99 protein-coding genes (1 of these 99 only partly in view) are annotated in these 113,934 nt (G+C 75.2%); 57 read left to right on the top strand and 42 right to left on the bottom strand.

Annotation, left to right across the window (positions count from 1 at the left end):
- Positions 1–708, top strand: partial view of a PspA/IM30 family protein gene (locus ACFPK1_RS24110; protein ID WP_378023498.1) — the 3' portion only. It extends 123 nt beyond the left edge of the window; the window shows 708 of its 831 coding nt (coding positions 124–831); its start codon lies beyond the left edge, outside the window; the stop codon is at positions 706–708.
- Positions 709–814: 106 nt separating this feature from the next.
- Here the strand turns inward: ACFPK1_RS24110 and ACFPK1_RS24105 are convergent, their stop codons facing one another.
- The 5 genes from ACFPK1_RS24105 to ACFPK1_RS24085 all read right to left on the bottom strand — a co-directional run bounded on the left by ACFPK1_RS24105 (position 815) and on the right by ACFPK1_RS24085 (position 7,470).
- Positions 815–1,465, bottom strand: a complete 651-nt coding sequence (locus ACFPK1_RS24105) for a hypothetical protein (RefSeq protein ID WP_378023497.1) — start codon at positions 1,463–1,465, stop codon at positions 815–817.
- Between the two features lie 107 nt (positions 1,466–1,572).
- A complete protein-coding gene (locus ACFPK1_RS24100; protein ID WP_378023496.1) occupies positions 1,573–4,305 on the bottom strand; it encodes an ATP-binding protein in 2,733 nt (910 codons plus the stop codon).
- Positions 4,306–4,337: 32 nt separating this feature from the next.
- Positions 4,338–5,219, bottom strand: a complete 882-nt coding sequence (locus ACFPK1_RS24095; protein ID WP_378023495.1) for a DNA-formamidopyrimidine glycosylase family protein — start codon at positions 5,217–5,219, stop codon at positions 4,338–4,340.
- Between the two features lie 50 nt (positions 5,220–5,269).
- A complete protein-coding gene (locus ACFPK1_RS24090) occupies positions 5,270–5,593 on the bottom strand; it encodes a hypothetical protein (protein ID WP_378023494.1) in 324 nt (107 codons plus the stop codon).
- 74 nt (positions 5,594–5,667) lie between these two features.
- Entirely contained in the window at positions 5,668–7,470 is a 1,803-nt protein-coding gene (locus ACFPK1_RS24085) for an MFS transporter (RefSeq protein ID WP_378023493.1), read from the bottom strand.
- 168 nt (positions 7,471–7,638) lie between these two features.
- On the opposite strand from ACFPK1_RS24085, the gene ACFPK1_RS24080 reads away from it, so the two are divergent.
- Positions 7,639–9,150 carry a M28 family peptidase gene (locus ACFPK1_RS24080; RefSeq protein ID WP_378023492.1) on the top strand — a complete coding sequence of 504 codons (1,512 nt, stop codon included), beginning with the start codon at positions 7,639–7,641 and terminating at the stop codon, positions 9,148–9,150.
- A 104-nt stretch (positions 9,151–9,254) separates the two neighbouring features.
- Positions 9,255–10,067: an IclR family transcriptional regulator gene (locus ACFPK1_RS24075; protein ID WP_378023491.1), complete on the top strand. Its 813-nt coding sequence runs from the start codon at positions 9,255–9,257 to the stop codon at positions 10,065–10,067.
- Between the two features lie 9 nt (positions 10,068–10,076).
- Here ACFPK1_RS24075 and ACFPK1_RS24070 read toward each other — a convergent pair whose 3' ends face one another.
- The gene (locus ACFPK1_RS24070; RefSeq protein ID WP_378023490.1) at positions 10,077–10,721 is read right to left on the bottom strand and encodes a LuxR family transcriptional regulator; all 645 of its coding nucleotides are present in this window, start codon (positions 10,719–10,721) and stop codon (positions 10,077–10,079) included.
- Positions 10,722–10,920: 199 nt separating this feature from the next.
- On the opposite strand from ACFPK1_RS24070, the gene ACFPK1_RS24065 reads away from it, so the two are divergent.
- The 7 genes from ACFPK1_RS24065 (at position 10,921) to ACFPK1_RS24035 (ending at position 20,909) form a co-directional block, all read left to right on the top strand.
- Positions 10,921–11,712, top strand: coding sequence for a response regulator transcription factor (locus tag ACFPK1_RS24065; RefSeq protein ID WP_378023489.1), 792 nt, complete (start codon positions 10,921–10,923; stop codon positions 11,710–11,712).
- An 86-nt stretch (positions 11,713–11,798) separates the two neighbouring features.
- Positions 11,799–13,079 (top strand): aspartate aminotransferase family protein, encoded by a 1,281-nt coding sequence (locus tag ACFPK1_RS24060; RefSeq protein WP_378023488.1) that lies wholly within the window; start codon positions 11,799–11,801, stop codon positions 13,077–13,079.
- A gap of 17 nt (positions 13,080–13,096) precedes the next feature.
- Complete coding sequence (locus ACFPK1_RS24055; RefSeq protein ID WP_378023487.1) at positions 13,097–14,404, top strand: aspartate kinase; 1,308 nt, start codon at positions 13,097–13,099, stop codon at positions 14,402–14,404.
- A complete protein-coding gene (locus ACFPK1_RS24050) occupies positions 14,401–18,600 on the top strand; it encodes a Pls/PosA family non-ribosomal peptide synthetase (RefSeq protein WP_378023486.1) in 4,200 nt (1,399 codons plus the stop codon). The genes ACFPK1_RS24055 and ACFPK1_RS24050 overlap by 4 nt, the downstream gene beginning before the upstream one ends.
- Positions 18,597–19,316 (top strand): hypothetical protein, encoded by a 720-nt coding sequence (locus ACFPK1_RS24045; protein WP_378023485.1) that lies wholly within the window; start codon positions 18,597–18,599, stop codon positions 19,314–19,316. The genes ACFPK1_RS24050 and ACFPK1_RS24045 overlap by 4 nt, the downstream gene beginning before the upstream one ends.
- 199 nt (positions 19,317–19,515) lie before the next feature.
- Complete coding sequence (locus tag ACFPK1_RS24040; protein WP_378023484.1) at positions 19,516–20,658, top strand: inorganic phosphate transporter; 1,143 nt, start codon at positions 19,516–19,518, stop codon at positions 20,656–20,658.
- 8 nt (positions 20,659–20,666) lie between these two features.
- Positions 20,667–20,909, top strand: coding sequence for a hypothetical protein (locus ACFPK1_RS24035; RefSeq protein WP_378023483.1), 243 nt, complete (start codon positions 20,667–20,669; stop codon positions 20,907–20,909).
- A 63-nt stretch (positions 20,910–20,972) separates the two neighbouring features.
- Here ACFPK1_RS24035 and ACFPK1_RS24030 read toward each other — a convergent pair whose 3' ends face one another.
- Positions 20,973–21,953, bottom strand: coding sequence for a hypothetical protein (locus tag ACFPK1_RS24030; RefSeq protein WP_378023482.1), 981 nt, complete (start codon positions 21,951–21,953; stop codon positions 20,973–20,975).
- Between the two features lie 235 nt (positions 21,954–22,188).
- Here ACFPK1_RS24030 and ACFPK1_RS24025 point away from each other — a divergent pair, with 235 nt between their 5' ends.
- Positions 22,189–22,815 (top strand): hypothetical protein, encoded by a 627-nt coding sequence (locus ACFPK1_RS24025; protein WP_378023481.1) that lies wholly within the window; start codon positions 22,189–22,191, stop codon positions 22,813–22,815.
- Between the two features lie 10 nt (positions 22,816–22,825).
- Here ACFPK1_RS24025 and ACFPK1_RS24020 read toward each other — a convergent pair whose 3' ends face one another.
- Positions 22,826–27,559 (bottom strand): ATP-dependent helicase, encoded by a 4,734-nt coding sequence (locus ACFPK1_RS24020; protein ID WP_378023480.1) that lies wholly within the window; start codon positions 27,557–27,559, stop codon positions 22,826–22,828.
- 68 nt (positions 27,560–27,627) lie between these two features.
- On the opposite strand from ACFPK1_RS24020, the gene ACFPK1_RS24015 reads away from it, so the two are divergent.
- Both ACFPK1_RS24015 and ACFPK1_RS24010 read left to right on the top strand, forming a co-directional pair.
- A complete protein-coding gene (locus ACFPK1_RS24015) occupies positions 27,628–28,863 on the top strand; it encodes a patatin-like phospholipase family protein (RefSeq protein ID WP_378023479.1) in 1,236 nt (411 codons plus the stop codon).
- Between the two features lie 7 nt (positions 28,864–28,870).
- The gene (locus ACFPK1_RS24010; protein ID WP_378023478.1) at positions 28,871–29,554 is read left to right on the top strand and encodes a GAP family protein; all 684 of its coding nucleotides are present in this window, start codon (positions 28,871–28,873) and stop codon (positions 29,552–29,554) included.
- Here the strand turns inward: ACFPK1_RS24010 and ACFPK1_RS24005 are convergent.
- Entirely contained in the window at positions 29,535–30,209 is a 675-nt protein-coding gene (locus tag ACFPK1_RS24005; protein WP_378023477.1) for a response regulator transcription factor, read from the bottom strand. The two genes, ACFPK1_RS24010 and ACFPK1_RS24005, sit on opposite strands and share 20 nt — an antisense overlap.
- On the bottom strand, positions 30,206–31,426 hold the full coding sequence (locus ACFPK1_RS24000) for a sensor histidine kinase (RefSeq protein ID WP_378023476.1): 1,221 nt from the start codon (positions 31,424–31,426) through the stop codon (positions 30,206–30,208). Before ACFPK1_RS24000 ends, ACFPK1_RS24005 begins: the two co-directional genes overlap by 4 nt.
- 130 nt (positions 31,427–31,556) lie before the next feature.
- On the opposite strand from ACFPK1_RS24000, the gene ACFPK1_RS23995 reads away from it, so the two are divergent.
- Positions 31,557–33,023, top strand: a complete 1,467-nt coding sequence (locus ACFPK1_RS23995) for a glycosyltransferase family 39 protein (protein ID WP_378023475.1) — start codon at positions 31,557–31,559, stop codon at positions 33,021–33,023.
- A 5-nt stretch (positions 33,024–33,028) separates the two neighbouring features.
- Here ACFPK1_RS23995 and ACFPK1_RS23990 read toward each other — a convergent pair whose 3' ends face one another.
- Positions 33,029–33,154, bottom strand: a complete 126-nt coding sequence (locus ACFPK1_RS23990) for a hypothetical protein (RefSeq protein ID WP_378023474.1) — start codon at positions 33,152–33,154, stop codon at positions 33,029–33,031.
- A gap of 77 nt (positions 33,155–33,231) precedes the next feature.
- Between ACFPK1_RS23990 and ACFPK1_RS23985 the strand changes: the two genes are divergently transcribed.
- From ACFPK1_RS23985 to ACFPK1_RS23960, 6 genes are all read left to right on the top strand, one after another.
- The gene (locus tag ACFPK1_RS23985; RefSeq protein WP_378023473.1) at positions 33,232–33,426 is read left to right on the top strand and encodes a DUF3046 domain-containing protein; all 195 of its coding nucleotides are present in this window, start codon (positions 33,232–33,234) and stop codon (positions 33,424–33,426) included.
- 242 nt (positions 33,427–33,668) lie between these two features.
- A complete protein-coding gene (gene recA, locus ACFPK1_RS23980) occupies positions 33,669–34,709 on the top strand; it encodes a recombinase RecA (RefSeq protein WP_378023472.1) in 1,041 nt (346 codons plus the stop codon).
- Between the two features lie 4 nt (positions 34,710–34,713).
- Positions 34,714–35,334: a regulatory protein RecX gene (locus ACFPK1_RS23975; RefSeq protein ID WP_378023471.1), complete on the top strand. Its 621-nt coding sequence runs from the start codon at positions 34,714–34,716 to the stop codon at positions 35,332–35,334.
- A gap of 211 nt (positions 35,335–35,545) precedes the next feature.
- Entirely contained in the window at positions 35,546–36,382 is an 837-nt protein-coding gene (locus ACFPK1_RS23970; protein ID WP_378023470.1) for a hypothetical protein, read from the top strand.
- On the top strand, positions 36,382–38,397 hold the full coding sequence (locus ACFPK1_RS23965; protein WP_378023469.1) for a fumarate reductase/succinate dehydrogenase flavoprotein subunit: 2,016 nt from the start codon (positions 36,382–36,384) through the stop codon (positions 38,395–38,397). Before ACFPK1_RS23970 ends, ACFPK1_RS23965 begins: the two co-directional genes overlap by 1 nt.
- 2 nt (positions 38,398–38,399) lie before the next feature.
- Complete coding sequence (locus tag ACFPK1_RS23960) at positions 38,400–39,254, top strand: succinate dehydrogenase/fumarate reductase iron-sulfur subunit (protein ID WP_378023468.1); 855 nt, start codon at positions 38,400–38,402, stop codon at positions 39,252–39,254.
- Between the two features lie 68 nt (positions 39,255–39,322).
- On the opposite strand, the gene ACFPK1_RS23955 is transcribed toward ACFPK1_RS23960, so the two are convergent.
- From ACFPK1_RS23955 to ACFPK1_RS23930, 6 genes are all read right to left on the bottom strand, one after another.
- On the bottom strand, positions 39,323–39,814 hold the full coding sequence (locus ACFPK1_RS23955; protein ID WP_378023467.1) for a DUF3592 domain-containing protein: 492 nt from the start codon (positions 39,812–39,814) through the stop codon (positions 39,323–39,325).
- Between the two features lie 72 nt (positions 39,815–39,886).
- Complete coding sequence (locus ACFPK1_RS23950; protein ID WP_378023466.1) at positions 39,887–40,420, bottom strand: GNAT family N-acetyltransferase; 534 nt, start codon at positions 40,418–40,420, stop codon at positions 39,887–39,889.
- A complete protein-coding gene (locus tag ACFPK1_RS23945; protein WP_378023465.1) occupies positions 40,417–41,274 on the bottom strand; it encodes an amino acid ABC transporter permease in 858 nt (285 codons plus the stop codon). Before ACFPK1_RS23945 ends, ACFPK1_RS23950 begins: the two co-directional genes overlap by 4 nt.
- 25 nt (positions 41,275–41,299) lie before the next feature.
- On the bottom strand, positions 41,300–41,944 hold the full coding sequence (locus tag ACFPK1_RS23940; protein WP_378023464.1) for an amino acid ABC transporter permease: 645 nt from the start codon (positions 41,942–41,944) through the stop codon (positions 41,300–41,302).
- Between the two features lie 65 nt (positions 41,945–42,009).
- Positions 42,010–42,906 carry a glutamate ABC transporter substrate-binding protein gene (locus ACFPK1_RS23935; protein WP_378023463.1) on the bottom strand — a complete coding sequence of 299 codons (897 nt, stop codon included), beginning with the start codon at positions 42,904–42,906 and terminating at the stop codon, positions 42,010–42,012.
- Positions 42,907–42,934: 28 nt separating this feature from the next.
- The gene (locus ACFPK1_RS23930; protein WP_378023565.1) at positions 42,935–43,663 is read right to left on the bottom strand and encodes an amino acid ABC transporter ATP-binding protein; all 729 of its coding nucleotides are present in this window, start codon (positions 43,661–43,663) and stop codon (positions 42,935–42,937) included.
- Between the two features lie 205 nt (positions 43,664–43,868).
- Here ACFPK1_RS23930 and ACFPK1_RS23925 point away from each other — a divergent pair, with 205 nt between their 5' ends.
- Both ACFPK1_RS23925 and ACFPK1_RS23920 read left to right on the top strand, forming a co-directional pair.
- Positions 43,869–44,543 carry a response regulator transcription factor gene (locus ACFPK1_RS23925; RefSeq protein WP_378023462.1) on the top strand — a complete coding sequence of 225 codons (675 nt, stop codon included), beginning with the start codon at positions 43,869–43,871 and terminating at the stop codon, positions 44,541–44,543.
- Between the two features lie 2 nt (positions 44,544–44,545).
- The gene (locus ACFPK1_RS23920; RefSeq protein WP_378023461.1) at positions 44,546–46,060 is read left to right on the top strand and encodes a sensor histidine kinase; all 1,515 of its coding nucleotides are present in this window, start codon (positions 44,546–44,548) and stop codon (positions 46,058–46,060) included.
- On the opposite strand, the gene ACFPK1_RS23915 is transcribed toward ACFPK1_RS23920, so the two are convergent.
- On the bottom strand, positions 46,036–46,995 hold the full coding sequence (locus ACFPK1_RS23915; protein ID WP_378023460.1) for a TAXI family TRAP transporter solute-binding subunit: 960 nt from the start codon (positions 46,993–46,995) through the stop codon (positions 46,036–46,038). The genes ACFPK1_RS23920 and ACFPK1_RS23915 overlap by 25 nt on opposite strands.
- 70 nt (positions 46,996–47,065) lie before the next feature.
- On the opposite strand from ACFPK1_RS23915, the gene ACFPK1_RS23910 reads away from it, so the two are divergent.
- From ACFPK1_RS23910 to ACFPK1_RS23900, 3 genes are read left to right on the top strand one after another with little or no spacing between them, the layout of a single operon-like run.
- Positions 47,066–48,481 carry an APC family permease gene (locus ACFPK1_RS23910; protein WP_378023459.1) on the top strand — a complete coding sequence of 472 codons (1,416 nt, stop codon included), beginning with the start codon at positions 47,066–47,068 and terminating at the stop codon, positions 48,479–48,481.
- A gap of 22 nt (positions 48,482–48,503) precedes the next feature.
- Positions 48,504–50,009, top strand: coding sequence for a tRNA (N6-isopentenyl adenosine(37)-C2)-methylthiotransferase MiaB (gene miaB / locus ACFPK1_RS23905; RefSeq protein ID WP_378023458.1), 1,506 nt, complete (start codon positions 48,504–48,506; stop codon positions 50,007–50,009).
- Between the two features lie 3 nt (positions 50,010–50,012).
- Positions 50,013–50,438, top strand: coding sequence for an Rv2732c family membrane protein (locus ACFPK1_RS23900; protein ID WP_378023457.1), 426 nt, complete (start codon positions 50,013–50,015; stop codon positions 50,436–50,438).
- On the opposite strand, the gene ACFPK1_RS23895 is transcribed toward ACFPK1_RS23900, so the two are convergent.
- Entirely contained in the window at positions 50,417–51,118 is a 702-nt protein-coding gene (locus ACFPK1_RS23895) for a GntR family transcriptional regulator (protein ID WP_378023456.1), read from the bottom strand. The genes ACFPK1_RS23900 and ACFPK1_RS23895 overlap by 22 nt on opposite strands.
- Positions 51,119–51,273: 155 nt before the next feature.
- Between ACFPK1_RS23895 and ACFPK1_RS23890 the strand changes: the two genes are divergently transcribed.
- From ACFPK1_RS23890 to ACFPK1_RS23875, 4 genes are read left to right on the top strand one after another with little or no spacing between them, the layout of a single operon-like run.
- Positions 51,274–51,969 (top strand): DUF2848 family protein, encoded by a 696-nt coding sequence (locus ACFPK1_RS23890; protein ID WP_378023455.1) that lies wholly within the window; start codon positions 51,274–51,276, stop codon positions 51,967–51,969.
- Positions 51,966–53,462, top strand: a complete 1,497-nt coding sequence (locus ACFPK1_RS23885) for a 4-hydroxyphenylacetate 3-hydroxylase family protein (protein ID WP_378023454.1) — start codon at positions 51,966–51,968, stop codon at positions 53,460–53,462. The genes ACFPK1_RS23890 and ACFPK1_RS23885 overlap by 4 nt, the downstream gene beginning before the upstream one ends.
- A 32-nt stretch (positions 53,463–53,494) precedes the next feature.
- Positions 53,495–53,848, top strand: coding sequence for a cupin domain-containing protein (locus ACFPK1_RS23880; RefSeq protein ID WP_378023453.1), 354 nt, complete (start codon positions 53,495–53,497; stop codon positions 53,846–53,848).
- A 14-nt stretch (positions 53,849–53,862) separates the two neighbouring features.
- Positions 53,863–54,396 carry a flavin reductase family protein gene (locus ACFPK1_RS23875; protein WP_378023452.1) on the top strand — a complete coding sequence of 178 codons (534 nt, stop codon included), beginning with the start codon at positions 53,863–53,865 and terminating at the stop codon, positions 54,394–54,396.
- A gap of 28 nt (positions 54,397–54,424) precedes the next feature.
- Here the strand turns inward: ACFPK1_RS23875 and ACFPK1_RS23870 are convergent, their stop codons facing one another.
- Positions 54,425–55,846, bottom strand: coding sequence for a DUF349 domain-containing protein (locus ACFPK1_RS23870; RefSeq protein WP_378023451.1), 1,422 nt, complete (start codon positions 55,844–55,846; stop codon positions 54,425–54,427).
- Between the two features lie 127 nt (positions 55,847–55,973).
- Between ACFPK1_RS23870 and miaA the strand changes: the two genes are divergently transcribed.
- Positions 55,974–56,903, top strand: a complete 930-nt coding sequence (miaA, locus tag ACFPK1_RS23865; RefSeq protein ID WP_378023450.1) for a tRNA (adenosine(37)-N6)-dimethylallyltransferase MiaA — start codon at positions 55,974–55,976, stop codon at positions 56,901–56,903.
- 307 nt (positions 56,904–57,210) lie between these two features.
- Here miaA and ACFPK1_RS23860 read toward each other — a convergent pair whose 3' ends face one another.
- Together ACFPK1_RS23860 and ACFPK1_RS23855 are read right to left on the bottom strand one after the other, a co-directional pair.
- Positions 57,211–59,148 (bottom strand): MDR family MFS transporter, encoded by a 1,938-nt coding sequence (locus tag ACFPK1_RS23860; protein WP_378023449.1) that lies wholly within the window; start codon positions 59,146–59,148, stop codon positions 57,211–57,213.
- A gap of 54 nt (positions 59,149–59,202) precedes the next feature.
- A complete protein-coding gene (locus ACFPK1_RS23855) occupies positions 59,203–59,793 on the bottom strand; it encodes an acyl-CoA-like ligand-binding transcription factor (protein WP_378023448.1) in 591 nt (196 codons plus the stop codon).
- A 99-nt stretch (positions 59,794–59,892) separates the two neighbouring features.
- Here ACFPK1_RS23855 and dapF point away from each other — a divergent pair, with 99 nt between their 5' ends.
- The 4 genes from dapF (at position 59,893) to ACFPK1_RS23835 (ending at position 64,299) form a co-directional block, all read left to right on the top strand.
- Positions 59,893–60,732 (top strand): diaminopimelate epimerase, encoded by an 840-nt coding sequence (dapF, locus tag ACFPK1_RS23850; protein WP_378023447.1) that lies wholly within the window; start codon positions 59,893–59,895, stop codon positions 60,730–60,732.
- Positions 60,733–60,783: 51 nt separating this feature from the next.
- Complete coding sequence (hflX, locus tag ACFPK1_RS23845) at positions 60,784–62,313, top strand: GTPase HflX (protein WP_378023446.1); 1,530 nt, start codon at positions 60,784–60,786, stop codon at positions 62,311–62,313.
- Between the two features lie 23 nt (positions 62,314–62,336).
- Entirely contained in the window at positions 62,337–63,314 is a 978-nt protein-coding gene (locus ACFPK1_RS23840) for a hypothetical protein (RefSeq protein WP_378023445.1), read from the top strand.
- Between the two features lie 103 nt (positions 63,315–63,417).
- On the top strand, positions 63,418–64,299 hold the full coding sequence (locus ACFPK1_RS23835) for a LysR family transcriptional regulator (protein WP_378023444.1): 882 nt from the start codon (positions 63,418–63,420) through the stop codon (positions 64,297–64,299).
- Positions 64,300–64,604: 305 nt separating this feature from the next.
- Here ACFPK1_RS23835 and ACFPK1_RS23830 read toward each other — a convergent pair whose 3' ends face one another.
- Positions 64,605–65,762, bottom strand: coding sequence for an MFS transporter (locus ACFPK1_RS23830; protein ID WP_378023443.1), 1,158 nt, complete (start codon positions 65,760–65,762; stop codon positions 64,605–64,607).
- Entirely contained in the window at positions 65,759–66,466 is a 708-nt protein-coding gene (locus ACFPK1_RS23825; protein ID WP_378023442.1) for a FadR/GntR family transcriptional regulator, read from the bottom strand. The genes ACFPK1_RS23830 and ACFPK1_RS23825 overlap by 4 nt, the downstream gene beginning before the upstream one ends.
- A 149-nt stretch (positions 66,467–66,615) precedes the next feature.
- Between ACFPK1_RS23825 and ACFPK1_RS23820 the strand changes: the two genes are divergently transcribed.
- Positions 66,616–67,347, top strand: a complete 732-nt coding sequence (locus ACFPK1_RS23820) for a YoaK family protein (RefSeq protein ID WP_378023441.1) — start codon at positions 66,616–66,618, stop codon at positions 67,345–67,347.
- 6 nt (positions 67,348–67,353) lie between these two features.
- Here ACFPK1_RS23820 and lexA read toward each other — a convergent pair whose 3' ends face one another.
- Positions 67,354–68,145 (bottom strand): transcriptional repressor LexA, encoded by a 792-nt coding sequence (gene lexA / locus ACFPK1_RS23815; RefSeq protein ID WP_378023440.1) that lies wholly within the window; start codon positions 68,143–68,145, stop codon positions 67,354–67,356.
- Between the two features lie 217 nt (positions 68,146–68,362).
- Between lexA and ACFPK1_RS23810 the strand changes: the two genes are divergently transcribed.
- The 5 genes from ACFPK1_RS23810 (at position 68,363) to ACFPK1_RS23790 (ending at position 77,048) form a co-directional block, all read left to right on the top strand.
- Positions 68,363–69,010, top strand: a complete 648-nt coding sequence (locus tag ACFPK1_RS23810) for a hypothetical protein (protein ID WP_378023439.1) — start codon at positions 68,363–68,365, stop codon at positions 69,008–69,010.
- Positions 69,011–69,413: 403 nt separating this feature from the next.
- Positions 69,414–69,947 (top strand): transcriptional regulator NrdR, encoded by a 534-nt coding sequence (gene nrdR, locus ACFPK1_RS23805; protein ID WP_378023438.1) that lies wholly within the window; start codon positions 69,414–69,416, stop codon positions 69,945–69,947.
- Positions 69,948–70,042: 95 nt separating this feature from the next.
- The gene (locus ACFPK1_RS23800; protein WP_378023437.1) at positions 70,043–72,889 is read left to right on the top strand and encodes a vitamin B12-dependent ribonucleotide reductase; all 2,847 of its coding nucleotides are present in this window, start codon (positions 70,043–70,045) and stop codon (positions 72,887–72,889) included.
- Between the two features lie 116 nt (positions 72,890–73,005).
- Positions 73,006–76,326 carry a BTAD domain-containing putative transcriptional regulator gene (locus ACFPK1_RS23795; protein WP_378023436.1) on the top strand — a complete coding sequence of 1,107 codons (3,321 nt, stop codon included), beginning with the start codon at positions 73,006–73,008 and terminating at the stop codon, positions 76,324–76,326.
- Positions 76,327–76,379: 53 nt separating this feature from the next.
- Entirely contained in the window at positions 76,380–77,048 is a 669-nt protein-coding gene (locus ACFPK1_RS23790; protein WP_378023435.1) for a hypothetical protein, read from the top strand.
- Positions 77,049–77,102: 54 nt separating this feature from the next.
- On the opposite strand, the gene ACFPK1_RS23785 is transcribed toward ACFPK1_RS23790, so the two are convergent.
- On the bottom strand, positions 77,103–77,852 hold the full coding sequence (locus ACFPK1_RS23785; RefSeq protein ID WP_378023434.1) for an endonuclease/exonuclease/phosphatase family protein: 750 nt from the start codon (positions 77,850–77,852) through the stop codon (positions 77,103–77,105).
- 55 nt (positions 77,853–77,907) lie between these two features.
- Between ACFPK1_RS23785 and ACFPK1_RS23780 the strand changes: the two genes are divergently transcribed.
- From ACFPK1_RS23780 to ACFPK1_RS23750, 7 genes are all read left to right on the top strand, one after another.
- Positions 77,908–78,465 carry a nucleotidyltransferase family protein gene (locus ACFPK1_RS23780; RefSeq protein ID WP_378023433.1) on the top strand — a complete coding sequence of 186 codons (558 nt, stop codon included), beginning with the start codon at positions 77,908–77,910 and terminating at the stop codon, positions 78,463–78,465.
- A 17-nt stretch (positions 78,466–78,482) separates the two neighbouring features.
- Complete coding sequence (locus ACFPK1_RS23775) at positions 78,483–79,235, top strand: HipA family kinase (RefSeq protein ID WP_378023432.1); 753 nt, start codon at positions 78,483–78,485, stop codon at positions 79,233–79,235.
- Positions 79,232–79,612 (top strand): DUF3037 domain-containing protein, encoded by a 381-nt coding sequence (locus ACFPK1_RS23770; RefSeq protein WP_378023431.1) that lies wholly within the window; start codon positions 79,232–79,234, stop codon positions 79,610–79,612. The genes ACFPK1_RS23775 and ACFPK1_RS23770 overlap by 4 nt, the downstream gene beginning before the upstream one ends.
- Positions 79,613–79,723: 111 nt before the next feature.
- Complete coding sequence (gene ppsA / locus ACFPK1_RS23765) at positions 79,724–82,102, top strand: phosphoenolpyruvate synthase (protein WP_378023430.1); 2,379 nt, start codon at positions 79,724–79,726, stop codon at positions 82,100–82,102.
- Positions 82,099–83,058 carry an esterase-like activity of phytase family protein gene (locus ACFPK1_RS23760; RefSeq protein ID WP_378023429.1) on the top strand — a complete coding sequence of 320 codons (960 nt, stop codon included), beginning with the start codon at positions 82,099–82,101 and terminating at the stop codon, positions 83,056–83,058. The genes ppsA and ACFPK1_RS23760 overlap by 4 nt, the downstream gene beginning before the upstream one ends.
- Before the next feature lie 59 nt (positions 83,059–83,117).
- Positions 83,118–84,017 (top strand): patatin-like phospholipase family protein, encoded by a 900-nt coding sequence (locus tag ACFPK1_RS23755; protein ID WP_378023428.1) that lies wholly within the window; start codon positions 83,118–83,120, stop codon positions 84,015–84,017.
- Positions 84,014–85,216, top strand: a complete 1,203-nt coding sequence (locus ACFPK1_RS23750; RefSeq protein ID WP_378023427.1) for a CynX/NimT family MFS transporter — start codon at positions 84,014–84,016, stop codon at positions 85,214–85,216. Before ACFPK1_RS23755 ends, ACFPK1_RS23750 begins: the two co-directional genes overlap by 4 nt.
- Here ACFPK1_RS23750 and ACFPK1_RS23745 read toward each other — a convergent pair.
- Both ACFPK1_RS23745 and ACFPK1_RS23740 read right to left on the bottom strand, forming a co-directional pair.
- Complete coding sequence (locus ACFPK1_RS23745) at positions 85,209–85,922, bottom strand: alpha/beta fold hydrolase (RefSeq protein WP_378023426.1); 714 nt, start codon at positions 85,920–85,922, stop codon at positions 85,209–85,211. The genes ACFPK1_RS23750 and ACFPK1_RS23745 overlap by 8 nt on opposite strands.
- A gap of 43 nt (positions 85,923–85,965) precedes the next feature.
- A complete protein-coding gene (locus ACFPK1_RS23740; RefSeq protein WP_378023425.1) occupies positions 85,966–86,709 on the bottom strand; it encodes a TetR/AcrR family transcriptional regulator C-terminal domain-containing protein in 744 nt (247 codons plus the stop codon).
- A gap of 65 nt (positions 86,710–86,774) precedes the next feature.
- On the opposite strand from ACFPK1_RS23740, the gene ACFPK1_RS23735 reads away from it, so the two are divergent.
- Together ACFPK1_RS23735 and ACFPK1_RS23730 are read left to right on the top strand one after the other, a co-directional pair.
- A complete protein-coding gene (locus ACFPK1_RS23735; protein ID WP_378023424.1) occupies positions 86,775–87,173 on the top strand; it encodes a VOC family protein in 399 nt (132 codons plus the stop codon).
- Positions 87,174–87,193: 20 nt separating this feature from the next.
- Positions 87,194–87,682, top strand: a complete 489-nt coding sequence (locus ACFPK1_RS23730; RefSeq protein WP_378023423.1) for a GNAT family N-acetyltransferase — start codon at positions 87,194–87,196, stop codon at positions 87,680–87,682.
- Between the two features lie 58 nt (positions 87,683–87,740).
- Here ACFPK1_RS23730 and ACFPK1_RS23725 read toward each other — a convergent pair whose 3' ends face one another.
- Positions 87,741–89,801: a prolyl oligopeptidase family serine peptidase gene (locus tag ACFPK1_RS23725; RefSeq protein WP_378023422.1), complete on the bottom strand. Its 2,061-nt coding sequence runs from the start codon at positions 89,799–89,801 to the stop codon at positions 87,741–87,743.
- Positions 89,802–89,839: 38 nt separating this feature from the next.
- On the opposite strand from ACFPK1_RS23725, the gene ACFPK1_RS23720 reads away from it, so the two are divergent.
- Positions 89,840–90,892, top strand: a complete 1,053-nt coding sequence (locus ACFPK1_RS23720; protein WP_378023421.1) for an alpha/beta fold hydrolase — start codon at positions 89,840–89,842, stop codon at positions 90,890–90,892.
- On the opposite strand, the gene ACFPK1_RS23715 is transcribed toward ACFPK1_RS23720, so the two are convergent.
- From ACFPK1_RS23715 to ACFPK1_RS23690, 6 genes are all read right to left on the bottom strand, one after another.
- Entirely contained in the window at positions 90,889–91,734 is an 846-nt protein-coding gene (locus ACFPK1_RS23715; RefSeq protein ID WP_378023564.1) for an alpha/beta fold hydrolase, read from the bottom strand. The two genes, ACFPK1_RS23720 and ACFPK1_RS23715, sit on opposite strands and share 4 nt — an antisense overlap.
- Positions 91,735–91,953: 219 nt before the next feature.
- On the bottom strand, positions 91,954–92,736 hold the full coding sequence (locus ACFPK1_RS23710; protein ID WP_378023420.1) for a PadR family transcriptional regulator: 783 nt from the start codon (positions 92,734–92,736) through the stop codon (positions 91,954–91,956).
- A 90-nt stretch (positions 92,737–92,826) separates the two neighbouring features.
- On the bottom strand, positions 92,827–93,084 hold the full coding sequence (locus ACFPK1_RS23705; RefSeq protein WP_378023419.1) for a DUF6295 family protein: 258 nt from the start codon (positions 93,082–93,084) through the stop codon (positions 92,827–92,829).
- Between the two features lie 3 nt (positions 93,085–93,087).
- Positions 93,088–93,834 (bottom strand): dienelactone hydrolase family protein, encoded by a 747-nt coding sequence (locus tag ACFPK1_RS23700; RefSeq protein ID WP_378023418.1) that lies wholly within the window; start codon positions 93,832–93,834, stop codon positions 93,088–93,090.
- Positions 93,835–93,996: 162 nt separating this feature from the next.
- A complete protein-coding gene (locus ACFPK1_RS23695) occupies positions 93,997–94,536 on the bottom strand; it encodes a FumA C-terminus/TtdB family hydratase beta subunit (RefSeq protein ID WP_378023563.1) in 540 nt (179 codons plus the stop codon).
- A 71-nt stretch (positions 94,537–94,607) separates the two neighbouring features.
- Positions 94,608–95,489: a fumarate hydratase gene (locus ACFPK1_RS23690; RefSeq protein ID WP_378023417.1), complete on the bottom strand. Its 882-nt coding sequence runs from the start codon at positions 95,487–95,489 to the stop codon at positions 94,608–94,610.
- Positions 95,490–95,571: 82 nt separating this feature from the next.
- Here ACFPK1_RS23690 and ACFPK1_RS23685 point away from each other — a divergent pair, with 82 nt between their 5' ends.
- A complete protein-coding gene (locus ACFPK1_RS23685) occupies positions 95,572–96,699 on the top strand; it encodes a baeRF2 domain-containing protein (protein ID WP_378023416.1) in 1,128 nt (375 codons plus the stop codon).
- A gap of 96 nt (positions 96,700–96,795) precedes the next feature.
- Here the strand turns inward: ACFPK1_RS23685 and ACFPK1_RS23680 are convergent, their stop codons facing one another.
- The gene (locus ACFPK1_RS23680; protein WP_378023415.1) at positions 96,796–97,956 is read right to left on the bottom strand and encodes an aminotransferase class V-fold PLP-dependent enzyme; all 1,161 of its coding nucleotides are present in this window, start codon (positions 97,954–97,956) and stop codon (positions 96,796–96,798) included.
- On the bottom strand, positions 97,934–99,388 hold the full coding sequence (gene sthA, locus ACFPK1_RS23675) for a Si-specific NAD(P)(+) transhydrogenase (protein WP_378023414.1): 1,455 nt from the start codon (positions 99,386–99,388) through the stop codon (positions 97,934–97,936). Before sthA ends, ACFPK1_RS23680 begins: the two co-directional genes overlap by 23 nt.
- A 183-nt stretch (positions 99,389–99,571) precedes the next feature.
- Between sthA and ACFPK1_RS23670 the strand changes: the two genes are divergently transcribed.
- The gene (locus tag ACFPK1_RS23670) at positions 99,572–100,567 is read left to right on the top strand and encodes a DUF4192 domain-containing protein (RefSeq protein ID WP_378023413.1); all 996 of its coding nucleotides are present in this window, start codon (positions 99,572–99,574) and stop codon (positions 100,565–100,567) included.
- A gap of 4 nt (positions 100,568–100,571) precedes the next feature.
- On the opposite strand, the gene galE is transcribed toward ACFPK1_RS23670, so the two are convergent.
- Together galE and ACFPK1_RS23660 are read right to left on the bottom strand one after the other, a co-directional pair.
- Positions 100,572–101,600, bottom strand: a complete 1,029-nt coding sequence (gene galE / locus ACFPK1_RS23665; protein WP_378023412.1) for a UDP-glucose 4-epimerase GalE — start codon at positions 101,598–101,600, stop codon at positions 100,572–100,574.
- Between the two features lie 57 nt (positions 101,601–101,657).
- A complete protein-coding gene (locus tag ACFPK1_RS23660) occupies positions 101,658–102,386 on the bottom strand; it encodes a metal-dependent transcriptional regulator (protein WP_274279391.1) in 729 nt (242 codons plus the stop codon).
- Between the two features lie 85 nt (positions 102,387–102,471).
- Between ACFPK1_RS23660 and ACFPK1_RS23655 the strand changes: the two genes are divergently transcribed.
- The 4 genes from ACFPK1_RS23655 to ACFPK1_RS23640 all read left to right on the top strand — a co-directional run bounded on the left by ACFPK1_RS23655 (position 102,472) and on the right by ACFPK1_RS23640 (position 108,003).
- Positions 102,472–103,398, top strand: a complete 927-nt coding sequence (locus ACFPK1_RS23655; protein ID WP_378023411.1) for a sulfurtransferase — start codon at positions 102,472–102,474, stop codon at positions 103,396–103,398.
- A gap of 79 nt (positions 103,399–103,477) precedes the next feature.
- Entirely contained in the window at positions 103,478–104,677 is a 1,200-nt protein-coding gene (locus ACFPK1_RS23650; RefSeq protein ID WP_378023410.1) for an acetoin utilization protein AcuC, read from the top strand.
- Positions 104,678–104,709: 32 nt separating this feature from the next.
- Positions 104,710–107,400 carry a bifunctional acetate--CoA ligase family protein/GNAT family N-acetyltransferase gene (locus ACFPK1_RS23645; protein WP_378023409.1) on the top strand — a complete coding sequence of 897 codons (2,691 nt, stop codon included), beginning with the start codon at positions 104,710–104,712 and terminating at the stop codon, positions 107,398–107,400.
- Positions 107,401–107,481: 81 nt separating this feature from the next.
- On the top strand, positions 107,482–108,003 hold the full coding sequence (locus tag ACFPK1_RS23640; protein ID WP_378023408.1) for a hypothetical protein: 522 nt from the start codon (positions 107,482–107,484) through the stop codon (positions 108,001–108,003).
- Between the two features lie 249 nt (positions 108,004–108,252).
- Here the strand turns inward: ACFPK1_RS23640 and ACFPK1_RS23635 are convergent, their stop codons facing one another.
- The 3 genes from ACFPK1_RS23635 to ACFPK1_RS23625 form a co-directional block, all read right to left on the bottom strand.
- Entirely contained in the window at positions 108,253–109,251 is a 999-nt protein-coding gene (locus tag ACFPK1_RS23635) for a sigma-70 family RNA polymerase sigma factor (protein WP_378023407.1), read from the bottom strand.
- Positions 109,252–109,430: 179 nt separating this feature from the next.
- Complete coding sequence (gene dtd, locus ACFPK1_RS23630; RefSeq protein ID WP_378023406.1) at positions 109,431–109,856, bottom strand: D-aminoacyl-tRNA deacylase; 426 nt, start codon at positions 109,854–109,856, stop codon at positions 109,431–109,433.
- 28 nt (positions 109,857–109,884) lie between these two features.
- Positions 109,885–111,399 (bottom strand): DUF7782 domain-containing protein, encoded by a 1,515-nt coding sequence (locus tag ACFPK1_RS23625; RefSeq protein ID WP_465252228.1) that lies wholly within the window; start codon positions 111,397–111,399, stop codon positions 109,885–109,887.
- A 242-nt stretch (positions 111,400–111,641) separates the two neighbouring features.
- Between ACFPK1_RS23625 and acs the strand changes: the two genes are divergently transcribed.
- Complete coding sequence (acs, locus tag ACFPK1_RS23620; RefSeq protein WP_378023404.1) at positions 111,642–113,579, top strand: acetate--CoA ligase; 1,938 nt, start codon at positions 111,642–111,644, stop codon at positions 113,577–113,579.
- Positions 113,580–113,934 lie beyond the last annotated feature (355 nt).

The raw sequence follows: 113,934 nt of genomic DNA, 5'->3' as shown, positions 1-113,934 counted from the left end.
CAGGCGCTCTCGCAGCAGGCCGCGTCGGTGATCGGCAACCAGCGCCAGCTGGAGATGAAGCTGAACCGTCAGCTCGCCGACATCGAGAAGCTGCAGGCCTCGGCGCGCCAGGCGCTGGTCATGGCCGACGACGCCCGGGCCAAGGGCGACGAGGAGGGCGCGCAGCGCTACGAGCAGAGCGCGGAGCAGTTCGCCTCGCAGCTCGTCACGGCCGAGCAGAACGTCGAGGACCTCAAGACGCTGCACGACCAGTCGATCGGCGCCGCCCAGCAGGCCAAGCAGGCCGTGGAGCGCAACGCCCAGACGCTGCAGACCAAGATCGCCGAGCGCACCAAGCTCCTCAGCCAGCTCGAGCAGGCCAAGATGCAGGAGCAGGTCTCCGCGTCGCTGCGCTCGATGAGCGAGGTCGCGGCGCCGGGCAACACGCCCTCGCTCGACGAGGTGCGCGACAAGATCGAGCGCCGGTACTCCACGGCCCTCGGGCAGGCCGAGCTCGCGCAGAACAGCGTGCAGGGCCGCATGCTCGAGGTCGAGGCGGCCTCGCGCGACTACGCGGGCAAGAGCCGGCTCGACCAGATCCGCGCCTCGATGGGGCAGGGTCAGGGCCAGGTCCCGGCCGGGCAGCAGGCCCAGCCGCAGGCCCAGCCCGCGCAGCCCGCGGCGCCGCAGCAGCAGCCCACGCAGCAGCAGGTGCCGCGCCAGAACTGACGGCGACGGCTCAGCCGGGGCGGCCCGCGAACCGCCCCGGCGTCGTCCCGGTCACGCGGCGGAAGTGCCGCGTGAGGCGCGCCTGGTCGTGGAAAGCCCGCGGTCGTCAAGGGGTCGCGGATGCACCCCTGACCGGCGCGACCGGGACGTCGGCGCCGCCCACGTCCCAGCGCTCCATGCGGTCGGGCGGGGAGACGAGCGCCGGGTCCTCGCCCGCGGCCGGGTCGGTCGCGTCGACCGCGGCGCGCGCCGCGTCGAGGGGGGCGGCGTCGGTGGCCAGGTGCAGCCCGCGCATCGAGCGCGAGAGGCGGTCCCACAGGAACAGCAGCCGCACGGTGCCGGGCAGCGCCCGCACCGCGGGGATGACGCGGTCGTGGTGGATCCGGTCCATGGCGGCCCGCCCGGCGTCGCTGAAGGGCCCGTCGAACGTCGCGACGGCCGCGACGGTGGGCTCGGCGTCCCCGGCGGGGCCGGGCTCGTCCTCGGTGACCTCGTAGACGACGTCCTCGTCGATGACCGGGCGCGGCAGGTCCCCGGTGGCGGCGCGGGTGCGGTCGGACGCGGCGCGGGCGTCCTCCTCGGTGGACCACAGGGTCAGCAGGGCCCGCATCGCGGTCGGGCCGGAGACCATGAAGTAGGCCCCGCCGTAGCCGGCGTGCCGGCGCAGGATGTCGGTGAGCTCCCCGCGGCGGGCGTAGGGGTCGTCGGGCCCGCCGGTCGGCGGCAGCGAGCTGATGGTCTGGAGTCGGGCGAACACGGCGTCCACGTCCTCTCGGTGGTGCGGGTGGATGCCGTCGAGCGTGGGGCGCGGGGCCGGGGGCGGACCTCCGTGCCAGCACGCAGATCGCGGTACGCAGGGCGCGCTCAGAGGGCCTCGGTGGCCCAGGCGGCGAGCTGCGTGCGGTTGTGCAGGCCCAGCTTGGCGAGCGCGTTGCGGACGTGGCTCTCGACCGTGCGCTCGCTGACCACCAGCCGGGCGGCCACCTCGCGGTTGGCGAGGCCGGTCACCACGAGGGCGACGGTCTCGCGCTCCCGGGCCGTCAGGGACCCCGCACCCGGCCCGAGCCCGGTGAGCTCGGCGAGCAGGGCCGCCGCGCCCTCGTGCGTCGGGCGCAGGCCGAACCGGCGCGCCACGGTGCGGGACTCGTCGAGCGCGCGCCGGGCGCGGTCCCGGTCGGCGGCGCCGCCCCGCGCCGCCAGCGCCCGCCCCAGCTCGAGGGCCGACCGCGCGAGCCCCGGCATCGCCCCGAGGCGCCGGTCCGACGCCACGGCCTGCTCGGCCAGCCGGACGGCGTCGTCGTGGTCCCCGAGGTGGCGGGCGACCCGCGTCGCGAAGCGGGCGACCGGCCCGGGGGCGCCGGTGGCGCTGTCGCAGCGCAGCGCCGTGTGCGGCTGCAGCTGCGCGTGGACGGCCCGCAGCACCTCGGTGTCGTCGAACGCGACGGCGAGCTCGCTGCCGCAGCAGATGATCGGGCGCCACCGGCCCGTGAGCGGGACGTCGAACAGCTGCGGGCGCAGCTCGTCGTACAGGGTCCGGGCCAGGTCCTCGTCGCCGCGGTCGAGGAACGCGACACCCCCGGTGGCCCAGAAGACCGGGAAGTGCCGGGTCGCGGCCATGGCCGCCTCGTCGGGGTGCCACGAGGGGAGGGTGCCGAGGTCGCGGTGCAGCAGGCTCACGAAGGCCTCGAACAGCGGGCCGGCCGTGGGGTCCTGGGTGCGCCGGCCCAGCTCGCGGAACCGGCGGGCCAGCCTGAACGCCTCGTCGTACCGCCCGACGAGGTGGGCGCGGGCGGCGCGCGCCCGCAGCTCGTGCCAGCGGGCGAGGGTGCCGCCGACCTGGTCGGCCACGGCGCCGAGCGCCTCGACGCCCGCGTCGACGACGTCGAGCGAGCCGAGCTCGAAGGCGTCCTCGATGCGCCACACGTGCCCCCACACCAGGGCCTCCGGGCGGCGCGTGGTGGCCCCGAGCGCGATGGTGCGGCGGCCGACGGCGAGCCGGTCGGCGACGAGGTCCGGGCCCCCGCTGACCTCGTAGCGGGCGTGCAGGGCGTGCAGGACCGCGTCGACGCCCTCGGAGTCGCCGGCGTGCCGGTCGGCCATCGCCAGCGCCCGGGCGGAGGTCTCCGCGGCCTCGTCGCGGCGCCCGCGCACCGCCGCGATCATCGCCTCCTGGGCCAGCACCCGCGCCCGCCGCGCCGAGTCCTCGTCGGCGAGCAGCGCGCCGGCGCGCTCGACGAGCCCCTCGATCCGCCCCGCGACCAGGTCCGGGCCGATCCCGCGCACGACGACCGCGGCGGCCGCGGCGAGGTCGGCGCGGCCCGCCCGCTCGGCCGCGTCGAGCACCGCGTCGGCCTCGTCGAGGGCGTCGGTGGTGCGGTCGGCACGGACCAGGGCCCGGGCCAGCGCCAGCCGCACCTCGGCGCGCCCGACCGGGTCGTCGGTGACGTCCAGGGCGCGCCGGTACCAGGCGGCGGCGTCGTCGGGGGCCCGCCGGGCGGTCGCGTCCTGCGCCGCGGCCCGGCAGGCCTCCGACGCCGCGGCCCGCGCCTCGGGGGAGTCGGCGGCCGCGACGAGGTGCCCCGCCACCTCGCCGACCCGGGCGGGCGGCAGGGCGTCGGCGAGCCGGCGGTGCTCCTCGCGGCGCCGCGCCGTCGAGAGCCCGTCGCGGCACGCCGCGCGCACCAGCGCGTGCGACCAGCGCACCCGCCCCGCGTCGCGGGGGTCCTCGCCCAGCAGGCCCGCCGCGAGCACCTCGGCGAGCGCGGCCGGGCCGTGCTCGTCCAGGACGTCGAGCTCCACCTCGTCACCGGCGACCGCGGCGGTGGCCAGCAGGTCGCGGGCGGCGGGGGAGAGCAGGGCGACGCGGCGCCGCACCAGGGGCGCGACCGCCTCCGCGTGCACCTCGGGGGCGCGCAGGAGCTCGCGCAGGTGCAGCGGGTGCCCGGCGCTCACCCGCAGCAGGGTGTCGACGGCGGCCTCGTCGGGCTCGGCCCCGTCCCGGCGGCGCAGCAGCTCGCGCAGCGCGTCGCGGCCCAGGCGCCCGGGGCGCAGCACCACCGGGACCGCCGCCTCGAGACCGGCGGGCACCGGCTCGCGGGTCGTGGCCACCAGCAGCAGCGACGGCCCCCGGGTGGCGACGACCTCGCCCGTCAGGTGCGCCAGGAGGGCCAGCGAGGCCTCGTCGGCGGCGTGCACGTCCTCGACGGCCACCACGAGCCCGCCGTCCGCGGCGCCCGCGAGGGTGTCGGCGGTGTCGGCCATCGCGCGGAAGCGGGCGCGGGCGTCGCTGCCCTCGGTGGCCGCGCCTCCGAGGTCGAGCACGGACGGGTCCAGGCCCCGCCCGCGCGCCGCGGGGCTGCCCAGCAGGCGCAGCCAGGGCCAGAACGCCGGCGTCCCGAGGTCGGCGCTCGCCCGGCCCAGCAGGGCGGGCACCCCCCGGTGCTCCGCCGCGTCGAGCACCGCGCCCAGGAGCGTCGACTTCCCGATGCCCGCCTCCCCGACCACGAGCACCGCGGCGCCGCGGCCCGCCCGCGCGTCGTCCAGCGCCGCGACGAGCACGGCCGTCTCGTGCTCGCGGCCGGGCGGGACGGGGTGCACCGGAGCAGTGTGACCCGCCGCACACCGTCGGCCTAGTAGCGCGCCTGCCGGCCGGACTGCTGCTGGGGCCGGCGCCCCGCGCGCCGCGGCGGGAGCTGCGGGTGGGGGCCCGGCTGGCAGGTGGGGCAGAAGTAGGCGATGCGGTCCTCGCGATCCGGGCTCCCGTCGTCCTGGCCGGCGGTGCGCACGACGTCGCGGCAGCGCCGGCAGCCGCGCCCGCCGCGCTCGAAGACCCAGTGCTGGGCGTTGCCGCCGAGGTCGCCGGTGGTGGACTGCTCGGGCCGCCAGGCGTTGCGGACCAGCAGCTTGTGGGCCCAGGCGACGGCGTCGTGCACCTGGCGGTCGGTGAGGTCGCCGACCCGGGTCCACGGTGAGACGCCCAGCAGGAAGCAGATCTCCGCCTTGTAGAGGTTGCCGACCCCGCACGCCACGCGCTGGTCCAGCAGGGCGGCGCCGAGCTCGCGGTCGGGGTCGGCGCGCAGGAGGCGCTCGACCTCGGCGTGCGTGTCGGGCCCCCAGTCGTCGCCGAGCAGGTCCGGCCCGAGGTGCCCGACCCAGGTGTCCTCGCGCTCGGTGGGCACCAGGTCGAGGTCGTGGAGCCGGTAGCCGACGGCGACGCGGTCGGGGACCTCGAGGATCGCGCGGATCGAGTGCTCCGGGCCGCCGCGCCAGGGCCGTCCGGGCCGGTAGAGGTGCCAGGTGCCGTCCATGCGGAAATGGCTGTGCAGGCTCGTACCGTCGTCGAAGCGGGTGAACAGGTGCTTGCCCACGCTGACCACCGCGAGCACCGTGCGCCCGGCGAGGTCGTGCTCCACCAGCCGCGGGTGCCGCAGCTCCCCGCGCGTCAGCTCCCGGCCGGCCAGCGCGTCGTGCATCCGCCGGCCGGCGAGGAAGACGGTGTCACCCTCCGGCACCCCGCCATGGTCCCACCGCGCGCCCCGCTCGTCCGGGTCAGTCGTCCGGCTCAGTCGTCGGGAGGTCCGGGGCGCGACGGCACCTGCTCCTCGCCGACCCCGTCGCGCGGGTCGCCCGCCGTGACGTCCACGGGTGCCAGCGCCGACGCGAGGCGCCCGCGCAGCGAGCCGAGATCGCGGGTGTGCGGGTCCTGCGGGTCGGTGGTGGCGCGGTCGACGCTCTGCAGGACGTCGACGAGCTGCTCGACCAGGGCGCGGGCCTCGACGCCGAGCAGCGCGAGGTCCTCGGCGTCCAGATCGCGCGTGACCGTGCCGGCACGCAGCGCCGCGGTGGCCTCCCGGACGGCCACCACCGGGGTGTCGTCGCTGGTCATGGATCCCTCCGCGTCGTCGGGGTCGGGACGCGTGAGGAGTGCCACGCGCCGGGCGGCGCACAAACACCCGGGGATCAGGAGCGCGGGGTGCACCCCGTCGGCGCGGCGGCGGTGCACTCGGCGCCCGTGATCGCCGCGAGCGGGGCGCGGACCGGGCGCAGCACGAGCGGGTCGGCGAGCGTGTCCTGGCCCGGCGCGACGTGCACGGCGGTCGGCCGCGCGCCGGCCAGCGCGGCGATGAGCAGCACCGGGCGTTCCGGGCCGGGCTCGGCGGCGAAGGCGCCGTCGGGGTCGACGGGGGCGACGGCGAGCTGGCGCCCGTCGTTGCCGACCAGCGTCACCCGCGCGCCCGCCGCGGGGCCGCCGTCGTCGTGCAGGACGACACCGCGCAGGACGACTCCGCGGACCGGGGGCTCGGCCGGCGCCGTGACGTGCTCGACGTGCTCGACGTGCTCGACGTGCTCGCTCGGCTCCGGCAGGTTCGGCACCGCCAGGCTGACCAGCAGCGCGAGCACCGCGCACCCGGCGGCGATGAGCAGGGTGGTCTGGATCGCGCCCAGCGACGGGACGAGCGCCCCCTCGACCCGCACCGTCGCCGCCCCGAGCACCACCGCGGCCACCGCCGACGCGGTCGACGTGCCGATCGAGCGCATCAGGGTGTTGAGGCCGTTGGCGGCGGCGGTCCGCGTCGTCGGCACCGCGCGCATGATCAGCGCCGGCAGCGAGCCGTAGGCCAGGGCCACGCCGGCACCGATGACGGCGATGACCAGCGAGATCTGCCACGCCGCCGACAGCAGGAACGTGCCCGCGGCGTACGCCCCGGCGATGATGACCAGGCCGATCCGCAGCGACGCCCGCGGCCCCCAGGCCGCGGAGACCCGGGCGGTGACCGGCGACATCAGCATCATGACCAGGCCGTTCGGCGCGAGCGTCAGCCCGGCGACGAGCAGGCTCAGCCCCAGCCCGTGCCCCGACGCGAGCGGCGCCGAGAGCAGCTGGGGGAAGACCACCATGCCCGTGAACATCGCGACGCCCACGGGGATCGAGATCAGGTTGGGCAGCAGCACCGCCCGCTGCGCGTTGAGGCGCAGGTCGACCAGCGGGTCGCGCACCCGCAGCTCGTAGAAGCCCCACGCCAGCAGCGCGACCACGGCCACCCCGGCCGAGGTCAGCGTCGCCGCGCTGCCCCAGCCCCACTCGCCGCCCTTGGACACGGCGAGCAGCAGCCCGATCAGCCCGATCGACAGCCCGACCGCGCCGCCGGCGTCGAAGCGTCCGCCCGAGCGGGTCGACGACTCGGGGATCACCAGGGCGACGAGGAGGAGCCCGGCGAGACCGAGGCCGCCGGCCACCCAGAACAGGGCGTGCCAGTCGGCGATCTCGACGATGACGGCCGCGAGCGGCAGGCCGAGCCCGCCGCCGATGCCCAGCGTCGCGCTCATCAGCGCGATGCCGGAGCCGAGGCGCGCCGGCGGGAGGGTGTCGCGCATCAGGCTGATGCCGAGCGGGACCGCGCTGACCGCGACGCCCTGCAGCGAGCGCCCGACGAGCACCGGCACGAGGTCGTTCGTCACGGCGCAGAGCACGGAGCCGACGACCAGCAGCCCGAGCGTCGCGACGAGGACGCGGCGCTTGCCGATCATGTCGCCGAGCCGCCCCGCGATGGGCGTCGCGACCGCCCCGGCGAGCAGCGTCGCCGTGATCACCCACGACGCGGTGGCCGTCGACGTCGAGAGCAGCTGGGGGAGCTGGGGCACGAGCGGCACGACCAGGGTCATGCACAGCGACGCGACCAGGCCCACCGAGGACAGGACCGTGACGACGAGGGCGGGGCTGGGCCGGGTGCCGGTGGGCTCCGGCTCGGCGGCGTGCGGCACGCACTCTCCTCGGGACGGGCGATCGTTGGCTGTGCCAACCAACTGTAGCCCGCGGCGGCCGCCCCGGAAGGGGCCGGAGGGCGTGAATCCGCTCGGTCCGTGCCTCCGTGCACCCCTGCGCATGGTTCGTGTCACACCGCCCGATGTCATCCGCTACGGTCCGTGAGCATGATCGCGACGCGGGCCGTGACCGCCCTCGCTCTCGGCGCCCTGCTCGCGCTCGCGGCCTGCGGGAGCGGGCCCGGCGGGGGAGCGGCGCCCCAGGCGGCGCCCGCGTCCTCGCCGTCGGCCGCCCCGGCGCCCACCGGCGACCCCGGGCTGGCCCGGCGCCTCGCCGAGCAGGTCACCGGCGACGGCGCGTACGCGCGGCTGGAGGAGCTGCAGCGGATCGCCGACGCGAACGGCGGCAACCGCGCCTCCGGGCAGCCGGGCTACGACGCGAGCGTCGAGTACGTCGCCGGGCAGCTGCGCGCGGCGGGCTACACGGTGGAGACGCCGAGCTTCCCGTTCGACACCTTCGCCGCCCAGGCACAGACGCTCACGGTCGGCGGCGCGCCCGGCCCGGCCGTCACCGCCCTGACCTACTCGCCGACCACCCCGCCCGACGGCGTCACCGGCCCGCTGGTCGTGGCGCCCGACGCCCCGGGCGACCCGACACCGGGCTGCGAGGCGACCGACTACGCGACCCTCCCCGCCCGCGGCGCGGTGCTGCTGGTCCGCCGGGGCGCCTGCACGTTCACGCAGAAGCAGCAGGTCGCCGCCGAGGTCGGCGCCGCGGCCGTGCTCGTCGGCAACAACGTCCCCGGCCCGCTCGGCGGCACCCTCGGCTCGGTGGCCGAGGGCCGCCTGCCCACCGGCGGCCTCGTGCAGCCCGACTTCGACGCGCTGCTCGCCCGGGCGGGCCAGCCGGCGACGGTCACCCTGGTGACGCAGTCGCAGACGATCACCACGCGCAACGTCGTCGCCCAGACCACGACGGGGCGCACCGACGAGGTCGTCATGGCCGGCGCCCACCTCGACTCGGTGCCCGAGGGGCCGGGGATCAACGACAACGGCTCCGGCTCGGCCGCCCAGCTCGAGATCGCCGTGCGCCTCGGCGGCGCCCCGCCCGTGACCAACGCGGTGCGCTTCGCCTGGTGGGGCGCCGAGGAGGTCGGGCTGCTCGGGTCGACGGCCTACGTCCAGGGCCTGACGCCCGAGGCGCGCCGCGACATCGCCGTGCTGCTCAACGCCGACATGCTCGGCTCGCCGAACCCGGCCTACTTCGTCTACGACGGCGACGACTCCGACCGCCAGGGCGCGCCGCCCGGGCCCCGCGGGTCCGAGGGCATCGAGCGCACGCTCGCCGGCGCGCTGACCGCCGCGGGCGCCCAGCCGCAGGGCACCGACTTCGACGGCCGGTCGGACTACGGGCCGTTCGTGGAGGCCGGGATCGCGTCCGGGGGGCTCTTCAGCGGCGCCGAGGAGATCAAGACCCCCGAGCAGGCGACGCGCTGGGGCGGGCAGGCCGGCGCGCCGTACGACGCCTGCTACCACCAGGCGTGCGACACGCTCGCCAACATCGACCGCGTCGCCCTCGACCGCATGCTCGACGCCCTCGCCGTGGGGGTCGGCACCTATGCGGTCGATCTCGGTGGGCCGAACGGCGTCCCCCCGCGTGACCAGCGCCAGACGCGCTGACACGGAGTAGGGTTGCGGATCACGCAACCCGAGCGGCGCCGGTTCGACCACGACGGACCCCCGCTCCCCGGCCGGGCGCGCCCGATCGGAGAGGATGGGGATCGATGACGGCCACCGACGGTGATCCCGACGAGACCGGACGTGGGCGGAGCGAGCCGTCGCTCGTCCGCTCGGTCGACCGGGCGGTGACGGCTCTCGAGGTCGTCGCCGCGCGCGGCGAGGTCGGCATCACCGAGCTCGCCGAGGAGCTCGGCGTGCACAAGTCCACCGCCTCGCGGCTCGTCGCCGCCCTCGCGCGCCGCGGGATGCTCGAGCAGCTCGGCGACCGCGGACGCGTCGCGCTCGGCTTCGGGGTCGTGCGCCTCGCCGCGTCCGCCACCGGCCGGATGGACATCGCCCGCCTCGGCCAGCCGACCTGCCAGCAGCTCGCCGAGCAGGTGGGGGAGACCGTCAACCTCGCCATCCACGACGGCGAGGCGGCCATCAACGTCACCCAGGAGTTCGGCACCGCGTCGGTGACCACGCAGAACTGGGTGGGCCGGCGGACCCCGCTGCACGCGACCTCGGCCGGCAAGGTGCTGCTGGCCTACATGAGCGACCCGGAACGGCGGGCGTTCCTGCGCCGTCGCCTGCCCCGCTTCACCGAGTCCACGATCACCGAGCCGGCCGCGCTGCGCACCGAGCTCGCCCGCGTCGTCGACGAGGGTCACGCGCGCTCGTTCGAGGAGCTCGAGGTCGGCCTGCACGCCGTCGCCGTCCCGGTGTGGGGCGCGGCGGGCGACGTCGTCGCCGCCCTCAGCGCGGCCGGCCCGTCCTACCGGCTCCCGCGGCGCCGGGCGCGGGCGATCGTGCCCGACCTGCGCGCCGCGGCCGAGGACCTGTCGACGCGCCTGGGCTGGGTCGGCTCCTCGGGCTGATGCGCGGGTTCAGCCGGCCCGCGAGGCGCCGTGCTCTCCCACCAGCTCGTAGCGCACCGCGAGCGAGGCGGCCTCGAGCCGGGAGTGCGCCCCGAGCTTGCGCAGCAGCGAGCGCACGTGGCTGCGCACCGTCATGACCGAGATGTGCAGGGTCCGCTCGATCTGCTCGGTCGTGGCGCCGTCGACGAGCAGGGCGAGGCACTCCCGCTCGCGCGCCGTGAGGCTCTCGGCCCGCTGGCGCAGCCGGCGCGCCTCACCGGAGCGCGGCGCGCCGTCGCGGCCCGCGACCACGGTGACCACCTCGCCGTCCAGGACCCGCCGGAGCGCGTCGAGCAGCGTGCTCAGGCCGGCGCGCTTGTCGAGGACGCCGTCGACGCCCAGCGCGCCGGCGGTGTCCCCGCGGTGACCCGCCGGCCCGCAGCTGACCACGACGACCTTGGTGTGGCCGCCCGCCGCAGCGACCAGCTCGTCGAGGAGGCGGCCGCGGCCGAACTCCAGCGAGCGGTGGTCGACCAGGCAGACCGGCGGACGTCGTCGCCGCACCTCGGCGATGAGCGCCTCCGCGTCGCCGACCCCCTCCGGCTCCTCGTAGCCGCGTTCGGCCAGGGCCTCCGACAGCAGGTCGGCGAAGAGCACGTGACCGTCGCCGATCATGACATCGACCATGATGGTTCCCCCCGGAATCCCCACGCTCGTCACCGCTCGTCCTCTTGCCCGCGGTGGCGCACCATGCTAGCTACGCCGTCATGGTCATCACATATGTCCGATGTGGTGACGATGTGTCGATTTCGCCCGACCGCTCTCACCAAGATGAGGGACGCCCGTTCCCGGGCCGCTTCCTACCGTGCTGCACGTGCACCCCATCCGGGTCCAGCTGGTCTGCGACCAGCAGATGCTGGCGGACGCCCTGCGCGTCCGGCTCGCGCGCGAGCCGGACGGCTTCGTGCTGTCCCACCGCCGCAGCGGCGACGAGCGCCTTGCCGACGCCGTGCGCACCCGCCGGCCCGACCTGCTCCTCATCGACGCCCGCTCGATCGTCGGGCACTGGTCGGCGCTGGTGGACACGCTCGCCGACGCGGCGCCCCGGGCCCGGGTCGCCGTCCTGTCCGACACCGTCGACCCCGAGGACGCCGTGAGCCCCGCCCGCCGGTGCGTGGCCGCGTGGCTGCATCCGCAGGTCACGGCCGACCACCTCGTCGACGTCCTGCGCGTGGTGGCCGACGGGCACACCGTGTACCCCTCGGCCGTGCTCGGCGACGTGCTGCGGCGCTTCGCCGTCGAGCTGCGGGACGCCGCGACCGGCGGCGGCCCGCTCATGCACCTCACCGAGCGCGAGCGCGAGGTCCTCGCGTGCCTGGTCCAGGGCAGCCGCGGCCGGGAGATCACCGATCACCTCGACCTCTCGGAGAACACCGTCCGCAGCCACACCAACCGGATCTTCCGCAAGCTGGGCGTGCACAACCGGCTCGAGGCCCTCCGGATCGCCCGCCAGAGCGGGTTCGAGCTGTGGGCGCCACGCGCCGCCGGGCACGCGGGCCGACCCGCGGGGCCACCGTCGTCGACGGAGCGGTTTCACCTGGTCACGGGGCGGACACCGGGGCCGTCCCGACGCCGCGGAGATCCCTCATCCGAGCAGGGCGACTGATGCACGTGGGCGATGCCGCCACGATCGGCGCCGCCCTACCTTCGTGAGCCTGCTGATCGCGGGACGACGACGTCCGAGGGGGAGCCATGGTCGCGGGTGCGGACAACCAGATCTTCGAGCGTCGGGAGTCCGTGGTCCGCAGCTACTGCCGCGGCGTCGACGTCGTGCTCGCCGGCGGCCGCGGCAGCCTCGTCCGGGACGTTCACGGCCGGGAGTACGTCGACTTCCTGGCCGGCGCGGGCGCCCTCAACTACGGCCACAACGACCCGGACATGAAGGTCGCGCTCCTCGAGTACATCGCGGGCGACGGGATCGCCCACGGCCTCGACCTGTACACCGACGCCAAGCGCGGGTTCCTCCAGGCGTTCGAGGACCTCGTTCTGGCGCCGCGCGGCATGGACCACCACGTGCAGTTCACCGGCCCGACCGGCGCCAACGGCGTGGAGGCGGCGCTGAAGCTCGCCCGCAAGGTCACCGGCCGCACGAACGTCATCGCCTTCACCCGCGGCTTCCACGGCCTCTCCCTGGGCGCCCTGGCGGCGACCGCGAACAGCACGATGCGGATGGCGCCGCACAACGCCCTGGGCGGTGTCACGCGGATGCCCTACGACGGCTACCTCGGCCCCGGCACCGACACCGCGGAGCTCCTCGCCGCCGTCCTCGCCGACCCCTCCAGCGGGGTGGACCCGCCCGCCGCCGTCCTGCTCGAGACCGTGCAGGGCGAGGGCGGCCTGGACCAGGCGTCCCCGCGGTGGCTGCGGCGGGTGGCGGGGCTGGCCCGCGAGCACGGCGCGCTGCTCGTGGTCGACGACGTCCAGGCCGGGTGCGGGCGGACGGGCACCTTCTTCAGCACCGAGGCCGCCGGCGTGGTCCCGGACGCGGTGGTGCTGTCGAAGTCGCTCTCCGGCTTCGGCCTGCCGATGTCGGTGGTGCTCGTCCGGCCCGGGTACGACCTCTGGGAGCCGGGTCAGCACACCGGGACGTTCCGCGGCAACGCGCACGCGTTCGTCACCGCCACCGTGGCGCTGCGGAAGTTCTGGTCCACCGAGGCCTTCACCCATGACGTCCACCGCCGCGCGGGGCTCGTCACCGAGCGGCTCACCGCCCTGGCCGACGAGCTCCCGGGGGCGCGGGTCAAGGGACGCGGGCTGATGCAGGGCGTGCAGGTCGAGCCGGCGCTGGCCGCCCGGACGACCCGCGCCTGCGTGGACGCCGGGCTGATCATCGAGCGGGCCGGGCCCCGGGGCGAGGTGCTCAAGGTGTTCGCCCCGCTCACCACGCCCGACGACCTCCTCGAGCACGGCCTGGACCTGCTCGCCGGGTGCGTGCTCGCGGGTCGTCCCGCCCGGGCCCCGCAGCCGGCCTGAGCGCGGAGGAGATCGAGGTGGAGCACGCCATGCCCGACCTGCTGCGACCCCCGACCCCGCCCGCCACGGTGGTGTGGAAGTTCGGCGGGACGTCGGTGGCGGACCACGAGCGCCTGCGCGCGGTGGCCGAGCGGATGGTCGCCGCGCACCACGACGGTCTGCGGGTCGTCGCCGTGCTCTCCGCCATGGGCCGGTCCACCGACGAGCTCTGCGCGCGGGCCTACACGATGAGCAGCCAGCCGTCGCTGCGCGAGCTCGACGCGCTGCTCTCGGTCGGCGAGGCGATCTCGTGCGCCCTCGCGGCGATGGCCATCCACGAGCTGGGGTGCCGGGCCGTGTCGCTCAACGCCGCGCAGATCGGCATCGTCACCGACGGGGCGCACTCCAACGCGCGGCTGCGCCACGTGCCCACCCACCGCATCACCGCCGAGCTGGACGACGGCGCGATCGTGCTGGTCACCGGCTTCCAGGGGGTGTCGGAGACCGGCGACGTCACCACGCTGGGCCGGGGCGGCTCGGACGCCTCGGCGGTCGCGGTCGCCGCCGCCCTCGGGCTGGACCGGTGCGACATCTACACCGACGTGCCCGGGGTCTTCACCGCCGACCCGCGCCTCGTGCCGGACGCCCGCCCGCTGGAGTCCGTCGGCCACGAGGAGATGCTCGAGCTGGCCGAGGGCGGCGCCGGGGTCCTGCAGCCCCGCGCGGTGGAGCTGGCCGCGGCCCAGGGCGTGGACGTGCACCTGCGCTCCAGCTTCACCCACGAGAGCGGCACCTGGATCCGGCGGGAGCTCCCGCGCCTCGAGAGCCTCGACGTCGTCGGGCTCGCCCACCGCCACCAGGAGCGCCTCTACGCCGTCCCGGACGTGTCCCCCTCCCACGTCGCGTCGGTGCTGGCGGCGCGGGGCGCGTCGGTCGGGGCGCTGGTCCGGCAGGGGAGCGAGGTGCGCTTCACCGCGCCGGGGACCGACCCCGCGGAGATCGACGCCGCCTTCGGCGCCGCCGACGGGGGCGTCCGGGTGCACGACGACCTCGGCACCGTCAGCGTGGTGAGCACCGGGATCGCGCGGAAGCCGGAGATCACCTGCCGGGCGCTGCGCGCGCTCGAGGGGGCGGGCATCGAGGCGTTCCTGCTGACCGTGACCCCCGGGCGGGTCTCGGTCCACGTCGACGCGGCGCGGGTGCCGCACGCGGTCCGGCTCCTGCACGACACCTTCCTCGGCCCGGCCGTGCCCGCTCCCGTCGCCGACGTGGTCCCGATCCCCGTGCCCGCCCTCGACCCGGTCGACGCCGACGGGGCGCACCCGCGGGGGGAGAGCGTCCGGTGACGACGACGGCGCCCGCGGCGGGCGCGGCGACCGGTGCCGCGACCACGGTGGTCACCGTGCCCGCCGCGGCACCGCCCTTCCGCCCGTGCTCCGCCCTGGTCATCCGGCCCGAGCACGCGAACCGCGCCGCGGTGCTCGTCGCCGAGGGCCACGTGGTCCGCGGTCCGCGCCGGGCCCCGGGGGCGCGGTGCGCGGGGGAGCGGCTGCACGAGCTGTTCGAGCAGCAGGCCGACCGGCTCCGGGCGGCGGGGCACGGCGACCGGCTCGCGGTCGACGCCGGCGACGTCGCGCTGACGTTCGACGAGCTCGACGCCCGGGCGAACCGGCTGGCCCGCCACCTCCTGCGGCGGGGCGTGCGCGCGGGGGCCCGGGTCGCGCTGCTGGTCGACCGGCCGGTGCTCTCCTACGTCGGCATGCTGGCCGTCTCGAAGGTCCACGCCGCGTTCGTGCCGCTCGACGTGGGGTTCCCCGGCGACCGGATCGCCTACATCGTGGCCGACGCCGGGGTCACGACGGTGCTGTCGTCGTCGACCGCCCGGGACCGGGTGGACGGGCTGGACGGGCTGTCGGCCGACCTCGTGCTGGTCGACGACGACGCCGGCGCGATCGGCGGGCTGCCCGGCGGGCGGCTCGGTCCCGACGAGCGCGGCGACCCCGTCGAGGCGCTGGCCTGGATCATCTACACCTCGGGGTCGACCGGACGGCCGAAGGGCGTGGCGGTGGACCACCACAGCGTCTGCAACTTCGTGCGGGTGGCGGCCGAGGTCTACGGCCTGCGGCCCGACGACCGCGTCTACCAGGGCATGACGATCGCGTTCGACTTCTCGGTCGAGGAGATCTGGGTCCCGTGGGCCGCCGGGGCGACGCTCGTGCCGAAGCCGCCCGGCGCCGCCCTGCTGGGGGCCGACCTCTCGGCGTTCCTCACCGCGCGGCGGGTGACGGCCCTGTGCTGCGTGCCGACGCTGCTCGCCACCCTCGAGGACGACCTGCCCGCGCTGCGGTTCCTCCTGGTGTCGGGGGAGGCCTGCCCCCAGGACCTGATCGGGCGCTGGCACCGGCCGGACCGCCGCTTCCTCAACGTCTACGGGCCGACCGAGACCACGGTGACCGCCACCTGGACCGTGCTGCACCCCGACCGCCCGGTCACCATCGGGGTCCCCCTGCCGACCTACTCGGTCGTCGTCCTGGACCCCGAGGACCCGCGGCGGGCCCTGCCCCGCGGCGAGATCGGGGAGATCGGCATCGCCGGGGTCGGGCTGGCGCGGGGCTACGTCAACCGCGAGGACCGCACGCAGCAGGCGTTCGTCCCCGACTTCCTCGACCTGCACCGCATCACGGCCAACCCCTCGGGCCGGATCTACCGGACCGGGGACCTCGGCCGGATCGACGACCGGGGCGAGGTCGAGTACCACGGCCGGATCGACCTGCAGGTCAAGGTCCGGGGCTACCGCATCGAGCTGACCGAGATCGAGTCGGTGCTGCTGGCGGTGCCCGGTGTCGCCGCCGCCGTCGTCGACACCCACGAGCCCGAGCCCGGCACCGTCGAGCTGGTCGGCTACTACACGGTGCGCCGGGGGGAGGCCGTCGACCCCTCCGACGTCCTCGCGCGCCTGCGCGAGCAGCTGCCGCCGTACATGGTCCCGGCCTACCTCGAGCAGCTCGCGGCGATCCCGATGACCACCAGCGACAAGGCCGACCGCAAGAACCTCCCGCCCCCGACCGGCGGGCGCCTCGTCGTCGGGGAGCACGTGCCCGCGGCCACCGCCACCGAGCGGGTGCTCGCGGAGACGCTCGCCGCGGTCGTCGACACCGAGCAGGTCTCGGTGACCGCCGACGTCTTCGACGAGATCGGGGCCACCTCGCTGCTCGTCGCCCGCTTCACCGCCCGGCTGCGCGAGACGCCGCACCCGCCGCCGGTCTCGACCAGGGACGTCTACGAGCACCGGTCGCTGCGGGCGCTGGCGCTGGCCCTCGACGCGGCCGCCCCGGCCGGCGAGCCGGCCCCGGCGCCGGACCGGGTCCCGGCGCGACGCGCCCCCGGTCTCCGCTACGCCCTGACCGCGCTGGCGCAGCTGGTGCTGCTGCTGGCCGGGGTCCACGTCGTGGCCCTGGTCCTCGAGGCCGCGTACCGGTGGGTGCCCGACGCCGCCGATCTCCGGGGCGTGGTGGCGCGGGGAGCGGTGTTCACCGCGATCACGCTCCTCGCGCTCTGCGTGGCGCCGGTCGTGGTCAAGTGGGTGCTCGTGGGGCGGTGGACGTGCCGCGAGATCCCGCTCTGGGGGCTCGACCACCTGCGCTTCTGGGTGGTCCGGACCCTGACCCGGCTGAGCCCGCTGACCCTGTTCGTCGGCTCGCCGCTCTACGTCCTGCACCTCCGCGCGCTCGGCGCCCGCATCGGGCGCGACGTGCTCATCCTGTCGCGCACCGTCCCCGTGGCCACCGACCTCGTGACGATCGGACCGGGCACCGTGATCCACCGGGACGCGTCGTTCACGGGGTACCGGGCCGTGCCGGGGCGCCTGCAGACCGGGCGCGTCACCCTCGGCGCGGACGTGCTGGTCGGCGAGAAGACCGTCCTCGACGTCGACACCCGCATGGAGGACGGCGCGCGCCTGCACCACAGCTCGGCCCTGCACCCGGGCGTGGTGGTGCCGGCGGGGCAGACCTGGCACGGCTCCCCGGCCGAACCGACCACCGCCCGCCCCCGCCCGGTGCCCACCCTGCCGGCCCGCCGGCTGCGCGCGGCCGTCTTCTGCCTCCTGCAGCTGGCCGCCCTGTTCGTCGTGGCCTGCGGCGGGCTGACGCTGCTGGTCGTGGCGCTCGCGCACGCCTCGCTCTGGCTGAGCCTGCTCGAGCCGACGTGGCCGGCCACGCTCGGCTGGCGGATCCCGCTGGCGATGCTCGCGGTCATGGTCGCGGCCGGGCTGGCCGTGGTGCTGCTGCGGCTGGCGGCGATGGCGGTGGTGCCCCGGCTGCTCGCGCCGCTCGTGCGGCCCGGCCGCGTCCGCCCGCTCTACGGGCTGGCCGACGTCGCCCGGCGCACCACCGAGAGGATCACGAACGCGCGCCTGTTCGTCGTGCTGCTCGGCGACAGCTCCTTCGTCACGGCCTACCTGCGCACGCTGGGCTACGACCTCTCGCGCGTCGAGCAGACCGGCTCGAACTTCGGCACCCAGCTGCGGCAGGACACGCCCCTGGCGACCCGCATCGGGACCGGCACCGTGGTCTCGGACGGCCTGTCGGTGATGAACACGGAGTTCTCCGCCACCGCCTTCCGGGTCGGCCGGGTCACCGTGGGGGAGCGCACCTTCCTCGGCAACGACGTGGCGTTCCCCGTCGACGCCCGAGTCGGCGACAACTGCCTGCTGGCCACCAAGGTGCTCGTCCCGGTCGACGGACCGGTGCGCCACGACGTCGGGCTGCTCGGGTCGCCGCCCGTCGAGATCCCGCGGTCCTCGGCACGGCCGCCCGGCGATCGGTTCGACGTCGCCGACCGCCCCCGGGAGCTGCGCCGCCGGCTGCGCGGCAAGAACCGGCACAACGCGCTGACCGTCGCCGTGGTGCTGCTCGCGTGGGCGGTGCAGGACGCGGTGGCGCTGCTGCTGGTCGTGCTCGCCATGCCCTTCCACCCGCGGTTCCTCGAGTGGGCCTTCACCGGCGGGCTGGTGAGCGTCGCGCTGTTCCTGCTCGCGTCCTCGGTGCTGCTGGAACGCGCGTGCCTCGGTTTCCGCTCCCTGCGGCCCCGGCAGCTCTCGCTCTACGAGCGCGCGTTCTGGCGCCACGAGCGGCTCTGGAAGCTGTTCACGACGCCGCCGCTGCCCGGCACCCCGTGGCAGAACCTCCTGTGGCGCCTCGCCGGCCTGCGCGTCGGTCGCCGGCTCTTCGACGACGGGTGCGTCATCCCCGAGAAGAGCCTGGTGACCCTCGGCGACGACGTCGTCCTCAACGCCGACACCGTGCTCCAGGGCCACTCGCTCGAGGACGGGGTCTTCACCTCCGACCGGATCGCGGTCGGGTCGCGCAGCTGCCTGGGCGTCGGCGCCTTCGTGCACCACGGCACCGCGATCGGCGAGGGCAGCGTGCTCGAGGCGGACTCCTTCCTGATGAAGGGCGAGCAGGTCCCCGCGGGCAGCACCTGGCGGGGCAACCCGGCGGCGCCGTGGCGCACCGCCCGGACCGGGACGGTGCCGCCGTGAGCTGGTGGAGACACCGCGGCCCCCGGCCGGTCGCGGTGGTGTACAGCGACGACGCCACCGGACCCCGCGACGGCGACGACACCGGCGCGCTGGCCGCGATGCTCGCCGCGACGCGGTGGGGCTTCCAGGTGATCACGGCCGGGCCCCGGGGCAGGACCTCCGTGCAGGAGGCGCTGTCCCGGCCGGACGTCGTGCTCTACGCCCAGCCCGGCGCCGACGGCGACGACGACCAGGCGTTCCGTCGCCAGAAGCGGGACAAGCGCGCGATCCGCCGCTTCGTGTCCGACGGCGGCTTCTACCTCGGCGTCTGCATGGGCGGGTTCCTCGCGGAGCCCGGCCACTTCGACCTCTTCCCGGGCCGGGTCGACGAGTACTACTCGTCCCCGGGCGCCTCGGTGACCACCGACGACCCGGCCGTCGTCCCCGTCCTGTGGCGCGGGACCCCCCGCGCCATGTACTTCCAGGACGGCGGGTTCATGGTCCCGCGCCGCCGTGCCCGGTCCGCGATGACGGTGCTGGCCGAGTACACCAACGGGTCGATCGCCGCGGTCGTCGCGCCCTGCGGGGCGGGCCGGATCGCGCTGTGCGGCCCGCACCCGGAGGCGCCGCCCGCCTGGTACCGGGAGGCGGGACTCGCCTACGGCGGATCGACCCAGGACCTCGGTGACGACCTGGTCGACACCCTCATGGGCCTCCGGGACGGCAGTCCGGGCTGACGCGTACGTCACGTTCCGCGATCGCGACGGACGCCGCTGCGCCGGGAGCACGGCGCGACGCCGCAGGTCAACCCGTCTGTGTGATCGTTCTCCGGATCGTCATCCCTCGTTCGGGTAAAGGTCTCTTGACCTGTCGTTCTCCCGCCGTTCGCGAGGCACACCTAGCGTGGCCGCGGGCCCGGCTGAAGGGGAGAAGCGGGTGGACCTGTCCTTGATCGTCATCGTCGTGGTGATCACGGCGTTGGTGTTCGACTTCACGAACGGCTTCCACGACACGGCCAACGCGATGGCCACCTCCATCGCCACCCGCGCGCTGACGCCGAGGACGGCCGTCCTCATCGCCGCCGTCCTCAACGTGGTCGGCGCGTTCCTGTCCGTCGAGGTCGCCAGGACGATCTCCAGCGGGCTGGTCGACGAGACCCGCATCTCGCCCGTCGTGATCTTCGCGGGGCTCATCGGCGCGATCATCTGGAACCTCGTGACCTGGCTGCTCGGCCTGCCGTCGAGCTCCTCGCACGCCCTGTTCGGCGGGCTGATCGGCGCCACGCTGGTGGCCGCCGGGCTCGGGGCGGTGGACTTCGGCGCCGTGTTCTCGAAGGTCATCCTGCCCGCGATCGTGTCGCCGGTCCTCGCCGGGATCACCGCGCTGATCGCGACCTGGCTGGCCTACCGCACCACCGCGCGCGCCGACGACGGCACGGTGAAGCGGGGCTTCCGGGTCGGCCAGGTCGCGTCGGCCTCGATGGTCGCGCTCGCCCACGGCACGAGCGACGCGCAGAAGACGATGGGCGTCATCACCCTCACCCTCATCACCGCCGGGGTGCTCGCGCCGGACTCCGGCCCGCCGTTCTGGGTGATCCTCTCCGCCGGCCTCGCGATCGGGCTCGGGACCTACCTCGGCGGCTGGCGGATCATCCGCACGCTCGGCAGGCGGGTCAGCGACATCGAGACGCCGCAGGGCTTCGCCGCCGAGGCCAGCACCACCGCGGTCATCCTCACCTCGTCGCACCTCGGTTTCGCGCTCTCGACCACCCAGGTGGCCACGGGCGCGATCTTCGGGGCCGGCGCCGGCCGTCGCCTCGCGGTGGTGCGCTGGAGCGTGGCGGGCCAGATGGCGATCGCCTGGGTGCTGACCCTGCCGGCCGCGGCGGCCGTCGGCGCGGTCGCGGCCTGGGTCTCGTCCACCGGCACCGTGGGCACCGTTCTGGTCGCCGTCGTCGCGATCGCGCTCGCGGCCGGGATCTGGGCGGCGTCGCGGCTGCGCCCGGTGACGGCCGAGAACGTCAACGACGTCGACGACGACGCGGCGGTCCGCCCCGAGCCCGCCGTCGCGGCGCGCTAGGAGAGGTCATGAGCATCGACTGGGGGTCGCTGGGCCTCGTCGTCGCGGTGTCCCTGGCCGCGGGCGTCGCCGTCGTCGTGCTGGTGTCGTTCGCGCTGGTCGGGCTCTCGGCGCGCGAGCGTCCCCGGCCCGGGGGACCGGAGGACGGCACGCCGACCCTGAGCCCGGGCGCCGGCACCGCCGTCGCGGTCGCCTGCCTCGCGGCCGTCGTCGCGATCGTCGCCTACGGCCTGTACGTCATCGCCTTCTGAGCGCGCGGGGGGTTGCCGCGAACGCGCTGTTCGCTGCTTCTAGGCGTCCGAAGTCCCCGTTGATCACGCCAGGTCGGGATGGTCCTTGACCCACCACAGGAACTGGCGGGCGTGGTCGAGGTCGACGAAGCGGTTGCCGATCAGCTCGACCAGCAGGTCGTTGCTCCAGTACGCGAGCCGCCCGATGGTCTGCGACGTCGTCTCCGGGGACGGCAGCTCGATCCCGAACACCTGCCGGGCGATCTCGCGCTTGCCGCCCGCCGGGCTGGTGTAGATCAGGATGGGCAGGAAGCGCTCCGGCTCGGCGATGCACAGGACGCGGGTCAGCATCGCCTCGCGGAACCCGGGCATCGCCGGCGCGTCGTCGGAGGTGATCAGCTCGGTCAGCCGGTCCTCCGGGGCGGGCGGGTCCTCGCCGCGCAGCAGGTGGTCGACGACGCCGCGGAACGCCTCGGCGGCCCGCACGTTGCCCAGCGCCCGCCACTCGTCGTTGAACCGGCTCATGTTCCCGGGCCGGGCGACGACCTTGCTGTTCGCGAAGTCCTTGAGCGCGACCGGCGTCGTGTACGGCAGCGCGTCGGCCTCGAACGCCTGGCGGTAGACGTCGCGGTAGCGCCCGGCCTCCTCGTCGGGGTGCGGGAAGTCGGTGAGGAACTCCCGGCGCAGCGCCTCGATGATCCGCCAGCGCTCGGGCGGCACCATGTCCGCGGTCGCGGTGAACCGCGCCCGCGCGGTCTCGACGTCCTCGAGCGGGCGCCGCTCCCGCTCGCGCACCGGCCCGCGCGTGCCCGCGGTCCGGCCGGCCGACCCCGTCACGCTCGTCGACGAGCGCGTCGGGGGCCGGCTGGTCGTGGCGGACTTCTTGCTGGTGGAGCCGGTGCTGCGCGACCGCGTGGTCTGGCTGACCGCCCGCGGCGAGACCGGCTTGGCGCCGAGGACCCACTCGTGCCCGCAGGCCGTGCAGCGCATCATGTTGCGGCCGTCGTCGGCCATGCCGAGGTACTCGGCGGCGGACTCCTGACACGTCGGGCACGCCAGCGCCATGCTCTCCCCAGGTTCGACTGTCGTTCGGGTCCGGGACGGTGCGCGCTCCAGCCTGCCGTGGGCGCCGCGGGAGCGCACGGGGAGGTCCCCTGTGGACCGCGGCCGGCCGGCCCGGGTCCGACCCTGCGGCGGGCGCCGGAGCGTCGTGCGCCGTCCGGCCCACGCGCGCCGGGCTCCGTCCCCAGGCTGCACCGAAGCGCCCGCACCGGCGGACGCCGCACCGGACCCTGCGGTCATGACGATCCACGCACTGCACATCGACGCCGGGGCGCACACGGTCACCGTGGAGGTGGTCGGCGAGCACGCCCGCCTCGAGCTGCGGCCCGCACCCGGCACCGGCGGCGGCCCCGAGGACACGGTGGCGTTCGAGGTCCCCGCCCGCGCCCTCGTCGCCGCGGTGCGGGCCTCCTGGGCCGACGTCCACGACGCGCGGACCTTCGAGCCCTGGCGCGACGAGCCGTCCCGGCACGGCCCCTCCCGCGGCGGCCTCCACGGGGTCGACGACCGGCCGCGGCGCGGTGACCTCGGCGACGGCGATCCGGACGGCTTCCACGACGGGTCGGTGGTGCCGTTCCCGTACCGCTACCCGGTCCGCCCGCCCCGCCCGGCCCGTCCGCCCCGTCCGGCCCGCAGCGGTCAGCCGTGGGAGCCGGAGGAGGAGGTCACCATCCGGGAGCGCTGGCTCGCCGCGTCACCGGACGCCGACCGGGACGGCCTCCTCGCTGAGATCGCGGCGACCCTCGAGCGCGCCGCCGGCGGGGTCGCGGCCCGGCTCCCGCAGGTCGGCTGCGACCCCTACCGGCCGGGCTGCCGGCTCGAGCGCTCGTGGAGGCCCACGACCGGGCACCCCGCCGGCGGGTGAGGCCCCCGCGTCAGGCCCGCAGCCGCAGGCCCTTCGGGCTGTGGCGGAACCCGGCCTCGGTGAGCACGTCGGCCAGCACACCGTCCAGCGCGCCCGAGCCGTCGGCCTTCTCGACCGCGATGCTGCCCAGCCAGCCCTCGCGCACGGCCGTGGCCAGCGCGGCCGCGGCGGCCGCCAGCGACGCGCGGGACGTGGTGAAGCTCAGCAGCGACTTGCCGCCACGCTCCACGTAGATCGCCGGCTCGCCGTCGACGAGCACCACCAGCGCGCCCGCCTTCCGTCCGGGCCGATGGGAACCGTCCCCGACGGTCGCGGGCCACTCCAGCGCCGCGCCCCACGGCTGGGCGGGGTCGGTGGCCGCGAGCACGAGGGCCGTCGGCTCGCCGGCGCCGTCGTCGTCGCGCGACTCCGCCCGCAGCCGGTCGATCGCCCCGGGCACCGCGAACTGCGCCGCCCCCAGCCCCTCGATGACGTAGCCGCGCCGCGCGCGCCCGGACTCCTCCATCGCGCGCAGCACCGGGTAGATGCCGGCGAAGCCGCCGGTGGCGCGCTCGGTGTCCAGCGCGCCGCGCGTGAGCACGCCGTGGCGCTCGAGGAACGCCTCCGTGCGGGCCTGCGCGCGGCGGGTCGGCTCCTCCTCGCGCGCCGGCACCCCCGACCACCGGCCCGCGGCGGTCGGGGGCCCCGTCCGGGAGGGCATCGGGGCGCGGCCGAGCCGGGCGTAGCGGCCGCGCGACGGCGCCCGGCGCTGGCGGTGGGCCCCGCCGCGCGCGCCGCCGGAACCGCGCGAGCCCCCGCCGGACACGAGCGCCCGGACCGGGGCGAGCGTGTCGTTGGTGGCGAGCCCGGCCCAGACCAGGTCCCAGAGCGCGGCGACGAGCGTGGCGTCGTCGGGCATGTCGGTCTCCGACCCACCGGCCTGGCGCAGCGCCGCGTGGGTGCGCTCGCCGAGCTGGCGGAAGAACAGCGCCCCGCCCGCGTCGAGCGTCTCCAGCAGCGCGCGGTGCAGGGGCGTGTCGACCATGTCGGGCTCGGCGTCGGGCAGCAGGAGGTCGGCGAGGTCGGTGGGCGCGACCGCCAGCCAGCCGTCGCCGCCCGCGAGCGTGCCGCAGCCGGTCCACGTGACCTCGCCGGCGCTGGTGAGCTCGTCGAGCAGCGCGGGGGAGTAGCCCGGGAGCCGCGCGGGGAGCACGAGGCTCTCCAGCGCGCTCGCGGGGATCGGCGCGCCGGCCAGCTGCTCGACCACGCCCAGCACGTCGTCGGGACCGGGCGCGCGGCGGATGCGGCGCCCCACCCCCTGCCAGGCGGGCAGGAACCGGCCGAGCGCCGCCGGCTCGACGGGCTCGACCTCGGCACGCAGCCGCGCCAGCGAGCCGCGGCGCAGGCGGCGCAGGACCTCGGCGTCGCAGACGTCCGGGCCGGTGCCCGCGAGGTCGGCGGGCACGCCCGGCAGCGGCGGCGCGCCGTCGGGCCGCAGCTCGCCGCGCACCAGCCGCCCCGACGACACCAGCCGGTCGACCACGCCGCCGACCACGGCCACGCCCAGCCCGAAACGGTGCGCCGGCGCCGCGACCGGGAAGGGACCGCGGGTGCGGGCGAAGCGGGCGAGCAGGTCGCCCAGGGGGTCGGTGACCGGCTCGGTGAACGCCTCGGGCACCCCGACCGGCAGGCCCGCGCCGAGGGCGTCGCGGAACCGGCCGGCGTCCTCGATGGCGATCCAGCGTTCCTCGCCGGCGACGCGGACGCGGATCGCGCGGCGGGACGACTCCAGCTCCCGGAGCCACTCCTCGGCGACCCCGCGCGCCGCGGCCTCGGCAGTGGTGAGGTCGCCGACGAAGCGCAGCAGGTCGGCGGTGCCCTCCATGTCGCGGACGTGGCGCTCGGGGTCGGTGCGCTGCAGCTGGCCCTCGATCTCGGCGAGCACGTCGCCGTCGAGCAGCTCGCGGATCGCCTCCGAGCCCAGCAGCTCGGCGAGCAGCGCCGAGTCGAGGGAGAGCGCCGCGGCCCGCCGCTCGGCCAGCGGCGCGTCGAGCTCGTAGAGGAACATCCCGACGTAGCCGAACATCAGCGTGCGCGCGAACGGCGACGCGCTGGTGGTGGCCACGTCGACGACCTGCACCCCGCGCGAGCGGACGTCGCGCATCAGCTCGGTGAGCCCCGGGACGTCGTAGACGTCCTGCAGACACTCGCGCATCGTCTCGAGCACCACCGGGAACTGCTCGAAGCGGCTCGCGACCGAGAGCAGCTGCGCCGCGCGCTGGCGCTGCTGCCACAGCGGGGTGCGCCGGGTGGGGTCGCGGCGCGGCAGCAGCAGCGAGCGGGCCGCGCACTCGCGGAACCGGGAGGCGAACAGCGCCGAGTTGCTGACCTCCGCGGTGACCATCTGCTCGACCTCGTCCGGGTCGAGCAGCACGTCCTCGGCGGTGGGCAGGATCTCCTCGCCGGCGTCGTCGAGGGCGTCGGGCAGGCGCAGCACGATGCCGTCGTCGGCGCTCGCCGCCGACACCTCCAGGCCGCGGGTCTCGCGGAACCGCGCCGCGATCGCCAGCGCCCACGGCCCGTTGACCTGCGCGCCGAACGGGGAGTGCACCACGAGGCGCCAGTCGCCCAGCTCGTCGCGGAAGCGCTCGACGACGATCGTGCGGTCGCTCGGGACGTGGCGTGTCGACTCCTTCTGCTCGCGCAGGTAGGCGAGCAGGTTGGTGATCGCGTTCTCGTCGAGCCCGGCGGCCGTCGCGCGCTCGCGGGCCGCCTCGTCGTCGGCGGCCGAGAGCTCACGCACGAACGCCCCGAGCGCGCGGCCCAGCTCGAGCGGGCGGCCCAGCGCGTCGCCCTTCCAGAACGGCATCCGCGCCGGCACGCCGGGCGCGGGCTCGGCCACCACCCGGTCGCGCGTGATGTCGAGGACCCGCCAGCTCGTGGAGCCGAGCAGGAAGGTGTCGCCCACGCGGGACTCGTAGACCATCTCCTCGTCGAGCTCGCCGACCCGCGAGCCCCCGGTGCCGCCCTCGCCCGACCCCGGGGTGACCACCGTGTAGAGCCCGCGGTCGGGGATCGTCCCGCCGCTGGTGACCGCGAGCCGCTGGGCGCCGGGGCGGCCGGAGAGCTGGTCGGTGACGCGGTCCCAGGTGATGCGCGGGCGCAGCTCGCCGAAGTCGTCGCTGGGGTAGCGCCCGGCGAGCATGTCGAGCACCGCGCCCAGCGCCGAGTCGGGCAGCCCCGCGAACGGCGCCGCGCGGCGCACGAGCGCGGTGAGGTCCTCGACCGACCACGGCTCCATCGCCGTCATCGACACGACGTGCTGGGCGAGCACGTCGAGCGGGTTGCGCGGGTAGTGCATCGCCTCGATGGCCCCGCTCGCCATCCGCTCGGCGACGACGGCGCACGAGACGAGGTCGCCCCGGTACTTGGGCATGACGACGCCGGTGGAGACCGCGCCGACCTGGTGGCCCGCCCGGCCCACCCGCTGCAGCCCGCTGGCGACCGACGGCGGCGCCTCGACCTGCACCACGAGGTCGACCGCGCCCATGTCGATACCCAGCTCGAGGCTCGACGTGGCCACGACGCACGGCAGGTGCCCGGACTTCAGCGCCTCCTCCACACCGGTGCGCTGGGTGCGGCTCATCGAGCCGTGGTGGGCGCGGGCGACGATCACCTCGGCGGGCTCGGCCGTGCCCGACTGCCCGACCGCCTCCGCCGGGAACGGCCCGATCACCGGCGCCAGCTCGTCGGCCTCGTCGTCGCCGGGCCCGTCCAGCTCGACCGGGGGCCGTTGCTCGGCCTCCGCGTGCGCCCGCTCCGTGGCCAGCTCGTTGATCCGCGCCGTCAGCCGCTCGGCCAGCCGCCGGGAGTTGGCGAACACGATGGTGGAGCGGTGCTCGCCGACGAGGTCGAGGATGCGCTCCTGCACCGCGGGCCAGATCGACGCGCGCTGCGCCGCGCCGGCCGCCGACCCCTCGACCTCCTCCTCGACGCCGGGCCCCGAGGAGTTGTCGCCGCCGCTGTCGAGGGCCGCCATGTCCTCGACCGGCACCTCCACGCGGACCTGCACGGTCTTCGTCGACTCCGGCGCGACCACCCGGACGGGGCGCCCGCCGCCGAGGAACGCCGCGACCTCGTCGATCGGGCGCACGGTGGCCGACAGGCCGATGCGCTGGGCCGGCGCGTCGAGCAGCGCGTCGAGCCGCTCGAGGCTCAGCGCGAGGTGGGCCCCGCGCTTGGAGGCGAGCACGGCGTGCACCTCGTCGACGATCACCGTGTCGATGCCGCGCAGCGACTCGCGCGCCGCCGAGGTGAGCAGCAGGAACAGCGACTCGGGCGTCGTGACCAGGATGTCGGGCGGCGTGCGGTTGAACGTGCGTCGCTCGTCGGCGGGGGTGTCGCCGGTGCGCGAGCCGACCGTGACGTCGGGGCGGGGCAGCCCGAGGCGCTGCGCGGCCTGGCCCAGCCCCGCGAGCGGGGAGCGCAGGTTGCGCTGCACGTCGATCGTCAGGGCCTTCATCGGCGAGACGTAGAGGACGCGGCAGCGGCGCGTGGGCTCCTCGGGCGGCGGCGTGGTGGCCAGCCGGTCGAGCGCCCAGAGGAACGCCGCGAGGGTCTTGCCCGAGCCGGTGGGCGCGACGACCAGCGCGTGCTGCCCCTCCGCGACCGCCTCCCACGCACCCTCCTGCGCGGGGGTGGCCCCCGCGAACGCGCCGGTGAACCAGTCGCGCGTGGCGGGGGAGAAGCGGTCGAGGACGTCCATGGGCACCATCGTGCCCCCGACCCCCGACAGTCGCTCTTGAGCGGATCGGACACCGCTAGCGTGAGCGGATGAGGATCGCGCTGGCGTTCCAGGGCGGCGGCAGCCACACCGCGTTCACCGCGGGCGTCCTGGCGCGCCTCGTCGAGCGCGGGGCGTTCGACGGCCACGACATCGTGGCGGTCAGCGGGACCTCGGGCGGGGCGATCAACGCGCTGCTCGCGTGGACGGCGCTGCGCGAGGACCGCCGCGACCGCATCCCGGCCCTGCTGGAGGCCTTCTGGGAGGACAACGCGGCCCGCGGGCCCCTCGAGCGTGTCGGCAACGCCGTGGTCGTCGGGGCGGGGCTCGCCCAGAGCCTGGGCCTCGCGCCGCCGCTGAACCCCTACCTGCTGCTGCCCCCGTTCGACGGCCGCGAGGAGTTCCGCCGGCTCCTGCGCCGCCACGTCGACTTCGCCGCGCTCACGGTGGACACCGACGCGCACGACCCCCGGCTCGTCCTCGGCGCCGTCGACGTCCGCAGCGGCGCGTTCCGGGCGTTCGACAGCCGCCGCGACGTCATCACCCCCGACACGGTGCTCGCGTCGGCCGCGATCCCCACCCTGTTCCGCGCCGTGCACGTCGACGGCGGCGCGTACTGGGACGGGCTGTTCTCGCAGAACCCGCCGGTGGCCCCGCTGCTCGACGACGACCCCGACGAGCTCTGGGTCGTCCAGATCAACCCGACGCGGCGCGACGACGAGCCCCGCACCACCCTCGACATCGCCGACCGCCGCAACGAGCTCGCCGGCAACCTCTCGCTCTACCAGGAGCTCGCCTCGATCGAGAAGATCGACCAGCTCCTGGCGGCCGGCACGCTGACCGCGGCCAGCGGCTACCGGCAGGTGACCGTGCGCGTGCTCGAGCTCGCCCGCCCACCGGCGGCGGGGTTCCTCGGCGCGGCGTCGAAGATCAACCGGGACGTCGCCTTCCTGCGCGAGCTGCGCCGCCGCGGGCGCTACCAGGCCGACGTCTTCCTGGCCGCGCTGCGCTTCGAGCAGGCGTGGAGCGACGGCGACGTCGCCGCCCTGCGTGACCTGCTCGCCGGCGCCGCGATCACGATCGAGGCCCCGATCCGGCCGCCCGCCGACCTCCCGGCGTTCCTCGCCGACGCGGTCGTCCGCGACGACACGCGCAAGGAGCTGGTGGGCCAGGACGTCACCTGGCGGGTGACCGTGCAGGGCGCGCCGGGCGTCCTCACCGCGACGATCGTCGGCCACCGGCTCCTCGCCCTGGCGCTCGGTCCCGTGCCGCAGGACGAGCGGTGAGCACCCGATGAGCCCCGAGGCCCTCGTCCTCGGCCTGATCAGCGCCGTGCGCGGGGTGACGCTCGCGATCGTCTACGCGCTGCTGCTCTCCGAACGCGCGCGCCGACTGCTCGTCGCCTACGTCGTGGCGGGCGCCGTCGTCACCCTCGGCGTCGGGATCGTGGTGGTCACCTGGCTGCACACGGGCACGCGGGCGTCGGGGTCCACCACCGGGCGCCTGTGGGTCGACCTCGTGCTCGGTGTCGCCGCTGTCGTGTGGGCGGGGTTCCACCTCGCCGGGCACCCGATCCGGCTGCGCCGGCCCGGTCGCGAACGGCGCCGCGAGCGCAGCACGGTGCTGCCCGAGGCCCTCGACCGCCGGCTGCGGGCGCCCACGGTGCCGATGGTGATCGGCGCCGGGGTGCTGACGAACCTGCCCGGGCTCTACTACCTCGCCGCGCTCGTGGCGATCCTGCAGACCCACCCGAGCGCGGTGGACGGGATCGCGCAGGTCACGGTGTACACGGTGCTGCGCTTCGCGACGCCGCTGGCCGCGCTGGTCCTGGTCGTGCTGCGGCCCGACCGGACGATGGAGATCGTGCGGTCGGCGCACGCGTGGGGGCACCGCAACTCCCGGGTGCTGCTCGGGCTGCTCGTCGGCGCCGTGGGCCTCTACCTGGTGGGCAAGGCGCTCAGCGGGCTCCTGGGGTGAGCCCGTCGCCGCCGGACAGGCCCGCGTCGTGGGCGAGCAGCGCGAGCTGCGTGCGGTTCTCGAGGTCGAGCTTGGTGAGCGCGCCGGACAGGTAGGTCTTCACCGTCGAGAGCGAGAGCAGCAGCTCCGCGGCGATGCGCGCGTTGCTCCAGCCCCGCCCGACGGCCGCGGCGACGGCGCGCTCCTGCTCGGAGAGCGTCGCGAGGCGCTCCCCGGCCTCGCGACCCGGTGCGGCCCGCCCGGTCGCCGCCGCGATCAGCCGCCGGGTGACCGACGGCGACAGGCTGGTGCCGCCCGCCGCCACCCGCCGGATCGCGTCCTCGATGTCGGCGGGCGGGGTGTCCTTGACGAGATAGCCCGTGGCGCCGGCGCGCAGGGCGGCGAGGACGTCCTGGTCGGAGTCGAAGGTGGTGAGCACGAGCACCGCGGGCGGGTCGGCCCGCGCGAGCAGCTCCGCGGTGGCGCGCACCCCGTCGACCCGCGGCATCCGCAGGTCCATGAGCACCACGTCCGGTCGGTGCTCGGCGACCGCCGCGGGCACCTCGTCGCCGTCGCGCGCCTCGGCGACGATCGTGATGTCCGGCGCCTCGCCGAGCATGAGGCGCAGGCCCGAGCGCACGAGCGCGTCGTCGTCGACCACCAGCACCCGCGTCACGCCATCTCCTCCCGGGGCTCGACGACCGCGGCGACGCGCTCCTCGTCCCGGCGCGGGACCCGCACGGTGACGCGGAACCGGCCGCCGTCGGGCCCGCGGAGGTGCACGCGCCCGCCGGCCAGCTCGACCCGCTCGGTGATGCCCACCAGGCCGTTGCCCGGCGGCCCGGTGGCGCCGCCGGCGGGCAGCGGGTTGCTGACGTCGAGCTCCACCTCGCCGCCCGCCACCGCCGCGAGGCGCACCTCGACCGGCCGCCCCGGGGCGTGGCGGGCGGCGTTGGTCAGCGTCTCCTGGGTGATGCGGTAAAGGGTGCGCCCGCACTCGTCGGGCACCGGGGTGCCCGCGAGCCCGTCGTGCAGCGTCACCGGGGTGCCCGCGGCGCGCACCCCGGCGAGCAGCCGGTCGAGGTCGGCCAGCGTCGGCTGCGGGGCGACCGAGGCCGTGCCCACCTCGCCGGGCGCGGTGGGGTCGGTGGGGTCGGCGTCCGGGTCGCGCAGCACCCCGAGGATCGCGCGCAGGTCGACCAGCGCCTCGCGGGCCCCGGCGCGGACGACCTCGAGGGCGTCGCGGATCTCCCCGGGCGACGCCGTGCGCCGGTGGGCCAGGGCGCCGGCGTGCAGCGACACCATCGAGAGCCGGTGGGCCAGGACGTCGTGCATCTCGCGGGCGATGCGCGTGCGCTCGGCGGTGCGCGCGGCCTCGGCGCGCAGGGCGGCCTCGCTCTCGGCCCGCTCGGCCCGCTCGACCAGCGAGTCCATCAGCTCGTGGCGGGCCCGGACGGCGGCCCCGGTGGCGACCACCACGACCGTCGAGCCCGCGGCCCACGCGAGGGCGGTCCACGACGCGTTCTCGGGGGTCTGCACCCGGAGCAGTCCCTGGAGCGGCCCCAGCGCGAGCGAGAGGACACCCAGAGCGGCGGCCGTGGGCCAGGGCCGGCGCACGGCGATCGAGAACGTCGCCACGGCCCCGGCCAGCCACGCCGACGTGCACACCACCGACAGCCCGTAGACGACGAGCGCGCAGCCGACCGGCGCGCGGCGGCGGCCGAGCACGACCCCCGCCGCGGCGAGCCCGCCCAGGAGGTCGACCCACCACCACGCGGGAGCCTCCGTGGGCAGCGTCGAGGGCTCCACCCACAGCGCGACCCAGACCCCGAGCAGGGACAGCGCGACCGCTCCGGCGTCCCAGAGGCGCGGGGTGGGCCCGGTGGTCGGCACGACGGCCACGCTAGTGGCACCGTCCGACGGCGGCCCCGGTCGAAGGTCGATCGACGGTCGTCCTTTCGGCGGGCAGGCCGGGACGTCGCGCCGTGGTAGGCGCCGCCCGCGGCTCGTGACGATCTCTCCCATGACCGTCACCGCGACCGCCGCGCCCGTCACGACGCCCGGGCCCCGCCCCGCGCACCGCCTCGCGCGGTGGCCGGTGGGGATCGTGGCCGCCCTCGTCGCGGCCGCCCACCTGGCCGTCGCGTGGCGCCCGGGCTGGTGGTTCGACGAGGCCCTCATGCTCGCGATCGGGCGCGACCACCTCGACTGGGGATCGGCCGACCAGCCGCCGGGGGCCCCGCTGATCGCCGGCCTGATGGACCTCCTCGCGCCCGGGAACGTGCTGGTGCTGCGGCTGCCGGCGATCGCGGCGACGGCGGCGACGGTGGTGCTCGCCGCGCTGATCGCCCGCGAGCTCGGCGGTGACGCCCGTGCCCAGACGCTCACCGCGATCGCGCAGGGCACCGGGATCTGGCTCGCGTTCACCGGGCACTGGGTCACGCCCTACACCCTCGAACCGCTGACCTGGCTGGCCCTGGGCTGGCTGCTCGTGCGCTGGTGGCGGGTTCGGGACGACCGGCTGCTGGTCGCCCTCGGCGTCGTGGTCGGCGTCGGGGCCCAGATCAAGTTCCAGATCCTGCTGCTCGCGGCCGTGCTCCTGGTCTCGGTCCTCCTGCTGGGCCCGCGCCCGATGCTGCGCCGTCCCCAGCTCTGGGCCGGGGCCGCCGTGGCGACCGCGATCGCCGCCCCGACGCTGGTCTGGCAGGCGCTGCACGGCTGGCCGCAGCTGCGCATGGCCCCGGTGGTCGCGGCGGAGGCGGCCTCCCTCTACGGGGGACGGACCGGGGTCGTGCTCGGGATGGTCGTCTCCGCGGGCGTGATGGGGTCGGTGCTCGTGCTCCTCGGCCTGTGGCGCCTCGTCCGCGATCCGGCCCTGTCCGAGCTGCGCCACCTCGCCCTGGCGACGGTGGTGCTCTACGCGTTCTTCGCGGCGACGATCGGCCGCCCGTACTACCTCGTCGGCATCTACGGGCTGCTCGCCGCGGTCGGCGCCGTCGGGCTGCAGCGCCGGCGCGAGGCGGGGCACCGGCGGCTGCGCTGGGTCGCATGGCCCGCGGCCGCGCTGAGCGCCGCCGCGGCGATCGCGATGCTGCCGCTGTCGGTGGCGGCGGCCGCGCCGCAGGTCGCCGACACCGTCGTGGGTTCGACCGTCCGGGCCTGGGAGGCGCTGCCCGCGGAGCAGCGGTCGCGGACCGGGGTGATGGCCGGGTCGTACATCTACGCCGCCTACCTCGACGTCGCCGCGCCCGGGGACGCGCTGCCGCCGGCGCTGAGCAGCAACCGCAGCTACGGGTGGTTCCCGCCGCCGGGCGACGAGATCGACGCGGTGCTCTACCTGGGGGCGGGCGCGGACGAGCTGCGGCCGTGGTTCGCCGACGTCCGGCCCGTCGGGGCGGCCGGGAACGACGCGACGCTGTGGCTCGCGACCGGGCGGCTCGTGCCGTGGGACGACTTCTGGCCGACCCTGCGGCACCTGGACGTGCAGTAGGGCGCTCAGCGCCGGTTCTGGAACCACCAGCGCAGGAGCACCACGAGCGCCGCGACCAGGCCGAGCAGCGCCACGATCGTGCCGAGCGTCCCCCCGGTGGGGTCGAGCGACGCGGCGGCGGAGGGGTCCACGGGTCCGAGGTTACGCCCGGTTCGTCCGGGTCGGCCCGTGCCGGGCGGCGGGGGAGCGGCGACCTATCGTGGTGGGCGTGCGGCTGACCCACTTCCGCCGGCTGATGGACGACGAGTTCGGTGCCGTGCGCGCCGGCTCCATCTCCCGCGACCACGTGTTCGGTGGCCTCGGGGGACGCACCGTCGAGCAGGCCCTCGAGGACGGTGACGAGCCGCGCGACGTCTGGCGCGCGGTGTGTGCGGAGTTCGAGGTGCCGGTCGAGCGCCGGTGACCGTCCCGGTGACCGCTCGACACGCCCGAGGCCTCCCGGACTCCCGGATCGAACACCTGTTCGTCTACCCTGCTCCGTACGGTCGTCCGGCGACGTCAGCGTCGCCGCCGTCCGTCCACAACCGTTCCGTCCGTCCCCAGGGCGGCCGGCTCCGACATCGCGATGTCGGACCCTCCGCCTAGCGTCGGCGCCCGAGAGTCGGACCCCTGACACCCCCACGACCGAGCAAGGTGGCACTCCCCATGGCACAGGCACCGGATCGCGACAAGGCGCTCGAGCTCGCCCTCGCCCAGATCGACAAGCAGTTCGGCAAGGGCTCGGTCATGCGTCTGGGCGACGAGGGCCGGGCGCCGGTCAACGTCATCCCCACCGGCTCGATCGCCCTCGACGTGGCGCTCGGGGTCGGCGGTCTGCCCCGCGGGCGCGTGGTCGAGATCTACGGCCCGGAGTCCTCGGGCAAGACGACGGTGACGCTGCACGCGGTCGCCAACGCCCAGGCCCAGGGCGGCATCGCGGCGTTCATCGACGCCGAGCACGCGCTCGACCCCGAGTACGCCAAGGCCCTCGGCGTCGACACCGACGCGCTGCTGGTCTCGCAGCCCGACACCGGCGAGCAGGCACTCGAGATCATGGACATGCTGATCCGCTCGAACGCGCTCGACGTCATCGTGGTCGACTCGGTGGCCGCGCTCGTGCCGCGCGCCGAGATCGAGGGCGACATGGGCGACAGCCACGTCGGCCTGCAGGCCCGGCTGATGAGCCAGGCGCTGCGCAAGATCACCGGTGCGCTGCACGCCTCGGGCACCACGGCGATCTTCATCAACCAGCTGCGCGAGAAGGTCGGCGTCATGTTCGGCTCGCCCGAGACCACCACGGGCGGCAAGGCGCTGAAGTTCTACTCGTCGGTCCGGCTCGACATCCGCCGCATCGAGACGCTCAAGGACGGCTCCGACGCGGTCGGCAACCGCACGCGGGTCAAGGTCGTGAAGAACAAGGTGGCCCCGCCGTTCAAGCAGGCCGAGTTCGACATGATCTACGGCCAGGGCATCTCGAAGGAGGGCTCGCTGATCGACATGGGTGTCGAGCAGGCGATCGTCCGCAAGTCGGGGGCCTGGTACACCTACGAGGGCGACCAGCTGGGGCAGGGCAAGGAGAACGCCCGCAAGTTCCTGCGGGACAACCCCGACGTCGCGCTCGAGATCGAGAAGCGCATCAAGGAGAAGCTCGGCATCGGCCCCAAGCTCGACGCCGACGAGAGCGCCCCCGCCCCGGTCGACTTCTGAGCCGGTGGGTGCTCGCGAGGGGGTCGGGCGGCGCCGGTCGTCGCGGGGGCGCGCGCCGGAGCCACCCGTCCCCGACCGCGAGGTCGACGCGCCCGCCGACCCCGAGTCGGTGGCGCGCACGATCTGCCTGAACCTGCTCACCACCCGCGCCCGATCCCGCGCGGAGCTCGCCGACGCGCTCGCCCGGCGCGAGGTCGAGGACGACGTCGCGGCCCGGGTGCTCGACCGGCTGGCCGCCGCGAAGCTCGTCGACGACGCCGCGTTCGCCGAGCAGTGGGTGTCCTCGCGGCACCGCCACCAGGGTCTGGGCAAGCGCGCGCTGGCCGGCGAGCTGCACCGCAAGGGCGTCGAGCGCGAGACGGCCACCACGGCGGTCGACGAGATCAGCCGCGACGACGAGCACGCCCGGGCCCGCGCGCTGGTCGACCGGCGCCTGCCCGCGCTCGCCCGCCACGACCACGCGGTGGCGGCGCGGCGCCTGGTCGGGATGCTCGCTCGCAAGGGCTACGACGCCGGGGTGGCCTACACGGTCGTCCGGGAGGCGCTGGCCGAGCGCCCGGTTGCGGAGGGTGACGATGAGGCCCTCGACGATCTGCTCGCCGACCCGGAGTCTGATCACCACTAGATCGCTGCGGGACGGTGTCGATCACAGACGTGGCCATCGTCACCCCGGGTGCCGGGGTGACCCGGGCGACACCGGGGTTTCGTGCGTCGTAGTGTGCGGCCCACCACAGAGCGTCGCCCCGCCGAGTCCGGCATGCCGTCCGGATCGCGGCGGCCCGGTGACGCGGGACGACGTCATCGCCGACGAGGACCACCAGACGAGGACCGGTGCCGTGACCACCACACACGACTCCGGGACGTACCGGCCGCCGGCGCCGGGACGACCCGACATCCGACAGCGCACCCTGCGCACCGACCGCTGGTGGCTGCCGCCCCTGGCGAACGCGCTGGGGCTCGCGACCTTCGTGGTCTACGCGACGATCCGGTCGCTGTGGGGCTCGGCGTACTACGTCGCGGAGTACCACTACCTCTCGCCGTTCTACTCACCGTGCGTGAGCGCCTCGTGCATCCCCGAGGCCAGCCACCTGGGCCAGTGGTTCGGCGAGATGCCGTGGTTCCTGCCCTACGCGCTGGTGTCGCTGCCGTTCCTGCTCGGCTTCCGGCTGACGTGCTACTACTACCGCAAGGCGTACTACCGGGCGTTCTGGGCGTCGCCGCCGGCGTGCGCGGTGGCCGAGCCGCACGCGAAGTACACCGGCGAGACGCGGTTGCCGCTGATCCTGCAGAACGCGCACCGGTACTTCTTCTACGTCGCGTTCGCGATCTCGATCCTCAACACCTACGACATGGTGCTGGCGTTCCAGAGCACCGACCCGGCCACGGGGCAGACGTCGTTCGGGCTGGGGCTCGGCACGCTCATCCTGCTGATCAACGTGATCGGGCTCTGGCTCTACACGCTGTCGTGCCACTCGTGCCGCCACGTCACCGGCGGGCGGCTCAAGCACTTCTCCAAGCACCCGGTGCGCTACAAGATCTGGACGAGCATCTCCAAGCTCAACACCCGCCACATGCTCTTCGCCTGGCTGACGATCGGGACGCTGATCCTCACCGACTTCTACGTCATGCTCGTGGCGAGCGGGACCATCTCCGACCTGCGGATCGTGAACTGATGACCGACCCCGGAACCACCACGGCATTCGAGGCGGCGGGCGCGCCGGCGACCGGCGAGGCCCCCGTCACCCACCACACCTACGACGTCCTCGTCATCGGTGCGGGCGGCGCGGGCCTGCGGGCCGCGATCGAGGCCCGCCTGCGGGGCAAGCGCGTCGCGATCATCTGCAAGTCGCTGTTCGGCAAGGCCCACACGGTCATGGCCGAGGGCGGGATCGCGGCGTCGATGGGCAACGCGAACCCGCGCGACAACTGGGAGGTCCACTTCCGCGACACCATGCGCGGGGGGAAGTTCCTCAACAACTGGCGCATGGCCGAGCTGCACGCCAAGGAGGCGCCGCAGCGGGTCTGGGAGCTCGAGACCTACGGCGCGCTGTTCGACCGCACGCCCGACGGCAAGATCAGCCAGCGCAACTTCGGCGGGCACAACTTCCCGCGCCTGGCCCACGTCGGCGACCGCACGGGCCTGGAGCTGATCCGCACCCTGCAGCAGAAGATCGTCTCGCTGCAGCAGGAGGACTTCGCGCGCACCGGCGACTACGAGTCCGACCTGGCGGTCTTCCACGAGTACACGATCACCGAGTTGCTCAAGGACGGCGACCGGATCGCCGGCGCCTTCGGCTACCGGCGGCCCACCGGCGAGCTGGTGTGCTTCCACTCGGCGGCGGTGGTGCTCGCGACCGGCGGCGTCGGCAAGTCGTTCAAGGTCACGAGCAACTCGTGGGAGTACACCGGCGACGGCCACGCGCTGGCCATGCGCGCCGGGGCGAAGCTGCTCAACATGGAGTTCGTCCAGTTCCACCCCACGGGGATGGTCTGGCCGCCCAGCGTCAAGGGCATCCTCGTCACCGAGTCCGTGCGTGGCGACGGCGGCGTCCTCAAGAACTCCGAGGGCGAGCGCTTCATGTTCAACTACATCCCCGAGGTGTTCCGCGAGCAGTACGCCACGAGCGAGGACGAGGGCGACCGCTGGTACACCGACGCGGACAACAACCGGCGCCCGCCGGAGCTCCTGCCCCGTGACGAGGTCGCGCGCGCGATCAACAACGAGGTGAAGGAGGGCCGCGGCTCGCCGGCCGGCGGCGTCTACCTCGACGTCTCCAGCCGCATGCCGGCCGCGGAGATCACCCGGCGCCTGCCGTCGATGTACCACCAGTTCAAGGAGCTGGCCGACGTCGACATCACCGCCGGCCCCATGGAGGTCGGCCCGACCTGCCACTACGTCATGGGCGGGGTCGAGGTCGACCCCGACACGGCGGCCTCGGCGGTGCCCGGGCTCTTCGCCGCGGGCGAGGTCGCGGGCGGCATGCACGGCTCCAACCGGCTGGGCGGCAACTCGCTGTCCGACCTGCTGGTGTTCGGCTGCCGCGCCGGTGCCGGGGCGGCGGCCTACCTCGACGGTCTCGGCGAGGTCCCGACGGTGTCCGACGCGTCGGTGACCGCGGCCCGCGAGGACGTCGAGCGCCCGATCCACAACTCGGGCGGCGAGAACGCCTACACGGTGCACCAGGAACTGCAGCAGACGATGAACGACCTCGTCGGCATCATCCGCAAGGCCGACGAGATGGAGCTGGCGCTCAAGAAGCTCCACGAGCTCCGCGACCGCATCCCGCGCGTCGCGGTCGACGGCCGCCGGGCCTACAACCCGGGCTGGCACCTCGCGCTCGACCTGCGCAACATGCTCATGGTCAGCGAGTGCATCGCGATGGCCGCGCTCGAGCGGCAGGAGAGCCGCGGCGGCCACACCCGCGACGACTACCCGACGATGGACGAGAACTGGCGCCGGGAGCTGCTCGTCTGCTCGCTGCGCGACGGTGAGGTGCAGCTCGAGCACCAGGGCCAGCCCGCGATGCGGTCGGACCTGTTCGACCTGTTCGAGTCCGACGAGCTCAAGAAGTACTACACCGGCGACGAGCTGGGCGGGCACCGCTCGGACGCGCCGCCGCGCACGGAACGCGGCACCGAGGACGCGGGCGGCGACCCGGGCGGCGAGCTCACCGGAGGGGGAGCGTAGGCATGGGTTACCAGGCGAAGTTCAAGGTGTGGCGCGGCGACGCGGAGGGCGGCGACTTCGTCGACTACCGCGTCGACGTCGAGGAGGGCGAGGTCGTCCTCGACATCATGCACCGCCTCCAGGCCACCCAGGCCGGCGACATGGCGGTGCGCTGGAACTGCAAGGCCGGCAAGTGCGGGTCGTGCAGCGCGGAGGTCAACGGGCGTCCGCGCCTCATGTGCATGACGCGGATGTCGACGTTCGGCGAGGACGAGGAGATCTCGGTCGCGCCGATCCGGACGTTCCCGGTGATCCGCGACCTCGTCACCGACGTGGACTTCAACTACGCGAAGGCACGTGAGGTCCCGGCGTTCGCGCCGCCCGAGGGCGTCGCGCCCGGCGAGTACCGGATGTCCCAGGTGGACGTCGAGCGCTCGCAGGAGTTCCGCAAGTGCATCGAGTGCTTCCTGTGCCAGAACGTGTGCCACGTGGTGCGCGACCACGAGGAGAACAAGGAGCCGTTCTCCGGTCCGCGCTTCCTCATGCGCTTCGCCGAGCTGGACATGCACCCGCTCGACGTGCGCAACCGCAAGGAGGACGCGCAGGAGGAGGGCGGCCTCGGCTACTGCAACATCACCAAGTGCTGCACCGAGGTCTGCCCCGAGCACATCAAGATCACCGACAACGCGCTCATCCCCATGAAGGAGCGCGTCGTCGACCGGAAGTACGACCCGCTGGTCTGGCTCGGTAAGAAGATCTTCAAGCGGCAGGAGCTGGAGCAGCGCGGCGCCACCGGGGCCCGGTCGCTCGAGCACCCGGGTCCGGACAACGGCTCGGCGCTCGACGCCGACCGGATCGGCCCGGTCGGCAGCAGCTGATCAGCAGCACGACGGACCCGTGTCCCGAGGACACGGGTCCGTCGTGTGTCCGGGGCGGAGGGGGCGCCTCAGGAGTCGTCGGCGTCGCCGGGGGCGTCCTCGGGGGCGTCGGGCTCCTCGGGCGGAGCCAGGCCCAGCGCCGCGCCCAGGGTGAGCAGCGCCGCGACGCCGCAGACGAACGCGAGGAACAGCGGCATGACCGTGGCGAGCCACGGCCAGCCGTCGCTGGCGAGGTCGGCGCGGCCCGGGTCCTGCGGGTCGACCACGATGTCGACCACCGCGCCGACCCCGAGGTCCTCGCGATGGGTGCTGACCGTGGCGGCGACGTCGCTGCCGGCGGGCACGACGACGAGGTCGTCGGCCATGCCGAGCCTGGTGTGCAGCTGGGCGTCGACCACCCGGGCCGACACGACCTCTCCGCGCACCGCCAGCACCGCGGCGTCCCACGTGGCCGTGCCCGCCTGCCAGAGCAGCCAGAGGGTCGCGGCGACCAGCGCCAGCGTCACCACCGACCACCACGCGCGCGATCGGGCGCGGGGCCGCTCGTCCACGTCGGCCACGGCGCCACCTCCCCCCCGTGATGCGCACGGAGAGTAGCAGAAGTGGCCGTCTCGTCACTCGAGAAGCCGCAGCTACCGATCACCCGACGTGAGATCACGGCGCATCGCCGCGCGGGGCCAGCGATCGAGGCCCCGCGCGGCCTCGGCGCGGCGGACCGCCCGCAGGCCGGGCCCGAGCTCGTCGTCGGCGAGTGCGCGGAAGCCCAGGCGGGCGTAGTAGGGCCCGTTCCACGGCACGTCGACGAAGGTGGTCAACGTGACCGCGGTGCGCCCGGCGGCCCGGGCGCGGTCGACCAGGTGCTCCACCAGCCGCGCCCCGATCCCGCGGCGGGCGTGGTCGGGGTGCACCGAGACCTGGTCGAGGTGGGCCTCGCCGTCCACGAGGTCGTCCATCAGGTAGGCGACCGGGCGGTCGTCCCCGTCGGCCGCCACCCACAGCCCGCCGCGCTCGGCGGCGCCCGCGAGAGCCACCGTCGAGGGCGGGGTGTCGTCGGCGATCGCGTCCATCCCGACGTCGCGGAACGGCGCGCCCGCGGCGACCTCGATCTGCCGGAGCAGCTCGAGCTCGCCGGTGCGCGCCGCCCGGATCGCGACGCCGGGGCTCACGCGTCGTCCGGCCGCTCGGTGGGGGCCACGGTGAGGACGGCCGGGTTCCGGCGCGTCCGGCGCTCCAGCCACGACGCGAACGCCGAGAGCAGCAGGCACAGCGCGATGTAGATGACCGCGACGACCATCGCCACCGGGATCAGCGGCGAGCCCAGGGTGGCGTTCGACCCGAGGAACTGGGCCTGGAACAGCAGCTCGGGGTAGGTGATGAGGAACCCGAGCGCCGAGTCCTTGAGCAGCACCACGAGCTGGCTGACGATCGCCGGGAGCATCGAGCGCACCGCCTGCGGCAGCAGCACGAAGCGCATGACGCCCGACTTGCGCAGCCCCAGCGCGTACGCGGCCTCCGACTGCCCGCGCGGGACCGCGAGCACGCCGGCCCGGAAGACCTCGGCGAGCACGGCGCCGTTGTAGAGCGTCAGGCCCAGCACCACGGCGGCGTAGGTCGAGACCGTGATCCCGACCGAGGGCATGCCGTAGTAGAAGAGGAACATCAGCACGACCAGCGGCACGGCCCGGAACAGCTCGACCACCCAGGTCGACAGCGACCGCAGCCACTTCTGGTCCGAGAGGCGGCCGAGGGCGAGCAGCGCGCCCAGGATGAGCGCGAGCACGGCGCCGGACGCGAACGCCCGCAGCGTGTTGACCAGCCCGTCGAGCAGGGCGAGCTGGACGTTCTCGTAGAGGATCCACTCCCACGCGCGGGCGTCGAGCTGGCCGGTCGCCGCCAGCCGCCAGATGATCACGGCGACGAGCGCGGCGAGGACGAGCAGCGTGACGACGCCGGCCGCGGTGTTGCGGGCCTTCGCGCGGGGCCCCGGGACGTCGAAGAGGACCGCGGTCGGGGCGCTCACGGCGTCGACTCCTTGGTTCGCACGCTCACCGGGCCACGCTCCAGCGCTTCTCGAGCCGGCGCTGCAGCACCGTGAGGGGGATGACGAGGATGATGAACCCGAGGGCCACCCAGAGCAGGGCCACGAGCGTCGACCCGCCCTGCTCGTTGACCGCGCGGTAGAACCCGCCGGCCTCGAACACCGAGAAGCCCGCGGCCACCGTCGTGTTCTTCAGCAGCGCGATCTGGACGCTCGTCAGCGGCGGCATCACCGAGCGCACCGCCTGCGGGAGCACCACGAGGGTGAGGGTCTGGCTGAAGCCGAGCCCGAGCGCGCGGGCCGCCTCGGACTGGCCCGCGGAGACGGTGCTGATCCCGCCGCGCACGACCTCGCAGACGAACGCCGCCGTGTAGAGCGAGAGGCCGATGACGGCCAGCAGGAAGAACGGCAGGTAGAAGAAGAGCTTGGTGAAGCCCAGGGCGAAGAAGAACAGCACGAGGGTCAGCGGGGTGTTCCGCAGCAGGATCACGTAGCCCGTGCCGACCGCCCGCATCGCCGGAACCGGGCTGACGCGCATCGCCGCCAGCAGCACACCCAGGATCAGCGACGCGATCGCCGAGAGCACGAACAGCCCGATCGTGCCGCCGAAGCGGGTGAGGAACTCGGAGAGGTTGCCGAACAGGACGTCCATGGGTCTCCCCTCGTGAGTGGTCCGGGTCGCCGCGACGACCCGGACCACTCACGTGCGCGGAGCGCCTAGTAGCGCTCGATGGGCGGGGGCTGGGGCGCCGGGGTGCCGGAGCGGCCCAGCGTCTCGTTGTAGAGCCGCGTCCAGGTCCCGTCGTTCTCGGCCTGCTGGAGCAGGTCGTTGACCTTGTTGCGCAGCGCGACGTCGTCGCGGTTCATGCCGATGCCGTAGGGCTCCTCGGAGAACGTCACGCCCACGACGCGCAGCTGGTCGGGGGTCTGGGCCGCGTAGCCCTGCAGGATCGCGTTGTCCGTGGTGACGGCGTCGACCTGGCCGCCGCGCAGGGCATCGACGCACTGCGAGTAGTTCTGGAACTCGACCACGTTGGTGGTCAGGTTCTGCTCGCGGACGCGCTGGATCGGCGTCGAGCCGGTCGCCGAGCACACCCGCTTCCCCTGCAGGGTCTGCGGGCCGGTGATCGACTGGTCGTCGGCGCGGACGAGCAGGTCCTGGCCGGCGACGAAGTACGGGCCGGCGAAGCCCACGCGCTGCTTGCGGCTGTCGTTGATCGTGTAGGTGCCGACGTAGAGGTCGACGTCGCCGCGGGAGATCGCGTCCTCGCGGGCGGCCGACGGGATGACCCGGTACTCGATCTGCTCGGGGGCGAAGCCGAGGCCGGCCGCGACCATGCGCCCGATCTCGATGTCGAACCCGGTGTACTGCCCGGTGGTCGGGTCCTGGATGCCCAGGCCCGGCTGGTCGTTCTTGACGCCGAGCACGAGGCGCCCGCGCTGCTGCATGGCGGCGAAGGTGGGCGAGCCGGGCACCTGCACGTTCTGGGCGACCGGGGTGCCCGCGACCGGCTGCCCGCCCGGGCTGCCCTCGCGGCCGCACGCGGCGCCGAACGCCATCGCGAGCACCGCGAGGAGCACGCCGAGGGACCGGAGCGAGACGAGGCGTCTCATGGGACGGCTCCTTCCGTGATAGGCCGAACTAGTGGGTGAGGATCTTCCCGAGGAAGTCGCGGGCCCGTTCCGTGGCGGGACGGGAGAAGAAGCTGTCCGGCGTGGTGTCCTCGACGATCTCGCCGTCGGCCATGAACACGACCCGGTGCGCGGCACGGCGGGCGAAGCCCATCTCGTGGGTGACCACGACCATCGTCATGCCGTCCTTCGCCAGGCCGCCCATGACGTCGATGACCTCGCCGACCATCTCGGGGTCGAGGGCGGAGGTCGGCTCGTCGAAGAGCATCACCTTCGGCTCCATCGCGAGCGCCCGGGCGATGGCCACGCGCTGCTGCTGGCCGCCGGAGAGCTGCGCGGGGTACTTGTCGGACTGGTCGCCGATGCCCACGCGGTCGAGCAGCGCGCGGGCCCGCTCCTGCGCCGCGGACTTCGACGTGCCGCGCACGCGGGTCGGCGCGAGCGTGACGTTGTCGAGGATCGTCAGGTGGGCGAAGAGGTTGAACTGCTGGAACACCATGCCGACGTCGGCGCGCAGCTTCGCCAGGTCGCGGCCCTCCTCGGGCAGCGCCACGCCGTCGATCTCGACGGTGCCGCCGTCGATCGGCTCCAGACGGTTGATCGCCCGGCACAGCGTCGACTTGCCCGAGCCCGACGGGCCGAGGACGACGACGACCTCGCCGTGGGCGACCTCGAGGTCGATGTCGCGCAGGACGTGCAGGTCGCCGAAGTGCTTGTTCACGCCGGTCATGCGCACCATCGGGGTGCCGGAGGACGGCACGGACGGTTCTGCGATCTCGTCAGCCATGCTCACGCTCCTCCTCGTCACCCCACCGCCGGGCGGTGAACGGGAAGGTGCCAGCGCCCCGAACGGGGCGTCCACGCTCTTGAGGAAGACTTAGGGTTACCGGACCGCTCCGCAATGCGAGGGAAACGCGGGGGACACGGGCCGAGAGGAGGCCGCCGTGCGGGTGCTCGTCGTGGAGGACGACGACCGCGTCGCCGCGGCCCTGCGCGCGGCCCTGTCCCGCCACGAGATGGAGGTCGAGCGAGTCGCCCGGGGCGCCGAGGTGCTGCCGAACCTGCCCGGCACGGACGTGGTGCTGCTCGACCTCGGTCTGCCCGACGTCGACGGGCTCGAGGTGTGCCGGCGCATCCGGGAGGCCGGCGACGTCCCGGTGATCGTCGTCAGCGCCCGCGGCAGCGTCGACGAGCGCATCCTCGGGCTGCACCACGGGGCCGACGACTACCTGGTCAAGCCCTACGACGTCGGCGAGCTCGTCGCCCGGATCCACGCGGTGCGCCGCCGCCGGGGCACCGCCGGCCCGCCGGCGGCGTCGGACCCCGTCACCGAGCTGGGCGCGGGCGTCGTGCTCGACCGTGCCCGCCACACGCTGACCGTCGACGGCGCGGACGTGGCGCTGGCCCGCAAGGAGTTCGCCGTCCTCGCCCTGCTCGCCGACGCCGACGGGGCCGTGTGCACGCGCGACCGCCTCGTGGCCGAGGTGTGGGGACGCCGCTGGCCGGGCGCCGACCGCACCCTCGACGTCCACGTGGCCACCCTGCGCACCAAGCTCGGCCGCCCCGGGATGGTCGCGACCGTCCGGGGCGTGGGCTACCGGCTGGCGCGAGCGGTGTAGCGATGCGCGCGCGGCTGCTCGTCGTCTTCTCGGTGCTGGTCGGGATGCTGGTGCTCGGGCTCGGGCTGCCGCTCGCGGGCGCGTCGGCGTCGACGGCGACGTCGCGGCTGTTCGCCGACCGGCTGGGCGACACCTCGCGCTTCGCGGCGCTCGCGCAGCGCGCGGTCGGCGACGGGGACACCAGCGCGCTCGCGGCGGAGCTCGCCCGCTACGACGACGTCTACGGCATCGCGGCGTTCGTCGTCGACCGGGAGGGCCGGGTCCTCGCGTCGTCGCGCCCCGAGGTGCCCGAGCCCGCCGCGCGCCGGGTGCAGCTCGCGCTCGCCGGCCAGCGCTCCGAGCCGCCCGACCCGGTGTGGCCGTGGGACACCGCGCCGCTGCTGCTCGCCGAGCCGGTGCTGGTCGGCGGCGAGGTGCGCGGCGCGGCGGTCACGATCTCGCCGATCGCGCCCGCGCGCGCCGAGACGCTGCGGGCGTGGGCGGCGCTCGCCGCGGCGGGCCTGGTGGCCCTGGCCGCCGCGGCGGGGCTCGCGCTGCCGCTGGTGCGCTGGATCCTCGCCCCGGTCGAGGGTCTCGACGAGGGCACCGCGCAGGTCGCCGCGGCGGTGCGGGCCGGGCGCGCGCCCCGGCCGGTCGGCGACGGGCGCGGCCCGCCGGAGCTGCGCCGCCTGAGCCGCCACTTCGACCAGATGGCCGCCGGGGTGACCCACGCGCTCGAATCGCAGCGCGCGTTCGTCGCCGACGCCGGCCACCAGCTGCGCAACCCGCTGACCGCGCTGCGGCTGCGGATGCAGAACGTCGGCGCCGCCCTCGCCGCGCCCGACGCCCGGGTCGACCCCGACCAGCTGGCGGCGCTCCGCGAGGAGCACGGCGCCGCGCTGGAGGAGACCGACCGGCTCGCCGGCGTGCTCGACGCGCTGCTCGCGCTCGCGAAGGCGGAGGGCCGGCCCGCCCAGCCGGTGCCGATGCCGCTCGACCCGCTGCTCGACGACCGCGCCGACGCGTGGCGGGTGCTCGCCGAGCACGAGGGGCTGTCGCTGCGCCGCCGCGGCCCGGGCGGGCTCGTGGCGCGTTCCGACGTCGACTCCGTCGTCGCGGTGCTCGACGCGGTGCTGGACAACGCGCTGAAGTACGCCCCGCCGGGCACGGAGGTCGAGCTGTCCACCGCCCGCGTCGAGGGCCGCGTCGAGATCGCCGTGCGCGACCACGGCCGCGGCCTCGACCCCTCCGAGCTCGAGCGCGCGACCGACCGGTTCTGGCGGGCGCCGGCCCAGGACGGGCACGACGGCACCGGCATCGACGGCACGGGGCTCGGTCTCGCGATCGCCGCGCGGTCGGCCGAGCGCGCCGGCGGGGAGCTCGTCCTGCAGCTGCCCGACGACGGCGGGCTGCGGGTCGTCCTGCGCCTGCCGCCGGCCGCGGCCCGGGACGCGGCGGGGGAGCGGGCGGACGCGGCGGCGGGGGAGGCGGCGGGGGAGGCCGGCGACGCGACTCAGACCCCCTTGAGCGCCCGGTAGGCCGCCAGCGCGCCGGGGTGCAGGGCCACCGGTTGAGTGCCGATCGCGGTGCGCGGGTCGATGCTGCGCCCCGCGGGGTCGGCGAGCGCGAGCGCGTCGCGGCGGGCGAGCATCGAGCCCACGAGGGACTGGGCGAGCGTGGGGGCCATGTCCGCGGTGACGAGCAGGACGTTGCGCACGGAGGTGGTGCTCACGGGGTCGGGGAGCCGGTAGGTGCCGGCCGGGACCGTGGTGACGTCGTAGACCGGGTAGCCGGTGCGCAGCCGTGCGGTCTCCTCGCCGAGGTCGAGCAGGCGGACCGGGCGGCGCCGCGCGAGCGCGTCGACGCCCGCGGTGGGCACGCCGCCGGACCAGAAGAACGCGTCGATCTCGCCGCGCTCCAGGGCGGCGATCGAGTCGTCGAGGGCGAGCATCACCGCGTCGGTGTCCCGCTCGGCGGTCAGCCCGACGGTGGCGAGCAGGCGGGGGGCGATGACGAGGACGCCGGAGTTCCGGGCGCCGACCGACACGCGGCGCCCGGCGAGGTCGGCGAGACGGCGGATCGGCGACTCGGCGGGCACGACCACGTGGATCGCGTCGTCGTGCACCCGGGCCAGCGCCTGCAGCGGGTGGCGCGGGCGGGCCCCGTCGACGGCCCCGTCGACGGCGACGTCGGCGGCGCAGAACGCGACGCGCGCCCGCCCGGAGACGAGCATGCCGACGTTGTCGACCGAGCCCTCGCTGCCCAGCACACCGGTGGGCACGCCCGGGTCGACGCCCCAGATGCCGGCCAGCGCGTCGCCCAGGCGCCGGTAGACGCCCTGCGGGCCGCCGGTGGCCACGACGACCGGGGTCGTGTCGGCCGGGGCGCACCCCGCGAGCAGCGCGACCGCGCCCAGCCCGGCCGCACCCACGCCCGCCCGCAGCACCGTGCGGCGACGCGGGGCCGGGCTCATCCGCGCATCCTGTCAGGACACGCGGCGGCGAGGGGTGCGCATCGGGGACGACCCGGGCAGCATGCCCACCGTGCCCGACGACTCGGCGAAGGCCGCGACGACCGACGCCACGAGCGGTGAGCCGAGCCTCGTCCGGGCGATCGGCCCGAAACTGCTCGTCTTCTTCATCATCGGCGACATCCTCGGGACCACGATCTACGCCCTCACCGGGACGGTGTCGGAGCGGGTCGGCGGGGCGCTGTGGCTGCCGTTCCTGCTCGCGTTCGTGGTCGCGTTCATGACCGCCTTCAGCTACCTCGAGCTGGTCGGCAAGTACCCGCGGGCGGCGGGCGCGGCCCTCTACACCCAGCAGGCGTTCCGCAGGCCGTTCCTGACGTTCCTGGTCGCCTTCACGGTGATGTGCTCCGGGATCACCTCGGCGGCCTCGGCCGCGCAGGCGTTCGGCGGGACCAACCTGGACGCGATCGTCGGCGAGGTCCCCGGCTGGGTCACGCCGCTGGTCGTCGTGGCGTTCCTGCTGATGCTGGCCGCGATCAACTTCCGGGGCGTCGGCGAGTCGGTGCGCGTGAACGTGGTGCTCACGACCATCGAGTTGCTCGGCCTGGCCATCGTCATCGTGCTGGGCGCCTGGGCGGTGATCAACGGGGCGGGCGACGCGTCGCGGCTGACGGAGTTCGCCACCTCGGCGCCCGAGAGCTCGATCTTCTCCGAGCCCGCCGTGCTGCTCGCGATCTCGTCGGCCACCGCGCTCGCCTTCTTCGCCATGGTCGGCTTCGAGGACTCGGTGAACATGGCCGAGGAGACCGTCGACCCGCCGCGGACCTTCCCCCGGGCGATGCTGCTGGCCATGGGCATCACGGCGACGATCTACCTGGTCGTCGCGCTGCTGGCCTCGACGCTGGTGCCCACCGAGGAGCTGGCCGCGGCCGAGAGCGGCGCGCTGCTGCGGGTCGTCCAGACCGCGTCGCCGTCGTTCCCGGCGGTGGTGTTCGCGGCCATCACGCTGTTCGCCGTCACGAACACCGCACTGATCAACATGATGATGGCCAGCCGGCTGCTCTACGGGATGGCGCGGGAGCGGATCATCCCCGACGCCTTCGCCAGGGTGCACCCGGGCCGGCGCACGCCGTGGCTCGCGATCGTCGTCACCAGCGCGCTCGCGATCGTGCTCGTGCTGCTGCTCGACATCTCCGAGCTGGGCAGCATGACCTCGCTGCTGCTGCTCGCCGTGTTCACACTGGTCAACATCGCGGTGCTGGTGCTGCGCCGCGACGAGGTCGACCACCGGCACTTCCGGGCGCCGACGGCCGTCCCGATCGTCGCCGCCGTGCTGTGCGCCTTCCTCGCGAGCCCGTTCTCCGGGCGCCCGCCGAAGGAGTACCTGTTCGCCGGGGTCCTCCTGCTGCTCGGCGTCGCGCTGTGGGGCGTGAACCGCGCGACGACGGGCCGGCGCGACGACTTCGACGCGAGCACGCTCGGCCGGTGACGGGCGCCTACCCTGGGCGGTGATGACCGCCCCGACCTTCCACATCCGCACCCACGGGTGCCAGATGAACGTGCACGACTCCGAGCGCCTCGCGGGCGTGCTGGAGGAGGCCGGCTACGAGCACACCACCGACGCCGACGGCGCGGACCTGGTCGTGTTCAACACCTGCGCGGTGCGCGAGAACGCCGACAACAAGCTCTACGGCCAGCTCGGCAACCTCGCCCCGGAGAAGGCCCGGCGGCCCGGGATGCAGATCGCGGTCGGCGGCTGCCTCGCGCAGAAGGACCGCGACACCGTCGTGGCGAAGGCGCCGTGGGTCGACGTCGTGTTCGGCACCCACAACACGGGGTCGCTGCCGGCGCTGCTCGAGCGCGCCCGGCACAACGGCGAGGCCCAGGTCGAGATCCTCGAGGCGCTCGAGACGTTCCCGTCGCACCTGCCCGCGCGCCGCGACTCGGCCTACGCCGGCTGGGTCTCGATCTCCGTGGGCTGCAACAACACGTGCACCTTCTGCATCGTGCCCGCCCTGCGCGGCAAGGAGGTCGACCGTCGCCCGGGCGAGATCCTCGCCGAGGTCGAGGCGCTGGTCGCCGAGGGCGTGCTCGAGGTGACGCTGCTCGGCCAGAACGTCAACGCGTACGGCGTCTCGTTCGACGACCGCACCAGCGGGCGCACCGCGTTCGCCGACCTCCTGCGCGCCTGCGGGCGCGTGGAGGGCCTCGAGCGCGTGCGGTTCACCAGCCCGCACCCGCGCGACTTCACCGCCGACGTCATCACCGCGATGGCCGAGACGCCGAACGTCTGCCCCCAGCTGCACATGCCGCTGCAGTCCGGCTCCGACCGGGTGCTGCGTGCGATGCGCCGCTCGTACCGCGCGAAGCGCTACCTCGACATCGTCGACGACGTGCGCAGGGCGTTGCCCGACGCCGCCCTGACCACCGACATCATCGTCGGCTTCCCGGGCGAGACCGAGGAGGACTTCCGCGAGACGCTGCGGGTGGTCGAGGCGTCCCGGTTCTCGCAGGCCTTCACGTTCCAGTACTCGCCGCGGCCCGGCACGCCCGCGGCCACGCTGCCCGACCAGGTGCCCAAGGCCGTCGTGCAGGAGCGCTACGACCGGCTCGTCGCGCTGCAGGAGGAGATCTCCCTGGAGCTCAACCGGGAGCAGGTCGGGCGCGACCTCGAGCTGATCGTCTCGACCGGGGAGGGCCGCAAGGACACCGCCACCCGGCGGATGAGCGGCCGGGCCCGCGACGGGCGCCTCGTGCACTTCACGCCGGCGGGGACCACCGAGGAGATCCGGCCCGGGGACGTCGTCACCGTCCGCGCCACCTACGGCGCCCCGCACCACGTCGTCGCCGACGGCGACGTCCTGACCCACCGCCGCACGCGCGCCGGCGACGCCCACGCGGCGGGGCAGCGGCCCACGACGCCGCGCACCACCGGGCTGGGCCTGCCGACGCTGGGCCCGCCGGCCCCGGTCGCCGAGCCGGCGTCGGCGTGCTCGGCGACGCTCACGGAGGTCTGAACCATGACCGAATCCTCCACCGCCCCCGCGCCCTCGGGTCGCGTCGCCTTCGGGCCCGGCGCGCTCGTCGCCGCCGTCGCGGTCCTCGTGCTCCTGCTCGCCGCGGTCCTGCCCTGGACCGGGCTCGGCGCCTCGGGCTGGGAGGTCGTCCTCGGCCGTCCCGGCGTCACCGGGCTCCCGCGCCTGTTCGGCACGCTCGCGGTGGTGTTCGGGGTGGTCGGCACCGCGGTCACGCTGTCCACCGGGCGCTGGCCGGCCGTGTTCGTCACGGCGGCCGGGTGCGCCATCACGTCGGTGACGGGCCTGTGGGCCATCTGGTCGCAGAACACCAGCGCCGGCACCGGCCCCGGCATCGGGCTGTGGCTGGCGCTGCTGGCGATGATCGTGCTCGCCGTCCGCTGGGCGAGCTACGCGTTCTCGCGGCGGTAGCCGCACGCGATCCCGCGACCGTGCGCGTCGGCGGCGGCCCGCGTGGTGTCGAGGTGGTGCGCGACGGCGGCGGCCGCCGCACCGGGGTCGCCGGCGGCGATGGCGTCGACGATCGCGTGGTGCTCGGTCAGCACGGCCTTGTCCCGCTCGGGCCGGGTGAGGGCCTCCTGCCCGAGCAGCCACATCGCGCCGCGGAGCCGGCCGAGGGTCTCGCCGGTCCGGGGGAGGGCGGCGAGCCTCGGCATGAGCAGGTGGAACTCCTCGTCGAGCACGAGGAACTCGGAGCGTGTGCCGGTCTCCGCGACGCGGGCCTGCCGCTCGAGCACGGCGCGCAGGTCGGCGACCGCGTCCTCCGGGGTGTCCTCGGCCAGGCGGCGCACGACGTGGGTCTCGAGGAGGCCGCGCAGGTCGAAGACCTCCGCCTGCTCGTCCGCGGAGAGCGCCCTGACGCTGAAGCCGCGTTGCGCGGACACCTCGAGGAGCCCCTCGCGGGTCAGGGCGATCACGGCCTCGCGGACCGGGGTGCGTGACATCCCGAGGGTCTCGGCGAGCTCGTTCTCCGAGTAGAGCGGCCCGTGCCGGACGACGCCGTCACGGATGGCCTCCTGCAGGCGGAGGTAGGCGCTGCGGGCGAGTGTGTCGGGCCGTTCCACCGCGGTGAGACCGTTGACCTTCGCCATGGCGGCGACGGTACACGTGGTGTCTCACGTACTTGTATACGAGATACCAGTGTCCTACCGTCGGGGACCCGAGCCGAGGAGACGCCGTGTCGACCCTCGCCGGATCGGCGCCCCGGCCCCGGCCACCCGAGGCCCCGGTCCCGAGGAGGAACACGATGACCCTGCGACTGCGCGTCGCCCGGACCGGCGACGAGCTGCGGGTGGAGCCCGCTCGTCTCGTCGTGGCGGGCTACACGGCGCGTGACCAGGATGCCGTCGCCCGGCACATCGCCGAGCTCGCCGCCATCGGCGTCCCGCCGCCCGCCTCCGTCCCGGTGTTCTACGACCTCGACCCCGCGCTGCTCACCACCGACGACGTCGTCGGCGTCGCGGGGGGCAACACCTCCGGCGAGGTCGAGCCGGTGCTGCTGCGCGCGGCGGGCCGCTGGTACCTCGCCGTCGGGTCCGACCACACCGACCGCGACCTCGAGCGCGACGACATCGCCGCCGCGAAGGCCGCCTGCCCCAAGCCGATCGGTACGGCCGTCCTGGCGCTGCCCGACGACCCCGCGGCGTTCGACCTCGACCACGTCGCGGCCGTCAGCGCCGTCGACGGCGTCCCCTACCAGTCGTCGAGCCTCGCTGCGCTGCTGCCGCCCGGCGACGTCCTGCGCCGGATGGGCGCCGCCATGGCCGACGACCCGCTCGTCACCGACGCGGACCTCGCGGTCTTCGGCGGGACGACGCCGCTGCTCGACGGGGCGTTCGTGCCCGGCACGCGCTGGGAGCTCGCCCTGCGCCTGCCCGACGGCACCGACCTGACCCACACCTACGAAGTCAAGATCGACAAGACCGGGGAGTGCCCGCGATGACCACCACCGAGCCCGGCGCCACGGGTGCCGCCACGGGCCTGCGCGGGGGCAAGAGCTACCTCGCGGCGCTGCGCGACGGCCGGGACGTCTACGTCGACGGGCACCGTGTCGACGACGTCACCGTCCACCCCGCGTTCGGTCCCGCCGCCCGCACCGTCGCCGAGCTCTACGACCTCGCCGCGGACCCGGCCTCCGACATGCGGGCGATCGACCCGCAGAGCGGCACCGAGACCAACCGCATCTACCTGACGCCGCGCAGCCGGGAGGACCTCGCGGCCTTCCGGGGCGCGGTCCGGACCTGGGCACGGCACACCCACGGGTGGATGGGGCGCACCCCCGACCACGTCGCGGCGTTCCTCGCGGGCTTCGCCGCCCACCCCGAGGCGTTCGCGAGCGACGGCACCCTCGGGCACGACTTCGCCGCCAACGTCCGGGCCTACCAGCGCAAGCTCGCCGCCGAGCAGCTCTACGTCTCCTACGCGATCATCCCGCCCCAGGTCTCGCGGGCCACGACGGCGCACGCCTGGGAGGGCGAGCACATCCAGGCCGGCGTCGTGGAGGAGCGGGCCGAGGGGCTGGTGCTGCGCGGTGCCCAGATGCTCGCCACGGGCGCCGCGGTGGCCGACGAGCTGATGATCTCCTGCATCAAGCCGCTGACCGAGGACGACCGGGACTTCGCGATCAGCGTCGTCGTGCCCGTGGCCACCCCCGGGCTGAAGCTGTACTGCCGCCGCCCGTACGCGCCTGCCGCCACGAGCGCCTTCGACTACCCGCTCTCGACCCGCTACGACGAGACCGACGCGCTGCTCGTCCTCGACGACGTCCTCGTCCCCTGGGACCGGGTCTTCGTCGACCGCGACGTCGCGGGCCTGCGCCGCCAGTTCTTCGACACCGGCGCCCACCAGCTCGGGAACTGGCAGGCCCAGATCCGGCTCGCGGTGAAGATGGAGTTCCTGGCGGGTCTCGGTCGCAAGATGGCCGCCGTCAACGGAGTGGACAGGTTCCCGGGCGTCGTGGAGAAGCTCGGCGAGCTGGCGAGCCTCGCGGCCACGGTCGAGTCCGGCGTCCTGGCCGCGGAGTACACCGCCGCCGCGGACGCTGCCGGGGTGTTCCGGCCCGGCTCGCGTGCCCTCTACGGCGCCATGGGCCTGCAGTCCGAGGTCTATCCGCGGGTCCTCGGGATCCTGCGCGACCTCGCGGGCGGCGGGGTGCTCCAGGTCCCGTCCGGCGTGGAGGACCTGCGCGTCCCCGCGATACGCGCCGACATCGACCGCTACGTCCAGTCGCCCGGGGTCGAGGCCGCCGAGCGGATCAAGCTGTTCAAGCTCGTCTGGGACGCCGTGGGCAGCGAGTTCGGCGGTCGCCACCACCAGTACGAGATGTTCTACGCGGGCGCCCCGTTCGTGGTGAAGGGCTACGCGTACCGCAACTACGGATTCGAACCCGCCGTCCGGGCCGTCGACGAGTTCGTGGCCTCCTACGACGAGTCCTGACGTCCGGCCGGCCCCTGCGAGGAGGTCCACCCGTGCCCAAGCCCGAGTACGAGTTCTTCGACGTCGAGAAGATCCCCTACACCCCGTGCGCCGGGGTGGTGCCCGCGCTGACCGAACGCGTCCTCGCCGCCGACGACGCCGCCGGCACCGCGACGCGCATCCTGCACTTCGAGCCCGGCACCGACACCACGCCCAACGGGGTGCAGGTCCACGACTTCTGGGAGGAGGTCTACATCGTCTCCGGGTCGCTCACCGACCTCGAGCTCGGCGAGACCTTCACCGCGGGCATGTACGCGTGCCGGCCGCCGGGGATGCGGCACGGTCCCTGGCGCAGCGACGAGGGCTGCACCACCTTCGAGGTGCGCTACCGCACGGGCTCGCCGTGACCGGGTGCGGCTCGGTGGCGGGGGCGCCCACGAACCGGGGCGCACCCGTCGACACCCGCGCCATGCGCGCGGCCATGGGCGGCTTCGCCACCGGGGTCGCCGTCGTGACCACCCGCCACGACGGCGTCCCGCACGGCATGACCGTCAACTCCCTGACCTCGGTGTCGCTCGACCCGCCGCTCCTGCTCGTCTGCCTGACCACCGGTGCCCGCACCACCGACGCCGTCCTGTCCGCGGGCCGGTTCGTGGTCAACGTCCTCGCGGCGAGGCAGGAGCACATCGCCCTGCGCTTCGCCCGCCGCGGCGAGGAGCACTTCGCCGGCCTCGACGTCAGCCGGAGCGGACCGCACGACCTGCCCGTCGTGCCTGGCGCCCTCGTCCACGCGGAGTGCGCCGTCGACCGCAGCACCACGGCCGGCGACCACGTCGTCGTCTTCGGCCGTGTCGACTCCCTGTGCCGCACCGACGCGACACCGCTGGCCTTCCACGGCGGCCGGTTCGCCGACCTCCGCCCGCACGGTGAGGAGCTCGATCTCTGGTTCGCCTGACCCGTGACGGTCGCCGCGGTGGCCGGCGCTAGCGGGTCGCGTCCTCCGCGGCCGCGAGCCACTCCCGCCACTGCGCGGCCTGGCGCTCCGCCTCCTGGGCGCGGCGGCGGTCGCCCGCGGCGTGCGCCTTGGCCGCCTGGGCCTCGAACTGCTCGACGCGCGCGCGGAACTGGCCGACGCGCGCCTCGGTCTCGGGGTCGGCGGCCTGCCAGCGGCGGTCGACCGCCGCGCGGACGCGGTCCTCGACCTCCTTGAGCCGCGCCGAGAACTCCCGGACCCGCTCGCGGGGCACCTTGCCGATCGCGTCCCAGCGCTCCTGCACGTCACGCAGCGCGGCACGGGCGGCGTCGACGTCGGAGAGGTCGATGCGCCCGGCCTCGGCGAGCAGCGCCTCCTTGGCGCGGGCGTTGTCGGTGAACTCGGCGTCGCGGGCGGAGAAGGCCTCCGACCGGCGCGAGAAGAAGGTGTCCTGGGCGCCCCGGAACCGCGCCCACAGGGCGTCGTCGGCGTCCTTGCTCGTGCGCCCGGCCGCCTTCCACTCGGCCATGAGCTCCTTGTAGCGCCCGGCCGTCGGCCCCCAGTCGGTGGACTCGGTGAGCGACTCGGCCTCGACGACGAGCTCCTCCTTGCGCGCCTTCGCGGCGGTGCGGGCGCGGTCGAGCTCGGCGAAGTGCGCGCCGCGGCGGCGGGCGAAGGTCTCGCGGGCGCGGGAGAAGCGCTTCCACAGCGCGTCGTCGGTCTTGCGGTCGATCCCCTTGACCGACTTCCACTCCTCGATCATCGCCTGGAAGCGGTCGCCGGCGTGCTTCCAGCGGGTGGTCTCCTCGGCGAGGGTCTCGGCCTCGGCGATGAGCGCCTCCTTGCGGGCGACCGCGTCGTCGCGGGCCCCCGCGCGGGCGGCCCGCTCGGTCTCGTCGGCGCCCTCGGCGGCGGCGACCACCGCGTCGAGCCGGTGGCCGAGCCCCACGACGTCGCCGACGACGGCGGCGTCGACGAGGCGCTCGCGCAGGGTGGTGGCGCTGCGCAGGATCGCGCGGGCCTCGCCCCGGCCGCCCGTGAGGCGGCGGACGAGCAGGTCGACCTCGGTGCGCAGGTCGTCGAAGCGCACCGCGAAGTGCGCGAGGCCCTCGACGGCGTCGCCGGCCTGCCACGACCCGACCGCGCGCTCGCCGTCGGCGGTCCTGACCCACACGGTGCCGTCGGCGTCGACCCGGCCCCAGCGGCCGGGGTCGGCCGCCGCCGAGGCGACGGAGGGGAACGACGGCGCGCTCCCGGCGGGCCCGGGGGTGGGCACGGTGACCGCGGCGGGCGGGGCCGCCGGTGGCGCGCTCGGTGGGGCGGGGTGCGCGGGGGCGTCCGTGCGGACATCGGTGACGGCCTCGGGTGCGGCCTCGGTGGCGCCGTCGGGGCCCGCCCCGTCGACGGCCTCCGCAGCCTGCTCGTCGGTCATCGGCCCCGACACCTCCAGCTCCTACGGTTCGGGCATTCAAGCAGGTCCGCCGAGCGCGCAGGAACTCCCTGCCCCCTTCGGCGGCCTCGCGCACCCGCCGGGTCGGGCGTCCGGCATCCTGGCCGCGATGACCCGTCCGATCGCCCTGGTCGGCCCCACGGCGACCGGCAAGTCCGACCTCGCGCTCGACCTCGCCGAGGAGCTGGCCCGGCGCGGGAGCGGCGCGGAGGTCGTCAACGCCGACGCGATGCAGCTCTACCGCGGCATGGACGTCGGCACCGCGAAGCTCCCGCCCGACGCGCGCCGCGGGGTGCCGCACCACCTGCTCGACGTCCTCGACGTCACCGACACGGCCACGGTCGCCGCCTACCAGCGCGACGCCCGCGCGGCCGTGGACGCGATCCGGGCGCGGGGGCGCGTGCCGCTGGTGGTCGGCGGGTCGGGGCTCTACGTGCAGGCGGTCCTCGACGACCTGGAGTTCCCGGGCACCGACCCCGTCCTGCGGGCCCGCCTGGACGCCGAGCTGGTGGAGGCGGGGCCGGCGGCGATGCACGCCCGGCTCGCCGCCCGCGACCCGGACGCCGCCCGCGACATCCTCGCGAGCAACGGGCGCCGGATCGTGCGCGCGCTCGAGGTCGTCGAGCTGACCGGGCGCCCGTTCGCGGCGAGCCTGCCCGTGCCGGGCACGCCGCGCCACGATGCGGTGCTGGTCGGGCTGGACCGCGACACCGCGGTCCTCGACGAGCGCATCGCCGCCCGGGTCGACGTGATGCTCGCGGGCGGGCTCGTCGACGAGGTGGCCGGGCTGGCCGCGCGCGGCCTGCGCGAGGGGGCGACCGCCTCGCGCGCCGTCGGCTACCGCGAGGTCCTCGAGCACCTCGACGGCAGGATCGACCTCGACGAGGCGCGCCGGCGCACGGTCGTCGCCACCCGGCGTCTGGTGCGCCGCCAGCGCTCGTGGTTCCGGCGCGACGCCCGCGTGCACTGGCTCGACGCCGCCGCGCCGGACCTGGTGGTGACGGTGCTGGGCGTCGCCGGTGGGGCGAGCCGGTTCTGAGCGAAGGGCCCCCTCGCTCGGACTAGCGGGCGAGGGGCGCCCATCGCCACGGGTGGTCCGGCGCGGCGGGGACATCAGCAGACCGACAGGCACGCCCGGCGGGCCCGTCGAGGTGTCTTTCCGCCTGCTGATCTCGAGCGGGGCGGTCCACCGGAGATCACGAGCACACCGTGCACGTCACCCGGCGCGAGGAGGTGGACGAGGTGCCCGTGATCTCGCCGCGCGCCCGCCCCGATCCGAGCGAAGGGCCCCTTCGCTCGATAGAGCCGAGCGAAGGGGCCCTTCGGTCAGAACGCCGGCGTGCGCGCTACCGCTGCGCCCCCAGGGCCACGGTCGGCGCGTCGAGTGCCTCGAGGCGGGCGTGGCGCCCGCCGTCCGGAGCCGTGCCGGTCAGGGCGATGTCGCGGTGCTGCGGCCCGGTGGCCCCGCCCAGCGCCTCGACGTGCGGGTGGCCCCGCCACTGCACGACGAGCAGGTGCGGGCGCCCGGCGGACGCGGCGTCGACGGTGTACGCGCCGTCGTCGCCCGCGACGGCGCGCCCGAGCTGGCGCCCGTCGGCGTCGACGACCGTGAGCACGGCGTACGGCGCGGGCTCGCCGTCGTGGCGCACGACGCCGCGCAGGGACGGGCGGCGCAGGCGGACGGTGTCGGCGCCCGTCGCGCCCGTCTCGGTCTCGGTGAGCGCGGGCAGCGCCGGCGTCTCCTCGAGGTCGATCGTGTGCCGCAGCGGCACCTCGCGCAGGAACAGGATCGCGACCAGCGCGATCAGCGCCAGCGGCGAGGCGACGAGGAAGAGCAGCCCGATCGCATCGCCGTAGGCGTTCTCGATGACCCCGGCGACCGGCGCGGGCAGGGTCGCGAGGTTGGGGATCTGCCCGCCGGAGACGCCGGTGGCCGGGATCCCCAGCGACGCGAGCCCGGACGTGATCGAGCTCGTGACCTGCGTGGACAGCAGCGCGCCGAGCGCGGCCACGCCGGCGGCGCCGCCGAGCGAGCGGAAGAACGCGACCGTGGAGCTGGCGGCGCCCATCTCGCTCATCGCGACCTGGTTCTGCACCGCGAGCACGAGGTTCTGCTGGGTGGCACCCACGCCGACGCCGACCATCGCCATGAACACCGCGAGCAGCGGGTAGGGGACGGCGGCGCTGACGAACAGGCCCTCGCCGAGCAGCCCCAGGGTCAGCAGGATGCCGCCGCCCACCAGGTAGGGCTTCCAGCGGCCGTAGCGGCTGATCAGCTGGCCGACGATCGTCGAGGCGAGGAAGAGCCCGGCGATCATCGGGAGCGTCAGCAGGCCGGCCTCGGTGGCCGTCGCGCCGCGGGCGAGCTGGAAGAACTGGGACAGGTAGACCGTCGAGCCGAACATCGCGACGCCGACGAACAGGCCGGCGATCGTGGCCAGGGCGACCGTGGGGTTGCGGAACAGGTGCAGCGGCACGATCGGCTCGCGCACCCTCGACTCGACGACCACGGCCAGGACGAGGGCGAGGACGCCGCCGCCGACCCAGGCCACCGAGGTCCAGGAGCCCCACGCGAACTGGTGCCCCGCCAGCGAGGTCCAGATGAGCAGCGCCGAGACGCCGGCGGCGATGAGGACCGCGCCGAGGTAGTCGATGTGCACCTCGCGCTTGACCGTCGGCACCGTCAGGGTCCGCTGCAGGACGACGAGCGCGACGACGGCGATCGGGACGGTGACGTAGAAGCACCAGCGCCAGCCGATGCTGTCGACGATGACGCCGCCGATCAGCGGGCCGCCGACCGTCGCCACGGCCATGATCGCGCCGAGGTAGCCGGAGTACCGGCCGCGCTCGCGCGGCGGGATGATCGCGGCGATCACGACCTGGGCCAGCGCCATGAGCCCGCCCATGCCGAGGCCCTGGACGACGCGGAAGCCGATGAGCTCGGCGGTGCCCGTCGTCAGGCCGCAGAGCATCGACCCGACGATGAACATCGTGATCGCGATCTGGACGAGCAGCTTCTTCGAGAAGAGGTCGGCGAGCTTGCCCCAGATCGGCGTGGACGCCGTCATCGCCAGCAGCGACGCGGTGACCACCCACGTGTACTGCGCCTGGGTCCCGCCGAGGTCGGCGAGGATCCGGGGGAGCGCGTTGGACACGATCGTCGAGGACAGGATCGCGACGAACAGGGCCATGAGCAGGCCCGAGAGGGCCACCAGCACGTGGCGGGTGGCGGGGGGTCCGTCGCCGTCCGTGAGAGCGGACGGCGTCGTCGCCGGTGCGGACATCAGGAGTTCTCCGGGAGGGGAGCGCAGGGGTGGTGGGTGCGGGAGCGGCGCGGCTCAGGGCGCCCGGGACAGGCCGCCGGCGAGCAGGTCGATCACCTGGTCGACGACGCCGACGAGGTCGCCGTGCTCGTCGGACTCGAGCCAGCGCGTGGTGGCCACGCGCATCGCCGACATGACCGCGGCGGCGGTGACCGCCGGGTAGAGGTCCTGCGGGGTGCGGCCGGTGCGCTCGGCGATGATCGCGGTGAGGTGCGCCTCGGCGGCGACGTAGGCCGCGAGCTGCTGGGGGACGAGCGAGGGCTCGGACCTCACCAGCCGGGCCTGGGCGATCCACTCCCGCGAGCGCGGCGCGTCGCCGACCATCTCGTGCATCACGGCGCGCACCGCCTCGAGCACCGGCTCGCCGACCGGGCGCTCGGCGAGGCGCTCGCCCATGTCGCGGGCGCGCTCCACGTCGGCGGCGACGACCGCTTCCTCCTTCGACGAGAAGTAGTTGAAGAAGGTGCGCGGCGAGACGTCGGCGGCCTCGGCGATCTGCTCGATCGTCACCTCGGCCAGCCCGTGGGTGACGGCGAGCTCGAGGGCGGCGGCGCCGAGCGCGCGCCGCGTCCGGAGCTTCTTGCGCTCGCGCAGTCCCGTGGTCACGCCGTCCACGGTAGACTTTTCTTGCAGTCTCTGCATTTTTGCGCGACGCGGTGTTTTGCAGATCACGCAGGGCTGGAGCGTCTCGATACGCTGGTCGCCGTGGAGTTCGTCAAGGGACACGGGACCGAGAACGACTTCGTCGTGCTGCCCGATGCCGACGGCTCGATCGACCTGGACGCCGAGGACGGCCACCTGGTCCGCGCGCTCTGCCACCGCCGCCGCGGCCTCGGGGCCGACGGGGTCCTGCGCGTCGTGCGCACCGACACGCCGGTCGCGACCGCGGCGGGGATCGAGGGCAGCGACGCCACCTGGTTCATGGACTACCGCAACGCCGACGGCTCGCTCGCCGAGATGTGCGGCAACGGCGTGCGGGTCTTCGCGCGCTACCTCCTCGACGCGGGCCTCGTGGCGCCGGGCACCCACCCGGTCGCCACGCGCGCGGGCACGCGCTGGGTGACGGTCGACCGCACGGGCCCCGTCACCGTCGACATGGGACCCGCCGTCCTCGGCCCGGCGTCGACGACGGTCGTCGACGGGGTCGAGCTGACCGGCGTCGCGGTCGACGTCGGCAACCCGCACCTGGCCTGCGTCACCGGCAGCGCCCTCGACGGCTTCGACCTCGCGGCGCCGCCCGCCTACGACCGGTCGCTCTTCCCCCACGGGGTGAACGTCGAGGTCCTCACGCCGCTGTCCGGGGGCGCGGTGCGCTTGCGGGTGCACGAGCGCGGCTCGGGCGAGACCCGCTCGTGCGGCACCGGGACGGTCGCCGGGGCGGTCGCCGCCCTGGATGCCGCGGGACGGCACACGGGCACCGTCACCGTCCACACGCCGGGAGGCACGCTGCTCGTCGGCGTCGACGGGGCGACGACGACCCTGACCGGTCCGGCCGAGCTGGTCGCGCACGGCACGTGGGGCGCGCCGGTCCCGGCCACCGTCTGACGCGCCGGGAGTGGTTATCGCGTTGCTCCTCGTGGAACCATGGACGGCAACATGACAGAACCCGCACCGCAGGACCCCCGCCCGTCGACCCGGCCCGCGAGCCCGGCGCGCTCGTCGCGCCGCTCGAGCGACATCCGCCTCGACACGTCGGCCGAGCCCGTCGAGCCCGCCGAGGAGCCCACCGGCGGCAGCCTCGACCTCGAGGAGCGCACGTCGCTGCGCCGGGTCCCCGGCCTCACCGGGTCGTCCACCGAGCTCACCGACGTCACCGAGGTCGAGTACCGGCAGCTGCGCCTCGAGCGCGTCGTGCTCATCGGCGTGTGGACCGAGGGCACCTCCCGCGAGGCCGAGGCGTCGCTGGTCGAGCTCGCCCGCCTCGCCGAGACCGCGGGCTCCGAGGTGCTCGACGGCCTCATCCAGCGCCGCCAGAACCCCGACCCCGGGACGTTCGTCGGGTCGGGCAAGGTCGTCGAGCTGCGCGAGACCGTGCAGTCCACCGGCGCGGACACCGTCATCTGCGACGGCGAGCTCTCGCCCGGCCAGCTGCGCAACCTCGAGGAGAAGCTCAAGGTCAAGGTCGTCGACCGGACCGCGCTGATCCTCGACATCTTCGCCCAGCACGCGCGCTCGCGGGAGGGCAAGGCGCAGGTCGAGCTGGCCCAGCTCCGCTACTTCCTCCCGCGCCTGCGCGGCTGGGGCGAGTCGCTGTCCCGGCAGGGCGGCGGCGCCGGCGGCGGTGGCGGCGCGGGCGGTGGGGGCGTCGGCACGCGCGGCCCCGGTGAGACCAAGCTCGAGACCGACCGCCGCCGCATCCACCGGCGCATCTCCAAGCTGCGCGGCGAGATCGAGGCGATGTCGACGATCCGCGAGACCAAGCGCGGCGGGCGGCGGCGCAACGCCGTGCCGTCGGTCGCGATCGCCGGCTACACCAACGCCGGCAAGTCGAGCCTGCTCAACGCCATCACCGACGCCGGCGTGCTCGTGCAGGACGCGCTCTTCGCCACCCTCGACCCCACCACGCGGCGGTGGGAGACCGAGGACGGGCGCGAGGTCACGCTCACCGACACCGTCGGCTTCGTGCGCCACCTGCCCCACCAGCTCGTCGACGCGTTCCGCTCGACGCTGGAGGAGGTCGCCGAGGCCGACCTGCTGCTCCACATCGTCGACGGGTCGGACCCGTCGGCGCAGGACCAGATCGCCGCGGTGCGCGAGGTCATCGCGGGCCTCGACGCGCCCGCGCCGCCCGAGCTGCTGGTGGTCAACAAGGTCGACGCCGCCGAGCCGATGGCGCTGGCCGAGCTGCGCGGGGCCCTGCCCGGCGCGGTGTTCGTGTCGGCGACGACCGGCGAGGGGCTGAAGCGGCTCACGGCGCGCCTCGCCGAGGAGCTGCCGCACCCGGACGTCGAGCTCGAGGTGCTGCTGCCCTACACCGAGGGAGCCCTGGTCGCCCGCGCCCACGGCGAGGGCGAGGTGCTCGCCGAGCGCCACTCGCCGGAGGGCACCGTGCTGCACGCGCGCGTCTCCGAGGAGCTCGCGGCGTCGCTGCGCGCGGCGGCGGTCGATCCGGCACGGGTGCCCTGAGCAGGTCGTTCCTGGTCGTCCTGGTGGCGCTCGGGCTCCTCGTGCCGGGTGTCGCGTGGGCCGACCCGGACGTGCGCTGCACCCTCGACGACCCCCGGCTCGCCGAGGCGTCGGGGCTGGTCGCGGGCCCTCCCGGGGCCTACGCGGTCGTCAACGACAGCGGCAACCCGAGCACCGTGTACCGGCTCGACGGGTCCTGCGCGGTGGTCGGCGAGGTCGAGGTGCCCGACCGCGGCCGTGACGTCGAGGACCTCGCCCGCGGCACCGACGGGACGCTGTGGCTCGCCGACATCGGCGACAACGACCGCGAGCGGCGCACCGTGGCGATCCTGCGCGTCGGCCCCGGGGGCGACGAGACGATCACCCGGCTGACCTACCCCGACGGCGCGCACGACGCCGAGTCGCTGCTGATGCCCGGCGACCGCCGCGCGGTGATCGTCACCAAGGAGCTCAGCGGGCGCAGCGGCGTCTACGTCGCCGACGAGCCCGTGGGTGACGGGGGGACGGGCACGCTGCGGCGGGCCGGCGAGGTCGTGGTGCCCGGCGAGGCGATGACGTCGCTCGGTGCGGGCGCGTACACCGGCGGGGCGCTCTCCGCCGACGGCCGGGTCGTGGCCCTGCGGACCTACGCCGACGCGTGGCTCCACCCCGCGCCGGGCGGGACCGCGACCGCCGACGACGTCGTGGCGGCGCTGCGGGCGACGCCGGGCCGGGTGCCGCTGCCCGACGAGGTGCAGGGCGAGGCGGTGGCCTTCGCGCCGGACGGGACGCTGCTCGCCACCGGCGAGACGCCGCGGGACGGCCCGCCGGCGCCGTTGCACGCCGTGCCGGGCGCGACGGCGCTGGTGGAGGGGCCCGCGCCGCCGTCGTCGTCGCCGGCTCCGGTCGCCGACCGCGCCGGCCTGCCCGAGCCGCTGGCGAGCATCGGCGTGGTGCTCGCCGTCGCGGTGGGGGCCTTCGCGCTCGTCGCCGTCGTCGCGGTGGTGCGCCGGCGGCGGTGAGGCCGCCCGGAGGCAGCGAACGCGCGGCTCGCTGCTTCTAAGCGTCGAAAGTCCCCGTTCGCTCGGCCCCCCAGCCTGCGGCCCGGACGTAGGCTGCGCTCCCGTGCGCTACGACCTGCTCGACCTGCGCCTGTTCCGCACGGTCGTCGCCGAGGGCTCGATCACCGCCGGGGCGGCGCGGATGCACCTGAGCCTCCCGTCGGCGAGCGCGCGCATCCGGGCACTCGAGCACCACGCGGGCGTGGACCTGCTCGTGCGCGGGCGCCGCGGGGTGCGCCCGACACCGGCGGGCAGCGCGCTGGCGCGGCACGCCGGGGGCGTGCTCGACGACCTGGGCCGGCTCGAGGGCGCGGTGGCGGGGTACCGCCGGCCGGCGGGCACCCCGGTGACCCTGCTGGCCGGGAGCTCGGCGATGCGCCGCCTGGTGCCCCGCGCGCTGGTGGACTTCCTCGTCGCGCACCCGGACGTCGACGTCGTCACCCGCGAGCGCCGCAGCGCCGACACCGTCCGGATGCTCGCCGACGGCGAGGCCGACCTCGGGGTCGTGGTCGTCGACGCCCGCCAGGACCCGCCGCGCGCGCAGGACCGCCTCACCGACGACTCGCTGGTCGTCGTCGGTCCCGCCGCCGGGGCGCCCGCGGGGCGGGCGGCGATGACGTTCGCCGAGGTCGCCGAGCACCCGCTGGTCGGCCTCGAGCCCGACGCGCCGCTGACCCTCACCCTCGAGGCGAACCTCGGCGAGCACGCCCCGGTGCCCCGCCACCGCGGGCGCGCCGTGGACCTCGGCACGGTCGTCGACCTCGCCGCCGCCGGGGTGGGCCTCGCCGTCGTCCCGCGCCACGTCGTCGACCCGGCCCGCGGCCTCGCCGTGTGCGAGCTCGCCGAGCCCTTCGCTCGCCGCACGCTGGTGCTGCGCCGCGGAGCACGCCCGGCGCCCGGCGTCGAGGAGCTCGCCGAGCACCTGCGCCGGGCTGCCTCTGTCTGAGGCAGAGGCTCCCTGCGGGGATCGCGTATGGTGCCCGCCCGCGCCGGGCGCCACGCTCGGGACCGTGGAACGCCCCGACGTCGCCGCCGCCGTGCATCGCGTGCTGTCGCTGCTGCTCGTCCCGCTGGTGCTCGCCGGCGGGCTCGTCGCGTCCCGCGGCGACGCGGCCGAGCGGTTCTGGGGGCTCGGTGTCGCGCTCGCGGTGCTCGCGGCCGGCGCCGTCCTCGTCGCGGTCGGCGTCCGGGACCTGCTGCGGGAGCGCCGGCGCGGCGACCGGGACGCAGCGAACGGGCGGTTCGCTGCTTCTAGGTGTCCGAACTCCCCGTTCGCTCCCCATTGGGATCGCGCAGCGCCAGCGTCAGCACCGCCGCGAGCAGCGGGCCCGCGACGAGCACCGCGAGCGCGACCGTCGTGCCGCGGTGGTCGGCGAGCGCGCCGAGGAACGGGGACGCGAGCCCGCCGGCGCTGACCGCGAGCCCCAGCGTCACCGACGCCGCGAGCCCGAGGTGGCGGGGCAGGTAGGCCTGGCCGAGCGTGGTGTGCACCGGCACGGGCACGCCCAGCGCCGCCCCGAGCAGGCCGGTCGCGACCAGCGCGAGCAGCGCCGACGGAGCGAGGAGCACCGCGGCCAGCAGCGGCACCGCGACGACGTAGGACCAGCGCAGCACGGCGGTGCGCCCCCACCGCCGGGTCAGCGCGCTGCTCGCGATCGTGGCAACGGCGCCCGCACCCGTGAAGATCCCGAGCGTCGCCGCGGCCGTCGCCGGGCCGAACCCGAAGCGCATCGTGAGGTGCACCGCGAGGAAGGCGCTGAGGCCGTAGAACGCCACGGAGCGCGTGACGACCACCCCGGTCAGCCAGCCGAAGCGGCGCCAGTCGTCGTGGCCGGAGACCACCGTCGTGTCGGTGGTCGCGGTCGCGGGCACCGGCCGGCGACGGGGGAGGAGCCCGATCGCCGCGGCGGCCAGGGCGGGCACGGCGAGCAGGGGCGTCGCGCCCAGCCCCAGCCCGCCGACGACGAGCCCGACCGCGGCCGGCCCGGCCGCGAACCCCGCCAGCCCGCCGACGGTGAACCACCCCATCCCGCGGTCGCCGATGCCCGTCGCGTGCACCGCGCGCGCCGCCTCCGGGTGGTACGCCGCGACGCCCAGGCCCGAGAGCAGGACCGCGCACCAGGTGGCGGCGTAGGAGTCGGTGAGCCCGACGGCACCGACGCCGACGCCCGCGAGGACCATCCCGAGGATGCGCAGGCGCGGCATCCGCCGGCGATCCGTGACCAGGCCGAACAGCGGCTGGGCGAGCGAGGACAGCACGGTCGCGGCGAGCACGATGCCCCCGGCGCGGGTGAGGTCCCAGCCGCGCACGGCGACCAGCGCGGGCACGAGCGCCGGGACCGCGCCCTGGTAGAGGTCGTCGACGCCGTGCTCGACGGCGAGCCCGAGCGCCCGGCGGCGACCGGTCACCCCGTCCCGCCCGACAGGGTCCCGCCCAGCAGGTCGCGCAGCTCGTGCTCGCACGCGTCGAGATAGCCGCGGGTCGCCGCGGCGGCCGCCTCGGGGTCCCGCGCCGCGATCGCGGCCACGAGCGCGTCGTGCTCGGCGGCGGTGTCGACGCCGGAGCCGGGGTCGGCGTCCTGCTGGGTGAACGAGTCGTGCACGCCGTCGGCGAGCGCGTCGAACAGCCGCCCGAGCACGGGGTTGTGGGTGGCGGCGACGACGGCGCGGTGCAGGGCGAGGTCGGCGGCCGCCCACTCGCCGATCGCCCCGCACGTCCGCGCCGCGCGACGGGCGCCGATCGCCGCCTCGATCGCGGCGAGGTCGTCGTCGGTGCGGCGCAGCGCGGCGAGGCGGGCGGCCTCGATCTCCGGACCGCGCCGGGCCTCGTAGACGTCGAGGGTCGCGGTGCGGCGCAGGCGCAGCGTCCAGGTGCCCTGGTCGGGCGCGGGCTCGGCGACGAACGTGCCGCGCCCCTGGGCGACCTCCAGCAGCCCGCGGTGGGCGAGCGCCTGGACGGCCTCGCGCACCGTCGACCGGCCGACCTCCAGCTCGGCGGCCAGGTCGGTGACCGCCGGCAACCGGTGCCCCGGCGGCCACTCCCCGCTCTCGATCGGCGCGGTCAGCGCGTCGATCACCTGCTCCACCAGACCGCCACGACGCACGGGACGCACCACTACTCCTCAGGTCATCAGATGACCTGAACTGTACCTGCGACGAGTGTGAGCCGATCCTCGGTGCCCGCGCGCGGTGCCGGGTCGATCATCTCGTCGTGGATGTCCGCCGGCGCGTCGCCGCGACACGCGAGGGAGAGGAGTCGCGCATGGACGCACCCGGGGCACGGAGCGGCTCGCTGGTCTCGGGACCGGTGCACGGTCCGCTGCCGATCCTCCTGCTGGTGATGACGACGGCGACGGGCCTGGTCGACGCGGTGAGCGTCCTCGGGCTGGGCCGGGTCTTCGTCGCCAACATGACCGGCAACATCGTCTTCCTCGGCTTCGCGGTGGCCGGGGCGCCGGGGTTCGCCCTGGCCGCGTCGCTCGCCGCCCTCGGCGGGTTCCTCGTCGGCGCCCTGGCCGGCGGTGCCCTCGCCACCCGTCGAGCGCACCGGCGCGGTCACCTGCTCCGCGACGCGGCGCTCGTGGAGACGGTGCTCCTGCTGATCGCCGCCGGCCTGCTCGTCGGCGTGACGGGGACCCCGGACAGCGGCCTCGCGTCGGTGGTCGCGGCGCTCGCGGCCGTCGCCCTGGGGCTGCAGAACTCCGTGGTGCGCCGCCTGGCCGTCCCCGACCTCACGACGACGGTGCTCACCATGACCCTCACCGGGATCGCCGCCGACGTGCGCTCCTCGGGCCGGGCGGTGGTCACGCGACGGGTGCTCGCGGTGGTGACGATGTTCCTGGGCGCCGCGGCCGGGGCGATCCTCGTCCTGCACGTCGGGCTCGCGTGGGCGCTCCTGCCCGCCCCGGTGCTGATGCTGGCGATCGTCCTCGCGCTCGCCGTGGGGGTGCGCCGCCCCGCGCCCTGGCAGGAGCCGGCGGGCGCCCGGTCGTGACCGTGGTCAGAGGCGGCGCAGGACCGCGACCACCTTGCCCAGCACCGTCGCATCCTCGCCCGGGATGGGCTCGTAGTCGACGTTGTGCGGCATCAGCCAGATGCGGCCGTCCTTGCGCTTGAACGTCTTGACGGTGGCCTCACCCTCGATCATCGCGGCCACGATCTCGCCGTTGTCGGCGACGGGCTGCTGGCGGACGACCACCCAGTCGCCGTCGGTGATGGCGGCGTCGACCATCGAGTCGCCGGCGACGCGCAGGAGGAACAGCGACCCCTCGCCGACGAGCTCGCGGGGCAGCGGGAAGACGTCCTCGACGGCCTGCTCGGCGAGGATCGGGCCACCGGCGGCGATGCGCCCGACCACCGGCACGAACGTCGGTGCGGGGCGGTCGGCGCGGATCTCCTCGGTGTGGTCCGGCGCGTCGTGGCCGGCGGCCTCGAGCTCCTCGGGGAGGCGGACGTCGAGCGCGCGCGGCCGGTTGGGGTCGCGGCGCAGGTAGCCCTTCTTCTCCAGGGTGCGCATCTGGTGGGCCACCGAGGACGTCGAGGTCAGCCCCACCGCGTCGCCGATCTCGCGGACGCTCGGCGGGTAGCCGTTGCGCTCGACGTGGTCGCGGATGACCTCGAGGACCTTCCGCTGGCGCGGGGTGAGGCCCGGTGACGCGTCGGCGTCCGCGGGCTCGGGGAAGGGGTGCACCCGGGCCGGCACGACGGCGTCGGCCACCTCTGGCGGCTCGGCCACGCCGGGCCGTGCCCCCGGCTCCTCGGGGCCGTCCGGGCCCTGGGGCGTGCGTGCCATGGCCGTGTCCTTTCCGACGTCGTCCGCGGCACCCTCCGAGGGCGCCGCGCCCCGCGCAGGTGGCGGGGGGTTCGACGGCGAAGTTAGCGCCGAGCACCGACGGGATCAAACACGTGTTCGAACGACACGCCGGTCGATTCGTCGACGTTGTCGGGGGTCGATGCTAGACATCGCACACGCGTTCGATCGAACGCGTGTGCGAGGCGAGGAGGTCGACATGTCCGTGGGGACGACCGGTCCGCGGGGCCGCTGCGACGTCGAGGTGCCCGGCCAGGTGTCCGGCCAGATGTCCGGCCAGGGGCCGGGTCGGGTGCCGGGCCCGCGTGCCGAGGAGGCGGGCCGCGCGGTGCCGCCCGGTGGCGCGGCCGCCGACCCGCCGGTCCGCCCGGCTCCCCGCCCCGCCGGGCGCCCGCAGCCCGCGGGCACCCGTCCCGCACGCCCCGAGGACGGGCGCGGTCCGGTCCGCCCGGCCGGCCGCCGCGGGCCGGCGGCGCTGCCTCCGGTGCGGCCGCGGATCGCCGGGGGAGGGGCGTCGCCCGCGCCGCACCGGGATCGCCCCGCGACGGTCCCCGTCGTCGTGCGCCGGCGGCGCCTGGCCGCGGTCGCGGTCCTGGGTGTCGTGCTGGGCCTGCTGGTGGGCGTGCTCGCCGGCCTGGTCGTGCCGTCCGGTGCCCCTGCCGGCCCGGCCCCGACGGGCACGAGCGTGGCGGTCGTGGGGGCGGGGGAGTCGCTCGCCGATGTCGCCGGCCGCGTCGCCCCGGGGGCCGACACCGCCGCCGTGGTCTCCCGGATCCGCGAGCTCAACGGCCTCGAGGGCTCCGCCGTCGTGCCCGGCCGCCCGCTCGTGGTGCCGTCCGCGGGATGAGCCGGTCGGTCGGTGCGTCGCCCGGACACCCACTCGGGCACCGCGTGCCCCGCTGATCCTCCCCGCGGCCCGCTGATCCTCGGGCGACGTCCGCTCGGCGCCCCGGTGGCGGGTGGGCGGCTGGGGAGTTGCATCGCGCGTCAGCGCGTCGCTACCGTCCCACCCCAACATCTAGTGGTTACACTGGTGTAGTTAGTCCACAGCTTGTGCACACTGGTGAAGGCCCTTCCACAGGGTCTTCCACCGGAACGACGGTGGTGCTCCACCGGCGGGGGCGCTCGATCCACGGGTCGGGCCCGGCGATCCCCAGGTCCGTCCCCAGGACGGCGGGAATCCGGGGCCGGACCACAGGGGGTTGGGGACAACTCCGCGGAGGGGCCGCGACGCGGGAGGGGGAGTCGACATGCGGTGTCCGTTCTGCCGGCACACCGACTCCCGGGTCGTCGACTCGCGCGAGGCCGACGAGGGGCAGGCGATCCGGCGGCGCCGGTCGTGCTCGTCGTGCGGCAAGCGCTTCACCACCGTCGAGGAGCCGGTGCTCGCCGTGGTCAAGCGCAGCGGGGTCACCGAGCCGTTCAGCCGCGACAAGGTCGTGCGCGGGGTGGCCCGGGCCTGCCAGGGGCGTCCGGTCGACACGGACGCGCTGGCCCAGCTGGCCCACCGGGTCGAGGAGACGATCCGGGGCGCGGGCACCGCGGAGGTGCCCAGCCAGGAGGTCGGCATGGCCATCCTGGGGCCGCTGCGCGAGCTCGACGAGGTGGCGTACCTGCGCTTCGCCAGCGTCTACCGGAACTTCTCGTCCGTGGCCGACTTCGAGGCCGAGATCGCCGACCTGCGCGCCGCGGCGCGCGCCGGCGATGTCGGGGGTCGGGGCGACACTGCGGGGGAGCCGGGGGCCGACGTGCGGGACGTGCCGGCGGCACGGGCCGGGGACTGACGGTCGGGGAGACACAGTCGGGGATCACAGTGACGGGTCGGAGCGTGGGGAAGCGCCGCCGGACCGTCGCGAGCGACGAAAGAGGGATGGCACCGATGACGGAGACCGTCGGCACCACGTCCGAGGAGTCGGGAACCGCCGCGCCGCGGCGGGGTCTGACCATCGAGCGTGTCCACACCACCGCGGGGGTCCACCCCTACGACGACGTCGTGTGGGAACGCCGTGACGTGGTGATGACGAACTGGCGCGACGGTTCGATCAACTTCGAGCAGCGTGGCGTCGAGTTCCCGCAGTCCTGGTCGGTCAACGCCGTCAACATCGTCACCAGCAAGTACTTCCGCGGCGCGCAGGGCACCGACTCGCGCGAGTCGAGCCTGCGCCAGCTCATCGACCGCGTGGTGAGCACCTACACCGCGGCGGGCACGCGCCACGGCTACTTCGCGACCCCCGACGACGCCGAGGTCTTCTCCCACGAGCTGACCTGGATGCTCCTGCACCAGTACTTCAGCTTCAACTCGCCGGTGTGGTTCAACGTCGGCACCAGCTCGCCGCAGCAGGTCAGCGCCTGCTTCATCCTGTCGGTCGACGACACGATGGAGTCGATCCTCAACTGGTACCGCGAGGAGGGGCTGATCTTCAAGGGCGGCTCCGGCGCCGGCCTCAACCTCTCGCGCATCCGCTCGTCGAAGGAGCTGCTGTCCTCGGGCGGCACCGCCTCCGGGCCGGTCTCGTTCATGCGCGGCGCCGACGCGTCGGCCGGCACCATCAAGTCCGGCGGGGCCACCCGCCGCGCGGCCAAGATGGTCGTCCTCGACGTCGACCACCCCGACGTCGCCGAGTTCGTCGCCACCAAGCGCGACGAGGAGCGCAAGATCCGCGTGCTGCGCGACGCCGGGTTCGACATGGACCTCGGCGGCTCCGACATCACCTCGGTGCAGTACCAGAACGCCAACAACTCGGTGCGGGTCTCCGACGAGTTCATGCGCGCGGTGCAGTCGGGCACCGAGTTCGGCCTGCGGGCGCGGATGACCAACGAGGTGATCGACACCGTCGACGCCAAGTCGCTGTTCCGCAGCATGGCCGAGGCCGCCTGGGAGTGCGCCGACCCGGGCCTGCAGTACGACGACACCATCAACGACTGGCACACCTCGCCCGAGTCGGGGCGCATCACCGCGTCCAACCCGTGCTCGGAGTACCTGCACCTGGACAACTCCAGCTGCAACCTCGCGTCGCTGAACCTCATGAAGTTCCTCGACGACGACAACACCTTCCGCGTCGACGACTTCGTGCGCTCGGTCGAGCTGGTCATCACCGCGATGGACATCTCGATCTGCTTCGCCGACTTCCCCACCGACGCGATCGGCGAGACGACGCGCGCCTTCCGCCAGCTGGGCATCGGCTACGCCAACCTCGGCGCGCTGCTCATGGCCACGGGCCGGGCGTACGACTCCGAGGGCGGCCGCGCGCTGGCCGCCTCGATCACCTCGCTGATGACGGGCGCGGCCTACCGCCGCTCGGCCGAGCTCGCCGGCGCGGTCGCCCCGTACGACGGCTACGCCCGCAACGCCGACGCCCACCGCCGGGTCATGCGCAAGCACGCGGCGGCCAACGACGCCATCCGCACGGTGCACCGCGAGGACGCCCGCGTCCGCGACGCCGCCACCCGCCAGTGGCAGACCGGGCTCGAGATCGGGGCGACGAACGGCTGGCGCAACGCCCAGGCCAGCGTGCTTGCCCCCACCGGCACCATCGGCTTCATGATGGACTGCGACACCACCGGGGTGGAGCCGGACTTCTCGCTGGTCAAGTTCAAGAAGCTGGTCGGCGGCGGCTCGATGCAGATCGTGAACCAGACCATCCCGCGCGCGCTCGACCTGCTGGGCTACCAGGCGGAGCAGGTCGAGGCGATCGTCGAGTACATCGCCGAGCACGGCCACGTCATCGACGCCCCGGGGCTGCGCCCCGAGCACTACGAGGTGTTCGACTGCGCGATGGGCCAGCGCTCGATCGCGCCGATGGGCCACGTGCGGATGATGGCCGCGGTGCAGCCGTTCATCTCCGGCGCCATCTCCAAGACCGTCAACATGCCGGAGCAGGCCAGCGTCGAGGACGTCGAGGAGATCTACTTCGAGTCCTGGAAGCTGGGGCTCAAGGCCCTCGCGATCTACCGCGACAACTGCAAGGTCGGGCAGCCGCTGTCCACCGGCAAGAAGAACGCGGCCGAGTCGACCACCGAGGCGGCGCCCGCGGTCACCGAGCAGCGCCCGGTCCGCAAGCGCCTGCCCAAGAAGCGCCCCAGCGAGACGGTGTCGTTCGCGGTGGCCGGCGCCGAGGGCTACATGACCGCCGGGTCGTACCCCGACGACGGCCTGGGCGAGATCTTCGTCAAGATGTCGAAGCAGGGCTCGACGCTCGCCGGTGTCATGGACGCCTTCTCGATGGCGATCTCGATCGCGCTGCAGTACGGCGTGCCGCTGGAGACCTACGTCTCCAAGTTCGTCAACATGCGCTTCGAGCCCGCGGGCATGACCGACGACCCGGACGTCCGCATGGCCACCAGCGTCGTCGACTACCTGTTCCGCCGCATCGCGCTCGACCACCTGCCCTACGAGAAGCGCGCCCAGCTGGGCATCTTCTCCGCGGACGAGCGCTCGGCCCAGGTCGCGGCCACCGACTACGGCACCGGGGCCCCCGCGGCGCCGGCACCGGCCGTCGACGTCGAGGCGCTGCGCACCTCCGTCGACGTCGCCGCGCCCGAGGCCGACGAGAGCCCGGCGGCGCGCAAGGCCGACGTGTCGGTCGGGAGCTCCACCGAGCTCCTCGAGCTGCAGCAGGGCAAGGCGGCCGACGCGCCGCTCTGCCTCACCTGCGGCACGAAGATGCGCCCCGCCGGTTCCTGCTACGTCTGCGAGGGCTGCGGCTCCACCAGCGGCTGCAGCTGACGGGCACCCGAAGCCAGGTCCGCTCCCCAGTGGTCCTCGGCCCGGCCGGACCGCGCGTCCGGCCGGGCCGAGGACGCCACGGCCGCGGCGACACATGATCGCCGTAGCCTGGTCCGGTGCTCGAGGTCGGCGTGCTGGGCGAGGTCCGCGCCCACCTCGACGGCCGCCGGCTCGATCTCGGCGGGCCCCGGCAACGTGCGGTGCTGGCGCTGCTCGTCGCGGCGAACGGCGCCGTGGTGCCCACCGACCGGTTCGTCGAGGACCTGTGGGCGGGCGAGCCGCCGCCGCGGGCGATCGGGGCGCTGCAGGCCTACGTGTCCCACCTGCGCCGGGTGCTCGAACCCGACCGCGGGCCCCGTCGGCCCGCGCAGGTGCTCGTCAGTGCGGCACCCGGCTACCGCCTCGAGCTTCCCGCCGAGGCCGTCGACGCCTGGCACTACGTGGCGCTCGTGGCGGCGGCTCGCGCGGCGCTGGCCGTCGACGACCCCGAGGGCGCCCTCGGCCACCTCGCCGCGGCCCGGGCGTGCTGGGCGGGCCCGCCTTACGCGGCGTCGGCCGACCAGGCCTGGGCGGCGGCCGAGGTCGACCGGCTGATCGCCACCCGCGCGTCGGCCGCCGAGCTCGCCGGGGCCGCCGCGAGCGCCGTGGGACGCCCCGACGAGGCGCTCGCCGACCTCGAGGCGGTCCTGCGCGACGACCCGCTGCGTGAGCGGACCGCAGCCGTGCTCGTGCGCACCCTCGCCGCCGCCGGGCGCCAGGGCGACGCGCTCGCCGTCGTCCGGGCCACCCGCGACCGTCTCGTCGACGAGCTCGGCGTCGACCCGGGCGCCGACCTGCGCGCCGCCGAGGCGGCCGTCCTCGCGGGGGAGGTCGCGACGACCACACCGGGCCGACGTGCCCCCGAACGGCTCGCGCCCGAACAGCCCGCCCCCGAACGAGCGCGTGGCGACACGGACGCTCAGCGTCAGCGACGCCACGCCGCTGACACCCCGGCGGACGGCATGTCCTTCCTCGGGCGCGTCGAGGAGCGGGCGCGCCTGCACCGGGCGGTGGGCGCGACCACCGCCGGGCGGGGGGCAGGGATCGCGTGGGTCGAGGGGGCGGCGGGGAGCGGGAAGTCGGCGCTCCTGGAGCAGGTGGCCGGGGAGCTCGACGGCGAGGTGCTGCGCGCCCAGTGCTCGGAGGTCGACGGCGCCCCGCCGGGGTGGGCGTGGCGCGACCTGCTGACCCGCCACCGCGGCGCCCCGCCCGCGGCCCGGGACGCCTTCACGCTCACCGGGGAGCTCGCGGCGGCGCTCGGCGAGGTCCGGGCGGGCGGGCTCGCGGTGCTCGTCGTCGAGGACGTCCACCGCGCCGACGGCGAGACGCTGCAGGTGCTGCGCCACCTGGTGACGACGTCGACCGACCCGGTGCTCGTGCTCGCGAGCTTCCGCGACGACGAGGTCACCGAGGACCTCGCCCGCACCCTCGCGCTGCTCGCCGGGCGGACCGTCGACCGGGTCCGGCTCGGCGGGCTCGACGAGGTCTCCGCGCGCACGCTGCTGCGCCGGGTCGCCGGGCGGGAGCTGCCCGAGGGCATCTGGCGCGCGCTGGTGGAGCGGGCGGCGGGACACGCCCTGTTCCTCGGCCAGCTCGGGCGCCTCGTCGCGTCCGAGGGCGTCGAGGTCGCCGCCCGCGGGGTGCCCGCCGGGGTGCGCGAGCTGATCGACCGCCGGGTCGAACGGCTGCCGGCGCGCGCGGTGGCCACGCTGACCCGGGCCGCGGTGCTGGGCCGGGACGTCGACGTCGACCTGCTGCTGGCCGTCGACCCCCTGCGCGGCGGGCTCGACGACGACGACCTGCTCGACGACCTCGACACCGGCGTCGTCGCCGGCCTGCTCGCCGAGCGCCCCGACACCGGGCTGCGGTTCGCGCACGCGCTGATCCGGGACACGTTCGCCGAGCGCACCCCGCCGCTGCGGCGGGCCCGCATGCACCTCGCGCTGCTCGACGTCCTCGAGCGCGACCACCCCGACCGCGTCCACGCCCTGGCCCACCACGCCGAGGTCGCCCTGTCGGCGGCCACCGCCCCGCGCACGCTGCCCCATCTGCAGCGCGGCGCCCGGGACGCCCGCGAGGCCGGGGCCGTCGACGACGCCGTGCGCTGGTGGCGGGCCGTGCTGCGCGCGCACGACCTCGGCGCGGGCACCCCGGCGAGCCGGATCGGGGCGCAGGGCGAGCTGGTCCGCGCGCTGGCGGCGAGCGGCGACCTCGTCGCGGCCCGCGCCGAGCGCGCCCGGGCGGTCGCGGCGGCCCGCACCCTCGGCGACGTGCCCCTCGAGGCGCGGGCCTGGCGCTGGGACGTGACGACGCTGTGGAGCACGCGCCCCAGCGACGAGGACAACGGGCCCGGCATCGCCCGGCTGCAGGAGCTCCTCGCGCTCACCGACCCCGCCGACCGCGAGCTGCGCGTCGACCTCCTGCTCGCGCTCGCGCACGAGTGCGAGCCCTGGCTCCTCGAGACCGGTCGGCCCGCCGCGGTCGAGGCGCTGGCGATCGCCCGCGAGATCGGCGACCCGCGGCTGTTGTGCCGGGCGCTCAACGTCGAGTACCTGCACACGTTCGCCGTCCCCGATCCCGACCACCACCGGCGCACCGGCGAGGAGATGCTCGCGCTCGCCACCCGCGCCGGGCGTTCCGAGCACCGCGCGCTCGCCCACCTCGTGCTCTCGAGCGAGGCGGTCGGGCGGGGCGCGCTCGACGAGGCCCGGCGCCACCTCGACGCCGCGGCCGCCGTGGCGACGGGCGGCCAGCTCCCGGTCCTGCTGCTCTCGGTCGCCCTGTTCGAGGCCACCCTCGACCTCGTCGCCGGGCGCGCCGCGGCGGCGTGGGCGGCGTTCGACGACCTCACCGCTCGGCTGGCCGCGACCGGCGACCCCAACGGGCGGGTCATCCGCGCCTGGGCGATGACCACGCTCGCGGTGGCCGCGGGCGACGCGTCGGCGCTGCTCGGCGAGCTGGAGGAGATCGCCGCGCGCGATCCCGCGCTCGTCGCGGTGCTGCTCGTGCACGCCCGCCTGGACGCGGGGCAGGAGGAGCGCGCCCGCTCCGGGTGGCCGCTGCCGCCGCTGCCGCGCGAGGGCACCTGGCTCCTGGAGACCGCGCTGCAGTGCCTGGCCGCCGCCCGCCTGCGCGACGACGAGGTCCTGCGCCGCACGCGCGCCGACCTCGCCCCGTGGCGCGGGCGCCTCGTGCACACCGTCAACGGCCAGCTCGTCCTCGCCCCGGTCGACCTCGTCCTCGCCCGCGCCGCGATCGCCGCCGGCGAGCCCCGGGAGGCCGCCGCGGCCCTCGACCGGGCCGCCGACCTCGCCCGGCGCCTCGGCGCGCCCCACTGGCTCGCCGAGTCCGCGGCGCTGCGCGACGGGCTGCAAGCCGTTCACAAGTACGGGGAGTGACGCTCGGCGGCACCAGGAGGCCACTCGGGTCGCCTCGGAGCAGGGAGCACCCCGTGATCGTCACCCGCCGTCTCGTCCTCACCCTCGGCGCGACCGCGCTCGCCGCCTCCGGCCTCGCCGGGCTCGCGGGCGGGATGCTGCACCCGGTGGTCGACGGCCGGTCGCACTCCGTGGCGTCGATGACCGCGGAGGGCGGCCCACCCGCCTACCTCCTGCTCTACGGCGGCGCGGTGCTGCTCATGCTCGGGCTGCCCGCGGCGTACGCCTGGCTCGCCCCGCGCGTCGGCCTGCTCGGGCTCGCCGGGTTCGGGCTCTACATGGTCGGCAACGCGCTGTCGGCGCAGTCGCACCTCGTCGTCGAGGGCTTCGTCGCCCGCGACATCGTCGCCGCCCGGCCCGACCTCGTCCCGGCCGACGGCACGATCCTCGACGCCCCGTCCTTCGTGACCCTGCAGACGGTCGGCGGCCTCGTGTTCGTGGCCGGCGTCCTGCTCGTCGGGGTCGCGCTGCTGGTGCACCGGCCGGTGCCGCGCTGGATCGGGGTGGCGTTCGTGCTCTCCGCGCTCGGGGTCCTGGTCCCGCTGCCCGAGGCGCCGGTGCTCACCGGCCTGCAGGTCGAGCTGTTCGAGGCGATCGGCACGGTCGGGCTCGCGGCCGCCATGATCCGCGCCCCGCGCCGCAGCACGCGGACCGCGGACCGGGGGGCGGCGCTGGCGAGCTGACCGGCGAGGGCGTCCCTCGCTGCCTCCCACGCAGCGAGGGACGCCCTCGCGGCCTCACTCCGCGGGCACGACCGTCGCCGAGAGCGCGCGGTGGTCCGACAGCGGCGGGTGGTGCACCCGGGGCGCGGAGGCGACGACGCCGCGCCCGAGGAGGTGGTCGATCTGGCGGCGCGGGTCGTCGGCGGGGAACGTGCGCCCGCGGACGAGCCCGCGCAGGCCGCTGCCGAGCCGGGCGCGCCGGACGCCGAGGTTGAGGTCGCCGGTGACGACGAGGGTCGTCTCGTCGCGCAGGCTGCGCACGAGGTGGCGGAGCTGGACGAGGTTCCAGCCCGGGATGAACGACAGGTGCGTGGTCACCACGTCGACCGGACCGTGCGGCCCGGCGACGCGGGCGACCAGCGCGGTGCGGGGCTCGTCGCGGACGACGACGAGGCGGCGGGGACGTCCGACGACGAGCGGCACGTCGCGGGGCAGCCGGGGCAGGGGGATCACCCGCCAGTCGGTGACCGGGTGGCGCGAGAGCAGGGCGACGCCGTAGGCCGGGGCGTCCGGGACGTCGGCCGTCGTCCACGAGCCCGGCACGCCGTGCAGGGTCGGCGCGAACCGGTACTCGGTGGCGCCCAGCGCCTCGGCGGCGACCGCGGTGAGGTCGGCGCCGCCCGAGCGGGGCTGGGCCCGGTCGACCTCCTGCAGCCCGAGCACGTCGACGTCGAGGCCCGCGACGGCGTCGGCGAAGCGTCGCAGGTCGACGGCGCCGTCGGCGGTCGCGGCCCCGTGCAGCACGTTCCATGTCCCGAGTCGCACGAGCCCCCGGGTTCCCCGGGTTCGGCGTCGCTCCACCCGGGGTAACGGACGTCCCATGAGCGAACCCGACGGTGCCGGCCGCCGCGAGGCGCTCAAGCGGGTGGCGGTCGCCCTGCGCGAGGGCGGGATCGGGTTCGCGCTGGCCGGCGGCTACGCCGGGTGGGCACTCGGGGGCCCGGAGCCGGAGAACGACGTCGACTTCGTCGTCACCGAGGCCGAGGCCGGCCGGGCGGCCGAGGTGCTGACCGCGGCCGGCCTGGACGTCCACCAGCCGCCCGAGGACTGGCTGTTCAAGGTCTACAGCGACGGCGCGATGGTCGACGTCCTGTTCCGGCTGGCGAGCGAGCCCGTCGACGCGGTCCTGCTCGACCGCTGCGTGGAGCAGGAGGTGCTCTCGGTGCGGATGCCCGTCGTCGACGCCACCGACCTCGTCATCGGGAAGCTCGCCGCGCTCAACGAGCACGCCTGCGACCTGTCCAAGGTCCTCCCGACCGCGCGCGCCCTGCGCGAGAAGGTCGACTGGCCGCGGGCCGAGGCGGCGACGGCGTGGAACGACATCGCCGTCGCGTGCCTGTTCCTGCTGCGGCGGCTGCGGGTGGTCACGGAGGAGTGACCGTGCAGGATGATCGGGTGTCCGCACTCCGACGGATCGTCGCCACCCGCTACGTCACCCCGCTGCGCGAGGGCGGGTCCCTGCCCGGGCTCGTCGAGGCCGACGACCTCGGCACCTACGTCGCCAAGTTCACCGGCGCGGGGCAGGGGCCGAAGGCGCTGGTGGCCGAGGTGATCGTCGGCGAGCTGGGCCGGCGGCTGGGGCTGCGGGTGCCCGAGCTGGTGGTGCTCGAGCTCGACCCCGTGATCGCCCGCGCCGAGCCCGACTGGGAGGTCCAGGAGCTCCTCGCGCGCAGCGGCGGCGACAACCTCGGCATGGACTTCCTGCCCGGCGCGATCGGGTTCGACCCCGTCGCCCACCGGGTCGACGCGCTCGAGGCGTCGCGGGTGCTGTGGTTCGACGCGTTCGTCGAGAACGTGGACCGCTCGTGGCGCAACCCGAACCTGCTGCGCTGGCACCGCGACCTGTGGCTGATCGACCACGGCGCCTGCCTGTACTTCCACCACTCCTGGGCCCGCGCGGCGAGCGCCGTCGCCCGGCCCTACGACGCGGGCGACCACGTCCTCGCCCCCGCGGCCACCGCGCGCGCCGAGGCCGACGCCGACCTCGCCGGGCGGATCGACGCGGGCCTGCTCGTCGACGTCGTCCACCGCGTCCCCGACGGGTGGCTCGACGACGCCGCGTTCGCCTCGCCCGACGCCCTGCGCGAGGCCTACGTCGAGCACCTGGTCGGCCGTCTCGCCGCCCGGGAAGCGTGGGTGCCGCGATGAGCGACCGCGACACCTTCGAGTACGCCCTGCTGCGCGTGGTGCCCGACATCGAGCGCGGCGAGCTCGTCAACGTCGGCGTCCTGCTCTACTGCCGCCACCGCGAGCACCTCGACGCCCGCACCGCCCTCGACGTCGGTCGCGTCCGCGCCCTCGACCGGGCCACCGACCTCGACGCGGTCCGCGACGCCGTCGAGGCCTGGGAGCGCGCGGTGCGGGGGGAGGGGCCGGCGGCGGTGCTGTCCCCGGGCGAGCGGTTCCGGTGGCTGACCGCGCCGCGCAGCACCGTCCTGCAGCCCGGGCCGGTGCACACGGGGCTCACCGCCGACCCGGACGCCGAGATCGAGCGGCTCGTCGCGCGGCTGGTGCACCCGGCCTGAATCGCTCCCGCGTTTTCCCCGGGGCGTGGACGGGGGACTACGGCAGTTGGTCGGCAGTGCGCAACCGTCGCGGCGAGCGCGGGCGCGCCGGCCACGACGGAGGAGGACGCGGTGGCCGACGAGGTCCGCTGGCTGGAGAGCGTGGGGTCCGGGGACGTCGAGGAGGTGGGCGGGAAGAACGCCTCGCTCGGCGAGATGATCGGGAACCTGGCCGGGAAGGGCATCCGGGTGCCCGGCGGCTTCGCGACGACGGCGACCGCCTACCGCTCGTTCCTCGCGGCGAACCAGCTCGACGAGCAGATCGCGAGCATCCTGGGTGAGCTCGCCGACGGCGCCCGGGAGCTCGCCGACGCCGGGAAGGCGGTCCGCGACCTGTTCGACCGGGCCGAGTTCCCGGAGTCGACGGCCGAGGCGATCCGCTCGGCGTACGCCGAGCTGTCCGAGCGGTACGAGACGAGCGACGTCGACGTCGCCGTGCGCAGCAGCGCCACCGCCGAGGACCTGCCCGACGCGAGCTTCGCGGGCCAGCAGGACACCTACCTCAACATCACCGGTGCGGACGCCCTGCTGGCGGCCTGCAAGGACTGCTTCGCGTCGCTGTTCACCGACCGCGCGATCAGCTACCGCGTCGAGCAGGGCTTCGAGCACACCGACGTCGCGCTCTCCATCGGCATCCAGAAGATGGTGCGCTCCGACCTCGGGTCGGCGGGCGTCATGTTCACGATCGACTCGGACACCGGCTTCCCCGACACCGCGATCATCAACGCCGCGTGGGGGCTCGGCGAGAACGTCGTGGGCGGCGAGGTGACGCCCGACCAGTACACGGTCTACAAGCCCTTCCTCGAGAACTCCTCGCTCGTCCCCATCCTCGCGAAGACGATCGGCGCCAAGGAGCGCAAGCTCGTCTACACCGACTCCGGCCCCGAGCCGACGGCCAACGAGGAGACCACCGACGAGGAGCGCCGCGCGGTCGTCCTGACCGACGAGGAGATCCTCGCGCTCGCCCGCTGGGGCTCGGTGATCGAGGCCCACTACGAGCGCCCGATGGACGTCGAGTGGGCGAAGGACGGGCGCAGCGGCGAGCTGTTCGTCGTCCAGGCGCGCCCCGAGACCGTGCAGTCGCGGGCCGGGGCCGGGACGCTCTCGACCTTCAGCCTCACCGAGTCCGGCGAGGTGCTCGTCTCGGGGCTGGCGATCGGGCAGGCGATCGCCGCCGGCGAGGTGCAGGTGATCGCGTCGGCCGACGACGTCGACAGCTTCACCGACGGCAAGGTCCTCGTCACCGAGATGACCGACCCGGACTGGGTGCCGATCATGCGCCGCGCCGCCGGGATCGTCACCGACCGGGGCGGGCGCACCTCGCACGCCGCGATCGTCAGCCGCGAGCTCGGCGTGCCCGCGATCGTGGGCACCGGGAACGCCACCGAGGTCCTCGGCGAGGGCCGTGAGGTCACGATCTCGTGCGTCGAGGGCGACGAGGGGCACGTCTACGACGGCCTGCTCGCCTACGAGGAGCGCGAGCTCGACCTCGAGTCGGTGCCGCAGCCGAGGACGCGCGTGATGATGAACATCGGCAGCCCGGCGGCGGCCATGCAGTGGTGGCGCCTCCCCGCGCACGGGATCGGGCTCGCGCGCATGGAGTACCTGGTCAACAACGTCATCCAGGCCCACCCGCTGGCGCTGCTGCACCTCGACGAGGTGCAGGACGCCGAGGCGAAGGCGCAGATCGAGGAGCTCACCGCGGGCTGGGACGACAAGGGCGAGTACTTCGTCGACCACCTCGCCCGCGGCATCGCGACGATCGCCGCGTCGCAATACCCGGAGCCGGTGGTGGTGCGGCTGTCGGACTTCAAGACCAACGAGTACGCGGGGCTGCTCGGCGGGACGCAGTTCGAGCCCGAGGAGGAGAACCCGATGCTCGGCTGGCGCGGGGCGTCGCGCTACTACAGCGACGACTACCGCGAGGCGTTCGCGCTGGAGTGCCGGGCGCTCGAGCGGGTCCGGGTCGGCATGGGCTTCACCAACGTCGTCGTCATGGTGCCGTTCTGCCGCACGCCGGAGGAGGCCGACCGGGTGCTGGAGACGATGAAGGAGTTCGGCCTCGAGCGCGGGCGCGACGAGCTGCAGGTCTACGTGATGGCGGAGGTGCCGTCCAACGTGCTGCAGGCCGACGAGTTCGCCGACCGCTTCGACGGCTTCTCCATCGGCTCGAACGACCTCACCCAGCTCACCCTGGGCATCGGGCGCGACGACGACCGCCTCGCGCACCTGTTCGACGAGCGCAGCCCCGCCGTCAAGAAGATGATCACGATGCTGCTCGAGGCGGCGCACGCCAAGGACCGCTACGTCGGCATCTGCGGCCAGGGCCCGAGCGACCACCCCGACCTGGCGGAGTTCCTCGTCGAGCAGGGCATCGACTCGATGTCGCTGAACCCCGACAGCGTGCTCACCGTCATCGAGCGGGTCGCGGAGGCGGAGCAGCGGCGGTGATCCGGGCGGCGCTGCTCGCGCTGCTCGTGCTGCTCGCCGGGTGCGGGTCGGCGCCGCCGGGGCCCACGGCCGCGACGGTGCCGCCCGCGCCGTGCTCGCCCGCCGTCGCGATCACCGGGTTCTCCGACGTCCTCGACGGCCGCGAGTACGGGGCGCGCCGGACGTGGCCGGTGGCCGGGCTCTCCGGGCTCGGCGTCGACCGCGACGGCACGCTGCTGGCCCTGAGCGACCGCTCGGTGCTCTTCACGCTCGACCCGCGCAGCCGCGAGCCGACGGGCGCGACGCCGCTGGCCGACGAGAGGGGCGCGGCCCTGGACGCCGAGGGGCTCGCGGTCGACGCCGACGGGACGCGGCTGGTCACCTCGGAGAACGAGCCCTCGGTGCGGCGGTACGACACCGCGGGCCGGATCGTGGGGCGCCTGGACGTCCCGCCCGACGTCGCCGACCGGGCCGGGTACAACGCCTCCCTCGAGGGCGTCGCCGTCCTCGCGCCCGGCGGGCCCGTGGTCGCCGCGATGGAGGGCGCGCTCGACGGTGACGACCCGGGGCTGCGGCGGGTCGTCAGCTGGCCGGGCGCGGGGTGGTCCTACCGGCCCGACCCCGGGCTCGACGTCTCCGAGCTCGCCGCCACCGGGGACGGGCGGCTGCTGGTGCTCGAGCGCTCGTACACCGCCGGCGTCGGCAACACCGTGCACCTCGCGCTGGCCGACCCGTCCCGGGCCACCGGGGGCGCGCTCCCGCGGACCCTGCTCGCCGACCTCGGCGCCTGCCCGAGCCTCGGGGCGACGACGCGGCAGGACCAGCTGAACCCGCTGCTCGACAACATCGAGGGCATGACCGTGCTCGGGCGCACGGGCGACGGGGCGCTGCGGGTCCTGCTCGTCAGCGACGACAACGAGGACGCCGACCAGACCACGAGGCTCTACGACGTCGTCGTCCGGTTGCCGGCCGCCTGAATCGTGCGATCCGTGACATCGGCCGTGCGGAGCGCGCCGCCGGGGTGGAGGGTGGCGCGGTGACCGCCGATGCTCCCTCCCGTCCCGTCCGCGCGCTCGTCCTCGGCGGCGGCGGCCTCGCCGGCATCGCGTGGGAGGTGGGCGTGCTCGTCGGGCTGGCCGAGGGCGGTGTCGACCTCTCCCTCGCCGACCGCGTCGTGGGCACCTCCGCCGGCTCCGTCGTGGGCACCCTGCTGACCACCGGCGTCGACCTCACCGCCGTGCACGAGGAGCACCTCTCGGGGGAGTCCGGCACCACGGGCACGCCGGCGAACCTCGACATGGACGCCCTCGGCGCCGAGCTCGCCGCCGCCATGGACGGCGCCCGCGACGCCGGCGAGATGCGCGCCCGGCTCGGCGCCTGGGCGCTCGCGGCCGACACGCCCCCGGAGGCCGACCGGCTCGAGGTCATCGACGCCCGCCTGCCGGTGAAGGAGTGGCCGGGGACCGACCTGCGCATCTCCGCCGTCGACGCGGAGACCGGCCACCTCGCGGTCTTCACCCGCGAGACGCGCGTCCGCCTCGTCGACGCCGTCGCCGCGAGCTGCGCGGTGCCCGGTGTGTGGCCGCCGATGACGGCCGGCCGGCGTCGCTACATCGACGGCGGCGTCGCCTCGGTGGTGCACGTGGCGCGCGCCGACGACGACGGGTTCGACATCGTGGGCCCGGCCGACCGGCTGGTCGTCGTCGCCCCGCTCGACCCGCCGGCGGGCGGCCCGTTCCGGTCGGTCACCCAGGAGATCGAGGCCCGGCAGGAGACGCACCCGGGCCGCGAGGCGGTCGCGATCCTGGCCGACGAGACCGCCGTGGCGGCTTTCGGCACCAACGTCCTCGACCCGGCGACGATGCCGGCGTCGGCGAAGGCCGGACGGGAGCAGGGGCGCGCGCGGGCCGCCGAGGTCGCGCGGTACTGGGCATGAGCGCCCCGACCACCACCGCGACGGCCGTGCGCCGTGGCGGCGCGCTGGCCGCGTTCGCGGTGCTCCTGCTCGCGGCCAACCTGCGCCCACCGGTGGTCGGCGTCGCGCCGCTGGTCGACCAGGCGCGCGACGCGCTCGGCGTCTCCAGCGGCGTCGCCGGGCTGCTGACCAGCCTGCCGGTGCTGTGCTTCGGCCTGCTCGCGCCCGTCGCGCCCCGCCTGGCCCGGCGCTGGGGGCTCGAGCGGCTGCTCGTGGCGGCGCTGGTGGTCCTCGCGGCCGGGATCGCGCTGCGGCTGGTGTCCTCGCTCGCCGTCATCCTCGTCGGCAGCGTGCTCGTCGGCACCGCGATCGCCGTCGGCAACGTGTCGCTGCCGACGCTGGTGAAGCGCGACTTCCCGCACCGCACGGGCGCGATGACCGGCGCGTACTCGATGGTGCTGACCGGCGGCGGTGCCGTCGCGGCGGCCGTCACCGTCCCGCTGCAGCGGATCACGGGCCTCGACTGGAGCGACACCCTCGGGCTGTGGGGACTGCTCACCGTCGTGACCCTGGTCGTGTGGCTCCCGCGGGCACGGCGGCGCACCGTGCCCCCGCCGCCCGCCCGCGAGGGACAGACGCTGCGCAGCGCGCTGCTGCGCGACCCGCTCGCGTGGCAGGTCACGCTGTTCATGGGGCTGCAGTCGCTGCAGTTCTACGCGATGTCGGCCTGGATCCCGACGATCTTCGTCGACGCCGGCCGGACGCCCGCCGAGGGCGGCCTGCTGCTCTCGCTCGCCGGGTTCGTGGGGCTCGTGTTCTCGGCGACGGCGCCGTCGTTCGCGATGCGCCGCCCGTCGCAGAGCATCGTCGTCACGACGACCACCCTGTTCTACGTCGCCGGCTACGTGGGGCTGCTCGCGGCGCCGGGGTCGCTGGCCGCGCTGTGGATGGTGCTGCTCGGCATCGCGCAGGGCTCGAACATCGCCCTCGGGCTGCTGCTCATCACGCTGCGCTCGCCCGACACCGAGCACACCGCCGAGCTCTCCGCGATGGCCCAGGGCGTCGGCTACACGCTCGCCGCGCTCGGGCCGTTCGCCCTGGGCGCGCTGCACGACGCGAGCGGCGGATGGACCCTGCCGCTGGTCGTGATGCTGGTGCTCGTCGTGCCGCTGCTCGTCGTGGGCTGGGGTGCCGGGCGGGACCGGCACGTGCTCAGCTGATCATCCTGAGGAGCACCCGGGCGGTTCCGTCGGGGTCGGTGACCATGGCGTCATGCCCGGTGTGGAGGACCTCGACGCCGCGCCAGCTCCCGTCGTCGCGGGCGGCGGCCGCGACGCCGGCGAAGGCGTCGTGGCCCGGCTTGTCCGTGCAGTGGACGTACCAGCGGTCGAGCGTCGGCACCGGCAGGTCGGGCAGCGGGTCGTCGGGCACGCGGCGGGGCTGCGGGGTCAGGCGCGGGCCCACCCAGGCGCGCAGGGCCGCGTCCCGGATCGCCCAGCCGTCCATCGCGGCGTCGGGGTCGAGCACGATCCGGTCGTCGACGTCCACCCGGCTCAGGAAGAACTCGCGGCGGGCCGGCGGCATCAGGTCGTGGAGGGAGCGCCCGGGCTCCGGGACGAAGGCGTCGAGGTAGACGAGCCCGGCGAGGCGGTCCGCGGCCCGCTGGGCGACGCCGGTGATGACCGCGCCGCTCGAGCTGTGCCCGACGAGCAGGACGTCGCGCAGGTCCTCCATGGCGAGCAGGGCGACGACGTCCTCGACGTGCGTCGCGAGTCCGACGTGCGGGCCGTGGAGGTGCGCGCGCTCGCCGACGCCGGTCAGCGTCGGCGTGTGCACCTCGTGGCCGGCCGCCCGCAGCCGCGCGGCGACGGGTCGCCACACCCAGCCGCCATGCCACCCGCCGTGCACCAGGACCACCACCGCCATCGGGACAGGGAAGCGCGTCCGCGCGCGCGGGCCAAGGCCCCGGTCAGCCGACCAACGCCGCGAGGCCGTCGAGCACGCGGGCGAGGCCGAAGCGCCAGGCCCGGTCGGGGTCGCGCGCCGACTGCTGGGCGGCGCCCGCGGCCGCGCCGACCCGGACCGCGCGCGGGTAGCGCCCGGGGTCGAGCACCTGCTCGAGCACCGGGGCACGCGCGGCCCACCAGGCCGCCGCGTCACCGGTGCCCGCCGACTGCTGCTCGGTCAGCGCCGTGGCCCGGGTGACGTCGAGCAGGAAGGTCAGGGCGGCGTCCCGGTCGACGTCGTCGAGCCCCGCGAGCGCGGCGAGCTCGTCGAACGCCGCGAGCTCGTGCTCGTACTTGGCGGTCTCGCCCGGCCCGAGCACCGGGCGGCCCGGGTCGACGCGCGCCGCCCACGGGTGGGCGCGGTACAGGGCCCGGTTCTCCTCGGCGACCGCGGTGAGGCGCTCGCGCCATCCGAGCCCCGTCGTGTCGCGGCGGGTCATGGCGGCGTAGGCGGCGTCGACGACCAGGTCGGCGAGCTCCTCGCGCCCGGGCACGTAGGTGTAGAGCGTCATCGGAGCGACGCCGAGCTCGCGGGCCAGCGCCCGCACGCCCAGCCCCGCCAGCCCGTCCGGCCCGCCCGCGTCGGCGAGCGCGGTCGCGCGGGTGACGACGGCGTCGAGGTCGAGCCCGCGCCGGGGCCCGCGGGAGCCGGCGGGCTGCTCGACGCGCCAGAGCAGGGCGAGCGTGCGCGCGGGGTCGGGGGCCACGGCGGCGATCCTGGCACAGTTTCTCTGTACGGCGTACGTTGTACAGCGTACGGAGAGGAGTGCCCATGAAGATCACCGCATCCGCGGTCTCCCTGAACGTCGCCGACCCCGAGGCCTCGGCGGCCTTCCTCGTCGAGCACTTCGGGTTCGAGCAGGTGATGGCGGCCGACGGGTTCGCCTCGCTGGCCCGCGAGGACGCCGGCGTGTCGGTGGTGTTCCTGCGGACGGGGCTCGCGTCGCTGCCCGCCGACCAGCGCGACGAGCACGCCGCCGGGCTGATCCTCGCGTTCGTCGTCGACGACCTCGAGGGCGAGCTCGCCCGGCTCGAGCGCGAAGGCGTCATGATCACGATGCCGCTGACCACGGAGCCCTGGGGCGAGCGCGCGTTCCAGGTTCGCGACCCGAACCGCGTGATCGTCCAGCTCGTGGACTGGGAGGGCGAGGTGGCGCCGGAGTACCGCTGAGCGGCCGTCAGGATGGAGGCGTGGAGATCGCGCTGACCGCCGTGCGCCCCGACTCGCCCGACGGGCTGACCGCCCTGCGTGCCTACGCCGGGGAGCTCGCGCGCCGGTGGCCCGAGCGGGCGCCGGAGCCGGAGTGGTCGGAGGAGTTCCTCGCCGACGACCCGATGGCGCTGGCCCCGCCGTCGGGGATCTTCGTCGTGGCGAGGCAGGGCGAGCGCGTCGTCGGCTGCGCGGGGCTGCGCTTCGAGGGCGCCGACGTCCCGCCGGGCGCCGGGGAGGTCAAGCGGATGTGGGTCGACCCGGCGATCCGCGGCCAGGGGCTGGGCCGGCGCCTGCTCGCGCACATCACCGACCTGGCCCGCGAGGCCGGGCTGCGCCGCCTGGTGCTCGACACCGCCGAGGACCTGGCCGAGGCCCGCGCGCTCTACGTGCGCGAGGGCTTCGTCGAGACCGGGCCCTACAACGCCAACCCCTACGCGCACCACTGGTTCACCCGCGACCTGTGGTGACGGGGCCATGTGAGCGAACTTCGGGGCTATAGCCCCGAAGTTCGCTCACATACGCCGTTCAGCCCACCTGCCGCCAGCAGAACTCGAACACGAGCGCCCACTGGAACGCGCGCTGGGCGTTGTCGGCCGCGCCGCCGTGGCCGCCCTCGATGTTCTCGTAGTACTCGACGCGGTGGCCCTGCTCGCGCATCCGGGCCACGGCCTTGCGGGCGTGGGCGGGGTGGACGCGGTCGTCGCGGGTCGAGGTCGTCACCAGCACCGGCGGGTAGGCCTCGTCGGCGCGCAGGTTCTGGTACGGCGAGTACTGCGAGATCCACGCCCATTCCTCGGGCACGTCCGGGTCGCCGTACTCGGCCATCCAGGACGCCCCGGCGAGCAGCAGGTGGAAGCGGCGCATGTCGAACAGCGGCACCATCACCACGATCGCGCCGAACAGCTCCGGGTAGCGCGTGAGCATGACGCCCATGAGCAGCCCGCCGTTGCTGCCGCCGTGGATCGCCAGCTGCGACGCCGTGGTGATCCCGCGGTCGGCGAGGTCGCGGGCCACGGCGGCGAAGTCCTCGTAGGCGCGGTGGCGGTGCTCGCCCAGCGCCGCGGTGTGCCAGGTGGGCCCGTACTCGCCGCCGCCGCGGATGTTGGCGACGACGTAGGTGCCCCCGCGCGCGAGCCAGGCGCTCCCGATCAGCCCGCTGTAGCCCGGCGTCAGCGCGATCTCGAAGCCGCCGTAGCCGGTCATCAGCGTGGGTCCGGGGGTGTCCGACACGCGGCCCACCACGAAGTACGGGATTCGCGTGCCGTCGTCCGAGGTGGCGAAGAACTGCCGGACCTCGAGCCCGGTCGCGTCGAAGCGCGCCGGCGCCGTGCGCAGCACCTCGGGCTCCGGGTCGCCGTCGAGCCCCAGCTCGCCGCGCAGGAACGTCGAGGGCTGGACGTAGCCGTCGGTGTCGAGGAAGTACTCGTCACTCTGGTCGGGATCGACGCCGACCAGGTCGACCGACCCCAGGTCCGGGCCCGCGGGCAGCTCCCGGCGCGCCCAGTCGCGCGACGGCGTCAGCACCTCGAGGCGGGTGACGACGTCGGTGAGCACGGAGAGGACCAGGTGGTTCCTCGTCCAGGCGTGCGAGCTCAGCGAGCGGCTCGCGGTCGGCTCGAACAGCACGCGGGCGGTGCGGTCGCCCGCGAGGTAGGCCTCGAAGTCGAAGCACAGCAGGGCGCCCGCCGGGTACTCGGTGCCCCCGACCTGCCACGGCGAGCGCGTCCGCACGAGGAGCCACTCGCGCTCGACGTCGGTGTCGGCGTCCGGCGGGACGTCGATGAGCACCCGGGTGCCGTCCGGGCGGAGCAGGAACTCCTCGGTGGTGTGGAAGTCGGGGCTGCGCCCGACGAAGTCGCGCTCGTAGCCGGGTGTGTGGTCGTGGCCGGCGAAGGCCGACACGTCGGTCTCCGCGGCCTCGAACACGACCTCGGCCTCGGCGACGGGCTGCCCGCGCCGCCAGCGGCGCATCACCCGCGGGTAGCCCGACGTCGTCTGCGACCCGGGGCCGAGGTCGGTGCCGACGAACACGGTGTCCTCGTCGATCCAGCCCACGCGGCTCTTGGCCTCGGGCAGCGTGAACCCGTCGGTGATCCACTCCAGGGTGCCCAGGTCGAACTCGCGCACCACGGTCGCGTCGGCGCCGCCGCGCGAGAGCTGCACGAGCGCGCGCGAGTAGTCGGGGTAACGCACGCCCGCGCCGGCCCACACCCAGTTCTCGTCCTCGGCGGCGGCGAGCGCGTCGACGTCGAGCAGCAGCTCCCAGTCGGGGTCGCCGGAGCGGTAGCTCTCGAGCGTCGTACGGCGCCACAGCCCGCGGGGGTGCTCGGCGTCCTGCCAGAAGTTGTAGAGCAGCTCGCCGCGGCGGCGCACGTAGGGGATGCGGTCGTCGGCGTCGAGGATGTCGCGCAGCCCGTCGCGCAGCTCGGCGAAGCGCTCCGACCCGGTCAGGTCCGCGAGCGACTCGTCGTTGCGCGCCTGCACCCAGGCCAGCGCGTCGTCGCCGGTGACGTCCTCGAGCCAGAGGTAGGGGTCGTCGGTGGCCGGGGGAGTCGTCGGGGAGCTCACCGGACCATCCTCACCCATCACCGCCGGACACGGCCCGCGGGTGATCTGATGACCGCGTGACCGGGACCGACGGGCGCGGGTACTACACCGCCGCGCAGCAGGGCGAGCACGACCACCTGGACCTCGGCTCCTTCGTCCTGCAGTCCGGGTACACCCTGCCCGCGGCGACGCTCGCGTACCGCACGCACGGCACGCTGAACGCCGCGAAGGACAACGCGGTGCTCTTCCCGCACATGTACTCGGGGACGCCGTCGTCGCTGGACGTGCACATCGGGCCGGGCCTGCCGCTGGACCCGGAGCGGTTCTTCGTCATCTGCCCCGGGCAGCTCGGCGGCGGGATGTCCAGCTCGCCGTCCAACACCCCGGCGCCGTTCGACCGCGGCCAGTTCCCACCGGTGTCGATCGCCGACGACGTGCTCGCCCAGCACCGGCTGGTCACCGAGCACTTCGGGATCGCGCGGCTGCACGCGGTGCTCGGCTGGTCGATGGGCGCGCAGCAGACCTACGAGTGGGCGGTGCGGTTCCCCGCGATGGTGCCGCGCGCCGCCGCGTTCGCGGGCACGGCGCGGACCCCGGTCCACCACCGCGTGTTCATCGACCTGCACCTCGAGCTGCTGCGCTCCGACCCGGCCTTCGCCGGCGGCTTCTACGCCGACTCCGCCGACGTGCGCCTCGGCCTGACCCGCCACGCGCTGGCGTTCTCGCTGCAGGGCCTCACCCCCGAGTGGTACCGCGGGGAGCACTGGCGCCGGCTCGGGTTCGCCAGCGCCGACGACTTCCGGCAGGGCTTCGTCCGCGGCTGGTTCGCACCGATGGACCCCAACAACCTGATCGCGCAGGCGTCGAAGTGGTGGCGCGCCGACCTCTCCCCGCACGGCCACGGCTCGCTGCACGCGGCGCTGGGGCGGATCCCGGCGCACTTCTTCGTCGTGCCCTTCGGCGGCGACCAGTTCTTCCCCGTCGCCGACTGCGAGGAGGACGCCGGGCACCTCCCGCACGGCGAGCTGCGGGTGATCGACACCCCGTCGGGGCACTTCGCGATGTTCGGGCTCCTCGACGAGGACACCCGGCGCATCCACGAGGTGATGGCCGAGATGCTCGCGAGCTAGTCGCGCCCCGTGCGCAGCAGCTCGCGCCAGGTCTTCGCGCTCCAGCGCGCGGGCTCGGTGTCGGCGAGGAAGGCGCGCAGCGCGGCGAGCACGGCGTCGGGGTGGGTGTGGAACGGGAAGTGCCCGGCGCCGTCGAACACCACGAGGCGGCTGCCGGGCATGGCGTCGTGGGCGGTCCGGGCGTGCTCCACCGGGACGACCACGTCGTCCGACCCCCACAACAGCAGCGTCGGCATCCCCGCGGTCAGGTAGCAGCGGTCGAGCATCGTGACCACCTGCCCGCGCCAGTCGACGACCGCGCGGAGCGTGCGCAGGAAGGCGCTGCGGCTCGTGGCGTCGGGGAGGGCGTCGACGAGCCGGACGAGGTCCTCGGCGTCGCGGCCCAGCGGGTGGTCGAGTCGCGCCAACGCCCACATCGCGGCCCCGGTCGGGCCGCGGACCCCGGGCGCGCCCAGCATCCCGAGGACGAGCTGGGCGCCGGGCAGGGACGCCGCGCGCAGCGCCGGGCTCACCGACCGCGAGACGCCGCCGGCGCCGACGAGGACGATCCGCTCGGTGCGCTCGGGGTACTGGTAGGCGAACTGCATCGCCACCCCGCCGCCCAACGAGTGCCCGACGAGGGTGGCGCGGTCGATGCCGAGGACCCCGAGCAGGTCGCGCATGCCGTTGGCGTAGGCGGCGACGGAGTAGTCGCCGCGGGGCTTGTCGGAGCCGCCGTGACCGAGGAGGTCGGGGGCCAGGACGGTGTGGTCACGGGCGAGGTCGTCGAGCAGCGGGCCCCAGGTCGACGAGTCGTCGCCGATGCCGTGGATCAGGAGCAGCACCGGGCCCGAGCCCGCCATGCGGAAGGCACGGCGATACCCGTGCACGGTGCGGTACTGCAGGGCCCACGCCTCGCCCGGCACGTCCCGCAGGACGGGGCCGGGCGAGGGGGGCCCGGACGGTGGTCGGCGCAGCAACACGGCCGCCGCGGCCTCCTCGGTCTCGCGTTCTCGGCGGGACCCGGAGCCTAGGCCGACCGTGTGACGCGACGTGTCGCGCGCGTTGCCGGCCGGTGACGGTCACCCGGCGTCGTCGGGGGTCTCGGGGCCGGCGGTCTCCTCGCCCGCGAGCAGCAGGTAGAGGCGCCGGCGGGTGTCGTCGAGCAGGCGGACCGCCTCGGCGACCTGCTCGTCCCGCCCGACCTGGGCGACCTGCGCCACGGCGCCGGCCAGCCCCGCCCCGGCCTCGCGCAGCGCGCTGAAGCCGTCCTCGGCGGCGGCCGTGTTCCAGACGGCGTCGAGCTCCTCGCGGTGCTCGTCGACGTAGGTGCGGCCGGCGTCGGTCAGGTGGATCACCGAGCGGCCCTCGGCCTTCTCGGTGCGCACCAGACCCTCGTCGGCGAGCTGCGAGACGGTCGGGTAGACCGACCCAGGGCTGGGTCGCCAGGACCCGCCGGAGCGCTCGCCGATCTCCTGGATGATCTGGTAGCCGTGCATCGGCTCCTCCGCGAGGAGGGCCAGCACCGCCGTGCGCACGTCGCCGCGCGCCCGGCGTCCGCGGTGTCCGCCGCGCGGGCCGCCGCCCGGGCCGAAGCCGCCGGGTCCGAAGCCGCCGAACCCGCCGGGTCCGCCCGGGCCGAAGCCGCCGGGCCGCCCGAACGGGCCGCCCCGACGACCACCGCGGCGGAACCCGCCGCGCGGACCGCCCGGGTGCTCGCCGAACATCGCCGCCCGGCCGAAACCGGGGTGACGGCGCGGGCCGTGGTGGCCCTGGTGACCGCCGTGACCGCGGCCGCCGTGCCGACGGCCCTCGGGGCCGTCTCCGACGTCCCGGCGCTCGCCGGGGAAGTCGTGGGAAGTCATGTCGCTCCTCCTTCATCGTTCGTTCGCGACACGTCAACGATATATCGCGACTATCGGCAGTGCAAGGCTCCGGGGGAGGAGGCCCGGTACTCAGTGGTGGGCGGCGCGCTCCACGGTCACCTGCAGGGCCGCGAGGAGCTCACGGGCGGAGTCGAGGCTCAGCTCCACGGCCACCCGCGCGCCCGGTCCGCGCTCGGGGTTGAGGAAGTCGATGTTGACGGTGTGCTCGTCGGGCGCGTGGACGGGGTGGTCGTAGTAGACGGTGGCCGTCCGCAGCGGGAACCAGCCCTCGGGCCCCTTGCCGCTGGACTTGTCCAGGCCGAGCTTCTCGGTGCTGTAGGTGCACATGGCTCAGGCTCCGAGGTGGCGCGCGAGGAAGGCGGTGATCCGCTCCCAGCCGTCGACGGCCGCGGCGGGCCGGTAGCTGGGCCGGTCGACGGCGAAGAAGGCGTGGCCGGCGTCGTCGTAGCGGTGGAACTCGTAGGTCTTGCCCTTCTCCTGGAGCAGCTTCTCCAGCTCGTCGACCTGGTCGGGGGAGGGGTAGGAGTCCTCGTTGCCGAACAGGCCGAGCAGCGGCGCCTGCAGGTCGCCGATCCGGTCGGCGAGCGGGGAGACCTGCAGCGGGAAGCCCTCCGGCGGCGTGCCGACGACGAAGGCGCCGTAGCAGTCGACGGCGGCCTGGACGTCGACCTCCATGCCCGCGAGGACCGCCTGGCGCCCGCCGGAGCAGAACCCGATCGCGCCGACCTTGCCGTTGGACGTCGGCAGCGAGCGCAGCCAGCGCGTCGCGCCCGCGGCGTCGCCGGCGAAGCGCTCGTCGGGCACGCCGCCCTGCGCGCGGGCGGTGGCGGCGGCGTCGTCGGGATCGGCGCCGGGCGCCTCGCGCGTGTAGAGGTTGGGGCAGATCGCGTGGTAGCCCATCGTCGCGAACCGCCGGGTGATCTCCTTGGTCGCGGCGTCGTAACCCGGCATGTGGTGGATGACGATCATGCCGCCGCGGGATCCGCCGTCCATGGGCCGCGCGGTGTAGGCCTCGATCTCGTCGTCCGCGTGCCCGCGGATCGCGATCGTCTCGGCCAGGATCGCGTCGTACTGCATGCTCCGACCTCCGCTGTCGACGGCGTGTGCTCCTCGATCAGAGCACTCCGCGGACGCCCCGGCACGACCGGGCGGGCGTTCCGTCCCGGTCCGGCGCGCGTGGTCCGGGGTGTGTCAGCGTGGCGGCCACGCTGGCGTCCAACGCCAGGAAAGCCCCCACGATCACCGGGGTGCGCGCCGCCAGCGGGCCGGGCCGTCGCGGTAGAGGTCGCCGCCGTGGAGGTCGTTGACGACGAGCGCGGGGAAGTCGCGGACCTCGAGGCGGTGCACGGCCTCGGCGCCCAGGTCCTCGTAGGCGATCACCTCGGACGACAGGACGCACTGCGACAGCAGCGCCGCCGTGCCCTCGATCGCGCCGAAGTAGACGCAGCCGTGCTCGCGCATCGCGTCCTTCACGGTGTCCGAGCGCCGGCCCTTCCCGATCATGCCGCGCAGGCCCCGCTCGACGAGCAGCGGCGACCAGGCGTCCATCCGTGACGCGGTCGTCGGCCCGGCCGCGCCGATGGCGTGCCCGGGGCGGGCGGGGGTGGGGCCGACGAAGTAGAGCGTCTCGCCGTCCGGATCGAACGGGAGGCGCTCGCCGCCCTCGATGGCCCGAGCGAACCGCTCGTGCGCCGCGTCCCGCCCGGTGACCAGCGGGCCGGACAGGAGCACCGAGTCGCCGCTGCGGAGCTCACGCACCGTGTCCCTCTCGAGCGGCAGCCGGATCGAGCGCGTGGGGTTACGGACACTGGGTGTCAGCGACGCGCCGCCGCTGACATGGGGGGAGTCGCTCACAAGGTCACCGTCCGCACACGGTGGGAGTGGCAGTCGAGGTTGATCGCGACGGGGAAGGCCGCGATGTGCGTCGGGTAGGCCTCGACGTGCACGGCCACCGTCGTCACCGTGCCCCCGAAGCCCGCCGGCCCGATGCCCGTCGCGTTGATCGCCTCGACCAGCTCGGCCTCCAGCTCCGCCAGTTTCGGCTCCGGAGACGGCGATCCGGTGGGCTCGCGGGTCAGCGCCTTCTTGGCGAGCACCGCGGCGCGGTCGAACGTGCCGCCCATCCCGATCCCGACGGTCACCGGCGGCGACGCGCTCGGCCCCGCCGCCTCGATCGTCTCGACGACGAAGCGCCGCATCCCCTCGACCCCCGCGGCGGGGGTGAGCATCCGCAGCGCCGACATGTTGTCGCAGCCCGCCCCCTTGACCAGCAGGGTCAGCCGGACGCCGTCGCCCTCGACGAGGTCGTAGTGGACCATCGCCGGGGTGTTGTCGCCCGTGTTCACGCGGTCGACCGGCGAGCGCACCAGCGACGCGCGCAGGTAGCCCTCGCGGTAGCCCTCGGCCACGCCGCGGTCGAGGGCCGCGGCCAGCGAGCCGCCGGTGAAGTGCACGTCCTGCCCGATCTCGAGGAAGCACACGGCGTAGCCGGTGTCCTGGCAGAACGCGATGCGCTCGCGCGCCGAGACCTCGGCGTTCGCGAGCAGCCGGTCGAGCACCTCCTGCCCGATCGGGGACCGCTCGTCCTCCCGCGCCCGGCGCAGCGCCTCGACGTGGTCGCCGCGGAGCTCGTGGTTCGCCTCGACGCACAACCGCCGGACGGTGTCGGCCATCTCGTCGACCGCTATCTCCCGCACGTCGCACGGCTTACCGCACTCGGGGCGGGGACGCATGTGCAACGGGGTGTTCGGGTAGGCGGGGGACACCGAGAGAACCGACCCCGCGACCCTCGCGGGATCAGAGGAGGAACACCGGATGGACCTGTCGCGCACCCGAGAGATCTTCGAGCGGCCGGGCCCGTTCGCGACGGTCTACCTGGAGGCCGTGCAGGCCGGGGAGAACTCGGCGAAGCAGGTCGAGCTGCGGTGGCGCGACCTGCAGAAGCAGCTCAAGGAGGCCGGCGCGGACGACAAGACGCTCGCGGCGCTCGACGACGAGCTCGGCGGCGAGCGCTCCGGCTCGATCACCGGCGTCGGCCGCGTCCTGGTGGCGTCCGCCGACGGCGTGCTCTTCGACGACGAGGTCGAGGCCGTCGACGCGGCCGGCGACATCGCCGTCTGGTCGCCGCTGCCCGAGCTCGGCCGGTACTACCGCAGCCAGTCCGGATCGGTCCGCGTGCTGCTCGCCGTGGTCGACCAGACCGGCGGCGACCTGTACCAGGTGATCGCCGACAACAGCGAGGGCGCCCGCGAGCTCGACGAGGAGACCATCAAGGGCCAGGCCATCGAGATGGTGCACAAGGCCCGTGGCGGCGGCGTCGGCAACCGGACGCGGCAGAACCGCCACGAGATGGCCTCGTACGAGAACGCCGACGAGGTGGTCAAGGGCATCCGCAGCACGGTCAAGCAGTTCCGCCCCGAGGTCATCGTCCTGGCCGGCGAGGTCCAGGGCCGCTCCTCGGTCCGCAACGAGCTGCCCGGCGACCTCGCCGAGATCACCCGCGAGATCGAGGCCGGCAGCCGCGCCGCGGGCGCGTCGGAGGACGCGCTCGAGGACGCGATGCTCACGGCGGCCGGCGTCGTCGCCACCGAGCGCGAGACCCGCGTGCGCCAGCGCTTCGAGGAGGGCAAGGGCCACGCGAACGCCGTCGAGGGCCTCGAGCCGGTCCTCGAGGCCGCCCGCACCGGCGCGGTCGACACGCTGCTGCTGGTCGACGGCCAGGAGATCCCCGGGGAGCTCTACGTCGGCTCGTCGCCCGAGCAGATCTCGACGGACCCGGCGAACCTCGAGGAGATGTCGGACACCGAGCCCGTCGCCCGCCCGGCCGAGCAGGTCCTGCTGCGGGCCGTCGGCGCCCTCGGCGGCGACGTGCAGGTCCTCGGCGGGGGCGCCGAGCTCCAGGACGGCGTCGGCGCCAACCTGCGCTTCCCGACCGGGAGCTGAGCCGCCCGGCCCCGGCCGATCCCGCACGACACGAACGCGCCGTTCGCTGCCTCTACCGCAGCGAACGGCGCGTTCGTTGCTTTCCGGGGCGGGGCTTCAGAGCAGGGCGGCGAGCTCCCGGGCCGCGGTGCGGGCGTCGTCGAGGGTCACGTACGGCGCCGCGAACCCGAAGCGCAGCAGGTCCGGCGGGCGCGCGTCGACGACGACGCCGCGCCGGGCCAGGGCCGCGCAGAGCCCGTCGGCGTCGCGCACCCGGACCGCGATGTGCCCGCCGCGGCGCTCGTGCTCCCGCGGGGTGACGACGTCGACCCGCGGTGGCAGCGCCGCGAGGAAGGCGTCCCCGAGCGCCAGCGACGCCGCGCGGACCCCGGCGATGTCGGGGCTATCGGGGTCGTCGAACACGCCCAGCGCCCCGTCGAGCGCGAGCATCGAGAGCATCGGCGGCGTCCCGACGCGCAGGCGCCCCACCCCCGGCGCCGGTGTCCACGCCTCGGTCATCGCGAACGGGTCGGCGTGCCCGGTCCAGCCGGTCAGCGGCGGGTCGAGGACCTCGTGGTGGCGCGCCGCGACGTAGGCGAACGCCGGCGCGCCCGGGCCCCCGTTGAGGTACTTGTACGTGCAGCCGACGGCGAGGTCGACGGCGAGCGCGTCGAGCTCCACGGGCATGACGCCCACCGCGTGCGAGAGGTCGACGAGCACCACCGCACCGGCCTCGTGCGCCCGACCGACGATCGCGTCGAGGTCCCAGCGCTCGCCGGTGCGGAAGTCGACGGCGGGGACGGCCACCACCGCGGTGCCGGCGTCCGGCGCCATCGCGTCGGGGGACGCGGTGACGAGCTCCAGCCCGGTGAGGCGGGCGACGGAGGCGGCGAGGTAGCGGTCGGTGGGGAAGTGGCCGCCGTCGCTGAGCAGCACGTGCCGACCCGGACGCAGCCGCGCGGCCGCGATCAGCGCGCCGAAGAGCTGCACCGACGTCGAGTCGCCGACGACGACCTGGCCCGGCGCCGCCCCGACGAGCGCGCCCACCCGGTCGCCGAGACGCTGCGGGGTCGCCCACCAGCCGCAGTCCTCCCAGCCCGCGACGCCGACCGCCGCCCACTGCTCGTCGACCGCGGACAGCAGCGCCTCCCGCGCGGCGTGCGGCTGCGCGCCCAGCGAGTTGCCGGCGAGGTAGACGGCGTCGGAGCCGTCGGGCGCGCGGGGCAGGGTGAACGAGGCGCGCGCCCACCCGGGGTCAGGCGAACTGTTCGAGGGCACGGATCTTGTTCGTGGCGTCGAGGGCGGCGACCTTGTAGGCCTCGGACAGCGTGGGGTAGTTCAGGACGGCGTCGACGAGGTAGTCGACGGTCCCGCCGCACCCCATGATCGCCTGGCCGATGTGCACCAGCTCGGTGGCCGAGGTGCCGAAGACGTGCACCCCGAGCAGCGCGTGGTCCTCGGGCGAGACCAGCAGCTTGAGCATGCCGTAGTCGTCGCCGACGATCTGGCCGCGCGCGAGCTCGCGGTAGCGCGAGATCCCCACCTCGTAGGGGATCGCCTTCTCGGTCAGCTCGGCCTCGGTCGCCCCGCAGTAGCTGACCTCGGGGATCGTGTAGATCCCGTACGGCGACACCTCGGCCATGGAGTGCGCGGGCTCGTCGAACGCGTGGTACGCGGCCTGGCGGCCCTGCTCCATCGAGGTCGCGGCGAGCGCCGGGAAGCCGATGACGTCGCCGACGGCGTAGATGTGGGGCACGGCGGTGCGGAAGTGGTCGTCGACCTTGATGCGTCCGCGGCCGTCGGTCTCGAGCCCGGCGCGCTCCACCTGGAGCTCGTCGGTGACGCCCTGGCGCCCGGCCGAGTACATCACCGTCTCGGCGGGGATCTTCTTGCCGGAGACGAGCGTGGTGACCGTGCCGCGCTCGGACACCGAGACCCCCGAGACCTCCTCGCCGAAGCGGAAGGTGACCGCGAGGTCGCGCAGGTGGAACTTCAGCGACTCGACGACCTCGGCGTCGCAGAAGTCGAGCATCTGCGGGCGCCGCTCGACGACCGTGACGCGCGTGCCGAGCGCGGCGAACATCGAGGCGTACTCGATGCCGATCACGCCCGCGCCGACGACGACCATGCTCGACGGGATGTGCTCCATGGTCAGGATGCCGTCGGAGTCGAGGACGCGGCGGTCGTCGAACTCGACCTGGGGCGGGCGTGCCGGGCGGGTGCCGGTGGCGATGACGATGCGGTCGGCGGTGACGACCTGGTGCTCGCCGCGGCGCTCGCCGATGACCTCGACGGCGTGGTCGTCGACGAACCGCGCGGCGCCGGCGAGCAGGTCGACCCGGTTGCGCTGCAGCTGCGCCCGGATCACCTCCTCCTCGCGGCCGATGACGAAGTGGGTGCGGGCGAGCAGGTCCTGGACCGTGATGTCCTGCTTGACGCGGTAGCTCTCGCCGTAGAGCCCGCGCATGGCGTAGCCGGTGAGGTAGAGGACGGCCTCGCGCAGCGTCTTCGACGGGATCGTGCCGGTCTGGGTGCAGACGCCGCCGATCATGCCGCGGCGCTCGACGACCGCGACGCGCCTGCCGAGCTTGGCCGCCGCGATCGCCGCCTTCTGGCCGCCGGGCCCGGAGCCGATGACCACGAGGTCGTAGTCGCGGCGTGGCTGCGCGACGGGATCGGTAGCGGTCGAGGGCTCAGCGGGTGGATCCACCGGGTGCACGTGCTCACCCTCGCCGTCGCCGCCCGGCCCGGCAAGCGAACACTCGCGGGCGGAGTTGTCCACAGGCGCGGAATCCGCCGGATCCGGGGGAACCGGCGCTGCGTCCGATCCCGTGTGAGCACCGAACCCCGACCCCCGCTCCTCCACCTCCGACTGCACGATCCCGGCGAGCTCGTGGCCGCCGTGCCCCACCTGCTGGGGTTCCGTCCCGACGACTCGCTCGTCCTCGTCGCCGTCCACGGCACCGGTCGCGACCGTCGTCTCGGCGTCGTCGCGCGCGCCGACCTCCCGCTGCCGGACGACGTCGACGCGGTGGTCGGGGGGTGCGCCGCGCGCGTCGCGGCGACCGGGCCGCCGGAGGTGCAGGCCATCGTGGTCGGGGGTCCGGCCGCCACCGGCGACCCGCCGCGCCAGGACGTCGCCGACGCCGCGCGCGCGGCGTTCGCCGGCCACGGCATCGGGGTCCCGACGCGGCTCTGGGTCCCGCGCATCGCCGGGGGAGCGGGCTGGCGCTGCTACCCGCCGTGCGACTGCCGGGGCACGGTCGGGCCGACCGACGACTCGCCGGTGGCGGCCGCGGCGGCGTGGCTGGGCCGGGTCACCTACGGCTCGCGGGCGGAGCTGGAGGCCTCGCTCGCCCCGGGCCCGCGGCGCCCGCGGCTCGCCGGGCTGCTGCACGCCGAGCGGGAGGCCGCGGTCCTCGACCGCGAGCTGGGCGGGCCGGCGGCCGCGCGGCGCGACCTCGCCGCCGTCGCCGCGGCGCGCGACGAGGTGGCGGCCGGGCGGGTGCTCACCGACACCGAGATCGCGCGCGTCGCCGTGGCGCTGGGCGACCCGGCGGTCCGCGACGTCGCCGTCGGCTGGGCGCTCGACCGCGGCGAGGGCGTCGCGGCGGCCGCCGAGGCGCTGTGGACGGTGCTGGTGCGGGCGCTGCCGGCGCCGGAGGTCGCCGACCCCGCGGTGCTGCTCGCCTGCGCGCAGCTGGCGCGGGGCGGCTCGGGGCTGGTCGGGATCGCGCTGGAGCGCGCCCGACGGGCCGACCCCGGGCACCGTCTCGCCGGTCTGGTCGCGACGCTCCTCGCCGCGGGCGCGGGCCCGGAGGCGATGCGGTCGGCCTTCCGCGAGGCGAGCGCCGAGTCGCTCGCGCACCTGCGGGGGCGGGCGGGGTGAGGGCTCAGGCGCGGGATCGGGCTGCCGGGGATCGGGCTGCCAGGGATCGGGCGAAGGCCCAGGCGTCCGCGACGATGCCGTCGAGGTCGGTGTGGGTGGGCTTCCAGCCCAGCTCGTCGCGGGCGCGCGCGGAGGAGGCGACGAGCACTCCCGGGTCGCCGGTGCGCCGCGGCGCCACGCGCGCCGGGATCGGGTGTCCGGTGACCCGCCGGCACGCCTCGATCACCTCGAGCACGGAGAACCCGGTGCCGTTGCCGAGGTTGCAGACGAGGTGGCCGCCCTCGGGGGTGTCGCTCCCGGCGAGCAGGTCGAGCGCGAGGAGGTGGGCCTCGGCGAGGTCGTCGACGTGGATGTAGTCGCGCACGCAGGTGCCGTCGGCGGTGGGCCAGTCGTCGCCGAACACCGCGATCTCGTCGCGCTGCCCCAGGGCGACCTGGAGCACGAGCGGGATGAGGTGGGTCTCGACGGCGTGCCGCTCGCCCAGGGCGGCGCCGTCCCCGGCGCCGGCGTGGGCCCCGGCGACGTTGAAGTAGCGCAGGCTCACCGCGCGGAAGGCGCCGCCGGACGCCGCGGCGTAGGTGCCGATGGCGTGGTCGACGGCGAGCTTCGTGGCGCCGTAGGTGTTGGTGGGCCGGGTCGGCGCGTCCTCGGTGATCGGCGACGACTCCGGCTCGCCGTAGGTCGCCGCGGTCGACGAGAACACCAGGCGCGGCACGCCGTGGTGGCGCAGGGCGTCGAGCAGCCGGATGGTGGTGACGACGTTGCCGTGCCAGTACTTCGCGGGCTCCGCGGCCGATTCGCCGACCAGCGAGCGGGCCGCGCAGTGGATCACGCCGTCGACGTCCCCGGCGCCGAGGACCTCGTCGGCGACCTCGGCGACGTCGCCCACCACGAGGCGCGCCCCGTCCGGCACGGCGTCGCGGTGCCCGGTGGACAGGTCGTCGACCACCACCACGTCCTGTCCGGCGTCGAGCAGGTGCTGCGCGCAGACACTGCCGACGTAGCCCGCCCCGCCCGTGACCACCAACGTCATGCGCGCCAGTGTGCCGGGCGGGTCCGGCCGGCCCCGGTGCGGGGCGGGGTGCGCCCGTTACTGGGCGCGGACCAGCACGGCGTGGGCGACGAGGGGGTCGACCTCCGAGCGCGCGCCCTTGTGCCCGACGCCCACGGCGTCGCCGAAGCGGGGGATGGCGATGACGTCGACGTCGCTGCCGGGCAGGACGCCGGCGGACTTGAGGTGGGCCATGAGCGGCTCGTTGAGCTGGATGTGCTCGGCGATGCGACGCACCTCGACCTTGCCGCCGCCGCTGCGCGCGAACTCGTCGAGGCGCACGAGGCCGGCCTCGTCGGGCGTGGGGGTGCGCTGGGGGGCGGTGATCTCGCCGTCGATGTCGGCGCCGCTGCGCAGCGACTCGAGCCCGGGGATCGGGTTGCCGTAGGGCGACACCGACGGCTCGCCGAGCAGCGTGAAGAGCTTGCGCTCGACCGCGTCGCTCATGACGTGCTCCCAGCGGCACGCCTCGACGTGGACGTGCTCCCACTCGAGGCCGATGACGTTGACGAGCAGCAGCTCGGCGAGGCGGTGCTTGCGCATGACGGCGACGGCCTTGGCGCGCCCGGCGGGGGTGAGCTCGAGATGGCGGTCGCCGGCCACGTGGACGAGACCGTCGCGCTCCATGCGCGCCACGGTCTGGCTCACGGTCGGCCCGCTCTGCTCCAGACGTTCCGCGATGCGGGCTCGGAGGGGGACGACCCCTTCCTCCTCGAGCTCGTAGATCGTCCGGAGGTACATCTCGGTGGTGTCGATGAGGTCGTTCATGTCCACCCCTTTCTGTACGCCCATGGTACCGACGGCGCCGGACACCGGGCGGCGGTCATCCCGTGGGGCAGGGCACGATCGTCCCATGGCCACCTCGCCGGGTCCCCTGCCCACGCCCGTCGTGTCCGTCGGCTGGCTGCGCGACGCGCTGCAGCGCCCCGAGGGGCGTCCCGTCGTGCTCGACGTCCGCTGGACGCTGCGCCCGCCGCCCCGCACGGCCAAGGAGCGCAAGGCCGCCGCGCGCGAGGACCCGCCGGGGCTCGTCGAGCACGACGCCGGCCACATCCCGGGAGCGGTGTACGTCGACCTCGACACCGAGCTCGCCGGCCCGCCCGGGCCCGCGGGCCGCCACCCGCTGCCCGACCCCGACGTGCTCGAGGAGACCGTGCAGCGCGCCGGGGCGGACGCCGACTCCGAGATCGTCCTCTACGACGGCGGCGACGGGATGGCCTCGGCGCGGGCTTGGTGGGTGCTGCGGTGGGCCGGTCTGGACCCCGCCCGGGTCGCCGTGCTCGACGGCGGCTGGCCCGCGTGGGTCGAGGCCGGCGGCGAGGTCTCGACGACCTCCGGCGGCGTGCGCCGGCCCGGCGACCTGCGGCTCACGGCCGGCTCGATGCCGGTGCTCACCGCGCAGGACGCCGCCGACGTGGCCGCGGGGGAGCAGGGCGTCCTGCTCGACGGCCGCGCCGCCGAGCGCTTCCGCGGCGAGACCGAGCCGCTCGACCCGATCGCCGGGCACGTCCCGGGCGCGGCCAACCTGCCCGCCGCGTCGCTGGTCGCCGACGGCCACTGGCGCGCCCCCGACGACGCCGCCGCGCTCCTGCGCCCGCTCGTCGAGGACGCCGGGGCGGTCGGGGCCTACTGCGGGTCCGGGGTGAGCGCCGCCATGCTCGTGCTCGGCCTCGAGCACGCCGGCCTGCGCCCGCCCGACGACCCCGCCGGGCTCTACGTCGGCAGCTGGTCGCACTGGTGCGGGACCGGGCGCCCGGTCGAGACGGGAGACGGGGAATGAGGGGAGCACGCCGAGAGGGGAGCGGTAGCTCGACCATGGAGAAGGGCGAGGGGACCGGGTAGGTCGGTAGGGTCCGGGCGTGACCAGCTCCGGTGCGCCGACCGTGGACCCGTCCCGCGTCTCCGTGGTGTGGGACGAGGGCCTCCTGGGCTACAAGCTCTCGGAGGACCACCCGCTGCACCCGGTGCGTCTCGACCTCACGATGCGGCTCGCCACCTCCCTCGGCGTGCTCGAGGGGATCGAGCCGCTGGTGCCCTCGCCCGCGCCGGACGAGGAGGTCCAGCGGATCCACGTCGCGTCCTACCTCGACGCCGTGCGCCGGGCCCCGAGCACCGGTGAGGACCCGGCCCACCAGCTCGGCACCACCGACAACCCGATCTTCGAGGGCATGCACGAGGCGAGCGCGCTGGTGTGCGGCGGCTCGATCGCCGCGGCCCGCGAGATCGCCGAGGGCCGCGCCGACCGCGCCGTGAACATCGCGGGCGGCCTGCACCACGCGATGGCCGACCACGCCTGGGGCTTCTGCGTCTACAACGACTGCGCCGTCGCGATCTCGTGGTTGCTCGACCACGGCTACGAGCGCATCTGCTACATCGACACCGACGTCCACCACGGGGACGGCGTGCAGGCCGCGTTCTACAACGACGACCGGGTGCTGACGATCTCGATGCACCAGCATCCGCGCACCCTGTGGCCGGGCACCGGCTTCGCCTCCGAGCTGGGCCGCGGCAGCGCGTCGGGCAGTGCGGTGAACCTCGCGCTCCCGCCGGGCACCCGCGACGCCGGGTGGCTGCGCGCGTTCCACGCGGTGGTCCCCGGGCTGCTGCGCTCGTTCCGGCCGCAGATCCTGGTCACCCAGTGCGGCGTGGACACCCACCACGAGGACCCGCTGGCCGAGCTCTCGCTGACCGTCGACGGGCACCGCGCGATCTACCGGAGCCTGCGGGCGCTCGCCGCCGAGCACAGCGACGGCAAGTGGCTGGCCCTCGGCGGCGGTGGCTACGGCCTCTTCCGGGCGGTGCCGCGCTCGTGGACGCACCTGCTGGCCACGGTGCTCGACCGCGACGTCGACCCGCACCGCACCATCCCGGCCGACTGGACGTCCTACGCCACGCAGAAGACCCGCCGGCCGCTGCCGACCTCGATGACCGAGGACGCCCCGACCGACTGGGAGCCCTGGGGCGGGTTCACCGAGGTCGAGGTCGACCCCTTCCTGCTCGAGACCCGGCGCGCGGTCTACCCGCTGCACGGTCTCGACCCCCAGGACACCCGCGATTGACGCCGGCAGCCCCTGACTCCGCGAGGGCGAGGATGACCGAGACGGATCCCGACGCCGTCACCGCCGAGGTCCGGGCGGTCCCCGACGCGCCCTACCCCGCCCACTGGGAGGCCGACGTCGTCGCCTCCGACGGGGCGACCGCCCACCTGCGCCCCATCTCCGCCGACGACGCCGACGCCGTGGTCGCGTTCCACGGGCAGCTCTCGGACCGGACCCGCTACTTCCGGTACTTCAGCCCCTACCCGCAGATCCCCGAGCGCGACCTCAAGAACTTCGTCGAGGTCGACCACCACGACCGGGTCGCCCTGGTCCTCTGGCTCGGCCGGGAGATCATCGCCATCGGGCGCTACGTGCGGCTCGCGGAGACGCCGGCCGCCGAGGTCGCGTTCGTCGTGCGCGACGACCACCAGGGCCGGGGGCTCGGCTCGATCCTGCTCGAGCACCTGGCGGCGGCCGCCCGCGAGTGCGGGCTGACGCGGTTCGTCGCCGAGGTGCTCACCGAGAACCACCAGATGGTGCGGGTGTTCCGCGAGGCCGGGTTCGAGGTCAGCCGGGCGCTCGAGGGCTCGACGCTGCACCTCGAGTTCGACGTCGCCTCGACGACGCGCTCCCGCGAGGTGCAGCTCTCCCGCGAGCAGCGCGCCGAGGCCCGCAGCGTGTCCAACGTGCTCACCCCGCGGTCGGTGGCCGTCGTCGGCGCCTCGCCGGACCGCACCAAGATCGGCCACGTGGTGTTCGCGAACCTGCTGCGCGGCGGGTTCACCGGCCCCGTCTACCCGGTGCACCCCGAGGCGCGCTCGGTGCGCGGCGTGCGCGCGTACCCGTCGGTCACCGACATCCCCGACGACGTCGACCTCGCCGTGCTCGCGGTGCCGCCCGACGAGGTGCCCGGGGTGTTCGACGCCTGCCTGTCGAAGGGCGTGCGCGCCCTGGTCGTCATCACCTCGGGCTTCGGCGAGACGGGCCCCACCGGGCTCGCCGCCCAGCGCGAGCTGGTCACCGACGCCCGGGCGAACGGGATGCGCGTGGTGGGGCCGAGCGCGCTGGGCGTCATCAACCTGGACGCGAAGGTGTCGCTCAACGCCTCGCTGGCGCCGCACCTGCCGCCGCCGGGCCGGGTCGGCTTCTTCTGCCAGTCCGGCGCGCTGGGCATCCAGATCCTCGCCGCCGCCGCCGAGCGCCGCCTCGGGCTCTCGTCGTTCGTCTCGGCCGGCAACCGCGCCGACCTGTCGGGCAACGACCTCATGCAGTACTGGGACACCGACCCCGACACCGACGTCGTCCTGCTCTACCTCGAGTCCTTCGGCAACCCGCGCAAGTTCGCCCGCGTCGCGCGGCGCCTCGCCCGGCGCAAGCCCGTCATCGCGGTGAAGAGCGGCCGCCACGTCGCGGTCGCCCCGGGCCTCGCGGGCAGCGCGCAGCCCATCGACGAGGCCGCCGTCGCCGCGGTGTTCGACCAGTCCGGCGTCATCCGCGTCGACTCGGTGGACGAGCTCTTCGACGCCGCCCAGCTGCTGGCCCACCAGCCGCTGCCGCCGGGCCCGCGGATCGGGATCGTCGGCAACTCGACCGCGCTCGGCATCCTCGCCGCCGACGTCGTGCTCGCGCAGGGGCTCTTCCTGACCCGCGACCCCGTGGACCTGGGGACGGCCGCCGGGGCGGAGGAGCTGCGGGCCGCCGTCGCCGACCTGCTGGCCGACGACCAGTGCGACGCCCTCGTCGTCGTCTTCGTCCCGGCGATCACCACCGACCCGACCGACCACGCCCGCGCGCTGGCCGACGCGGTCCGGGACGCCGAGAAGCCGGTGGTGTCGACGTTCCTGGCCTCGGAGGGCGTGCCCGAGGTGCTCACGGTGGCGAACGGGCACGACGGCGGCCCCGGGCGCGGCAGCATCCCGTCGTACCCGAACCCCGAGCGCGCGGTGCTCGCGCTGTCCCGGGCGGTGCGGTACACGCAGTGGCGCTCGCGACCGGTGGGCGACTTCGTCGTGCCCGAGGGGGTCGACGTCGACGCCGCGCGGGCGCTCGTGGACGACATCGCGCCGGGGCCGCGGACGGTGCTCACCGACGAGCAGGCCGACGCGCTCCTGCGCTGCGTCGGGGTGGTCGTCGCCCCGTTCCGCCGGGTCCGCTCCGCCGACGAGGCGGTCGCGGTGGCGCGGGAGCTCGGCGGCGCGGTCGTGCTCAAGACCGCCGACCGGCGCTGGCGGCACCGCACCGACCTGCGCGGGGTGCACGTGGGGCTCACCGAGTCCTCGGCGATCTCGAGCGCCTACGACCAGCTCGTCGAGCTCTCCGGCGCCGACGAGGTGTACGTCCAGGTGCAGACGCCGCCGGGCATCCCGTGCGTCGTGGAGATCCGCGACGACCCGTCGTTCGGGTCGCTGGTCTCGTTCGGGCTCGCGGGCGTCGTCGGCGAGCTGCTCGGCGACCGGGCCTACCGGGCCACCCCGCTGTCGACGATGGACGCCGCGACGCTGGTCCGCGCCCCGCGCGCCGCCCCGCTGCTCGACGGCTACCGGGGCGCCCGGCGCGCCGACCTGCCGGCCCTCGAGGACCTCGTCCTGCGCATCGGCGTCCTCGCCGACGCGATCCCCGAGATCCGCTCGCTGGTGCTCGACCCGGTGCTCGCCGCGGACCGGGGCGCGCACTCCACGGGCGTCACGGTCGTGCTCGGCCCGCCGCCCGGACCGCGTGACGCGGGCCCGCGCCGGTTGCGCTGACACGCACGTGAGCACTTTCGTGTGCCGGGGCACGCGAAAGTGCGCACGAGCGCCGGAGGCGCACCTACGGTCGGTCGGACCATGCGCCCGCACACGTACCGCCGCCGTCTCCTGCCGACGACCCTGCCGACGACCCTGCGCCTCGGCCTGCTCGCGGCCGCGGTGCTGCTGGCCGCGGGGTGCGGGCAGCCGGACACGCCGCCGCCGGAGCCGGGTGTCCCGCCGACGATCCCGACCGACGCCCCGCCGGCGTCGAACCGGCCCGTGCCCGCCGATCCCGACCCGCTGACCGCGGCACCCCCGGCCGGCGCGACGGCCCTGCCGACCGGGCGGGTGGACGCCGGCGCGCTGCCGGCCGGCCTGCCGACGCTGGTGTGGACGCGCGGCGACTCGGTCGTCGGGGTGTACGGGCGCGCGGGCGGGTGTACCGACGCGCGACTGAGCGTGGTGGAGCAGGGCGCCGAGCGTGTCGTGCTGCGCGTGGAGCAGTTCAGCACCGGCCCGGGCCCGTGCACGCGCGAGCTGGTCTACCCGCCGCTGGAGGTGACGCTGGAGTCGCCGCTGGGGGAGCGCCCGGTGGTCCTCACGGGCGCGGTCCCCTAGACGGGTCGGAGAGAAAAGCCGGAAGACCGGGCCGGCCCCCGACCGTCCCGGTCTCCCGTCGCCGACGGGCCGCCGCAGGGTCGGCTCGTCACGTGGTCCTGGCCGGGCCGGGTGACCCCACGTGAGTGGGGTCACATCCGGCCCGTGCGGTTCAGACTGCCGTTACCGGCGAGTCACCGTCAATGCGTCGACCCGGTGGCCCGCTGCGGGACCGATCCGGTCACGCAGCGTGCCAGCGGGTGGTGGCCGTCAGCTCGCGGCGTAGGCCTTGAGCCGGCGCGCGCGGTCGCCGTCACGGAGCTTGACCATGACCTCGCGCTCGATCTGGCGCACCCGCTCGCGGGAGAGCCCGAACTGGCGCCCGATCTGGTCGAGCGTGCGCGGCTGGCCGTCGTCGAGGCCGTAGCGCAGCCGGATGACGTTCTGCTCGCGGTCGTCGAGTGTCGCGATGACGCGGCGCATGTCGTCGTGGAGCAGGCCGGAGATGACCGTCGACTCGGCGTCGGTGGCCTCGGCGTCCTCGATGAAGTCCCCGAGCGGGGCCTCCTCCTCGGAGCCGACCGGCATGTCCAGGCTGACCGGGTCGCGGCTGTGGTCGAGCAGGTCGGCGACCTTCTCCGGCGTGAGCCCCGACTCCTCCGCCAGCTCCTCGTTGGTGGCCTCGCGGCCGAGGGTCTGGTGCAGGTCGCGCTTGATGCGGGCCAGCTTGTTGACCTGCTCGACCAGGTGGACGGGCAGGCGGATGGTGCGGGCCTGGTCGGCCATGCCGCGGGTGATGGCTTGGCGGATCCACCACGTCGCGTAGGTCGAGAACTTGAAGCCCTTGGCGTAGTCGAACTTCTCCACGGCCCGGATCAGACCCAGGTTGCCCTCCTGGATCAGGTCGAGCAGCGGCATGCCGCGTCCGGTGTACCGCTTGGCCAGCGAGACCACGAGGCGCAGGTTGGCCTCGAGCAGGTGCGCACGGGCACGGCGGCCGTCGCGGGCCACCGCGCGCAGGTCGGTCGCGCGCTGCGGCTCGAGGTCCTGACCGGACTCCTCGAGCAGATGCGCTGCGTACACGCCGGCCTCGATGCGCTTCGCCAGCTCCACCTCGTCGGCGGCGGTCAGCAGCGCGGTCTTTCCGATACCGTTGAGGTAGACGCGGACGAGGTCCGCCGCAGGGCCCTGGGCGTCGAGGTCGCTCTCGGCAGGCACCGAGGGGAACACCGTCTCGGACTCGGTCTGCGGTGCGAGTGTCGCCGTCATTGCTTCCTCCCTGCGCGGCGCGAAGGTGCTGGTGGCGCCGCGTCACTAGGTCGAACGCGCCGGGATCGGCGTTCGTTCCCGCCCGGGCCGTCCGGTCAGGGGTGCCCGCTGTGTCGTGCGTGACGCATGGCGGGCGCCACTCGCGGGCAACGCGGGGCGGGGAGCGAAGATCTCGGCGTTCAGACTTCGACGAGCACCGTGAACGGGCCGTCGTTACCTGATTCAACGCGCATGTCCGCCCCGAACTTCCCGGTCGCGACGGGGGCGCCGCGCCCGCGCAGCGCATCGACGACGGCGTCCACGGCCGCGCGGGCGGCGTCCGGCGCGGCGGCGGCCGACCACGACGGCCGGCGGCCCTTGCGCGTGTCCCCGTAGAGCGTGAACTGGCTGACGACGAGCAGGCCCGCGCCGGTCTCGGCGCACGAGCGCTCGTCGCGCAGGATGCGCAGCTCGTGGAGCTTGCGGGCCATGGTGGCCGGCGCGCCGCCGCCGTCGTCGCGGTGCACGCCGAGCAGGACGAGCAGCCCGGGCCCGTCGAGCGCCCCGACCACCTCGTCGCCCACCACGACCCGGGCCCACGCGACCCGGCTCACGACGGCTCTCATGGCTTCGCCACGTGAGTGATATGGGTCGTCATGGCGACCCATACCCCTCACGTGCGACCAGCATCCCGTGGTGCACGAGGTCGCGGACGACGGGGAGCGCGGCGGCGGCGAGCTCGTCGGGGTCCCGGCCGTGCGCCACGGCGAGGAGCTCCACGAGGTCGCGCAGCGGGAGGTGCCCGCGGCACCCCGCGAGCAGCGCGACGCCGAGCTCGTCGACGTCGTGGCGCCACTGCGGCCCGTCGAGGCGCACGAGGGTCGCGGCGACCGGCTCCCACCCCTCGTCGGTGCCGACCAGCCCGCGCTCGAGGGCGACGGTGTCGGGCACGCGCAGGCGGGCGTCGAGGAGCGCCTCGCCGGGGTGCCGCGCGAGCCAGGCCGTCCGGTCGAGCCAGGCCTCGATCTCCGGGCCCAGGGGGTCGTCGTGGGACTGGCGCAGGTCCTCGCAGACGACGGTGCCCGCGACGTCGGCCGCGGTCCGGCGCAGCGTCACGAACCCGAACCCGATCGCGTGCACGCCCTGCGCGGCCAGGAAGTCCAGCCACCGTTCCGACAGCGCCGTCCCCTCCGGCGAGGCGGGGTCGACGCCGGCGTCGCGCAGCCACGTCCCGACGTGCAGGGCGGGGTCGGCGACGTCGCGCTGCACCACCCAGGCGTCGAGCCCGCCCGGCGCCGCGGACCGGGCGGCCTCGGCGAGCCAGGTGCGGGGGCGCTCGGTCCAGTCCTCGGAGGTGATCAGCCACGACGCGAGCAGCTGCGCGACGCCGCCCTCGGTGAGGTGGGCGGGCAGGGCGCCGACGAGCAGCGCGCTCGCGCCGTCCCCGCCGAGGCCCGAGTCCCGGTAGACGTGGTCGACCTGCGGCGGCCCGGGGACGAACGGCGGGTTGCTGACGATCTGGTCGAAGCGCCGCCCGGCGACCGGCTCGAGCCAGGGCCCGGCGAGCACCTCGACGTCGAGCCCGCACAGCGCGAACGTCACCCGCGCCATGTCCAGCGCCCGCGCGGAGACGTCGGTGGCGGTGCAGTGCTCCGCGTGCCCCGAGCAGTGCAGGACCTGCACCCCGCACCCCGTGCCCACGTCGAGCAGCGTCCCCACCGGGCGCCGCACCGTCGCCCGGGCCAGCGAGAGCGACGCGGCCCCGGTGCCCAGGACGTGCTCGCGGCCGGCGGTGCGGGTGGCCGGGCCGACCTCGAGGTCCGACAGCACCCACCACGGCGCCGCGTCGGGGATCGCCGCGTCCCCGTGCGGGCGCAGGTCGAGCGCCGCGCGGATCTGCCCGTCCCGGTCGGTCAGCAGCCCGGCGGCGACGGCCTCGTCCAGGTCGGCGGGGTCGAGGGCGGCCGCGACCTCGGCGCGCGGGACCGCGTCACCCAGCAGGAACAGGCGCACCAGCGTGCCCGCGACGCCGGCGTCGCGGACCGCCCGGCGCGCGGGGGTGGTCTCGCCGCGGTCCAGCGCCGCCCGGGCGGCCGGACCGAGCAGGTCGGCCACGCCGTCGACGGTGAAGCCGCCGTGAACGAAGGAGGTGCGTAAGCCACGCCACAATCGGGCATGAGGAACAGCGACACCGTCCGCATGACGACGTTCCGCGTCCGGGTGGTCGGGTCGGGGCACGCACAGATCGTCACACTGCTGGTGCAGACGGTCCTCGCCGCCCTGTCCCCGGCCCCTCCGAACGCACCGTTGTCACGGAGCGGGTTGTGCATGACGCTGCGCACACAGCCAGGGGCACACGGCGTCGACCGGCGCCGGCCGGTGCCCGCAGACCGACCGGGAGGCACACGCGGATGTCGGAACAGACGGCCACCGAGGGGAAGACCTACCCGCCGGACCCGGAGCTGTCGAAGACGGCCAACGTGCGGCCGGAGATGAAGGACCAGGACCTCCGGGAGTTCTGGGACGAGCAGGCCAAGGCGCGCCTGGACTGGTTCCAGGACTACGACGAGGTCCTCGACTGGAACCTGCCGTACGCGAAGTGGTTCGTGGGTGGGAAGCTCAACGCCTGCTACAACTGCGTCGACCGCCACGTCGAGGGCGGCAAGGGTGACAAGGTCGCCCTGCACGTGGTGCCCGACGAGGGCCCCGACTCGCCGGAGGCCCGGGACATCACGTTCTCGGACCTCCAGCGCGAGGTCGTGAAGATGGCCAACGGCCTCAAGGAGCTCGGCGTCGGCAAGGGCGTGCCCGTCGGGATCTACATGCAGATGATCCCCGAGGCGGTCGTGGCGATGCTCGCCTGCGCCCGGCTCGGCGCGCCCCACACCGTGGTGTTCGGCGGCTTCAGCGGCAAGGCCGTCGCCGAGCGCTGCAACGACCTCGAGTGCAAGGTCCTGATCACCCAGGACGAGGCGATGCGCGGCGGCAAGTCCGGCGCGCAGAAGACGAACGCCGACGAGGGCCTCGACGCCGGGCCGACCACCGTCGAGAAGGTCGTCGTCGTCAAGCGCAGCGGCGCCGACATCCCGATGGGCGACCGGGACATCTACCTCGACGACCTGACGGCGAACGTCTCGGACGACCCCGAGAGCTGCCCGTGCGAGCCGATGGACTCCGAGGACCTGCTCTTCCTCCTCTACACCTCGGGCTCGACCGGCAAGCCCAAGGGCGTCGTCCACACCACGGCCGGCTACCTGCTGGGCGTCGCGACGACCCACAACCTCGTCTTCGACGTCAAGGACGACTCGGTGTACTGGTGCGCGGCCGACATCGGCTGGATCACCGGGCACAGCTACATCACCTACGGCCCGCTGGCCAACGGCTGCACGTCGGTGCTCTACGAGGGCGTCCCCGGCTACCCGGACAAGGACGTCTGGTGGAAGATCGTCGAGAAGTACGGGGTCACGATCCTGTACACCTCGCCGACCGCCATCAAGTCGCACATGAAGTGGGGCGAGCAGCACGCCCAGGGCCACGACCTGTCGTCGATCAGGATCCTGGGCAGCGTCGGTGAGCCGATCAACCCCGACGTCTGGGAGTGGTACCGCGAGCACGTCGGCGGCGGCAAGGCACCGATCATGGACACCTGGTGGCAGACCGAGACCGGGCACATCCTGATCACGCCGCTGCCGGGCATCACCCACCTGAAGCCCGGCATGGCGCAGCAGCCGTTCCCGGGCGTGCGGCCGGAGATCCGCGACGACGAGGGCAACCAGCTCGGCGTCGAGCAGACCGGCAACCTCGTGCTCACCCAGCCCTGGCCGGGCATGATGCGCACGCTCTACAACGACGACGAGCGCTTCCGCGACACCTACTGGTCGAAGTACTCCGACGCGTACTTCGCCGGTGACGGCGCGAAGTACGACGCCGACGGCGACATCCAGCTGATGGGCCGCATCGACGACGTCGTCAACGTGTCCGGTCACCGTCTCTCGACCTTCGAGGTGGAGAGCGCGCTGGTCGAGCACGCCGACGTCGCCGAGGCCGCGGTCGCGGCGCGCAAGGACGACGACACCGGCCAGGCGATCGTCGCCTTCGTGTCGCTGCGGGGCGACAAGCAGGGCACCGAGGAGCTGGAGCAGGCCCTGCGCGAGCAGGTCGCCCAGTCGATCGGGAAGCTGGCCCGCCCGGCCACGGTCATCTTCGCGAGCGACCTCCCCAAGACGCGGTCGGGGAAGATCATGCGGCGACTCCTCAAGAACCTGGCCGAGGGCGAGGAGCTGGGCGACACGTCCACGCTCGTCGACCCGACCGTCGTCGAGGAGATGCAGAAGCAGATGAACAGCTAGGTGCCGACACGGACGACGCCCTCGCTGCTCCCGGAGCAGCGAGGGCGTCGTTCGTTCGGGGGGCGGTGGGCCAGGTGGGCCGGGCCAGGATGCAGCGAACGCGCTGTTCGCTGCTTCTACGCGCCGGAAGTCCCCGTTGATCACAGGCGGGTCGGCGGCGAGTGGAGATCACGGGCACGTCGTGCACCCGGACGGCGAGGGCCGGGTGCGGGAGGTGCTCGTGATCTCGCTAGTGCGTTGACCATGAACGTTCACCGAGTTCAGGCGGCTCGGGGACGCCCCCAGCGTTGTTGGCGTTCGCTGCGGACGCGGGCGCGTTCGCGGCGTTGGGCGGCAAGGACGTCGGGGTGGCGAG

The organism is Actinomycetospora rhizophila (genome assembly GCF_042657905.1).
Classification (GTDB): Bacteria; Actinomycetota; Actinomycetes; order Mycobacteriales; family Pseudonocardiaceae; genus Actinomycetospora; species Actinomycetospora rhizophila.
The sequence above is the reverse complement of the archived record's forward strand: the minus strand, read 5'-3'. Positions and strand labels throughout refer to the sequence as shown.

Bases quoted from the DNA above. Each gene is read 5' to 3' on its own strand.
- ACFPK1_RS24090 (WP_378023494.1), bottom strand. From the start codon at position 5,593: ATGACCAGCGACGACACCCCGGTGGTGGCCGTCCGGGAGGCCACCGCG.
- ACFPK1_RS24080 (WP_378023492.1), top strand. From the start codon at position 7,639: ATGATCGCGACGCGGGCCGTGACCGCCCTCGCTCTCGGCGCCCTGCTC.
- ACFPK1_RS24075 (WP_378023491.1), top strand. From the start codon at position 9,255: ATGACGGCCACCGACGGTGATCCCGACGAGACCGGACGTGGGCGGAGC.
- ACFPK1_RS24070 (WP_378023490.1), bottom strand. From the start codon at position 10,721: ATGATCGGCGACGGTCACGTGCTCTTCGCCGACCTGCTGTCGGAGGCC.
- ACFPK1_RS24060 (WP_378023488.1), top strand. From the start codon at position 11,799: ATGGTCGCGGGTGCGGACAACCAGATCTTCGAGCGTCGGGAGTCCGTG.
- ACFPK1_RS24035 (WP_378023483.1), top strand. From the start codon at position 20,667: ATGAGCATCGACTGGGGGTCGCTGGGCCTCGTCGTCGCGGTGTCCCTG.
- ACFPK1_RS24030 (WP_378023482.1), bottom strand. From the start codon at position 21,953: ATGGCGCTGGCGTGCCCGACGTGTCAGGAGTCCGCCGCCGAGTACCTC.
- ACFPK1_RS24025 (WP_378023481.1), top strand. From the start codon at position 22,189: ATGACGATCCACGCACTGCACATCGACGCCGGGGCGCACACGGTCACC.
- ACFPK1_RS24020 (WP_378023480.1), bottom strand. From the start codon at position 27,559: ATGGACGTCCTCGACCGCTTCTCCCCCGCCACGCGCGACTGGTTCACC.
- ACFPK1_RS24015 (WP_378023479.1), top strand. From the start codon at position 27,628: ATGAGGATCGCGCTGGCGTTCCAGGGCGGCGGCAGCCACACCGCGTTC.
- ACFPK1_RS24010 (WP_378023478.1), top strand. From the start codon at position 28,871: ATGAGCCCCGAGGCCCTCGTCCTCGGCCTGATCAGCGCCGTGCGCGGG.
- ACFPK1_RS23995 (WP_378023475.1), top strand. From the start codon at position 31,557: ATGACCGTCACCGCGACCGCCGCGCCCGTCACGACGCCCGGGCCCCGC.
- recA (WP_378023472.1), top strand. From the start codon at position 33,669: ATGGCACAGGCACCGGATCGCGACAAGGCGCTCGAGCTCGCCCTCGCC.
- ACFPK1_RS23965 (WP_378023469.1), top strand. From the start codon at position 36,382: ATGACCGACCCCGGAACCACCACGGCATTCGAGGCGGCGGGCGCGCCG.
- ACFPK1_RS23960 (WP_378023468.1), top strand. From the start codon at position 38,400: ATGGGTTACCAGGCGAAGTTCAAGGTGTGGCGCGGCGACGCGGAGGGC.
- ACFPK1_RS23940 (WP_378023464.1), bottom strand. From the start codon at position 41,944: ATGGACGTCCTGTTCGGCAACCTCTCCGAGTTCCTCACCCGCTTCGGC.
- ACFPK1_RS23935 (WP_378023463.1), bottom strand. From the start codon at position 42,906: ATGAGACGCCTCGTCTCGCTCCGGTCCCTCGGCGTGCTCCTCGCGGTG.
- ACFPK1_RS23930 (WP_378023565.1), bottom strand. From the start codon at position 43,663: ATGGTGCGCATGACCGGCGTGAACAAGCACTTCGGCGACCTGCACGTC.
- ACFPK1_RS23920 (WP_378023461.1), top strand. From the start codon at position 44,546: ATGCGCGCGCGGCTGCTCGTCGTCTTCTCGGTGCTGGTCGGGATGCTG.
- ACFPK1_RS23915 (WP_378023460.1), bottom strand. From the start codon at position 46,995: ATGAGCCCGGCCCCGCGTCGCCGCACGGTGCTGCGGGCGGGCGTGGGT.
- miaB (WP_378023458.1), top strand. From the start codon at position 48,504: ATGACCGCCCCGACCTTCCACATCCGCACCCACGGGTGCCAGATGAAC.
- ACFPK1_RS23900 (WP_378023457.1), top strand. From the start codon at position 50,013: ATGACCGAATCCTCCACCGCCCCCGCGCCCTCGGGTCGCGTCGCCTTC.
- ACFPK1_RS23895 (WP_378023456.1), bottom strand. From the start codon at position 51,118: ATGGCGAAGGTCAACGGTCTCACCGCGGTGGAACGGCCCGACACACTC.
- ACFPK1_RS23890 (WP_378023455.1), top strand. From the start codon at position 51,274: ATGACCCTGCGACTGCGCGTCGCCCGGACCGGCGACGAGCTGCGGGTG.
- ACFPK1_RS23885 (WP_378023454.1), top strand. From the start codon at position 51,966: ATGACCACCACCGAGCCCGGCGCCACGGGTGCCGCCACGGGCCTGCGC.
- ACFPK1_RS23870 (WP_378023451.1), bottom strand. From the start codon at position 55,846: ATGACCGACGAGCAGGCTGCGGAGGCCGTCGACGGGGCGGGCCCCGAC.
- miaA (WP_378023450.1), top strand. From the start codon at position 55,974: ATGACCCGTCCGATCGCCCTGGTCGGCCCCACGGCGACCGGCAAGTCC.
- ACFPK1_RS23860 (WP_378023449.1), bottom strand. From the start codon at position 59,148: ATGTCCGCACCGGCGACGACGCCGTCCGCTCTCACGGACGGCGACGGA.
- hflX (WP_378023446.1), top strand. From the start codon at position 60,784: ATGACAGAACCCGCACCGCAGGACCCCCGCCCGTCGACCCGGCCCGCG.
- ACFPK1_RS23820 (WP_378023441.1), top strand. From the start codon at position 66,616: ATGGACGCACCCGGGGCACGGAGCGGCTCGCTGGTCTCGGGACCGGTG.
- lexA (WP_378023440.1), bottom strand. From the start codon at position 68,145: ATGGCACGCACGCCCCAGGGCCCGGACGGCCCCGAGGAGCCGGGGGCA.
- ACFPK1_RS23810 (WP_378023439.1), top strand. From the start codon at position 68,363: ATGTCCGTGGGGACGACCGGTCCGCGGGGCCGCTGCGACGTCGAGGTG.
- nrdR (WP_378023438.1), top strand. From the start codon at position 69,414: ATGCGGTGTCCGTTCTGCCGGCACACCGACTCCCGGGTCGTCGACTCG.
- ACFPK1_RS23800 (WP_378023437.1), top strand. From the start codon at position 70,043: ATGACGGAGACCGTCGGCACCACGTCCGAGGAGTCGGGAACCGCCGCG.
- ACFPK1_RS23780 (WP_378023433.1), top strand. From the start codon at position 77,908: ATGAGCGAACCCGACGGTGCCGGCCGCCGCGAGGCGCTCAAGCGGGTG.
- ACFPK1_RS23770 (WP_378023431.1), top strand. From the start codon at position 79,232: ATGAGCGACCGCGACACCTTCGAGTACGCCCTGCTGCGCGTGGTGCCC.
- ACFPK1_RS23750 (WP_378023427.1), top strand. From the start codon at position 84,014: ATGAGCGCCCCGACCACCACCGCGACGGCCGTGCGCCGTGGCGGCGCG.
- ACFPK1_RS23745 (WP_378023426.1), bottom strand. From the start codon at position 85,922: ATGGCGGTGGTGGTCCTGGTGCACGGCGGGTGGCATGGCGGCTGGGTG.
- ACFPK1_RS23735 (WP_378023424.1), top strand. From the start codon at position 86,775: ATGAAGATCACCGCATCCGCGGTCTCCCTGAACGTCGCCGACCCCGAG.
- ACFPK1_RS23725 (WP_378023422.1), bottom strand. From the start codon at position 89,801: ATGGGTGAGGATGGTCCGGTGAGCTCCCCGACGACTCCCCCGGCCACC.
- ACFPK1_RS23715 (WP_378023564.1), bottom strand. From the start codon at position 91,734: ATGGCGGGCTCGGGCCCGGTGCTGCTCCTGATCCACGGCATCGGCGAC.
- ACFPK1_RS23710 (WP_378023420.1), bottom strand. From the start codon at position 92,736: ATGACTTCCCACGACTTCCCCGGCGAGCGCCGGGACGTCGGAGACGGC.
- ACFPK1_RS23705 (WP_378023419.1), bottom strand. From the start codon at position 93,084: ATGTGCACCTACAGCACCGAGAAGCTCGGCCTGGACAAGTCCAGCGGC.
- ACFPK1_RS23700 (WP_378023418.1), bottom strand. From the start codon at position 93,834: ATGCAGTACGACGCGATCCTGGCCGAGACGATCGCGATCCGCGGGCAC.
- ACFPK1_RS23690 (WP_378023417.1), bottom strand. From the start codon at position 95,489: ATGCGTCCCCGCCCCGAGTGCGGTAAGCCGTGCGACGTGCGGGAGATA.
- ACFPK1_RS23685 (WP_378023416.1), top strand. From the start codon at position 95,572: ATGGACCTGTCGCGCACCCGAGAGATCTTCGAGCGGCCGGGCCCGTTC.
- galE (WP_378023412.1), bottom strand. From the start codon at position 101,600: ATGACGTTGGTGGTCACGGGCGGGGCGGGCTACGTCGGCAGTGTCTGC.
- ACFPK1_RS23660 (WP_274279391.1), bottom strand. From the start codon at position 102,386: ATGAACGACCTCATCGACACCACCGAGATGTACCTCCGGACGATCTAC.
- ACFPK1_RS23655 (WP_378023411.1), top strand. From the start codon at position 102,472: ATGGCCACCTCGCCGGGTCCCCTGCCCACGCCCGTCGTGTCCGTCGGC.
- ACFPK1_RS23645 (WP_378023409.1), top strand. From the start codon at position 104,710: ATGACCGAGACGGATCCCGACGCCGTCACCGCCGAGGTCCGGGCGGTC.
- ACFPK1_RS23640 (WP_378023408.1), top strand. From the start codon at position 107,482: ATGCGCCCGCACACGTACCGCCGCCGTCTCCTGCCGACGACCCTGCCG.
- ACFPK1_RS23635 (WP_378023407.1), bottom strand. From the start codon at position 109,251: ATGACGGCGACACTCGCACCGCAGACCGAGTCCGAGACGGTGTTCCCC.
- dtd (WP_378023406.1), bottom strand. From the start codon at position 109,856: ATGAGAGCCGTCGTGAGCCGGGTCGCGTGGGCCCGGGTCGTGGTGGGC.
- acs (WP_378023404.1), top strand. From the start codon at position 111,642: ATGTCGGAACAGACGGCCACCGAGGGGAAGACCTACCCGCCGGACCCG.